This is a genomic window from Streptomyces sp. NPDC057565 (assembly GCF_042801455.1).
Classification (GTDB): Bacteria; Actinomycetota; Actinomycetes; order Streptomycetales; family Streptomycetaceae; genus Streptomyces; species Streptomyces yanii.
Map to the genome: position 1 here is coordinate 1 of NZ_JBHVFU010000026.1, position 106,077 is coordinate 106,077.

At 68.8% G+C, this 106,077-nt stretch carries 94 protein-coding genes and 9 pseudogenes; 51 read left to right on the forward strand and 52 right to left on the reverse strand.

Annotated features, from left to right (window positions below):
• From ACFU8W_RS31965 to ACFU8W_RS31975, 3 genes are all read right to left on the reverse strand, one after another.
• On the reverse strand, window positions 1-485 hold a 485-nt coding region (locus ACFU8W_RS31965; RefSeq protein ID WP_384044500.1), incomplete at its 3' end, for a transposase.
• 114 nt (window positions 486-599) lie between these two features.
• Entirely contained in the window at window positions 600-800 is a 201-nt protein-coding gene (locus ACFU8W_RS31970) for a helix-turn-helix domain-containing protein (RefSeq protein ID WP_384044503.1), read from the reverse strand.
• 130 nt (window positions 801-930) lie between these two features.
• Complete coding sequence (locus tag ACFU8W_RS31975) at window positions 931-1,329, reverse strand: VOC family protein (protein WP_384044506.1); 399 nt, start codon at window positions 1,327-1,329, stop codon at window positions 931-933.
• A gap of 92 nt (window positions 1,330-1,421) precedes the next feature.
• Here ACFU8W_RS31975 and ACFU8W_RS31980 point away from each other — a divergent pair, with 92 nt between their 5' ends.
• Complete coding sequence (locus tag ACFU8W_RS31980) at window positions 1,422-2,411, forward strand: helix-turn-helix transcriptional regulator (RefSeq protein WP_384044508.1); 990 nt, start codon at window positions 1,422-1,424, stop codon at window positions 2,409-2,411.
• Window positions 2,412-2,940: 529 nt separating this feature from the next.
• Here the strand turns inward: ACFU8W_RS31980 and ACFU8W_RS31985 are convergent.
• The 8 genes from ACFU8W_RS31985 to ACFU8W_RS32020 form a co-directional block, all read right to left on the reverse strand.
• Window positions 2,941-3,447: a hypothetical protein gene (locus tag ACFU8W_RS31985; RefSeq protein WP_384044511.1), complete on the reverse strand. Its 507-nt coding sequence runs from the start codon at window positions 3,445-3,447 to the stop codon at window positions 2,941-2,943.
• 411 nt (window positions 3,448-3,858) lie between these two features.
• Entirely contained in the window at window positions 3,859-4,806 is a 948-nt protein-coding gene (tatC, locus tag ACFU8W_RS31990; protein WP_384044514.1) for a twin-arginine translocase subunit TatC, read from the reverse strand.
• Window positions 4,807-5,191: 385 nt separating this feature from the next.
• Window positions 5,192-5,482, reverse strand: a complete 291-nt coding sequence (tatA, locus tag ACFU8W_RS31995; protein ID WP_384044518.1) for a Sec-independent protein translocase subunit TatA — start codon at window positions 5,480-5,482, stop codon at window positions 5,192-5,194.
• A 2-nt stretch (window positions 5,483-5,484) separates the two neighbouring features.
• The gene (locus ACFU8W_RS32000; RefSeq protein ID WP_384044521.1) at window positions 5,485-6,126 is read right to left on the reverse strand and encodes a hypothetical protein; all 642 of its coding nucleotides are present in this window, start codon (window positions 6,124-6,126) and stop codon (window positions 5,485-5,487) included.
• Between the two features lie 354 nt (window positions 6,127-6,480).
• The gene (locus ACFU8W_RS32005; protein ID WP_384044524.1) at window positions 6,481-6,897 is read right to left on the reverse strand and encodes a hypothetical protein; all 417 of its coding nucleotides are present in this window, start codon (window positions 6,895-6,897) and stop codon (window positions 6,481-6,483) included.
• Between the two features lie 285 nt (window positions 6,898-7,182).
• Window positions 7,183-7,602: an ATP-binding protein gene (locus tag ACFU8W_RS32010; protein ID WP_384044527.1), complete on the reverse strand. Its 420-nt coding sequence runs from the start codon at window positions 7,600-7,602 to the stop codon at window positions 7,183-7,185.
• A gap of 1,444 nt (window positions 7,603-9,046) precedes the next feature.
• Complete coding sequence (locus tag ACFU8W_RS32015; RefSeq protein WP_384044530.1) at window positions 9,047-9,835, reverse strand: zf-HC2 domain-containing protein; 789 nt, start codon at window positions 9,833-9,835, stop codon at window positions 9,047-9,049.
• Window positions 9,836-9,860: 25 nt separating this feature from the next.
• The gene (locus ACFU8W_RS32020) at window positions 9,861-10,463 is read right to left on the reverse strand and encodes a sigma-70 family RNA polymerase sigma factor (RefSeq protein WP_384044533.1); all 603 of its coding nucleotides are present in this window, start codon (window positions 10,461-10,463) and stop codon (window positions 9,861-9,863) included.
• Window positions 10,464-10,981: 518 nt separating this feature from the next.
• On the opposite strand from ACFU8W_RS32020, the gene ACFU8W_RS32025 reads away from it, so the two are divergent.
• Genes ACFU8W_RS32025 through ACFU8W_RS32035 form a run of 3 tightly spaced genes read left to right on the forward strand, consistent with a single transcriptional unit; the run spans window position 10,982 to window position 12,977 of the window.
• Window positions 10,982-11,524, forward strand: a complete 543-nt coding sequence (locus ACFU8W_RS32025; RefSeq protein ID WP_384044536.1) for a plastocyanin/azurin family copper-binding protein — start codon at window positions 10,982-10,984, stop codon at window positions 11,522-11,524.
• On the forward strand, window positions 11,524-12,525 hold the full coding sequence (locus ACFU8W_RS32030) for a metallophosphoesterase family protein (protein WP_384044539.1): 1,002 nt from the start codon (window positions 11,524-11,526) through the stop codon (window positions 12,523-12,525). The genes ACFU8W_RS32025 and ACFU8W_RS32030 overlap by 1 nt, the downstream gene beginning before the upstream one ends.
• Window positions 12,522-12,977 carry a hypothetical protein gene (locus ACFU8W_RS32035; protein ID WP_384044542.1) on the forward strand — a complete coding sequence of 152 codons (456 nt, stop codon included), beginning with the start codon at window positions 12,522-12,524 and terminating at the stop codon, window positions 12,975-12,977. Before ACFU8W_RS32030 ends, ACFU8W_RS32035 begins: the two co-directional genes overlap by 4 nt.
• A gap of 441 nt (window positions 12,978-13,418) precedes the next feature.
• Here ACFU8W_RS32035 and ACFU8W_RS32040 read toward each other — a convergent pair whose 3' ends face one another.
• The 12 genes from ACFU8W_RS32040 to ACFU8W_RS32095 all read right to left on the reverse strand — a co-directional run bounded on the left by ACFU8W_RS32040 (window position 13,419) and on the right by ACFU8W_RS32095 (window position 27,692).
• The gene (locus ACFU8W_RS32040; RefSeq protein ID WP_384044545.1) at window positions 13,419-14,558 is read right to left on the reverse strand and encodes a zinc-binding dehydrogenase; all 1,140 of its coding nucleotides are present in this window, start codon (window positions 14,556-14,558) and stop codon (window positions 13,419-13,421) included.
• Window positions 14,555-14,857 carry a putative quinol monooxygenase gene (locus ACFU8W_RS32045; RefSeq protein ID WP_384044548.1) on the reverse strand — a complete coding sequence of 101 codons (303 nt, stop codon included), beginning with the start codon at window positions 14,855-14,857 and terminating at the stop codon, window positions 14,555-14,557. The genes ACFU8W_RS32040 and ACFU8W_RS32045 overlap by 4 nt, the downstream gene beginning before the upstream one ends.
• Window positions 14,858-14,862: 5 nt before the next feature.
• Window positions 14,863-15,522, reverse strand: coding sequence for a glycerol-3-phosphate responsive antiterminator (locus tag ACFU8W_RS32050; protein WP_384044551.1), 660 nt, complete (start codon window positions 15,520-15,522; stop codon window positions 14,863-14,865).
• 54 nt (window positions 15,523-15,576) lie between these two features.
• Window positions 15,577-17,130, reverse strand: coding sequence for an FAD-binding oxidoreductase (locus ACFU8W_RS32055; RefSeq protein ID WP_384044555.1), 1,554 nt, complete (start codon window positions 17,128-17,130; stop codon window positions 15,577-15,579).
• Entirely contained in the window at window positions 17,127-18,800 is a 1,674-nt protein-coding gene (locus tag ACFU8W_RS32060; RefSeq protein ID WP_384044558.1) for an FAD-dependent oxidoreductase, read from the reverse strand. The genes ACFU8W_RS32055 and ACFU8W_RS32060 overlap by 4 nt, the downstream gene beginning before the upstream one ends.
• A 75-nt stretch (window positions 18,801-18,875) precedes the next feature.
• Window positions 18,876-20,447 (reverse strand): FGGY family carbohydrate kinase, encoded by a 1,572-nt coding sequence (locus tag ACFU8W_RS32065; RefSeq protein WP_384044561.1) that lies wholly within the window; start codon window positions 20,445-20,447, stop codon window positions 18,876-18,878.
• A 91-nt stretch (window positions 20,448-20,538) separates the two neighbouring features.
• Window positions 20,539-21,993 carry an MFS transporter gene (locus ACFU8W_RS32070; protein WP_384044564.1) on the reverse strand — a complete coding sequence of 485 codons (1,455 nt, stop codon included), beginning with the start codon at window positions 21,991-21,993 and terminating at the stop codon, window positions 20,539-20,541.
• A gap of 1,488 nt (window positions 21,994-23,481) precedes the next feature.
• Complete coding sequence (locus ACFU8W_RS32075; RefSeq protein ID WP_384044567.1) at window positions 23,482-24,036, reverse strand: dihydrofolate reductase family protein; 555 nt, start codon at window positions 24,034-24,036, stop codon at window positions 23,482-23,484.
• A gap of 95 nt (window positions 24,037-24,131) precedes the next feature.
• The gene (locus ACFU8W_RS32080; RefSeq protein WP_384044569.1) at window positions 24,132-24,476 is read right to left on the reverse strand and encodes a helix-turn-helix domain-containing protein; all 345 of its coding nucleotides are present in this window, start codon (window positions 24,474-24,476) and stop codon (window positions 24,132-24,134) included.
• A gap of 57 nt (window positions 24,477-24,533) precedes the next feature.
• Window positions 24,534-26,162, reverse strand: a complete 1,629-nt coding sequence (locus tag ACFU8W_RS32085) for an IS200/IS605 family accessory protein TnpB-related protein (RefSeq protein ID WP_384044763.1) — start codon at window positions 26,160-26,162, stop codon at window positions 24,534-24,536.
• A 170-nt stretch (window positions 26,163-26,332) separates the two neighbouring features.
• The gene (locus tag ACFU8W_RS32090) at window positions 26,333-26,656 is read right to left on the reverse strand and encodes a hypothetical protein (RefSeq protein ID WP_384044572.1); all 324 of its coding nucleotides are present in this window, start codon (window positions 26,654-26,656) and stop codon (window positions 26,333-26,335) included.
• 475 nt (window positions 26,657-27,131) lie between these two features.
• Window positions 27,132-27,692: a TetR/AcrR family transcriptional regulator gene (locus ACFU8W_RS32095; RefSeq protein WP_384044575.1), complete on the reverse strand. Its 561-nt coding sequence runs from the start codon at window positions 27,690-27,692 to the stop codon at window positions 27,132-27,134.
• Between the two features lie 112 nt (window positions 27,693-27,804).
• On the opposite strand from ACFU8W_RS32095, the gene ACFU8W_RS32100 reads away from it, so the two are divergent.
• Window positions 27,805-29,079 (forward strand): MFS transporter, encoded by a 1,275-nt coding sequence (locus ACFU8W_RS32100; protein ID WP_384044578.1) that lies wholly within the window; start codon window positions 27,805-27,807, stop codon window positions 29,077-29,079.
• A 201-nt stretch (window positions 29,080-29,280) separates the two neighbouring features.
• Window positions 29,281-29,523, forward strand: a complete 243-nt coding sequence (locus ACFU8W_RS32105) for a hypothetical protein (RefSeq protein WP_384044581.1) — start codon at window positions 29,281-29,283, stop codon at window positions 29,521-29,523.
• Window positions 29,524-29,761: 238 nt separating this feature from the next.
• Here the strand turns inward: ACFU8W_RS32105 and ACFU8W_RS32110 are convergent, their stop codons facing one another.
• The gene (locus ACFU8W_RS32110) at window positions 29,762-30,367 is read right to left on the reverse strand and encodes a TetR/AcrR family transcriptional regulator (protein WP_384044584.1); all 606 of its coding nucleotides are present in this window, start codon (window positions 30,365-30,367) and stop codon (window positions 29,762-29,764) included.
• A 180-nt stretch (window positions 30,368-30,547) separates the two neighbouring features.
• Here ACFU8W_RS32110 and ACFU8W_RS32115 point away from each other — a divergent pair, with 180 nt between their 5' ends.
• The 3 genes and pseudogenes from ACFU8W_RS32115 to ACFU8W_RS32125 all read left to right on the forward strand — a co-directional run.
• On the forward strand, window positions 30,548-31,963 hold the full coding sequence (locus tag ACFU8W_RS32115) for a purine-cytosine permease family protein (protein WP_384044587.1): 1,416 nt from the start codon (window positions 30,548-30,550) through the stop codon (window positions 31,961-31,963).
• Window positions 31,964-32,029: 66 nt separating this feature from the next.
• Window positions 32,030-33,673 carry an amidohydrolase gene (locus ACFU8W_RS32120; protein WP_384044592.1) on the forward strand — a complete coding sequence of 548 codons (1,644 nt, stop codon included), beginning with the start codon at window positions 32,030-32,032 and terminating at the stop codon, window positions 33,671-33,673.
• 62 nt (window positions 33,674-33,735) lie between these two features.
• A pseudogene (locus tag ACFU8W_RS32125) lies at window positions 33,736-33,998 on the forward strand (DNA helicase); the annotation flags it as partial.
• A gap of 159 nt (window positions 33,999-34,157) precedes the next feature.
• On the opposite strand, the gene ACFU8W_RS32130 reads toward ACFU8W_RS32125, so the two are convergent.
• Window positions 34,158-34,682: a hypothetical protein gene (locus tag ACFU8W_RS32130; protein WP_384044783.1), complete on the reverse strand. Its 525-nt coding sequence runs from the start codon at window positions 34,680-34,682 to the stop codon at window positions 34,158-34,160.
• Window positions 34,683-34,924: 242 nt separating this feature from the next.
• Here ACFU8W_RS32130 and ctaD point away from each other — a divergent pair, with 242 nt between their 5' ends.
• Together ctaD and ACFU8W_RS32140 are read left to right on the forward strand one after the other, a co-directional pair.
• Complete coding sequence (gene ctaD / locus ACFU8W_RS32135; protein WP_384044766.1) at window positions 34,925-36,625, forward strand: cytochrome c oxidase subunit I; 1,701 nt, start codon at window positions 34,925-34,927, stop codon at window positions 36,623-36,625.
• Between the two features lie 43 nt (window positions 36,626-36,668).
• Window positions 36,669-37,022: a hypothetical protein gene (locus ACFU8W_RS32140; RefSeq protein WP_384044595.1), complete on the forward strand. Its 354-nt coding sequence runs from the start codon at window positions 36,669-36,671 to the stop codon at window positions 37,020-37,022.
• Window positions 37,023-37,038: 16 nt separating this feature from the next.
• On the opposite strand, the gene ACFU8W_RS32145 is transcribed toward ACFU8W_RS32140, so the two are convergent.
• Window positions 37,039-37,581 (reverse strand): MarR family transcriptional regulator, encoded by a 543-nt coding sequence (locus ACFU8W_RS32145; protein WP_345509694.1) that lies wholly within the window; start codon window positions 37,579-37,581, stop codon window positions 37,039-37,041.
• Window positions 37,582-37,841: 260 nt separating this feature from the next.
• Window positions 37,842-37,967: pseudogene (locus ACFU8W_RS32150) on the reverse strand (IS5/IS1182 family transposase); the annotation flags it as partial.
• 375 nt (window positions 37,968-38,342) lie between these two features.
• On the opposite strand from ACFU8W_RS32150, the gene ACFU8W_RS32155 reads away from it, so the two are divergent.
• The 4 genes and pseudogenes from ACFU8W_RS32155 to ACFU8W_RS32170 all read left to right on the forward strand — a co-directional run bounded on the left by ACFU8W_RS32155 (window position 38,343) and on the right by ACFU8W_RS32170 (window position 41,793).
• On the forward strand, window positions 38,343-38,897 hold the full coding sequence (locus ACFU8W_RS32155) for a DUF2243 domain-containing protein (RefSeq protein ID WP_384044598.1): 555 nt from the start codon (window positions 38,343-38,345) through the stop codon (window positions 38,895-38,897).
• Between the two features lie 11 nt (window positions 38,898-38,908).
• Entirely contained in the window at window positions 38,909-39,745 is an 837-nt protein-coding gene (locus tag ACFU8W_RS32160; protein ID WP_384044601.1) for a cytochrome c oxidase assembly protein, read from the forward strand.
• A 193-nt stretch (window positions 39,746-39,938) separates the two neighbouring features.
• Window positions 39,939-40,082 (forward strand): annotated as a pseudogene (locus ACFU8W_RS32165) (XRE family transcriptional regulator); the annotation flags it as partial.
• Window positions 40,083-40,533: 451 nt separating this feature from the next.
• Window positions 40,534-41,793, forward strand: a complete 1,260-nt coding sequence (locus tag ACFU8W_RS32170; RefSeq protein ID WP_384044604.1) for a M14 family zinc carboxypeptidase — start codon at window positions 40,534-40,536, stop codon at window positions 41,791-41,793.
• A 392-nt stretch (window positions 41,794-42,185) separates the two neighbouring features.
• Here ACFU8W_RS32170 and ACFU8W_RS32175 read toward each other — a convergent pair whose 3' ends face one another.
• Window positions 42,186-43,379 (reverse strand): M14 family zinc carboxypeptidase, encoded by a 1,194-nt coding sequence (locus ACFU8W_RS32175; protein ID WP_384044607.1) that lies wholly within the window; start codon window positions 43,377-43,379, stop codon window positions 42,186-42,188.
• Window positions 43,380-43,661: 282 nt separating this feature from the next.
• Here ACFU8W_RS32175 and ACFU8W_RS32180 point away from each other — a divergent pair, with 282 nt between their 5' ends.
• Entirely contained in the window at window positions 43,662-44,714 is a 1,053-nt protein-coding gene (locus ACFU8W_RS32180; protein ID WP_384044610.1) for a M14 family zinc carboxypeptidase, read from the forward strand.
• A 402-nt stretch (window positions 44,715-45,116) separates the two neighbouring features.
• Here ACFU8W_RS32180 and ACFU8W_RS32185 read toward each other — a convergent pair whose 3' ends face one another.
• The gene (locus tag ACFU8W_RS32185; RefSeq protein ID WP_384044613.1) at window positions 45,117-46,718 is read right to left on the reverse strand and encodes a peptide-N4-asparagine amidase; all 1,602 of its coding nucleotides are present in this window, start codon (window positions 46,716-46,718) and stop codon (window positions 45,117-45,119) included.
• 174 nt (window positions 46,719-46,892) lie between these two features.
• On the opposite strand from ACFU8W_RS32185, the pseudogene ACFU8W_RS32190 reads away from it, so the two are divergent.
• A pseudogene (locus ACFU8W_RS32190) lies at window positions 46,893-47,065 on the forward strand (alpha-ketoglutarate-dependent dioxygenase AlkB); the annotation flags it as partial.
• Between the two features lie 344 nt (window positions 47,066-47,409).
• On the forward strand, window positions 47,410-48,267 hold the full coding sequence (locus tag ACFU8W_RS32195; RefSeq protein ID WP_384044769.1) for a serine protease: 858 nt from the start codon (window positions 47,410-47,412) through the stop codon (window positions 48,265-48,267).
• Here ACFU8W_RS32195 and ACFU8W_RS32200 read toward each other — a convergent pair.
• Window positions 48,264-48,450, reverse strand: a pseudogene (locus ACFU8W_RS32200) (D-aminoacylase); the annotation flags it as partial. The gene ACFU8W_RS32195 and the pseudogene ACFU8W_RS32200 sit on opposite strands and share 4 nt — an antisense overlap.
• On the opposite strand from ACFU8W_RS32200, the pseudogene ACFU8W_RS32205 reads away from it, so the two are divergent.
• The 12 genes and pseudogenes from ACFU8W_RS32205 to ACFU8W_RS32260 form a co-directional block, all read left to right on the forward strand.
• Window positions 48,441-48,851: pseudogene (locus ACFU8W_RS32205) on the forward strand (Scr1 family TA system antitoxin-like transcriptional regulator); the annotation flags it as partial. The pseudogenes ACFU8W_RS32200 and ACFU8W_RS32205 sit on opposite strands and share 10 nt — an antisense overlap.
• A gap of 131 nt (window positions 48,852-48,982) precedes the next feature.
• Entirely contained in the window at window positions 48,983-49,441 is a 459-nt protein-coding gene (locus tag ACFU8W_RS32210) for an HIT family protein (RefSeq protein WP_384044616.1), read from the forward strand.
• Window positions 49,442-50,248: 807 nt separating this feature from the next.
• Window positions 50,249-50,395: a hypothetical protein gene (locus ACFU8W_RS32215; protein WP_384044618.1), complete on the forward strand. Its 147-nt coding sequence runs from the start codon at window positions 50,249-50,251 to the stop codon at window positions 50,393-50,395.
• A 102-nt stretch (window positions 50,396-50,497) separates the two neighbouring features.
• Complete coding sequence (locus ACFU8W_RS32220; protein ID WP_384044621.1) at window positions 50,498-52,141, forward strand: family 20 glycosylhydrolase; 1,644 nt, start codon at window positions 50,498-50,500, stop codon at window positions 52,139-52,141.
• A 552-nt stretch (window positions 52,142-52,693) separates the two neighbouring features.
• Window positions 52,694-56,236 (forward strand): beta-galactosidase, encoded by a 3,543-nt coding sequence (locus tag ACFU8W_RS32225; protein ID WP_384044624.1) that lies wholly within the window; start codon window positions 52,694-52,696, stop codon window positions 56,234-56,236.
• A 369-nt stretch (window positions 56,237-56,605) separates the two neighbouring features.
• Entirely contained in the window at window positions 56,606-58,093 is a 1,488-nt protein-coding gene (locus ACFU8W_RS32230) for a sulfatase-like hydrolase/transferase (protein WP_384044627.1), read from the forward strand.
• A 59-nt stretch (window positions 58,094-58,152) separates the two neighbouring features.
• A complete protein-coding gene (locus tag ACFU8W_RS32235; protein WP_384044772.1) occupies window positions 58,153-58,974 on the forward strand; it encodes an ABC transporter permease in 822 nt (273 codons plus the stop codon).
• Between the two features lie 4 nt (window positions 58,975-58,978).
• Window positions 58,979-59,761: an ABC transporter ATP-binding protein gene (locus ACFU8W_RS32240; protein ID WP_384044633.1), complete on the forward strand. Its 783-nt coding sequence runs from the start codon at window positions 58,979-58,981 to the stop codon at window positions 59,759-59,761.
• Window positions 59,758-60,774 carry an aliphatic sulfonate ABC transporter substrate-binding protein gene (locus ACFU8W_RS32245; protein WP_384044636.1) on the forward strand — a complete coding sequence of 339 codons (1,017 nt, stop codon included), beginning with the start codon at window positions 59,758-59,760 and terminating at the stop codon, window positions 60,772-60,774. Before ACFU8W_RS32240 ends, ACFU8W_RS32245 begins: the two co-directional genes overlap by 4 nt.
• 209 nt (window positions 60,775-60,983) lie before the next feature.
• Window positions 60,984-63,194 (forward strand): DUF4838 domain-containing protein, encoded by a 2,211-nt coding sequence (locus ACFU8W_RS32250; RefSeq protein ID WP_384044639.1) that lies wholly within the window; start codon window positions 60,984-60,986, stop codon window positions 63,192-63,194.
• Between the two features lie 297 nt (window positions 63,195-63,491).
• Entirely contained in the window at window positions 63,492-64,634 is a 1,143-nt protein-coding gene (locus ACFU8W_RS32255) for an ROK family transcriptional regulator (RefSeq protein WP_384044641.1), read from the forward strand.
• A 408-nt stretch (window positions 64,635-65,042) separates the two neighbouring features.
• On the forward strand, window positions 65,043-65,900 hold the full coding sequence (locus ACFU8W_RS32260; protein WP_384044644.1) for a formylglycine-generating enzyme family protein: 858 nt from the start codon (window positions 65,043-65,045) through the stop codon (window positions 65,898-65,900).
• Between the two features lie 281 nt (window positions 65,901-66,181).
• On the opposite strand, the gene ACFU8W_RS32265 is transcribed toward ACFU8W_RS32260, so the two are convergent.
• On the reverse strand, window positions 66,182-67,483 hold the full coding sequence (locus tag ACFU8W_RS32265; protein ID WP_384044647.1) for a hypothetical protein: 1,302 nt from the start codon (window positions 67,481-67,483) through the stop codon (window positions 66,182-66,184).
• A 225-nt stretch (window positions 67,484-67,708) separates the two neighbouring features.
• Between ACFU8W_RS32265 and ACFU8W_RS32270 the strand changes: the two are divergent.
• Window positions 67,709-68,138 (forward strand): annotated as a pseudogene (locus ACFU8W_RS32270) (3-carboxy-cis,cis-muconate cycloisomerase); the annotation flags it as partial.
• 5 nt (window positions 68,139-68,143) lie between these two features.
• On the opposite strand, the gene ACFU8W_RS32275 reads toward ACFU8W_RS32270, so the two are convergent.
• Together ACFU8W_RS32275 and ACFU8W_RS32280 are read right to left on the reverse strand one after the other, a co-directional pair.
• Window positions 68,144-69,346, reverse strand: a complete 1,203-nt coding sequence (locus ACFU8W_RS32275; RefSeq protein WP_384044650.1) for an amidohydrolase — start codon at window positions 69,344-69,346, stop codon at window positions 68,144-68,146.
• Between the two features lie 54 nt (window positions 69,347-69,400).
• Window positions 69,401-70,138, reverse strand: a complete 738-nt coding sequence (locus ACFU8W_RS32280) for a GntR family transcriptional regulator (protein ID WP_384044654.1) — start codon at window positions 70,136-70,138, stop codon at window positions 69,401-69,403.
• Between the two features lie 226 nt (window positions 70,139-70,364).
• On the opposite strand from ACFU8W_RS32280, the gene ACFU8W_RS32285 reads away from it, so the two are divergent.
• The 3 genes from ACFU8W_RS32285 (at window position 70,365) to ACFU8W_RS32295 (ending at window position 72,592) form a co-directional block, all read left to right on the forward strand.
• Window positions 70,365-71,873, forward strand: coding sequence for an APC family permease (locus tag ACFU8W_RS32285; protein WP_384044657.1), 1,509 nt, complete (start codon window positions 70,365-70,367; stop codon window positions 71,871-71,873).
• A gap of 177 nt (window positions 71,874-72,050) precedes the next feature.
• Window positions 72,051-72,365 carry an amidase domain-containing protein gene (locus ACFU8W_RS32290; RefSeq protein WP_384044660.1) on the forward strand — a complete coding sequence of 105 codons (315 nt, stop codon included), beginning with the start codon at window positions 72,051-72,053 and terminating at the stop codon, window positions 72,363-72,365.
• Window positions 72,272-72,592 (forward strand): hypothetical protein, encoded by a 321-nt coding sequence (locus tag ACFU8W_RS32295; RefSeq protein WP_384044663.1) that lies wholly within the window; start codon window positions 72,272-72,274, stop codon window positions 72,590-72,592. Before ACFU8W_RS32290 ends, ACFU8W_RS32295 begins: the two co-directional genes overlap by 94 nt.
• Window positions 72,593-72,683: 91 nt before the next feature.
• On the opposite strand, the gene ACFU8W_RS32300 is transcribed toward ACFU8W_RS32295, so the two are convergent.
• From ACFU8W_RS32300 to ACFU8W_RS32315, 4 genes are all read right to left on the reverse strand, one after another.
• Window positions 72,684-72,839 (reverse strand): hypothetical protein, encoded by a 156-nt coding sequence (locus tag ACFU8W_RS32300; RefSeq protein WP_384044668.1) that lies wholly within the window; start codon window positions 72,837-72,839, stop codon window positions 72,684-72,686.
• An 84-nt stretch (window positions 72,840-72,923) separates the two neighbouring features.
• The gene (locus ACFU8W_RS32305; RefSeq protein ID WP_384044671.1) at window positions 72,924-73,475 is read right to left on the reverse strand and encodes a DUF4231 domain-containing protein; all 552 of its coding nucleotides are present in this window, start codon (window positions 73,473-73,475) and stop codon (window positions 72,924-72,926) included.
• A 10-nt stretch (window positions 73,476-73,485) separates the two neighbouring features.
• On the reverse strand, window positions 73,486-74,238 hold the full coding sequence (locus tag ACFU8W_RS32310) for a glycerophosphodiester phosphodiesterase family protein (RefSeq protein WP_384044674.1): 753 nt from the start codon (window positions 74,236-74,238) through the stop codon (window positions 73,486-73,488).
• Window positions 74,239-74,817: 579 nt separating this feature from the next.
• On the reverse strand, window positions 74,818-75,282 hold the full coding sequence (locus ACFU8W_RS32315; protein ID WP_384044677.1) for a MarR family winged helix-turn-helix transcriptional regulator: 465 nt from the start codon (window positions 75,280-75,282) through the stop codon (window positions 74,818-74,820).
• A gap of 57 nt (window positions 75,283-75,339) precedes the next feature.
• Here ACFU8W_RS32315 and ACFU8W_RS32320 point away from each other — a divergent pair, with 57 nt between their 5' ends.
• Window positions 75,340-76,209, forward strand: a complete 870-nt coding sequence (locus ACFU8W_RS32320; protein ID WP_384044679.1) for an SDR family NAD(P)-dependent oxidoreductase — start codon at window positions 75,340-75,342, stop codon at window positions 76,207-76,209.
• 211 nt (window positions 76,210-76,420) lie between these two features.
• On the opposite strand, the gene ACFU8W_RS32325 is transcribed toward ACFU8W_RS32320, so the two are convergent.
• Window positions 76,421-76,870 (reverse strand): winged helix-turn-helix transcriptional regulator, encoded by a 450-nt coding sequence (locus ACFU8W_RS32325; protein ID WP_384044683.1) that lies wholly within the window; start codon window positions 76,868-76,870, stop codon window positions 76,421-76,423.
• A gap of 121 nt (window positions 76,871-76,991) precedes the next feature.
• Here ACFU8W_RS32325 and ACFU8W_RS32330 point away from each other — a divergent pair, with 121 nt between their 5' ends.
• Entirely contained in the window at window positions 76,992-77,909 is a 918-nt protein-coding gene (locus ACFU8W_RS32330) for an NADP-dependent oxidoreductase (protein WP_384044686.1), read from the forward strand.
• Between the two features lie 319 nt (window positions 77,910-78,228).
• Here ACFU8W_RS32330 and alr read toward each other — a convergent pair whose 3' ends face one another.
• Together alr and ACFU8W_RS32340 are read right to left on the reverse strand one after the other, a co-directional pair.
• Window positions 78,229-79,422, reverse strand: a complete 1,194-nt coding sequence (gene alr / locus ACFU8W_RS32335) for an alanine racemase (RefSeq protein WP_384044775.1) — start codon at window positions 79,420-79,422, stop codon at window positions 78,229-78,231.
• 188 nt (window positions 79,423-79,610) lie between these two features.
• Window positions 79,611-81,227 carry a PucR family transcriptional regulator gene (locus tag ACFU8W_RS32340; protein WP_384044689.1) on the reverse strand — a complete coding sequence of 539 codons (1,617 nt, stop codon included), beginning with the start codon at window positions 81,225-81,227 and terminating at the stop codon, window positions 79,611-79,613.
• Window positions 81,228-81,332: 105 nt separating this feature from the next.
• Between ACFU8W_RS32340 and ACFU8W_RS32345 the strand changes: the two genes are divergently transcribed.
• Window positions 81,333-81,470 carry a hypothetical protein gene (locus ACFU8W_RS32345; RefSeq protein ID WP_384044692.1) on the forward strand — a complete coding sequence of 46 codons (138 nt, stop codon included), beginning with the start codon at window positions 81,333-81,335 and terminating at the stop codon, window positions 81,468-81,470.
• Window positions 81,471-81,488: 18 nt separating this feature from the next.
• Window positions 81,489-81,872 carry a hypothetical protein gene (locus ACFU8W_RS32350; protein WP_384044695.1) on the forward strand — a complete coding sequence of 128 codons (384 nt, stop codon included), beginning with the start codon at window positions 81,489-81,491 and terminating at the stop codon, window positions 81,870-81,872.
• A gap of 107 nt (window positions 81,873-81,979) precedes the next feature.
• On the opposite strand, the gene ACFU8W_RS32355 is transcribed toward ACFU8W_RS32350, so the two are convergent.
• A complete protein-coding gene (locus tag ACFU8W_RS32355; protein WP_384044697.1) occupies window positions 81,980-82,738 on the reverse strand; it encodes a GntR family transcriptional regulator in 759 nt (252 codons plus the stop codon).
• A gap of 261 nt (window positions 82,739-82,999) precedes the next feature.
• Between ACFU8W_RS32355 and ACFU8W_RS32360 the strand changes: the two genes are divergently transcribed.
• The 7 genes and pseudogenes from ACFU8W_RS32360 to ACFU8W_RS32390 form a co-directional block, all read left to right on the forward strand.
• Window positions 83,000-84,106: an ABC transporter substrate-binding protein gene (locus ACFU8W_RS32360; RefSeq protein WP_384044778.1), complete on the forward strand. Its 1,107-nt coding sequence runs from the start codon at window positions 83,000-83,002 to the stop codon at window positions 84,104-84,106.
• Complete coding sequence (locus ACFU8W_RS32365; protein WP_384044702.1) at window positions 84,103-85,035, forward strand: ABC transporter permease; 933 nt, start codon at window positions 84,103-84,105, stop codon at window positions 85,033-85,035. Before ACFU8W_RS32360 ends, ACFU8W_RS32365 begins: the two co-directional genes overlap by 4 nt.
• The gene (locus ACFU8W_RS32370) at window positions 85,023-85,850 is read left to right on the forward strand and encodes an ABC transporter permease (RefSeq protein ID WP_384044706.1); all 828 of its coding nucleotides are present in this window, start codon (window positions 85,023-85,025) and stop codon (window positions 85,848-85,850) included. The genes ACFU8W_RS32365 and ACFU8W_RS32370 overlap by 13 nt, the downstream gene beginning before the upstream one ends.
• Window positions 85,847-86,974: an ABC transporter ATP-binding protein gene (locus tag ACFU8W_RS32375; protein WP_384044709.1), complete on the forward strand. Its 1,128-nt coding sequence runs from the start codon at window positions 85,847-85,849 to the stop codon at window positions 86,972-86,974. Before ACFU8W_RS32370 ends, ACFU8W_RS32375 begins: the two co-directional genes overlap by 4 nt.
• Window positions 86,975-87,082: 108 nt before the next feature.
• Window positions 87,083-87,787 carry an HAD family hydrolase gene (locus ACFU8W_RS32380; RefSeq protein ID WP_384044712.1) on the forward strand — a complete coding sequence of 235 codons (705 nt, stop codon included), beginning with the start codon at window positions 87,083-87,085 and terminating at the stop codon, window positions 87,785-87,787.
• A gap of 4 nt (window positions 87,788-87,791) precedes the next feature.
• Window positions 87,792-88,076 (forward strand): alkaline phosphatase family protein, encoded by a 285-nt coding sequence (locus tag ACFU8W_RS32385; protein WP_384044715.1) that lies wholly within the window; start codon window positions 87,792-87,794, stop codon window positions 88,074-88,076.
• Window positions 88,077-88,297: 221 nt separating this feature from the next.
• Window positions 88,298-88,601: pseudogene (locus ACFU8W_RS32390) on the forward strand (transposase); the annotation flags it as partial.
• 67 nt (window positions 88,602-88,668) lie between these two features.
• Here the strand turns inward: ACFU8W_RS32390 and ACFU8W_RS32395 are convergent.
• The 4 genes from ACFU8W_RS32395 to ACFU8W_RS32410 form a co-directional block, all read right to left on the reverse strand.
• Window positions 88,669-88,878, reverse strand: a complete 210-nt coding sequence (locus ACFU8W_RS32395; RefSeq protein ID WP_384044718.1) for a hypothetical protein — start codon at window positions 88,876-88,878, stop codon at window positions 88,669-88,671.
• A gap of 113 nt (window positions 88,879-88,991) precedes the next feature.
• Window positions 88,992-90,176 (reverse strand): alanine racemase, encoded by a 1,185-nt coding sequence (locus ACFU8W_RS32400; RefSeq protein WP_384044721.1) that lies wholly within the window; start codon window positions 90,174-90,176, stop codon window positions 88,992-88,994.
• A 59-nt stretch (window positions 90,177-90,235) separates the two neighbouring features.
• Window positions 90,236-91,654 carry an amino acid permease gene (locus tag ACFU8W_RS32405; protein ID WP_384044724.1) on the reverse strand — a complete coding sequence of 473 codons (1,419 nt, stop codon included), beginning with the start codon at window positions 91,652-91,654 and terminating at the stop codon, window positions 90,236-90,238.
• Window positions 91,655-91,767: 113 nt separating this feature from the next.
• Window positions 91,768-92,226: a RidA family protein gene (locus ACFU8W_RS32410; protein ID WP_384044781.1), complete on the reverse strand. Its 459-nt coding sequence runs from the start codon at window positions 92,224-92,226 to the stop codon at window positions 91,768-91,770.
• A 230-nt stretch (window positions 92,227-92,456) separates the two neighbouring features.
• Here ACFU8W_RS32410 and ACFU8W_RS32415 point away from each other — a divergent pair, with 230 nt between their 5' ends.
• A complete protein-coding gene (locus ACFU8W_RS32415; RefSeq protein WP_384044727.1) occupies window positions 92,457-94,115 on the forward strand; it encodes a PucR family transcriptional regulator in 1,659 nt (552 codons plus the stop codon).
• A gap of 24 nt (window positions 94,116-94,139) precedes the next feature.
• Here the strand turns inward: ACFU8W_RS32415 and ACFU8W_RS32420 are convergent, their stop codons facing one another.
• The 6 genes and pseudogenes from ACFU8W_RS32420 to ACFU8W_RS32445 all read right to left on the reverse strand — a co-directional run.
• Window positions 94,140-94,427, reverse strand: coding sequence for a hypothetical protein (locus ACFU8W_RS32420; protein ID WP_384044730.1), 288 nt, complete (start codon window positions 94,425-94,427; stop codon window positions 94,140-94,142).
• Window positions 94,428-94,664: 237 nt separating this feature from the next.
• Complete coding sequence (locus ACFU8W_RS32425; protein WP_384044733.1) at window positions 94,665-95,963, reverse strand: MFS transporter; 1,299 nt, start codon at window positions 95,961-95,963, stop codon at window positions 94,665-94,667.
• Complete coding sequence (locus tag ACFU8W_RS32430; protein ID WP_384044736.1) at window positions 95,960-97,045, reverse strand: sugar phosphate isomerase/epimerase family protein; 1,086 nt, start codon at window positions 97,043-97,045, stop codon at window positions 95,960-95,962. Before ACFU8W_RS32430 ends, ACFU8W_RS32425 begins: the two co-directional genes overlap by 4 nt.
• 133 nt (window positions 97,046-97,178) lie before the next feature.
• Entirely contained in the window at window positions 97,179-98,699 is a 1,521-nt protein-coding gene (locus tag ACFU8W_RS32435) for a PLP-dependent aminotransferase family protein (RefSeq protein ID WP_384044739.1), read from the reverse strand.
• A 71-nt stretch (window positions 98,700-98,770) separates the two neighbouring features.
• Window positions 98,771-99,289, reverse strand: a complete 519-nt coding sequence (locus tag ACFU8W_RS32440) for a hypothetical protein (RefSeq protein WP_384044742.1) — start codon at window positions 99,287-99,289, stop codon at window positions 98,771-98,773.
• Window positions 99,290-99,723: 434 nt separating this feature from the next.
• Window positions 99,724-99,858 (reverse strand): annotated as a pseudogene (locus ACFU8W_RS32445) (Tn3 family transposase); the annotation flags it as partial.
• A gap of 215 nt (window positions 99,859-100,073) precedes the next feature.
• On the opposite strand from ACFU8W_RS32445, the gene ACFU8W_RS32450 reads away from it, so the two are divergent.
• From ACFU8W_RS32450 to ACFU8W_RS32470, 5 genes are all read left to right on the forward strand, one after another.
• Window positions 100,074-100,469, forward strand: a complete 396-nt coding sequence (locus tag ACFU8W_RS32450; RefSeq protein ID WP_384044745.1) for an ATP-binding protein — start codon at window positions 100,074-100,076, stop codon at window positions 100,467-100,469.
• Window positions 100,469-101,800 (forward strand): PP2C family protein-serine/threonine phosphatase, encoded by a 1,332-nt coding sequence (locus ACFU8W_RS32455; RefSeq protein ID WP_384044748.1) that lies wholly within the window; start codon window positions 100,469-100,471, stop codon window positions 101,798-101,800. Before ACFU8W_RS32450 ends, ACFU8W_RS32455 begins: the two co-directional genes overlap by 1 nt.
• 188 nt (window positions 101,801-101,988) lie before the next feature.
• On the forward strand, window positions 101,989-103,005 hold the full coding sequence (locus ACFU8W_RS32460; protein ID WP_384044751.1) for an MASE1 domain-containing protein: 1,017 nt from the start codon (window positions 101,989-101,991) through the stop codon (window positions 103,003-103,005).
• 363 nt (window positions 103,006-103,368) lie between these two features.
• Window positions 103,369-103,617 (forward strand): YlcI/YnfO family protein, encoded by a 249-nt coding sequence (locus tag ACFU8W_RS32465; RefSeq protein ID WP_345516223.1) that lies wholly within the window; start codon window positions 103,369-103,371, stop codon window positions 103,615-103,617.
• Between the two features lie 2 nt (window positions 103,618-103,619).
• Complete coding sequence (locus tag ACFU8W_RS32470) at window positions 103,620-103,991, forward strand: toxin Doc (protein WP_384044757.1); 372 nt, start codon at window positions 103,620-103,622, stop codon at window positions 103,989-103,991.
• A 545-nt stretch (window positions 103,992-104,536) separates the two neighbouring features.
• Here ACFU8W_RS32470 and ACFU8W_RS32475 read toward each other — a convergent pair.
• The gene (locus ACFU8W_RS32475) at window positions 104,537-105,454 is read right to left on the reverse strand and encodes an NADP-dependent oxidoreductase (protein WP_384044760.1); all 918 of its coding nucleotides are present in this window, start codon (window positions 105,452-105,454) and stop codon (window positions 104,537-104,539) included.
• Window positions 105,455-106,077 lie beyond the last annotated feature (623 nt).

A 106,077-nucleotide genomic window follows, 5' to 3' on the forward strand; every position in this document is an offset into this window, starting at 1 on the left:
TAGTCGGGGTCCCGGGAGGTCTTCCAGGTCTTCAGGCGTTGAAAGGAGACGCCTTCCTCGCGGAGCAAGATGCGCAGGCCCTCGTGGCTGATGTCGTCGACCACCCCCTCGGCGACCAGGAAGTCCGCCAGCTTGGACAGGCTCCAGGTTGAGAATGGCAAGTCGTGCTCGGTGGGCCTGGACTTCGCGATCTTCTTGATCTCGCGGCGTTCGGGCAGCGTGAACGTCTTCGGCCGGCCACCGGAGTACTTCGGATACAAGGAGTCGAAACCGTCGGCGTTGAAGTTGTGGATCACGTCCCGCACCCGGTCGTCGCTGGTGAACGACACCTCGGCAATCTTCGCCACCGGCATGCCCTGCGCGGACAGCAGCACCATCTGGGCCCGCCGCCAGGTCACCACCGACCCGGTCCCCCTGCGAATGATCCGCAGAAGCCGCCGCCCCTCATCGTCATCGATCTCTCGGACACGCACTCGTTCTGCCACCCGGACAGAATGACGCCCACGCGCCGTTCGCCACAGCACCCGGAAGGCGCGTCACATCACAACAGGGCAAACGTTGCCTGATGCGGCACTAGGTGGGGTGTCTCGGGACCTCGGTTACACGAAGTCCTCGAAGGTGAGCTGCTGCGGGATGCCCGCGAGTGCCGGGGCTGGTGGCGGGCGGGAGGAGTGGTCGAGTAGTCCGTGCTCGCCGTGCGCTCGCCAGCGGGCGTACCACTGGGCCAGGCAGCGACGGCAGATCCCGGCTTCCGTAGCGACGTGCGCGATCGGACGTCCGGCGTCGATCCGCAGGCACAAGCGCAGACGTCCTTCGGGGGTCGGCGGTGCGTTCCGGTGCCCCCTGCTGTTGGCGTTCCTGGACTTGGCGGCCGCGTTCACCGGGAGCCCCGGGATCTCGGGGCTCCCGTGTGAGCGGCTGTGCGTGGCGTCAGCGTGCGAACTTCTCGATGGCCGCCGGGGTGACGGGGGTGAAGAAGTTGACGAGGTTGCCGTCGGGGTCGCGGAACAGCAGTGACCGGTTGCCCCAGGGCATGGTGGTGGGCTCGTTGACGAAGTCGGTCACGAAGCCGGTCAGGTTCTGGTGAACGCGGTCCACGTCGTCGACGAGGAACTCGGTGATCACGCTGTGGTTGTCCGCCGGGCGGGCAGAGTCCGGGGCGAACAGCGGGACGGTCCGGGTGCCGGCGATCGCGAGGGTGGCGCCCGCGGTCTTGAGTTCGGCGAAGTCCTGGGTGGCCCATATCGCCCGCATACCTGTGGCTCGCTCGTAGAACTCGACGAGGCGCGCTACGTCGCTGGTGATGATGCGGATCGAGACGAAGTCCATGGGGATCTCCTTGGTTGTGCTGGAGTCGTGCACTTCGCAGGCTAGGAGAAATAGTGGACAGAATCGGTCCTGTATTCACATAAGCTGTGAACATGTCTCGACCCACTGGCCGCGTGCTGACACTCCTGGAGCTGCTGCAGTCGGGCGGCACCCGGACTGTGGCCGAACTCGCCGACCGGCTCGGCGTCGAAGGGCGCACCGTGCGGCGCTATGTGGAGCAGCTGATCGACCTGGACGTGCCCGTGGAATCGGTGCGCGGCCGCTACGGCGGGTACCGGCTCGCCCCCGGGTACCGCTTGCCTCCGCTCATGCTCAGCGACGACGAGGCGCTGGCCGTGCTGCTCGGCCTGGTCGCCGGCCGCCGAGCAGGGCTGACGACGACGGAGCACACGGCAAGCGAGACGGCATCGGCGAAGATCCGGCGGGTGCTGCCTAAGCACATCGCCCGTCGGCTCGACACGCTCCTGGAGGCTCTCGCCTTCACGGATCAGCCCGGCGAGTTCGACACCCCGGACGCTGAGGTCCTGCTCACCATCGCCGATGCGGTACGCCACCGCCGACCGGTCTCGATCCGCTACACCGACCGCGACGGACGGCGCAGCGAACGCACGCTGCACGCGTACGGGATCGTCGCCCATTCGGGCCGGTGGTACGTCACGGGCAAGGACGACCAGATCGGCGAGGACCGAACCTTCCGGCTCGATCGCATCGCACACACGAGGACCCTGCCCGGCTCATTCGAAGCGTCGGCGGGTCCCGGTCCGGCACAGCGCGTGTTGTCAGGGTTTGCCACGGCCGAGTACCGGCATGAGGTGACCTTGCGGATCCACGGGACAGTTGAACAGATCCGCGCCCACCTTCCCGCCGGCGTCGCGAGCCTGGAGGCGCACGAGCCTGCGGCAGGTGAGGACCGGGCGACCGAGCGCTGGCTGCGCATCGAGCTGCGGGCGGAGCGGCTCGACTGGTTGCCTCCGGTACTCGCCTCACTCGACCGGCCGTTCGTCATCGAGTGCCCCGATGAACTGCGCGACCTCGTCATCGCGCTCGCCGATCGCCTGGCGTCCTACGCCCGCCAAGCCTGACAGCGAGGAACCAATGTCATGAGATGGCACACCTGACCCGCCGACGATACCTCGAGGCGCTGACAACACAGGGTGCTTCGCGTACGGCCCCAACTCCCCGAGATCATCCCGGGCCAGGCGCAATCAGCCGCCTACCGGCGCCGCTCGGGCCGCACTCTCGTGACCTACCACAGGATCCCCAGGAGGCAGCTGCGCTCCTGGAACTCTTCGCCGACCTGGACACCACTTCGCGATCCAGATTGCCTGGGCCCGGCGGCCGTGCAGCGCGGCTCGGTCGCCCTGATGACCCAGGAATTCCGCGGAGACCGTCGCGCTGTTCCGGTCGCACGGTCTGGCCGCGCAGGGCTGTGCCGGGTGCGGCATGCCGGTCACCGACCGCCACCCCCACTGGCCCGGCGTGTGGGTGGGCGTGGAGTGCGAGTTCGGGCCGACCTGTGATCGGTGTCACCGGTCACTGCCTCCTGTGGTCGGCTTCGTTGCGTGACAGCCGCCAAAGCTTCCCGGTACGACCGAAATACTCGCCTCGGGCTCAACTCTGCCGGGCGCGGGCGATGGTGTCGAAGACCCACTTATGAAACACAAGCCGCGGGAAGAACCGGCCTTCGACATCGAACTTGAGAGAAAAAGATGGGCTCATTCTCAAATCCCGGTGCACGGTGCGGACGCAAACGAAGGTGTCGGGACGGCGCCGGCCCGATCCGACGGGGCCGATTTGGTTGATCCTCGCGTGAATACGGTTCCCGTGGACCAGGGCGGCACAGCCGTGTTCCCTGGCCTTCGATACCGGGACGCTGCCGGCCCAGCGGCTGAACTCGTCGAGATATCCATGCCCGGACAGCTCCCGCAGGGTGATCCTCTCCATCCGCACATCCTCCGGACCGTCGAGGAACACCATGAGCTGCGGCACCCCTCTGCGGCGCCGCCAGTGAGCGGGGAGGCCCTGGACGACGCAGTCCAGCACGCGCAGGACGTCCGCGCGCACCGCGGGGTCCAGCGACTGGAGTTCTCTCAGCATGTATTCGCCGTCTTCGTTCACCCCACAAGCGTCCACGAGAAGGACCACCAGCTCAACAATGCGGTCAGCGGCCTGCGTTCGTTTCCATCCAGGTCACCGCCGGGCGTTCACCAGGGGACTTGGTGGCAGTAGGTCTGCTTTTGTGGCAACTGTCGTGCTTCGACTCACCAACTGATGTGCCGAAGCACGACAGTTGCCACCCCTGCGACCAGCTGACCTGGAGCTACCCGCGACGCGCAGCAGGAAAGTCGTCACCAGTGAGGCGGTCCTGTGGTCATCACCCCGAAAATCTCAGACTTCTACGGATGCGTGGAGCTTGTAGTGGACGCCGCACGAAGCCTCGACCGTGCAGTCGCATCGAGGGCTGCCATTCAGCCGGAGCCCTCACAGGCCACCGTTCCAGTCCCCGACCCTACTGAAGGCACCCTCAGGTCACGTCGCCTCACCGTCGGCGCGGTCGTCGTCAGCGTCCGGCTGCGCGGGCAGGGTCTGGCTGGCGGACACCGATTCCGCTTCGCCGATGTCCTGCGGCGTGAGGTCGAGGTCGGAGATCTCGTCGTCGCCGGGTCCCTCTGCCTCTCTTCGGGCCTTGCGCCGGTCATTGAGAAGCGAAAAGACAACGGCGGCGAAATAGAGCACCCAGATCGGTGCGGCCAGCGCCAGCATGGTCAGCGGGTCCGTGCTCGGCGTCGCCACAGCCGAAAAGGCCGTGATCCCCATGACCATGCCGCGCCACCAGCCGAGCATCCGCCGGCCGGACAGCACTCCGGTGAGGTTCAGCATCACCAGCAGCAGCGGCATCTCGAAGGAGAGACCAAAGACGACCACCATGCGGGTGACGAGGTCGAGCAGATCGTCCAGCGGCAGCAGGTTGGCCACCCCGTGCGGGGTGAAGCCGATCAACACCTTCGCGGTCGTGGGCAGCACCTTGTAGGCGAAGAAGGCGCCGCCCAAGAACAGCGGGACCCCCGCGCTGACGAACGCGTAGGCGTATTTTCGCTCGTGCTTGTGCAGGCCGGGGGCAACGAACGCCCACAGCTGGTATAGCCATACCGGCGAGGCCAGCACGACGCCAGCCATCAGGGACACCTTCAGCGCCAGGGTGAAGGGCGCGAGCAGACCGTTGATCGTGATTCGCGCGCAGGTGGTGTCCGCGGTCTGCTTGGCCAGATCGGCGAAGGACGTCGGGCAGCCGACCGAGTCCAGCACCGGCCTGGTGAAGAAGTTTACGATGCCCTTGTAGTAGAAGGCCGTGGTGATCGTGACGACCAGGATGGCCAGGACGGCCTTGGCGAGCCGGTTGCGGAGCTCACGAAGGTGCTCCGCGAGCGGCATCCGCCCCCCGGGATCCTTCTCCTTGTTGCGGGCTGACTGGGGCATGCCACGTCCTCATCTCGTGTGGCAGACCGGAGACTACCGGCCCTGAGTCAGTACTTGATCGTCTCCGTCGCCCGGTAGGGCGCGAGTTCGCCACGGCGCCGGTTGCGGCCGGTAGCGCGTCCAGCAGGCAGTTGGTCCAGGCCGGCACCACTTACCGCGAGCTGATCTGCCCTGCCCGGCCCGAGGGTGGGCGGCTCACGAAGGTCCTCAGACCGTCCACTGTCACGCGTCGCGCTCGGGCCGGGAAACAGCGCTGCTCCGGCCAAGACGCCGGCCGATACCGCAGACAGCGACGCGGGCGGCCCGGCAGCGCGAGAGGTGAGCCGGCCGGGGGCTTCGGGCAGCGTCTCGTGCGGGGATGAGCCAGTGACGTGCAGGACCGGGCTCAGTCGCAGTGGCTGGTCGTGTCCGTGGGCGCGGTGCGGTCGGTGGCGGTGTCTCCGGGAGCGCCCGAGATCGTCCGCGGTCCCGGTCCCGGTCCCGGTCCCGGCTCAGGTTCGGGGCGTGGCTCGTTTGAGGCGTCGTCGTCCTTCATGGCCTTGGTCTCGCTCTTGAGGATCCGCATGGACTTGCCCAGCGCCCGGGCCGTGTCGGGTAGTTTCTTCGAGCCGAAGATCAAAACCACGACCGCGACCAGGATCAGCAGGTGCCAGGGCTCCAGCGCATTGCGGAACATTGTCACACCACCCCTTCGAACGCGTCGGCCTTCATGTCTGCCTCGGCGATCCGCGCCGCTTGTTCCTGCGCGGCAGCGGTGGGAGCGGGAGCACCCGCGGCGCATCGTGTCTTGCCGCCCCCAGCATGACCCCATCGCTCTCCGGGTGCGCGCAGAGCCTCGGCCGCTGCCCAAAGAGGCGTCCCGTCCACGACCGGGCCTTGCGGAAGGTTGACGCGGCCGGCGGCGCACACCTTTGACTGCGGACGACGGCCCGCTGCCGCGGGCGGGCGCGTCCAGCGCGGTTGCCCGTCCGCCGATACGGCGAAGCGTTCCCCCTCCGCGTCCCGGCCACACTCGGCCGGGACATCACGCTGCTGGACGCGGTCGATGTCCATGACCCAGCAGGGCTCTGCACCGACGGATGGCCGGCGCTCGTCGTCGCGGAAGGGGATCCGCAGGAGGTGGCCGGGCAGGCCGGCGTCCGTGCCCGCGGTCTCGTGCGCGGGCGCCTGGGAGGAGGTTTCCCGGTGCACTTGGCACGGCGGTTTCACCGGTGTCCGCCGCCCGCGCCATCGGCAGATTCCCACGGCGTCGTCCAGCAGGGCCTCGCAAGCGAATTCGTCGCCCGTCGCCGCCGCAACCGCGGGGAGCTCGACTGGCAACGGGCTTATGGTGAGGCGCAGTTCGCTGCCTGTGGCCTGTATGGCCGCCTGTGCCGGCTGCCCGGCCCGCGGAGTGTGCGGGGGCGTTTGGGCCGGATGGAGGCCCAGTCGCTGCCCCTGGGAGCAACCACGTTCGGGCACCTGGAACAGCCGATGGGCCGTCGTGTTCGGCCACGGTGCGTTCATCGGCTTTCCCTGGCGTGACCGTTCCTGTCGCCGATTGGCGCGATGTTCACGCGTGGCTGTCGGGCGTGGAAGGCGAGACGAGTGGAGTTGGCCGGCTGCTGCGGGGGCGTGCCGGGTGTCGATGTCCTTGCGGGTCATGTGTCCTTCTCCTGTCGGTTCGGGGTCGATTCAGATCCCGGGGCGCCCGGCGGCCGTCCAGGCGGCGTACTCCTGGCGGACGTAGAGGCGGTGGCTGGGGGCGAGTGTGATCGCGTCGGGGCGGTGTGGGCCGGCCACCAGGTCGGGATGGCGGCGGTCGTGCAGGACGAGTTGTTCGGCGGTTTCTGCGGCGGCTGCGAGGGGGCCGGGGCCGGGGTCGTCCAGGGCCATCCGGTCCATGAGAGCCGCCCGGCGTAGCAGCCAGGCCCGTTCGGCGGCCGTCGCGTCGACCTGGGGGTCGGTGGCGGGCCTGGCCCGGCGGCCGTCGCGTTCGGCCCCGAGAGCGAGCACTTGGTGCATCTCGCGGCGCAGATCGGGCGCATTCGCGTACGCCTCCTGCGGGGGCGGGGCGCCGATGCCCTCATGGCTGTTCCGGGTGACGTCCACGTCCACACCTCCGCCGGTACGTAGGGGTTGGCGCCGCAGCGTTGACACAGCACCGTGTCGTGGTCGGGGTTGCTGTGATCAAGGGCCGATGGGTGTGCCGCGGACCGCATGGGAACCTGGGTCGGGCTCGGGCAGCCGTCGATGGGGCACGGTTGGTGGGCTGCGAAGGCCCACTCGCGGGGGCGTCGGGTGACCCGGCGCCGCAGCTGCCCCCGGCGACCCGTCGCTGTGCGGCAGTGCCGGCCCCGGCAGGGGGTCGCAGCTCGTGCGGAACGTCCGGCCCGGTCATGGCGAGCACCTCAGGCAGGCGCGGACTTCGCGGCCGCTGCGCGTCTGATGGACCTCGGTCGACTGGGCGAGGTACTGGACGATGCCGGTGCCGCGGCCGTGTTCGTCGGGGGCGATGTCGGGGCGATGGCGTTCCACGGTCGTGCCGGAGTCAGTGACCACGATGTGCAGAGTGTCGTGGTCGAGGACGAGCAGCAGGGTCATCCGCTCGCGGCCGTACTGCGCGGCATTGGCGGCGAGTTCGTCGACGATGAGAACGGCGGAGTCCCGCTCGCTTGCGGGCACACTCCAGGTCTCCAGCAGATCGGCCGCGAAGTGACGAGCGGCGGAGACGTGCGCCTCCTGCGCGGGCAGGGTGAGCAGCGCCTGGTGGCGGCAGGGCCGGCCGAGCAGTGAACTCGGGCTGGGGGAATCCATCACAAACATGGTCTTCTGGCTCTTCTGTGGATGTGCGGAGGTCGGAACGGGGGAGACCGCTTCGGGGGCGGTCGGTAGGCGGGATCCTGCATGGGCGCGCTCATTGAGTTCCACGGGCGACGCATGTCGAACGGTTCGAGTAATTCGCACTTTTTGTTCGACTTCTTGCGATTCATGTCGATGCGAGCGGGCTGGCTGGACTCACTCGCCTCTGCCAGAGCTCGATGCCGTACTCAGCCGGACCTGGCACTGGCGGCTCGGTCTCCTCGCCCGTGGCCTTCCGCCACGGCCTTGCGAGAACCTCACGCCGGAGAGCCGGACGACCGTCCCTGCCCGCATCTCGGCTTGGTCGCGACACTCGGCGTGCAGACATCCTGGATCCTCTTCTCCGGGCTGCACGGACTTCGGGGGAATAGGAGAGTCGAGGTCGCCGGCCGTTTGGTGAACCGCATACCGCTGCTCGCGCGGGGGAGGGGAACACCTCGGCCGTGCCGTCGTAAAGACCAGGGCGGCGCCACCGGCCACCCGGACAGGGAGTGCGTGCCCCGTCGGCGCACTCACGCATCAAGTCGGCTGAGGACTGGGCCGATTCGTTGGAGCCGGGGGTGAGGGTGACCAGGGCCAGGAAACCGTCGGCGCGCTGCGAGAAGGACCAGGGCGCCGGCTGCGGCCTCCTCCCGGTGGAGGTTGAGGTGCATGCCGCCGGCCCCCCGCACACCCGTGCCCACCCATGTACGCGGCCGGCACCCGAGGGGGCCCGTCGCGGGGTGGCCGGCCTGCCACTGCCGGCAGCCACGTGACGGGAGCGGGTCAGAGCCCCACGACCGAGCCGCTGAACTGCCCTGATGCGGACACATCCCCCGATGACAGGTTGTGCAGGCGAAGCAGCCGCAGCACCTGACCGGCCCCGGGGATGTGTGACACCACAGCGGCCAGATCGACCGGATGACCGCTTGCCCCGCCCCTCGACCCGCCGGTCGTGCACCCGGACGGCCTTCACCTTGATCCGCCCGGCCGCTGAGGTGGCCTTTCCCGGCCTGTGGCAGCCGCTTCGACCGCCCGCCGCCTTCGCGCGCGTGGCGCCGATCAGCCCCTCGGCCATAGAGGTGCCGGTGTCGGCCTTCGAGGCAGCCGCCGCACTCATCCGCCGGGTGCCCTTGTCGGACGATCTTGCCGATCCCGGAGCCGTGCGGCGTGGTGGCATCGGTCGACGACGGTGATCGCGAGCGTGCCTGTGCAGCCGATGTCACGAGCACACGCCTTCTCGATGGTCATCGGCCGGACGTCCTCAGCGCGCTCCTCCAGCCTGGTCCACCGGTCTTGAGGCGGCTCGCTTCTTGTCGACTGGCCGGCCCCCTCTTCGCCCGCGGCACGACCCTTCGGTGGCGACGTCTTCTTGGCCTTTTGTGCCGCCGTGCGCTCACACTCGACAGCTGTGGACGCGTCACGCCCGGATTGTGACCAGCCTCTGACCGCTGCCTGCGAGAATCTCGAAGTGGTCGATGGTTCCCGGGGACATGGCAACCGCTCCTGGGATCGTGGTGCCGGGAGGGTACTCGCCTGCCCGCCAGGTAGCGCCGTCCGCCCGGGCTCCGCCGAGCCCGACCGCCTGCAGCCGGCAGGTGATTCCGGCGGGTGCCCCCTTGGCGGAGACCTGCAGGACACTGCCCCAGGCAGAGGGCGAGACCTTCACCGAGGCGGAGACACCGGTGGCGGGATCGCTTCCGGAGAAGGTGCGCGAGGGAGCCGGCGCGGTCGGCCCAGGCGGCGTCGCCTGACTGCCCACGGATCCGACAGCCGCCAGCCATGTGCCGCCGGCCGTTGCCGCGATGAACATCAGCGAGGCGGCAGCGCCGGCCAGTTGCAGACGCCAGGTCCTGCGGCGCCGGGACGCGGCCTGCTGGAGCAGCCTCTCCAGCACGCCCCCCTCCGGCACCTGCGACACCGCGGGCGCGGCGGGCCGTTCGGGCAGGGAGCCCTGCGCGCCTTCGGCTGCCCGTGCTACCAGCCGGTCGGTCAGGTCCCCGTCGGCCGTCGGCACCGTCTGGCCTGAGGCTTCGGCTTCGGTCACCGTCGCCAGCAGCGCAGGCAATCCCGCCAGCTGGGTGTGTTCGGCCCGGCATTCGGCGCATTCCGCGAGGTGGACGCGCACCCGTTCCATTTCTGCTGAGGGCAGCGTGCTCAGGACGTATCCTCCCAGCGCCAGCCGGAGGGCGTCGTGCTCGGCACTCATGGTCGCCACCTCCTGCCCGCCACGGTCATGGCTCGATCCCCCGCTCCTGGAGCGCCAGCCGCAGGGCGTGCAGGGCGTAGTACGTCCGTGACTTCACGGTGCCCAGCGGGATGCCCAGCACCCGTGCGGCCTCCACCATGGTCCGGCCCCGGTAGTAGGTCTCCAGCAGCACCGCGCGGTGGTCCGGGGACAGCGTCCGGACGGCGTCCGCAACCGCCCAGCTCTGCAGTGCCTGCTCGATCTCGTCCTCGCCCGGTGTCTGCTCGACGGCTCGCTCCAGCGCTTCGCCGCCGACCTCGGTAGGCCTGGCCTGCCGGGCCCGGTGGGCGTCGATGACCAGATGCCGGGCAACCGTACACAGCCATGCCCGGGCCGGGCCGCGTGCGGGATCGAACGCGGCGGGATGCTGCCACGCCCGCAGCAGCGTCTCCTGCACCACATCCTCCGCCCATTGCCGATCTCCTGAGGTCAGTCGCAGCACGTAGTGGAACAGGGGCCCTGCGTGCTCCGCGTACAGAGTGCGCAGCAGTTCCTCGTCCGCGGTCGAAAGGTTCCCTTTACCGGAAGCACGGCGCGTGGAGCGATCCGGATCGGTCCTTGGATCACGTTTTCGGGAACGCCAGGGCATAGGCCGATCATCGCGCACATGTACTGCTTTGTCCTGTAACGCACGGCATGGCGCAGGTGACACTCTGCGAGCGCCGCGGGCGATACGTCCCTGTCAGGCCTTGCGACACCACCAGGGCCAAGCGTGCGCGGCCCCCAGAGGGGCCGGCTGATCCGCGGCGATACCAAGAGGTCTCACAAAAAGTGCATATCTACCGAACCGTGGGAACCCCGCCGTCCGTGGAGCCGGACAAGAGCCGACGTACGCGCAATTCCTCATCGATTCCCCGTGCGACAAAGGATGGACCAGAGGTGACCGAAAAACACCACGCGACGTACGCGCTCCCGGCGCCTGTCACGCTCACCCCGCCCCCGTGCATCGAAGTCCGCGCCACCGCGCAGCCTCGGCCGGTGCTCGATCGCTGGGTCCGTGAGGGGCACGCGGCCATGAACACGACATCCACCACACATCCCTGCGGTTGCCTGCGCCCCCTGCCGGCGCAGCCCCCATCTCCGCCTGATCAGTGAGGAGCGGACACCATGCATCGGAACTTCCGCACACCAGGCCGGCGATCACGCGCTGCGGCCGGGCTGGCCGTTGCCACCATCGCCACCGCCGGCGCGCTGGGGCTCCTCAGCGCCTGCGGCCAGTCGCCGCACCCCTCGTCCTCCGCAGCCGGCGCCATCACACCCGGTCCGGGTCAGCGCCGGACGGCCGGGATGCCCGGTGCCACGGGGTCGGGGAACACGGTGGGATCCCCTCCCGGCGCCTCGCCGATGCCCAGCATGAGCATGCCCGCGAGTCACTCGAGCACGGGCGCGCCGGTGACCGGGAACTCCGTGGCGATCAAGAACTTCGCATTCGCCCCGGCCACGCTGAAGGTGAGGGTGGGTACGACGGTGACCTGGACCAACCAGGACACCGACGCCCACACCGTCACCAGCGCCGGCACGGGCGGCCCGTTGCATTCCGCCGCCCTGGCCACCCACGCCACCTACAGCTACACGTTCACCAAACCCGGCACCTACACCTACCTCTGCACCATCCATCCGTTCATGACCGCCACCGTGGAGGTGACCTGATGACCGACTACTACGACAGTCACGACGGAGCGCCGGACCACGACGCCGGTCGGCCTGACACGGAACACGGTATGACGCGTCGCCAACTCATCCGCCACGCAGGGTGGTTCGGCGGAGCAGTGGTGCTGACCGTGGCCAGTGGGGAGGTGATCAGCCACATCGCCGACTCCCGGGGCACCAACGCCAAGGCCGCTGTCGGTGCCGCCGCCGCAGAAAGCGGCGCGCTGCGGTTCGTGCAGGTCTCCGACAGCCATATCGGGTTCCAGGGCCCTGCGAACATGGACGTGGCCGGCTCCTTCACCGAAGCGATCAACCAGGTCAACTCGCTCGGATTCAGGCCTGACTTCGTCATGCACAGCGGCGACCTGACCCACCTGTCCACGGCCGGACAGTTCAACCAGGTCAAGCAGATGATGGCCGGAATGAAGACAGACCGTGTCTTCACGGTACCGGGCGAGCACGACTCCATCGGCGATGCGGGCCGCGCCTACCGGCGGACCTTCGGCATGGGCACGCTCGGCGACGGCTGGTACAGCTTCGACACCCACGGCGTGCACTTCATCGCCCTGGTCAACACCCTGAGCCTGGAGAAGCTCGGCCACCTCGGCAACGACCAGATCGACTTCGTTCGCAAGGACGTCGCCGGACTGTCGTCGGACACCCCCATCGTGGTCTTCAGCCACATCCCGCTGTTCGCCATGTACCCGCAGTGGGGCTGGAGCACCGACGACGCCCTGAAGGTCATCGCCCTCCTGCGCCGCTTTTCCTCTGTCACCTGCCTCAACGGGCACGTCCACCAGCTGTTCACCAAGACAGAGGGCAACATCACCTTCCACTCCGCCACCACCACCGCCTACCCCCTGCCCAAACCGGGCCGTGCCCCCGCCCCCACCCCGCAGGTCGTCCCCGCCCGACAGCTCAAAGACGCACTTGGCATCCGCAGCGTCGGCTACCGCCAAGGCGACCGCGAACTGGCCATCAAGGACCAGAGGTTGGCATGAACACCCGAAGACTCCCGACCCCCGCCCTGCGGTGGGCGACTGCCGCAACCCTCGCCGCCGGCGGGTACATCCACGCCCAGCTCTACGTCGACGAGTACCGCTTCATCCACATCATCGGCCCCCTGTTCCTCCTCCAGGCCGGCGCTTCCTTCGCCCTCGCTGCCCTGCTGCTGATGGGGACACCACCCCTGCTGCTGAGGGCCGCCGCGGCAGGCGTCGCGCTCGGGGCCCTTGGCGGCTTCACTGCCTCGCGCACCGTAGGCGTGTTCGGATTCACCGAGCGCGGTCTGCAGCCCGCACCACAGGCCGTCCTCAGTCTCCTCGCCGAAACCGGCACGCTGCTGCTCCTCGCGACCTGGCAGATGACCGTGGCCACACAACACCGCGCTGCCCGACCACCCGTCAGGCCACCGATCCGGAACCGGGCCGCCACCCGCACACCACCCGACTGAACCACCACGGCGAAGCCCGCCGTCTACGCCACCTGCCACTCTTCCCGGAACAAGGGGTATCTCTTATGCACCTGGAACCGCGCCCAGGAATCGCCTGGCCGAGTCCGCACCTCCGCGAACTGAGGGACGCTGTGCGCATCCTGCTCGGCCTGGACGACGACACCGCCGTCGTGATCCGCCAATTCAGCTGGGGTGAACTCGGCTACCCACCGCTGGAAACCGTTGTCGAGGTGCTGCCCATGGACGGCGGGGTCCACCGCTGGACACTCCACCGCCCCGCCGACCAGATCACCGAGCACGACCCACCCCGTGAAGGACGGGAACGACCGCGGCTGACAGCACGACGATTGAGTGGACCGACAGCAAGAACCAAGGAGGCGCCGCGCGCGTCCACTGCTCTCTCTCCCTGGCGCCCTTCAGTCGACCGCCCGAGCCGGGGCGTCAGGTGCTCAGCATGCCCGATGTGTCGATGACCTGACGGATCGCCCGGCCCGAAGCCAGCTCCTCCATCGCCGCGTTGATGTCGGCCAACGGCAGTGTGCCCGTGTGCATCTGCTCCACCGGCATCACTCCCGCCCGCCACAGGTCCAGGAACCTCGGGATGTCGCGGCGCGGCACAGCGTCACCCATGTATGAGCCCATCAGTGACTTGCCTTCGCCCGCGAACGCCAGGGCCGGCACCTCCAGCAGCCGGTCGGGTGCGGGCAGGCCCACCGAGACGACCTTGCCGCCCCGTGCCACGGCCGACAGGCACTCCGCCATCACCTTCGGACTGCCCACCGCTTCCACCGCCACCTCCGCACCGCCGGAGGTGAGTTGGCGGATCTGCCGCACAGCGTCGTCGGGGGTGTACGCATGCGTCGCGCCCAGCCGGAGAGCCAGCTCGCGCTTCTCCTGGACCGGGTCGACTGCGATGATCGGGTACGCCCCCGCCGCCCGGGCGCCCAGCACCGCGGAGAGGCCCACACCGCCCAGGCCGTAGACCACCGTCGACTGCCCCGGACGCAGGGCCGCCGTGTTGATCACCGCGCCCGCGCCCGTCAGGACCGCGCAGCCGAACATCGAGGCGACGGTGAACGGGATGTCCTTGGGGATCGGGACCACAGACTCCTGGGCCAGCACCGCGTGTTCGGAGAACGCGGAGACGCCCAGCTGGTGATGGACCCGGTTGCCGAAGGCATCGGTCAGCAGTGACGGGCCGTGCAGCAGCGCGCCGGATCCGTTCGCCGCCGCGGCCTGCGCGCACAGGGCCGGCCGGCCCTGTGCGCAGTCGCCACAGAAGCCGCAGCTCGGCACGAAGACCAGCGCCACATGGTCGCCGGGGGAGACCCGGCTGACGCCCGGTCCGGTGTCCTGGACGACGCCGACCGCCTCGTGACCCAGCGCCATCGGCAGCGGCCGGACCCGGTCGCCGTTGACCACCGAGAGGTCCGAGTGGCAGAGCGAGGCAGCCGCGATCCGTACCAGCACCTCGCCCTCGCGCGGCGCGCCCAGCTCCAGCTCCTCCACCTCGACCGGACGGGTGTCGGAGTACGGGCGGGCCGTCGATATCCCGCGCAGCACCACCGCACGGGTCTTCACGCGCCCACCTCCGGACGCGGGGCGTAGCGCAGTACGTCGCGGCTCTCCAGCAGCGGGACGACCTCGGCGAGCACGATCTCCTGGAAGTGCGGGGTGGCGCAGTGGGCGGTGAAGTCGGCCTCGGAGGCGTACTCCTCGTACAGCACGATCGCCTGCGGGTCCTCGGTGCCCTGGTGGACCTGGTAGGCGAGGTTGCCGGGCTCCTTGCGGGAGGCGGCGGCCATCGTGTCGAGCAGGGACAGGACGGTGTTCTCCGCACCGGCCTGGGTGCGGTAGCGGGCTACGACCACGTAAGTCATGGGGGTTACTCCTGGGGTGCGGGGGGCCTCTTCAGGGCGGTGGCCGGGACCGGCGGCAGCTGGTCCCGGCGCAGGTGCCAGAGGCGGGGGTCGGACGTGGCGGCGGCGGCCGACCCGAGGGCCAGTGCGAGCGCGACGTCCGCAGCGGTTTCGACGAAGCCGGCGGCGACCGACGGGGACATCGCGCGCTGTGCCTGCGCGCTCATCCGGGCGATGATCGGGGCGGGCATGATCTCGACCAGGTCCGGCGCCCCGCGCGAGATCGCGTCCGTGGAGCGGCGCAGATTGGACCGGTCGGTGACGAACACCTTCATCATCGTCAGCAGGCCGAGCGGGCGGCCCTTCTCTATGAGGGAGAGCCGGGTGCTGACTACGCCGTGCGCGCCCATGTTCTTGATGAACTCCAGCGCGCCTCGGTCCTGAGCCAGACCGGGGCTGCTGTCCACGTTTACGAACACGGTCTTTCCCGCCCGGCCCAGCGCCGGCACGACCTGGGGCAGTTGCCCCACCGCGAACGAGGCGAGGATGCACACCTTGGCCGGTGCGGTCAGAAACTGCCGCAGCGGCTGCGTGCCGACGACCGACGCGATGACCGGCACCTCGGCGAACGCCGTGGTGAGCCGGGGGTCGAGTGCGGCACCGGACCGGGAGGGGGAAGGGGTCATGGCAAGGGCCTGCCTGGGGAGAGAGAGGGGTTCGTGGCTGCTGAGATCCTGGCGTCAGTTCAGCGGGGACGCACCGAATCGGCTGGGAAGGCCCAGTTTGCCAGGGTTGAGAATGCCGGCCGGGTCCAGGGCCTTCTTCACGGCGACGAATGTCGCGAAGCCCGCCCCGAGGGATTCCTCCAGGTAGGGGCCGCGCAGCAGACCGCAGCCGTGGTGGTGGCTGAGCGCCGCCGCGTGCTTGATGAGTACGGCGTTGGCCGCGTCCCATACCGAGCGGTACCAGTCGCGGCGCGACTCGGGCGCCACGTCGCCGCGCAGCGAGAAGTAGACGCAGGCGCCGTCGGTGTACGCGTGGGACTGGTGGGCCGACGCGGCCAGGGTGCCGGGCACCGACTGGATCGCGGCGACCACCTCGTCGTAGATCACCGGGAGGTCGGTCCAGGAAGCGGCCATCTCCAGGGTGTCGGCGACGAATCCGGGACCGGGCGTGAAGCCGTCGGCGGACTTGCCGACCAGCATCCGCTCGTCCAGCCAGCGCTCGAAGACCGCCTTGCTGTCCAGCTCGGGGCCGTACGCCTCGCAGACCTCGGCCGCCACCTTGATCGATGCGTCGACGATGGTCGGGTCGCCCTCGTCGGCGATGAGCAGGAGGTTGGTCTCCGGGTGGCCGAAGTGGGTGCCCGACTCCAGGGCGTCGTACAACCGCAGCACGGCCGGGGTGGCACCGCGCTGCATGATCCTGCGGCAGGCGTCCAGGCCCTCGGCGAAGGTCTTGAAGCCGAACGCGACGGCGTTGGCGTACTGGGGCAGCGGGTGGACCCGCAGGCGCACCGAGACGATGACGCCGAGGGTGCCCTCGGATCCGACGAACAGCTGGCGCAGGTCCGGACCGACCGCGGCGCGGGCGTAGTCGCCGTACGTGGCACGCGTACCGTCCGCGTGCACGACGTCGACGCCGACGACCATGTCCTCGATCTTGCCGTAACGGGTGGAGAGCTGGCCGGCGCCGCGACAGGCGATCCAGCCGCCGACCGTGGACACGGCGAACGCGGACGGCCAGTGGCCGGTGGTGACGCCGTATTCCTCCTGGAGCTGCTTCTCGAAGAGGTCGCCGAACATGCCGGCCTGGACATCCACGATGTTCGACTCGGCGTCGAAGCCGGTGATCTCGTTCAGTCCGCAGACGTCCAGGACGACGCCGCCGAAGACGGGGAGCGCCGCGCCCGTGACGTTGGAGCGGCCGGCGGACGGGGTGACCGGGATACCGGCCTCGTGGCAGATCCGCAGCACGGCCGCGACCTGGTCGGCGTCGGCCGCCTCGACGATCACGGCGTTCGGCGTCGCCGGACGGCCCTCGGTCTCACCGATCATCGAGCCGGCCCACCAGTCACGGGTTCGGGTGACGACCTCGTCGCGGGAGGTGTGCACCGCGTGCGCGGCCCCGCGCAGCGCCTCGAGCACGGATTCGGGAACGTCGACCGGGTCGACCTGGAGGGCGGCCTCGCCGTCCCCGATCGCGGTGTTCTGCGCCCACTTGGCGAAACTGGGGGCGCCGATCGTGTAGTTGCCCCGGTTGAACGGGTGGGTGATGGTCTGACGGCTGATCATGCTGCTGCCCCTTCGAGGAGTACGGACTTTTCGTGACGGACGGCTGCGAGGTACTCGGAGACCGAACGCTCCACCTCGGCCTCCGAGAGGTTCAGTTCCTGGCCGAGGATCGCGCCGACGGCCCCGGCGGCGTCGACGGAGGCGTCCCGGGCGAACAGCCGGGCGCGCAGTCGCCGGGAGAGCACGTCGTCGACCGAGCGGGCCAGTTCGGCGCGGGCCGCGTACACGACCTCCGCCTTGGTGTACGGGAGTCCCGCGACGACCGGCTCGGCCAGCGTCGGGTCGTCCTGGATCAGGTCGCCGACGAACCGGGCCTCGGTGCCGAAACGTTCGCCGAGGTGTGCGGCGATGCCGCCGGAGGCCGCGACGGCCTCGGCGTCGTAACCGGCACCGCCGAGCAGCGGGAGGTCGGTGGTGCGGCTCTTCCCCTTGCGGCCGAGGACCGTCATCACCTTGTCGATGACGAGCTCGCCCATGTGTCGGCTGGTGGTGAGCTTGCCGCCGGTTACCGTCACCATGCCGGTGCGGCCGACGGTGATGTGGTGGTCGCGGCGCATGTCGAGGGTCGCGCCCTCCCTACCGCCGACCAGCGGGCGCAGGCCGCCGATGGAGCCGACCACGTCGTCCGGGGTGAGCTTCCCTTCGAAGGCGGTGTTGGCGCCCTCCAGCAGGAAGTCCATCTCCTGGCGGGTGCAGTGCACGTCGTCGGGGGAGCCCTGGTAGTCCTCGTCCGTGGTGCCGAGCACGACGCTGTTGCCCCAGCGGGTGCAGGTCGCGCGGCGGGCCCGGCCGGGGATCGGCACGGTGACCGTGCAGTTGATCCGGACCTTGTCCCACGGCACCACGATGTGGACGCCCTTGGCGGGCCGTACCTGCGGCTTGTGACCGTCGTCGGCCTTCGCGTCGAGCTCGTCGGTCCACACACCGGTGGCGTTGACGACGGCCCGCGAACGGATGTCGAAGGTGTCGCCGTCCGCCGAGACCCGTGCGCCGGCCACCTTGCCCATCTGCATCAGCAGACCCTCGGCCCGGGCACCGTTGAGGATCGTCGCACCGAGCGCTGCCGCGGTCCGGACGATGGTCAGCACGAGCCGGGCGTCATCGGTACGGGCGTCGAAGTACATCAGCCCGCCCTTGAGGTTCTCCGCGCGCAGCGTCGGCGCCTGCGCGAGCACCTCGGGGACGGTGAGCCGCTGGTGGAGCTTGCCGATCCGCCAGCCGCCGACCAGGTCGTACGTCCACAGCAGACCCTCGAAGCCCTTGGCGAGGCGGGCGTCGAAGATGCCCTCCTTGTCCAGGATCGGGAAGAGGAACGGCAGCCGGTGCACCAGGTGCGGGGCGTTCTTGCGGAAGCGGTGACGTTCCAGGAGCGAGTGGCGGACCAGGTTGACGTTGCCCTGCTCGATGTAGCGCAGGCCGCCGTGCACCATCTTCGAGGACTTCGACGACGTGCCGGAGGCGAAGTCGTCCTTCTCGATCAGTGCCGCGCGCAGCCCGCGCGAGGCCGCGTCGAGCACGGCGTACGCCCCGGTGATGCCGCCGCCGATGACGAGCACGTCGTATGTGTCGTCGGCCAGCCGCCGCTTGAGGGCGGCCCGGTCGAGTAGCAGGGGCGTTCGGCGGGTCGCCGCGGCGCTGCGCCGCGGTTTCCGGGCGGGCATGGTGATCACAACATCAACTCCTGGTGTTTCGGTGCGGCGGCCGCGTGGTCGGGTACGGGCCGCCGGTGCGACGGTCGGGGGCCGTCAGTGGGGGGTTCGGGGTTCGGGGTTCGTCAGGGGAAGCAGCGCGGGGTCGTTCAGGTGGGCGATCAGCACGTCGCGCCAGGCGGCCCGCTGCTCGGCGCGCTCGGCCGCCGAGATCGACGGCTCGAAGACCTGGCCGTGCGGCTGTTCCTCGACGACCTCTTCCAGCGAGGACCACAAGCCCTGGGCGACACCGGCGAGATACGCGGTGCCCCGCAGGCTGGCGGTGGCGGAGTCGGAGACCCGCTCCAGCGGCAGGCCGGTCAGGTCGGCCTGGATCCGCATGAGCGGGTCGCTGCCGGAGACCCCGCCGCCGACCCGGAGCCGGGTGAACGGCGTGCCCATGGTGTCGGCGACCCCGTCGATCAGGTCGCACACCGAGTGCGCGATCCCGTCCAGCACGGCGCGGGCCAGATCGGCGCGAGTGGTGGCGAGGGTGAGCCCGGTGAGGGAGGCGGTGGCCTCCGGGTGCCAGACCGGCGTACGGACCCCGGCGAGCGCCGGGACGAAACGCGGGGTGCGGCCCGGCCGGGTGGGGACCCGGCCCGCCTCCTCACCGAGCTCCTTCGGCGATGCGAACAGCCCGAGGTCGTCGCAGAGCCAGCGCAGCGCCGAACCCGCCGTGGAGGTGTACGCCTCCAGGCTGTAGTGGCTGGTGTCGCCCTGTCGCCGGCCGGGCTGGGCGAGCACCCCGGAGATGTCCGGCCGGGGCAGGGCGGGCGTGGTGCCGGTCGCCGCGTCGACGAAGGCGCCGGTCCCGTACACGCACATGCCCTGCCCGGCGGCGAGGCCGCCGAGCGCGATCAGTGCGGCGTGCTGGTCGCCCATGGAGGCGGCCAGCGGGACGGCGATCCCGAGGGCGGCCGGGTCCGTGGTACCGAATCCGGCGTCGTCGGAGCGGAGTTCCGGAAGCAGGTCGAGAGGGAAGCCGAGATGGCTGATCCACTCCTCGTCCCAGGCGTGCCGTTCCAGCAGATATCCGCCGCTGGACGCGGCGTTGGTCGGGGTGGTGGCGTGTACGGCACCGCCGGTGAGGCGCCAGATCAGCCAGGTGTCGACGGTGCCGAAGAGCAGTCGGCCCTCGCGGTGTGCGGCGGCCACCTCCGAGTGCGCGGCGATCTGCCGTGCGGCCCAGAGGAACGGGGCACGGGCGCCGACCGGCCGGCCCTGACGGGCCAGCAGGGCGGCGTCCCACTCCGCCTCGTACGCGGTGAGCTCATGGGCGTAACGCCGGTCCTGCCACACCACCGCGGGCAGCAACGGCCGCCCGGTGACCCGGTCCCACAGCATCGCCGTGGCCCGCTGCGTCGACAGCGCCACCGCGGTGATCTCGATGCCCTCCTCGCGGGCCCGGCCGACGGCCCGGCGCGCCACCTCGACGGTGGCGCTCCAGATCTCCATCGGGTCCTGCTCGACCGAGAGGTCGTCCGGATGGCTGACCTTGATCGACCGGTAGAACACCTCGTGGGCCGCGCCGGAGTCGAGGACGACTCCGGCCCTGGTGCCCGTGGTGCCCTCGTCGATGGACAGCACACCGCGCCGTGGGGCGGCGCCGGGGAACGTCTGCGTCATTGCAGCCCTTTCATTGCGAGCATCGCGAGCTGTGCGGAGGGATACGAGAGGGGAGGGGACCATCGTGTGGTGCGACAGGACCGGAGCCGGGTCAGCTTGCGGTCGCGGACCGCGCGTCCTTCGGTGAGCCGGCCCGGGCGCCGACGGCGACCCGGTCCTGTCCGGCGGCCTCGTCGGGGGAGGCGGCCTTCGTCGGGTCCCACTTGATCGCCAGGCAGGTGATCAGGCCGAGCAGCGGCACGACGGAGAGAACCAGGAAGGTGTCGGCCAGCCCCAGGGATTCCTTGATCTGCGGGAAGACGTACAGCCCGGCGACACTGCCGAAGCTGCCGACCATCCCGGTGACACCGGTACCGAGCGCGCGGACATCACTGCTGTACGAGAGCGCGGCGATGGATTTGCCGTTGGCGCCGGGACCCGCGGAGTGGCAGAGGATGAACAGCACCGGCAGCAGGAACGCCACGGCGGTGGGGACCTTCTCGAAGGTCAGGCCCATCGCGAGCAGTGCGACGAAGACCCCCGCGAAACCGGCCGCGGAGCTGAGCCGCAGCCCGAGTCGCCGGCCGAAGTACGCCGAGAGGAGGCCGCCCGCGATACCGAAGGCGTTGAAGACCATCGAGCCGATGGTGGCCTTCTCGAAGCTCTCGCCGAAAATGGTCAGGCTGATCAGCGGGAGGTACCAGCCGACCGCGAAGTACTGCATCGACTGCCCGAGCGAGATGACCGAGGAGAGGATCGTCCGGGGCAGGTACTCGCCCTTGAAGAGCAGCCCGGCCTGACGGAACCCGATCGCGGGCGCCTCGGTGGCCGCGCGGGTCGCCTCGTCGGGCTTACCGGCGACGGCCTTGATCCGGTAGATCTTGTCCAGGTTGACGACGGCCTCGTCCAGCCGGCCCTTGCTCGCCAGCCAGGTGGGGCTCTCCCGGAGCATCAGCCACTGGCCCAGCAGCAGGGCGACGGCGACGACCGCGGCCGAGCCGACCGACCAGCGCCAGATGTCCGCGCCGACGTCCAGGTTGAAGAAGAGCAGGGCGAGCGCGAGGTTGCTGGTGGTCGCGACGTACCAGACGGCCTGCCACAGGTTCAGCCGGCCGCCCAGCTTCGTGGGCGTGTATTCGGCGAGCAGCGCCATGGCGACGGCGAAGTCGATGCCGTACGCGACACCCACCAGGACCCGGCCGAACCAGACGACGGTGAAGTCACCGGCGAACGCGGCCAGCAAAGCACCCGCGATGGCGAACACCTTGGCGATGAGCAGCGGGGGAACGCGGCCGATCCGGGTGGCGAGCCAGCCGCCGACGGGATTGAAGATGATCGCCAGGGCCGGAGCGGTGGCCGTGAGGATCGAGACCTGGGTGCTGGTGAGTTCCATCTGGGACGTCATCGGTCCCAGACCGGCGCTCAGCGCGGCGTTCGAGTAGGCGTCGAGAAACAGCCCGCCGAACACGAGAGACCAGATGACTTGCGCCCGGCCGGTGATCTTTCCCAGCCCATCGATGAGCGCAACGACGTCGGCGACGCCTTTGACGCTCGGACGTTGTGCCATGAATCCGCCTTCGAGGAAGACCCATCGGCGGCACGGGGAGCACAAAAAAACAGGCATGACGAAGCCACCGACAGGTGGTCTATGTCTGTGCCTGTCAAAACACTGCGGAAAGCGCCGCAGCACGTGAACTGCAAGGAATGCGAACTACGCAGTGAGGTTAAGAACGAGTCAGGAGAAACGTCAAGGGTTTCCGGCAGGTTACTCAAACGTGACGTGGGACTTGATGGTACGTGCACTGCCCCGGCGGCACCCGACGGCCCCCGGGGCGGTGCACGTCCCCCCGTCAGGCCGCGGAAGGCACCCGCTTCGTCGCTGTCACCGTCGTGGCCGACTCCAGGGCGGACAGGTCGTACCGGTGGCTCTCCCGGGTCAATGAGATGGCCACGGCGCTGATCACGCAGACACCGGAGAGGAAGAGGGAGACGGTGCCGGTGTTCGTCCCGCCGCCGGCCGCGGAGAGCAGGAGAAAAGCCCCCGGAGCAGGGGCCGCGGTGCGCGCTGACCGGCGGCGAGTGGCTCAGCTACGACGACGAAGTCGCCTTGAGCGCGGCCGCGAAGCTCGATATTGACCACGTTGTACCGCTCGCTGAAGCGTGGGACTCCAAGTAGGCGGAGTTGTCTTGCCTGCATCGATGTCGCACTGGTTGGGCACGGCTGCGACCTGGTCGAAGCGCCGTAGGTAGCCACTCCTGCGTGTGGCGTCGGGGGTGAAGGGCTTTGATGCCGCAGGACTGCCACGTCCGGGGTTCCGGGGACGGTGGGCGGCGCGCAACGCGACGTTCTGCGACGTGATGGTGCGCACCGGGCTGCGGTTGGCCGAGCAGTGCGCGCTGACTGTCTTCGAGGTTCCTTGGCGGTCACCGGCGTTGGGCGGCTGAGCAAGGTTCACAGTGTGCAGCATGATCAGCGGGTTGAGTTCCAGCGGCGGATGTCTGGCCTGGGCGCGGATCCGGTTCCGTTGGCCCAACGACATCCGGTACGCCAGCGGGTGGGGGCCCCGTTCCCACCACCGTGTCCGCCTGGTACCTTGCGCGCTGCGGTTGGCCCCTGACGCCCGGCGAGCTGCGTGACGCACTCGCCCGGCGCGGCCATATCAGATAGCCGTGCGGTATGGAGAAGCGGTTGCCCAACGCTCGTGACAGGAGAAGCCGCGCGCGGCCACTCGACCACCGTCCAAGTTGCCCACCAACGACGCCCCTTCAGTGCGGCCAACAGTCTTCGAGCGTAGCCAGCAGCTCTGACAACGGGGACAGCAGCAGCCTGGCGCCCCCAGGAGCGGGAGCGCGCAGGTTCAGGATGCCCACTGCAAGGTCACGGTCGGCCGTGCTGAGCGGGGCCGACTGCACGGCGACGATTGCCGGGTCGACGACGACCAGGCCGCGCTCGACATCTCCGAAGTTGAGGTAGGTGCCCGCGCGGTCGGGGGAACTGAACGCCTCGGCGACGGGGTTGGGCTGCTGCTCGACGCCTCGCCCGGTTCACGCCGGCTCAGCGCGCCGGGCGGTAGGTCGCGATGATCACCCCGCTGCTGGTCGGCTGGGCGCTCACCAGCTGCAACTTCTTCAGCGCGGCGTCGTCGGTGAACAGCTTCTTGCGACCCTCGCCGGCCACCACCGGGTGGATCAGCAGCACCAGCTCGTCCAGCAGGTCCGGCTCCAGCAGCGAGCGCACCAGCGTCGGGCTGCCCGCGACGGTGATGTCCTTGCCCTCGCCCGCCTTGAGCTCGTTGACCGCAGCCACCAGATCGCCCTTGATCAGCGTGCTGTTCGCCCAGTCCTCGACGCTGTCCAGCGTCGAGGAGACGACGTACTTGGGCGAGTCGTTGATCCACTTTGCGAAACCGGCGTCCTCACCACTGGTCACAGTCGGCCAGTATCCGGCCCACTCGGTGAACGTCACCCGGCCCAACAGGATCGTGTCGGCCGTCTCCAGCGTGTTGGTCAGCGCCGCACCCATCTCCTCGTCGAACTCGAACTGCCACTCGTTCGGCGACTGGGCGACACCGTCGAGCGAGACGAACAGACCCGAAACAACCTTGCGCATGATTCCTCCACGATGAGTCCGGGGTCTTCCGCGCGCCCCGGCCCGGACGGCGCTCCGGCCGGGATGAGCCGACCCCGTCGGCTACGTCATGAACACTAGGCGGGCGCCAAGGGCCAGGTCTTGTACAGAAGCGACAGCGGCTCCGCTGTGTCCGGGGCGCTCAGCTGAGTGGCGGTCCGCCCGACATACCGGCTCAAGGACCGTGCCAGGTGCGGCTGGTCGAAGTACCCCAGCCGGTGCACGACCTCCTGGGCCGACACCCCCTCCTGGATCAGCACCGCCGCCTGGCGGGCGCGGTGGATCTGCCTGATGGCGCCCCGGGTCAGGCCGGTCGCCGCGACGAAGCGCCGCTGCAGGGTGCGATCGGAGACGGCCGGGCAGGCGCCGTCGAGCACAGCGGGCACGACCGGGTCCAAGTCCACGATGCCCTCGCGCACCATCCGCAAAACGAACGCCTCGGCGTTGTTGTAGTTGGGAACCTGCCAGGCAGACCGTTCCTAGCCAGTGTGCGTGAGTGAGTCCTGGGCCCACTGCTGCGTACTGGGCGCATCCCGAGCGGTGTTGGATGCGCTGGGTTCCCGCGTTCGCGTCCCGTTCGGTGACGGCCCTGCGGGGGGCCGGTCCGTTGCGGGTGGGCGGGTTCCCTCACGCCCCCGGTCACCTGGTTCGGCCTGGGCGGTCCGATGCCCCGCACGATCGCTCCGGTCGTGTGGGGGCGGTGCCGTCCGACGCCGGACCGGGTGTCCGAGGGCGCGTCGTCCGATCGCGATGCCCGCGGCATCGTGACGGGACATGGTGCGGCGGGGGGTGGCCAGTGGCTTCTGCCAGTGCTGGGCACCCCACAAAGTGGTGTAGGCGGGGTCGACCGCGACGATCGCAAGGCCGTGTTCGGCGGCCATGGAGACGAGCCGGGCCTTGAGCCTGCCGGTCGGGATGCCGGAGATGAGCTGCCGGAACCGTTTGCGGCGGCCGTGCTTCTCGCGGGTCTTCTCGGTGGTGAAGTCGAGGTCTTCGATGCCGATCGCGGCGACCCCGACACGCCTCGCCCAGTGGATCAGGCGGGTCAGCGCGTGGCGGATCTGTGCGTCGCGGTGACCGGCGGTGCCGGACAGGTCGAAGCCGAAGCGGCGCGGGTCGCCCATGGGGTTGCCGTGCCGGTCGAGCCGGTAGGCGGCGAAGTGGTCGGCGTTGGTGTCGACGCCGATCATGCCCCGGGCGCGGGCGGCCTCCAGCGGGATGGTCGGGATGGCGGGGCGCTGCCAGGACGCGGTGAGGTACCAGCGGCCGCGCTGGGTGTCGAGGTGGATGCGGTAGGCGACGGCCCGGTTCGCGGCGATGCGGTCGGCCCACTCCGCACCCCGGTGCGCGAACGCGATCCGGGGGGTGAGGACGTACCGGCCGTGCCCGGCGTTGGCCAGGTGCGCGAGCGGGGCAGGCAGTCTGATGGAGACCTCGCCGTCCGGGGTGACGCGGATGGTCTCGTTCCCGAACCGCTTCCCCGACTCACCGTCCGCCGCGATGAACCAGCGCCCCGCCTCCCAGCGTTGCCGCCACTGGCCTTCGGTGAGCCCGGCCTGGGCGAGGTGGTGGCGGGTGTTGAGCAGACGTCTGCCGCCCCGCACCACCCGCACCCGTCCGGCCTGCCGGTCGGCGACAACGGCCGCATGCCGCGCCTCCAGTGCCGCGAGGCGGCGGGATTTGCGGAACCACTCACTCCGGGAGCGGTAGCCGCCCGCCGCCCGCTTGGTGCCCTTCTCCCCGATCGGGAGGGACAGGCGGTGCCGCAGCGTCCTGATCCCGGCTTCCAGTGTCTGGATGTGTGCCGCCTGGCAACGGCGTGCCAGCGCCCACTGGTCGTGGGTGGCCTTGGTGATCGCACCCGCGATCCGCGACGACGACAATGCCGTCAGCTCCCGCTTACGCGACGCCCAGCTGTCCGCGCTGTGCTCCAGACCGTCCGCACAGCGAGCCTTGAGATCACCGGAAGCCAGCGCACCCTGGTGCTCACCGACCGCGCGCAGCACCCTCTCGTCCCGGGGAGTGAGGTGCCCCAGCCGGTCCCGGACCGCCACCCCGCAGGGCCCGGGCACCACGAAGGGCGCGGCCAACTCCCGCACACCACCCACCACATCACCCCCTCCCACCAGGCCGGGCACCTGCTGTCCAGCCCAACGAGCAGCAGCCGCCAAGGTCACCCATTCGGCCCCAGAACCCCCGTTCCCGCCCGCGCGAACCCGCCGACGGGACTCGCTCCCGCACACCACCACTCACGTCGGCTCAGCAAACCGACAGCAGCTCACAACCCCTTCAGCCAGACCGAACGCCGCGTCACGTCGGGGATCGCCGCATTGCCGCCCACCAGCCAGCTGACCGGAATGTGTGGAATCGACGTACCCAGCGCGAAACTGATCCCGAAGAAGACGGCGTCCCCGGGGACCGGCGCCCAGCATGCCCTCGGCTCCGGACCCAGTACAGCCGCCCGCACCTGACCACGGCGTTCCCAGAACACCAGCTCCCAGTGTGACGTCGCGACCGACATCATCCGGCTGACGTCGTCGCTGCAGCTGCGCCAAACCCGTTCGATGTACAGCAGCTCCGACGGTCGGCTCTCGATCGCCAAACCCAACCCGGTCCCCCCTCATACGGCCACATACCCCGGTCCGGACCGCCAGTCTGACACCCCCCAGACGACGACCCTGCCCGGGCCCAGGCACCTCCAGTATTTCGCCTGGCGCCGCCCTGCGCAGCACCTCGCGCGCTGCGGGAGTGTCATGAATCAGGCTCTGTCCCGTGGCCGGTGGTGACGCTGGGTGTCGATCCCTGATGATGGGGCGTGCTTGATGTCAACTCTCTTGTGAGCACCCTGTTTTCCGGGCTGTCGGCGCTGGTCGTCGAGGGGGGTCTCGGACGGCGGCGAGAAGGTGCTGGTCACGGCCCGGACCGGGGACGGTGCGGTGTGCTGTCCGGCGTGCGGGACGCGGCGAGGGTGCACGGGTGCGATCGCAATCCACACCGAACCCGGAAGGCCCTCACCCGTTCAAGATTCCGCAGCCGAGACCTGCATCACCCGTTCACAACCTCCCGGGACAGAACAACTAGGGCGCGCGGCGGGCGGCAATGGCGTGGACGATGGCCGCTACGTCCGAGCGGTCGGTGGGCTGGGCGTCGACGGAGTTGTGGATGGAGAAGCCCTCCACGAGGGCGTCCAACGCCCGGGCGGTCAGAGGGTCGAAGTGGCGGGCCAGGGATCGGCGGCTGGCATGCATCCAGGAGCGCATCACCTCGCGCAGTTCGGGGTGGCGGGTGGCGAAGGCGTACAGCTCGTAGCTGAGCAGCAGGTTACGGTCGGTGCCCCAGACCTTGCCGCAGATGATCTCCACGACGGCGGTCTCCGCCTCCTCGGGCGTGCGCGCCGCTTCGAGCAGGGCCCCGTAGCGCGAGGAGACCGATTCGGCGAGACGGGTGAACGCCGCGGTGAGTAGATGCTGCATGTCGTCGAAGTAGTAGGTGAGCGAACCGAGCGGCACGCCCGCCGCTTCTGCGATCTTGCGATAGGTCACCTTGATGGCGCCGTGCTCGGCGATGACGTCAAGGGCCGCATCGAGAATGCGCTCGCGCCGGTGGGGGTCGTTGGGGCCGCGGGAAGTGCCGGTCATCGCTGTCGTCCGCTCTTCTTTCTCCCGCACCTGAGTGTGTACATTTGTACATACCCGGGTGCCGATCCTGTCGCTCACCGGACATTCTTCCGTACTCCCGTGGAGCTTCCCCTTGATAGACCGCGCCGTACGCCGACGCCGTCAGGCCCTGTTCCTCTTCTTCTTCCTGCCGGGCATCGCCATGTCCTCCTGGGTTACTCGGACCCCGGACGTCCGCGATCAACTGGGCGTGTCCACCGGCCAGATGGGGCTGATCCTGTTCGGCCTGTCCGTCGGTTCCATGTCCGGCATCCTGTGTTCCGGCCGCCTGGTGTCGCGATTCAGCACCCGGCCCGTGATCGCGCTAGGCACTGGCCTGATCATCGTGAGCATGGTTGTCATCGGCGTCGGCAGCGCCGCGCCTTCCGCGCCGATGGTTGCCGCGGGCCTGTGCATGTTCGGGGCGGGGATGGGGGCCGGCGAGGTCGCGGTCAACGTGGACGGGGCCGACGTGGAACGCCTCACTGACACCGCCGTCCTGCCCACGCTGCACGGCTGCTTCAGCCTCGGCACGGTCATCGGCGGGCTGATCGGAATGGCCGCCACGGCCGCCGCCCTCCCCGTCGCCTGGCATCTGACCGGGGTCGCCGTGGCCGCCGCGGGGATCCTGGTCTACGCCCTTCGCGCCATCCCCGCAGGCATGGGGATCAAGGAGACCTCCCCCGCCACGGGAACGGCACAGCACTCCGGACCCCCCGTGTGGCGGGACCGCAGGCTCCTGCTGATCGGCGGCATCGTCCTGGCCATGGCACTGGCCGAGGGCGCCGCCAACGACTGGCTGCCCCTGCTCATGGTGGACGGCCACGGGCTGGACGCCGCACTCGGCTCCCTCGTCTTCGTCGGGTTCGCCGCCGCGATGACCTTGGGGCGGTTCAGCGGCACGTACTTCCTCAACCGCTTCGGCAGGGCAGCCGTCATACGCGCCAGCGCCGTCTCCGGCGCCGTCGGGCTCACGCTCGTCATCTTCTCCGACAGCGTCGCCGTGGCCGCCGCGGCCGTCCTGTTCTGGGGACTCGGGGCTTCCCTGGGCTTCCCTGTCGCCCTGTCCGCGGCGGGCGACTCGGGCCCCGACCAGACCGCACGCGTGAGCCTGGTGGCCACCATCGGCTACGTCGCCTTCCTGGTCGGGCCGCCGGCCCTCGGCTTCCTGGGCGATCACTACGGGCTGCGCTCCGCGATGCTGGTGGTTCTGGTGTTCGTCGCCGCGGCCATCGGCATCGCACCCGCCGCCGACACCCGCAACCCTGGTGTGAAACACGGAAGTTCATCGCAGGGCACGCCGTCCGGCGCTCCTGTCTCCGATACGTGGCCCGGGGAGCGGTCCAGCGCGGCCGATGACCGGCGGTGAGGCACCGGGGTCACCGCGCGGGTGCGTCCAGGTTTCGTGCCACGGTCGGCAGGAAATTCAGCACGAACGGGTAGGCGCTGAGGTTCATGCGGCCCGGAGTCACACGGGGGAAATGGCTCCGGACCGCATGGACGGGCGTAGTGGCGTCGCGGCATGGACACGCACCGCGTGGCTGATTCACCACGCCGCCCCCACCCGCGTGTGACCAACGCGTTCGCCATGCTGCGCCTGCTACCGATGAGCGACCGGGGCAAGGGCGTGGAGATTCTGGCGCTGCGCCATCAGATCACGGTGCTCGAGCGGCAGCTGGGCGGGGAACAGGCCACGGTTCGACGCGAGCGATCGGGCGTTCCTGGCGGCGTTGCTGCACCCCATCCCGCGGGATGGGGTGCGACGGTTGCGGTTGCTGATATGCCCGGACACGGTATTGCGATGGCACCGTGACCTGGTTGCGCGCTGCCGCGCCGCCACATCACGGCCGAAGCGCCCGGGTCCACCCCATACCGTGCACTTCATCCGCGCCCTGGTGCTGCGCCTGGCGCGCAGTCGCTTCCCGCGCGTCCTGGGTGGCATCATCAACGAGTATCGATAAGCCGCGTGACCTGCAACGACGACTTTTCGAGCCCCACAGGACGAGCCGCCGCCGACGGTCGGGTGCCCGGCATGATCCGAACGGGAGACCCTAACCCCGCTCCACCAGCCGCTCGGTCGCGGAAAGCGCCATGCGCAGCGCGCTCGCCCGGTCCGCTCCGCGCTGACCGAGGACCACACGCGTGCTCAACCCGTCGAACAGGGCCAGGAGTTCGGAAGCGCGGGCCGCCGTGTCGAGGCCTTCGGCGAAGCGGCCCTGCCGCACGCCCTTGGCGAGGAGCGATTCGAGGTCCTCCTGCCAGCCGCGGTCGATCTCGGCCTGGGCCTGTCGCAGCGGCTCGTTCGACGCCGTGCGCGCCCACAGTTCGATCCACAGGGTCCAGCGCGGATCGCGCGGCCCACGGGGGAGGTACAGCTCGACGAACTGGCGGAGCTTGCGTTCGGCGCCGGCCCGGCCGGCCAGCAGCGCCCGGCGCTCCTCGGTGAGCGCACTCTCGCTCCAGCCCAGCACCTCCAGGAGTAGCCGGTCCTTGCTGCCGAAGTAGTAGAGGATGTGGCCGCCGCTGGTGCCGAGGCGCTTGGCGAGTGCCGACATCGTGAGTCCGGCCAGGCCGTCCTCGGCAATGGCAGTCATCGCCTCCTCAAGCATGCGTTCCCGGGCCAGATGCCCGTCCCGCCGTCGCGTCGTCGCCGCCACGCCACCCCTCCTGTTCCGTGGACTCCGGTGACGACCTTAGCCCGCCTCGGCCGGCGGATTTCGGCGGAGGTCTTGACGAGCCCCCGCAGGCACATCTTGAATGCCGTTCTAACTTTTAGTACGGCGTTCAAAGTACTGCTCCGGGGCTCCTGGAGCACGCACGGATGAGAGGCAGGCCGCATGACGCAGCAGGAGACGACCGCGAGGGCGCCCGGCGGGACCGTGGCCACCGACCAGGTCTTCCAGGTCGAGACACACGGCATCGACCCGATTCCCGACGAGGAGCGCCATGGCGGCGCGAGGGATCTGTTCTGGCTCTGGTTCGGATCCAACCTCACCTTCACCTACGTCATCAACGGCGCCCTGGCCGTCGCCTTCGGGCTCTCCTTCTGGCAGGCGACCGGCGTCGTCGTCATCGGCGGACTGTCGTTCTTCGCCATCAGCGCCGCCGGACTGAGCGGCGTACGCACCGGCACCGCCACCCTGGTGATCTCCCGGGCCCCCTTCGGCGTCCGCGGCAACTGGCCCGCCGGAATGCTCAACTGGGTGGTCAGCATCGGCTACACGATCCTCAACACGGTCGTCGGCACGCTCGCCCTCGAAGCGTTCTTCGCCGATCTGGGATGGGCCTCCGGTCACACCGGACGGGCCCTCGCCCTGCTGATCACCCTTGCGCTGACGTTCCTCGTCGCCCTCTGGGGCCATGCCACGGTCCAGCTCGCCGAGCGCTGGATCGCGTACGTCCTCGCCGTCGGGTTTGCCGCCCTCCTCGTGTTCCTGCTGCCGGGCGCCGACACGGGCGGGGCGGCGGTCCATCCCGGCGCCTCCGGGTGGAGTCTCGCCTTCGTCGTGATGCTGGCCGGGCCGTTCTCGTACGTTCCGATGCCCGCCGACTACACGCGCTACCTGCCGAAGACGACCTCGATGCGCTCGCTCACCTGGTACGGAGCCCTCGGCGGCTTCGTCTCCTCGGTCGCCCTGGGCGTGGCCGGGGTGGCCGCCGCCACGCAGACGGACATGACCGACGCGGTGGCGGGCACGGAGAAGCTGCTGCCGGGATGGTTCCAGCCGCTCTTCCTCGCCCTCGTGCTCGGCGGATCGGTCACCAACTCGATCGTCACGCTCTACTCTTCGAGCCTGAACCTCCAGGTGCTGGGCGTCCCCTGGAGCCGCTCCAAGGCCATCATCATCAGCGCGGCCGTCACCGCGGCGGGTTCCCTGTGCGCGCTCTTCCTCACCGACTTCACCAGCTCACTGCTGTCCTTCCTCTCCCTGCTGATCATCGTGTTCGCACCCTGGGGCGGTGTGTTCCTCGCGGACATGATCATGCGCCGCTGCCGCTACGACGCACCGGCACTGCACGCCGGACCGGACGGTGCCTACTGGTACCGGTCCGGCTACCACCCCACAGGCATGACCGCGCTGCTCGCCGGCATGGTCTTCGCCGCGCTGACCTGCGATTCCGAGCTGTGGACCGGCCCGCTGGTCGCACCGTTGGGCGGCGCCGACCTGACCCTGCTCGGCTCCGTCGTCTCGGGGCTCGTCTACTGGGCGCTCGCCCGGCGGAACGTCGCACCGCACACCGAACCTTCCTGACCGGCGGCCACGCCCCGCCCGAACCACCGACCGACCGCACCACCGCACCGCAAGGAGTCACCCCACATGGCCAGCCCCGCCCACCTCGTCCTGCGCAATGCCCGCATCCATACTGTCGACCCGGAGCTCCCCGAGGCACAGGCCATGGCGGTGGTCGACGGCCGTATCGCCTGGCTCGGTTCCGACGAGGACGCGAACGGGTGGACGGGGCCCGGCACTCGAGTGATCGATGCCGCAGGCAAGCTCGTGCTCCCCGGGTTCGTCGACGCCCACAACCATGTCCGGCTCGGCTCGGACGACGCCTGCGTCCAGCTCTCCGGCGCCGGAACCCTCGACGAGGTCCACGCCCGCATCCGTGCCTGGCACACCGCCAACCCCGACGCCGGGTGGATCGAGGCGGAAGCCTTCGACTACTCGGCCATCCCGGACGGCCGGATGCCCACCGCCGCCGACCTCGACCCGGTCACGGGCGACGTACCGGCCTTCGTACTCAGCTACGACGTGCACACCGCCTGGGTCAACACCGCGGGCCTGCGCCGCCTCGGCATCGACCGCGACCACACCCACCTGCCGTTCGGTGAAGCCGTGACCGACCCGGCCACGGGTGAACCCACCGGTTTCATCAAGGACTTCGCGGTCAAGGGCCTGTCCCGCGACGGCCATCGCGCCCTCCAGCAGCTGGGACTTCCGTGGGCCTCACCCGACCGGCAGTACGGGCGGCTCGCCAAGTCCCTGGACGACGCCATCCGCTTCGGCATTACCACGGTGGTCGAACCCCAGAACTCGCTCGACGACCTCCCGCTCTTCGACCGCGCACGCGCCGAGGGCAGGCTCAAGTCCCGGATCGTCGCTGCTCTCTTCCACCCGCGAGGCACCACGGACGCCGACCTCGACGACTTCGCCACCGCCGCCCACCGCTACGACGACGACCGGATCCGGGTCGGACCGCTCAAGCTCTACATCGACGACGTGGTGGAGCCGCGGACCGCGGCCCTGCTGGAACCCTATGCAGGCTGCCGCCACCACCGGGGAGACACCTTCTACCCGCCCGAGGAGTTCGCCGAGCTGCTGACGAAGCTGGACGCCCGCGGCTTCCAGTGCTTCGTCCACGCGACCGGTGACCGGGGCATCCGCACCGTACTGGACGCCGTCGAGCGGGCCCGCACGGTCAACGGGGAGCGGGACGCCCGCCACCAGGTCGTCCACGTCGAGTGCCTGGACCCCGACGACACCCCGCGGTTCGCCGCCCTGGGCGTGGTCGCGTGCATGCAGCCCCGCCACTGCGCCCCGGAGGTCGCCGGCCCCGGCAAGGACTGGGCGGAGAACGTCGGGGCCGAGCGCTGGCACAAGGCATGGCCGATGCGCAGCCTGCACACGGCCGGGGCCGTGCTCGCGCTCTCCAGCGACTGGAACGTGGCGGAGATGGACCCGATGATCGGCATTCACACCGCGGTCACCCGGCGCCCGCTGGGCGGTGGCGAGCCCTGGATGCCGCAGGAGACGATCAGTGTGGAGACCGCGGTCCACGGCTACACGATGGGCTCGGCGTACGCCAACTTCCTTGAGAACGAACGGGGTTCACTGACCGTCGGCAAGGCAGCCGACTTCGTGGTCCTCTCCCGTGACATCCTGCGCTCCGCACCCGAGGACATCCCCGGCACCGTGGCGGAGACCGTCGTGGTCGGGGGAGTCGTCGAACACACCGCGTGACCGGCCCCGACGGCCTCCCGGAGTGCCACGCGTCCGCGTGCCTGGGAGGCCGTCGGAGGTTCTTCCCGACCTGGGGCGAACTGCAGGACTACGTCGGCCACGATCCGGCTGGCGGCGACCTCCAGCCACTCGTCGACCTGGTCGACACTCACGGCACCTGCACCATCCTCCGTGCAATCGACCAGCTCGACGACGAACACACAGCAGAGGTGAGCGTCTCCACCGCGCACAAAGAAAAAAGCGTGAATGGCCGCGTGTACGAATCGCTGACGACTTCATCCCGCCGCCGGACAGCGACGAGCACGACGACAAGGGTCAACCCGTCTCCCTGTGCTTCAGAGCCGGTCGTGGAGAGGCCCCAGGTCCCAGCCTGTGCCGTGCTGCGCCCCGCGGCGACCGAAGCCCGGCCGGCCCGCCGCAGCCGACGGCCTCTTCCAGACTCACCGCCGGAGCCTTCCGACGGCGCCCCGTGACGCCTCCAAGATCAGGACCGAGCCGGGTTCTCAGGCACATGGGCGACCTGGCCGGAATCGGCAGACCGGGGGCGCACCCGCCGGCACACCCGGGGCTCAGACGGCCTGCGAGGCCTCCGTGGGCAGGCCAGCACCTGCCGCATCACCTCGCGCAGGGCGCCGACGGGGTCGGAGACCAGGTCCGCGCTGCGCGGGGCTGCGTACCGGTCCGGGCGGACCAGTACGCAGCCCCGGTCGGACACCTCTCGCGGCGCCGACCAGGTCCCGTAGGCGTCGTCGAATGCCTGGCGGTACCCGATCAGGCGGCCCGCGATATCCACTCCGAGTTCCACGCCGTGGGCGTTGAACTGGTAGTTCTGCAGCTCGACCGCCGCCTCCACGAGCAGTTCTGCAACGAGCACCGCACCCACCGCTCCCTGCAGGCAGTCGCGCCGTTGCGCGCACTCCCCGAAACCGTCACCGACCCCAGGGAGATTGCTCGCCTCGACATACGCCGACACGACCGCCTCGGTGGAGTGATCCGCGAGTACCAGCATGCCGCTTGACCTGCACGGACGTGATTCTCGGCACGCACAGCGTCCGCTCCTTTCCGCGGGCAGAGGGCATCAGCTCGCGCATTGCCGGCCTCAACGCCTTGGTCGACGATCTGAGGCGGCCGGCTTCAGTGCACACACGACCCCTCGATATATCTCTCTCGCGAGCGAGATATTGTTTCCAGGGTCGGACGCGGCGCGCAAACGCCGCATGCCCGGACCCATCGCACGTATGGAGGATTGCTGTGACCCTGCCCGCTCCATCACCGCCCGTCCCGTCGCCGACAACTCTTCCGCGGCGGCACCGCTCTCCCGGCCGCCTTGTGGTCGAGTGGCTGACCAGTACGGATCACAAGCGGATCGGGACGCTCTATCTGGTCACCTCGTTCGCGTTCTTCTGCCTCGGTGGCCTGATGGCACTGCTGATGCGCGCCGAACTGGCGCGACCGGGCACGCAGATCATGTCGAACGAGCAGTTCAACCAGGCCTTCACGATGCACGGCACCGTCATGCTGTTCATGTTCGCGACGCCGATCTTCTCCGGTTTCGCGAACTGGATCATGCCGCTGCAGATCGGTGCACCCGACGTGGCATTCCCCCGACTGAACATGCTGGCCTACTGGCTGTACCTGTTCGGCTCGCTGATCGTCGTTGGCGGCTTTCTCACCCCGCAGGGCGCAGCGAGCTTCGGCTGGTTCGCCTACAGCCCGCTCTCGGACGCGATCCACTCGCCGGGCGCCGGCAGCGACATGTGGATCATGGGGCTGGCACTCCAGGGCTTCGGCACCATCCTGGGCGCCGTCAACTTCATCACGACCATCGTCTGCATGCGGGCACCCGGGTTGACTATGTTCCGCATGCCCATCTTCACCTGGAACGTCTTGCTCACCAGCGTGCTGGTCCTGCTGGCGTTCCCGGTCCTGGCCGCCGCACTGTTGGCGCTGGAGTTCGACCGGAAGTTCGGCGCCCACATCTTTGACCCCGTCAACGGCGGCGCTCTGCTGTGGCAGCACCTCTTCTGGTTCTTCGGTCATCCCGAGGTGTACATCCTCACCCTGCCGTTCTTCGGCATCATCAGTGAGGTCGTCCCGGTTTTCTCCCGCAAGCCGATATTCGGCTACATGGGCCTGATCAGCGCGACCATTGCGATCGCCGGCCTCTCGGTGACGGTGTGGGCGCACCACATGTACGCCACCGGCGGGGTGCTGCTTCCGTTCTTCTCCTTCATGACGATGCTGATCGCCATCCCGACCGGTGTGAAGTTCTTCAACTGGATCGGCACCATGTGGAAGGGCTCGCTCAGCTTCGAGACTCCGATGCTGTGGGCGATGGGCTTCATGGTCACCTTCCTGTTCGGCGGGCTGACCGGCGTGATCCTGGCGTCGCCGCCGCTCGACTTCCACGTAACGGACTCGTACTTCGTGGTGGCGCACTTCCACTACGTCGTGTTCGGCACCGTGGTGTTCGCGATGTTCTCCGGCTTCCACTTCTGGTGGCCCAAGTTCACCGGCAAGATGCTCGACGAACGCCTCGGCAAGATGACCTTCTGGACCCTGTTCATCGGCTTCCACAGCACCTTCCTGGTCCAGCACTGGCTGGGCGCCGAGGGCATGCCACGCCGGTACGCGGACTACCTCGCGGCCGACGGCTTCACCACCCTGAACACCATCTCGACCATCGGATCGTTCCTGCTCGGCCTGTCGATCCTGCCGTTCTTCCACAACATCTGGAAGACGGCCAAGTACGGCAAGCCGGTCGGTGTCAACGATCCGTGGGGCTGGGGTCGTTCGCTCGAGTGGGCGACCTCCTGTCCGCCGCCGCGGCACAACTTCCTCACCTTGCCGCGCATCCGCAGCGAGTCGCCCGCCTTCGACCTTCACCACCCCGGCATCGCCGTCGGCGAGGACTCTGGAGGCAGCCCGATCGCCTCCCGCGACCAGAGCTGATCCGCACCGACCGCCGCCTTCATCACGTACTCGGGAGTTGTCCATGGACGCCAGTTACGAAGCGGCCCTCGGGCTGCATCAGATCGAGGGCTTTCTCCACCAGGAGGCCAACCGCCGCGAGGCACACCGCAGGGCCCGGGACTTCGCCTGGGAGCTGCCCGGCCTCACCGCCGATCAGCGACTCGTGATCGAGGAGGCCTACGCGCGGAGGGAGGTGGAGAACGCGCGCCGAGTCTCTCAGTACCTCGCGGACCGGATCAGCCAGGTCGAGGCCCAGCACGAGGCCCGTCACCGCCGATTTGCCCGGGACACGGCTGTCGCGATGGGTGTTGTCACGCTGGGGCTGATCGGCCTCTGCATCGCCGTGATCCTGGGGACGGCAGTCGGCGCTTCCTGACGCCGGGCGACTGAGGTCAGCGGGCGTCCTGCTCCAGGGAGGCGAGTATTTTGCGCAGTGCGTCCGCCACCACGGCGCGTTCCTCCGGGTCGAGAACGGAAAGAATGTCACGTTCCAGGCTGAAGTGCTGTTCCACCATGGGGTCGAAACTCGCTCGCCCCTTTTCCGTCAGGCCCACCAGCGTGCTTCTGCCGTCGACAGGAGAGGCGCCCCGGGCGATCCATCCCTCCCGTTCCAGCCGGTTGAGCCGCCCGGTCAGTCCGGCCGAGGACACCACCAGCGCTTGGCGCAACTGGCCGGGCGTCAGTGCGTAGGGAGGGCCGCTGCGGCGTAGCGCCTGCAACAGATCGAAGTCGCCCACGTTCGCGAGGGGCATGCCGGCCGAGCGACGCAGCCGGTTCGCGAACAGCTCGTCCAGAAGCCGAGCCGCACGCAGCAGGCGCGCCACCACCGCACTGGACGACACGTTGAGATCGGGCCACTCGTTCCGCCACTCGGCCAGCATCGTGTCCACGCTGTCGGCGCCGCCTGCGGCCTTGATGTCGTCATCCTCGTCCATTGCGGGACCAGGATAGCGGGGCGCCAGTCGACATAGGCCCGCGCCCAGAGTGCGGCGAAGATCTGAGGGAATGGTCTACGCGTTGAATCCATGCCCTTGGACGCCTGGCGCGATCGTGAACTGCCTGATGCCGCCCGGGAGCGACTCGTGATCGGCATCAACTGGAGCGGGCCGCGCCTCGTCGGCTGGAGCTTCACCCCGATGGAAGTTCTCCACCGACTGGCGGCGGATAACTGGCCCACGGCGCCGCTTGACACATCGCGCAGTCGCCGCCAGCAGATGAGTGCGCAACCGAGGGTGAGGAACGCTTCGTGGATGTCGTCGCGTATCTCCCAGCGGATCCGCAGGCGGGGGAACCAGTGCAGGTGGGCGAACGCACGCTCCACGCGTCAGCTCTGCGACGTTCGCACCCTTGCGGCCAACCCACCGCGAGCCGAGCACCGCACCGGTACTCGCCCGGCGAGACACCCTCTGATCAACTAACGGCCACCCGCCAGGCCAGCACGTCGGGGTCCCAGTCGCGGACCACGCCGAACGTCGGCGCTGCCTATCCCGAGCGCACGGCGAAGCTCACGGGCCGCGGCCGGGGCCGGATGCTCGGCGTCACCGGTCTCGCCCACAAGCACGACCCGAGCGTGCCGTTCCTCGAATGGCGGTGTCATTCGGCCGAAAGGATGCCCGATCGTGATGGGCGGATCAGAGCGGGAAGACGTATTGGTTCAGGCTCACGTATCCGAGGGACAGATCAGACGGGACAGGCGATGGCCACCACCACTGGTCAGACACGAGAGGGCACGCTGCCCACGAGCATTCAGTTGCCAGGAATTGTGCTGGGGGTGGGGCTCGGCGGATTCGTCGATGGCATCCTGCTCCATCAGCTCCTCCAGTGGCACCACATGCTCACCAGCACCAACCACGACCGCATCGGCGTGAAGTACTACCCCGCGAACACGGTTTCCGGTCTGGAGATGAACACCCTGTGGGACGGCATCTTCCACGCCGTCTGCTGGGTCGCGGTCATCCTGGGCCTGGGCATCCTGTACTCCCGGGTCACTCACCAGCGTCGCCGGGTGTGGACCTCCCGGGTGCTGTGGGGGTGGATCCTGGTCGGGTGGGGCCTGTTCAACATCGTCGAGGGCCTCCTGGACCATCAGATCCTCGGCATCCACCACGTCCACGGCGGTCCCCACCAGATCTGGTGGGACATGGGCTTCCTGCTCCTGGGCCTCCTCCTCATCATTGGCGGCTACCTGCTCCAGCGCAGCGGCCGGCCCTTCGACCCCGACGTCGCCGACCGGCCCGCCCGGCACGCCTGATGGACGTCGACATGCATCGCCACATGCACGACCACGGCGCAGGTAGCGGTCTGTGGGAGACGCTGCTGCCCCCAGCCGCAGTCATTCTGCTCGCCGCCGCCTACCTTCTCCTCGCAGACCGGGCCCGGCACCGCAATCCCGTCCAGGGCTGGGGACGCTGGCGGACGGCGAGTTTCCTGACCGGATGCACCCTGCTCGCCGGAGCACTGTTGCCACCGCTGGCCCCCTTCGCCCACGGCGACTTCCGCGGGCACATGGCCCAGCACATGCTCATCGGCATGTACGCACCCCTGGCCCTGGTGCTCGGCACGCCGGTCACCCTGTTGCTGCGCACCCTGCCCGCCGCCCGCGCCCGCGCGCTGATGGGCGTTCTGCACAGCCGCCCGGCCAGAGTGCTCGCCCACCCGGTCGCCGCCCTGGTCCTGAGCACCGGCATTCTCGCGCTCCTGTACTTCACCCCGCTGTACAACGCGACCATGAACCAGCCCGTACTGCACTGGCTGATGCACGCCCACTTCCTCTTGTCCGGCTGCCTGTTCGCCTGGATCATTGCCGGCCCCGACCCCGCCCCGACCCGGCCCCGCGTTCCCACCCGGCTCGTCGTCCTCGGGATCGCCGTCGCGGCGCACGCCACGATCTCCCAGCTGATCTACGGCGGCTTCCTCATCAACGTTCACGCACCCATCGACCAGGTTCAAGGCGGCGCAGAGATCATGTACTACGGCGGCGACATCGCCGAACTCCTCCTCGCCGTAGCCCTCGTCACCACTTGGCGGCCCGACCGCCACCGGCGCCATGGTGCTCATCGGCCGGTGCCCAGTGGCGTGGTCAGGTCAGCCGCCGGCTGACCCGGCCCGTCGCAACGATCCCATGGGCGTCGGTGGTCACTCGGCTCCTGGTATCGGCCAGATGAATCAGCCCCAGGCCCGGCTGTGACGGCCAACTTCGCGGATGCCTCAACGCTTCTCACCCTGCCCCTTCGTATGGGCGGGCTCGCGCCGCGCGTCGGCGCCCGGGCCGAGCCGCCGTCCCGGACGCCCGGCCGACGACCAGCAACTCGTCAACGCCCACATCTGGGGCGCCAACGCCTACGCCGCCCCCGTGTGGCATCTTCGCCGACACGGGACAGGCGGCATGTTCGACACCTACGCCGACAGTTTCGACGCCGCATGGACGACCGCAACCCGGCGACCTGGTCCCTGCCGTTCTATGGGCTGGCGGATGACGACTCCCCGATGCCGGAGACCCGCCGTCGGCGCGTACCGGGCTCCGGGTCGTCTCCGATTTCCTCAAGGAACGGGCCTTCAATCCAGACGTGTCAGGTTATCCGGGGTGGACGACTGGGGCGCCCAGGATTCTCCCCGTGCCCGGTGGGGCAGGGCTCAGGGGCCGCCGGGCGGACCGGAGGCAGGGTCGGCACCATCCGGGGTGCGGCTGTCTGCTGTCGATGGCGTTGTGCCGGCCTTATGGGCTGACCTGACGCACATCCGGCGCCGCCGCCTCCAGGCCTTCGGGGCCGTTCGCCGACATGGGCATTCATGTACGCCCCATTGACCTTTCCTTGACCCTCGGGTCAGCATCATCCGGAACGCCCCCCACGTCAGTGCCACCCGTCACGTTGTGAGGAGCCCGCCCCATGCGCACCTACCGCAGCACGCGGAACACCCGTCCGCGAGCGCTACGCACAGCCGTTGCCACCGTCGCGGCCTTTGCCGCCCTCGGTGCGGTACTGGTCACCACACCGGCCGCCGCCACCGCCACGGCCGCCGAAAGCGATCCCGGCAACTGCAAGACCTCCGACGATCCGTCCTGGTCCGGCTGGACCGACCACAATCAACTCGGCGCCACACTGCGGCAGATCGAGAAGACCAGCAAGGGCCGGGTGCAGGTCGAGGTCGCCGGGCGCACCACCCAGGGCCGCGAACTGTGGGCCGCGCGAGTGGGCACCGGCCCCCGCGTCCTGATGGTGACCAGCGCCATTCACGGCAACGAGCGCACGGGCACGGAGGCCCTCATCGGCATCCTCAAGGAGCTGGGTTCGAGCTCTGGTCCGAAGACCGCCGAACTCCTCAGCAAAGTCACCCTGGTTGCCATGCCGATGGTGAACCCAGACGGCGGCGAGCTCAACCGTCGTATCAACGTACGCTCCTGGGACCAGACCGTCGCGCAGTTCCCCCAGCTGGCCGGGGCGCCGCGGGCCTGGTACCACAGCCTCCGCGGCGACGGCATCGACCAGCCCGGCTATGACCTCAACCGGGACTTCAACCCGGATCTGAACTACGTCCCGCAGGCCTCCGACCTTCCCGGCGCGCAGACCGACGCCGGCTTCTTCCTCTCCCCCGAGTCGCGCGCGATCCGTGACACGTATGTGAAGATGCGCAATGAGAAGGGATCTGTCGACGGGTTCATCGATCTGCACCACATGGGTCCCTGCGAGCGCATCACGGGGGGCCCTCAGGACGGCAAGCTGATCACGGTCTCGCTGGACTATCCGCCGCTCGGCACGAACGATGGGGCCAAGTACAAGAAGCAGTGGCCGAAGCTGGACCAGGACAAGTCCCGCCGCTATGCGCTCACGGTGGCCAATGGCATCGCCGACGCATACGGCGAACAGTCAAGGCTCGCCGCGACCGGCCGCTATCTCCACCCCGACGCGCGCGAATACGCCGGCCAGGGCCGCTCCGCTTTCGCCCTCAACGGAACCGGCACAGTACTCTTCGAAGTCCGCGGGCAGCAGGACGACTTGGGACAGCGGCAGCGCGGCATGTTCGTCCAGTCCGTACGTACCGGAGTGGAGTCCCTGATGACGGGCCTGGCCACGGGCAGCGCCGACCGGGTCAACGGGGACGACTTCTTCAAGCTGCCGGACTACGGGTGGGAGACCACGGCGGACTGACCTCGGCGGAACGGGTCCCGTGCGCAGGCACGTGACCCACGGCAGACGCGGCCCGCGGCAGGTTCCCAACCTGCCGCGGTTACCGCGTCTGGTCGGGTAGCCGGAGACCATTACTGATCTCCGGCCCCCTCACCGAACAGCCCCCGGTCCTGGACGAGGTCGCCGTGCTTGCCGCCGCCGCAGCCTCGCTCATGGACCCGTGGCGGGGAGCAGCTACCCTCCAGGACTGACGCCGCCGCAGCGCGAGGCGGCGCGGCAGCCGCGGCCGCAACACCCGGGCGGCCCGAGCGATCCCGGGGCCGATGGCGCGCACGGCCCGGCCGAACGGTCGCCGCGCGACGATCACCACGGTCAGTGCGGCGACGCCGGCGACACGCGGGCTGTCCGCTCCGTCAGACGCCGGGGCCGTCGGAAGGCAGCGAGACGCGCGTCGGGATGGCGTCGTAGACGCCCGTGTCGAGGGAGTTCACCGAGCCGTCCGCGACGGCGTCGACCAGGCCGCCGAGCCCGGTTTCGACCATCTTGGTGAGCATGCCGTTGCGCTTCATGCCGTCGTACTGGGTCTGCGAGGACGTCTCGAAGAGAATCGCCGCAGAGCCGCGCAGCTGGTACGAACCGAGCGCGGTGCCCGGCAGGTTGGTGGACTGTGGGTAGAGGGTCAGCTTGCCGTAGGAGGACTTGCCCCGCTTCTGGAGCGCCTCGTAGACGGCGACGTTGGCACGCTTGGAGGCGGCCATGTCGAACTTGGGCCAGTTGCCGAACTCGGCCGGATCGTCGATGAACTTGGCCGAGATGGACAGCGGCGACATGCTCTCCATGTCATCGGTGGCGTAGCAGGACCACTGGTTGTGCAGGTCGACGAAGTAGTCGACTGTGCCGAACTCCTGCTCCAGCGAACGGTAGATATCGCGGGAGGTTCGCGCCTCTGGAGTGATGTACCAGCCGGTGTCGGCGCTGTCGCCCGGGAAGTCCTCGGCGGCGGGAACGTAGTCCAGGTTCGGGTGGAAGTCACGGTTGATGTCGAAACCGCCGACCCGGGAGTTGTAGTTCCACGACGGGGACGCACCCGCCAGCTGCGGGAAGTCGGCGACGACCTCGTCCCAGGTCATGTTGTTCTGCCGCTGGTCGAGCTCGCCTCCGTCGACGTTCAACCGGGGGATGACCACCACGGTGACGTTCTTCCGCAGCTTCTTGGCCGCCGGGCTGTCAGAGCCCCACTGCTTGAGCAGCTCCAGGGCCGCCTCGGTGCCGTGCATCTCATTGCCGTGGATCTGCGTCTGCACGTACACGACCTTGTCGCCCTCGCCGACGCGCGCGGTGTGGATGGCGCGGCCCTGGTTGGAGTACCCGGCCACCTCCACGTCGACGGTGCCGCCGGTGCTGGTCTCCAGCTGCTGGAGAGCGGTGGTCAGTTGCGTGTAGTCGACGAAGCCGTTGTTGCCGGATCCGGAGGCCTCGGTGCCGCAGTGGGACACCGGCGGGATCGCGCCGTTGGTGGGGTTGCCGGTGGCGTTGGCGGCGACGGTGGAGAGGCCGGTGATCAGGGCGGTGCTCGCCAGTGTGGCGACCCATTTCCGAGCGGACATTCACTGCTCCTCAGGTGTCGTCAGGCACTTCCGAGGGGGGTGTGCGCCACTCTAGGCGGCCGAGAGACATCTGTGAACCGGGCCTTGCTCCTGTCGCATGCCCGCCTGGCCAGGCGGGCTGCCGTCCTGCCTGCAATGGCCATGCACTTCGCGATATTTCCTCGCCAAATGCTCTCATCTGCAGCAACGCCGGTTAGACATGAGGCCATTGACGGGTTTTCACCAAGATCATATGCTCGCCGCTCGCCATCAGACGCTGCTCGCGACACCAGGGAGGCACACATGCGTAGGTCCAGTTTCACCAGGTCCGCCCGTACTACTACCGCCGCTCTCACCGGCGCACTCCTGCTGACCGGTGCCCTGTTCACCGGCACCGCCGCTGCGGTCGGGGAAGGCCCCGACTACCGGGGCAATGAGACGATCAACACCTCGATCCTGTCCACCTACGACGACGTGGCCCGCTTCCTGAAGGACCAGGACGCCAAGCAGGACGCCATGGAGCTCGAGGTGATCGGGCAGACCGTCAAGGGCCGCGACATCCACCTGGTCAAGTACCTCAGCAACCCGGACAACCCGACGATCCTGTACCTGGCGCAGCAGCACGGCAACGAGCAGCTGACCACCGAGGCCATGCTGCACACCATCAAGTCCCTCGGCTCGCCGTCCAAGGCCTCGCTGCTCAAGAACGTGAACATCCTCTTCATCCCGATGTTCAACGCCGACGGAGCAATGGGCGACGTGAACTTCCCCCTCGACGGCTACCTCGCCAAAGGCGAACGCCACCTGACCCGCTACAACGCCAACGAGGTCGACCTCAACCGCGACCACGTGGCCAAGGAGCAGCCCGAGACGCAGGCCCTGCACGAGAATGTGTTGCGCGCCTACGACGTGGACTACGCGATCGACCTGCACCACCAGGGCACCCAGTCCCGCGTGAACGGGGATCTGGTGTCCGGTTCGATCCTGTACCCGACGACCCCGGACGTCTCGCCCGAACTGGTCGAGAAGTCCAAGCGGCTCGGCTCCGTGGTGTACCACAACGTCGACCGCACCGGCTGGGGCCACATCGGCCGGTACGACGGGGGCTCGGCCAACACCATCGGTCGCAACGGCATGGCGGCCGAGTACGGCATCGCCACGCTGCTGTTCGAGATGCGCGGGATGAGCGACCACGAGTACGCACCGTATGTACTCGGCCAGAAGTCCAACGGCTACCTGATCCGGCAGTCGGTGCTCACCATGGAAGCCACTATCAAGGCGATTGCGGACGGCTCGATCGACCAGGCGGACACCTCCTTCTGGGACACCCTTCCCCAGCAGTGCAACACCTGCTGACGACGCCACCACCGCGGTGAACCCCCCCGGGTCACCGCCCCTCGGAGGGCGGTGACCCGGGGGTTGCGCTGCCCGGCAGTGCGGGTGCCGATTAATCATCCGGCCAGGTCAAGCAGCACGTTGGTACTCGCGAAGACTCCCTTCCCGCCCGAAGGCGGGGATTCCCTCCGAAGGAGGAAGGATGGAAGTCCCCCGACGGGACCAACTCGGCGAAACCCCTCATGAGCAGCTGCTTGACCAGGCCGGATGATGTGTCGGCACCCGCAGCCTCGGGCTGATCCGGGGCGGCCGGCTGCAAGCTCTCATCCGGGGGTCGTATCGCGGTCGAAGCGAACTGACATTCGAAATCACATGAGTTGGAGAGCGCGGAGCCCGGCACGCGCAGCCGGGCCCCGCGTGGGCTCAGCAGCCCGTACGGTCCTCCGTCAGGGCGCCCTGCTCGGTCCGTAGTGTGCGGTCGTAGCAGCCCTCCGACCCGTCCAGCCGGTAGCGCTCGTTCGACGTGCCGACGGCATGGCGCTGGTCACGAGGGACACCCAGCGTCCAGGTGGCGTCGCCGGTGTACGTATCGTCGAGCCGCGACCAGGAGATGCGCTTGCCGGCGCGTACGACCGAGGTGTCCGCGCGGTCCCCGAGCGTGAGGACGGTGCGCAGTCGGTTGTCCGTGCCGATCGTGGTCTCGCCGTCCATGGTGTAGACGCGATGGGTGTGCGCGACCCGCGCCGGGCCGCGGCCGTCCACGGTCACCGTCTCGTCGTCGTCCCAGCGCGACGTGAGCCCGTCGGTGTTCTCGTCCTCCGTCCAGTGGTGGGCTGAGGTATTGGCGACGGTGCGCGAGACGGTGGTCTCCACGCGCCCGTGCGAGGTGTTCACATAGCCGACGACGGTGAGCCGGTGGCCACCCTTGGTGTCGAGCCGGTTCAGTGAACCGGGCGTGATCGTCGTCGAGTTTGAAAGATCGTTCTGATCGTGCTTCGTGAGCGCCCCGGTGACGTGCTCGCTGCCCTCGTCCTGCCAGACGAGGACGTTTGTGGGTGTGCTCCAGCCGCTCTGCCCCTCGGGGAGGCCCGCGACCGACACCTCGACACGGTGCTCGCGCCCGTCATTGAGGATGCCCGCGAACGGCGTCAGGTCGTACTCGATCGGCTTCACGTCGAAGGCACGCGGCGCCGGAACGACGTACCACAGGAAGGGGTTGGACCAGCCGCCGGTCCACACGTTCGGGAACGGCGCCGCGATTCCCGCGAGTTGGCCGTCGACCTTGACCTGCACCTCGCGGTACGGACCCTTGTCCGCCTTGCACGAGTAGGACGCGGCGTCCGGCACGGTCAAGTACCAGTACTCCTCACAGCCGCCGCCGGATCCGGTGGCGTACACCTCGGCGACGATGCGCTCGGAGTTGCGCGGCGTGGTCAGCGTGGCGCCCTCCAGCGGGAGCACCTTGTCGGGCGTCTCGGCGGCCTTCGTACTGCCCTTCGCGGCATAGAAGGTCAGTGTGACCTTGACGTCGATGACGCCGGTGTATGTCTCGTCGACGACATTGCCGATGAGCATTTCGACGGGCTGCTCGCGGCGCAGTGTGTCGCTGTAGTGGGTGACGTCCTTCTCCACCGACCAGGTGATCCCGTCGACGGAGGGCTCGGGCGTGGACGTACGGAACACTTCGACGCCGCCCATACGGAGGTAGCCGAGCCGGTCGTACTGACGGCCCTTCACCTTTCCGTCGAGGCGCAGCACCACCTTGCTCCAGCGGTCTCCGCACTCCATGGGCGGGGCGTAACTTCCCCTGTACGGCTTGAAATCACGGAACTGCGCCTCGGCGACGGTGACTTCGCAGGATCGGGTGTCGGGCTTCTCGATGGCCGGCGCCGCGGTCAGCGGGTCGTGCCAGTCGGTGCCGAACTCCACAGGAACCGGCTCGGCCGCGGCCGCCGGGCTCGCGCCGAACGCCGATCCGGCGGCCAGCACCAGTCCGGCGAGCATGGACGTGATCTGTCGTTTCATGAGTCAGGAGTGAAGCGCGGGATGAACAAGTGCGCCAGGGGTGAATGTTCGATCTTGTCGTGATCTATGTGCTCGTGCGGGAAAATCCATTGTTGCGAACTCCGGCGGAACGCGAACCTTGCACGGATTCATCACTCGCCACCCCTCGGCGCTCCATGGGACGTCAAGCAGATTCGTGACCTGCTGCTCCGCCCCGTAGGGGCGGCGGGCCGACCGTGCGCAGAGCCCTCGGGCATGACGACCTCATCGTGATGGGCGGCTCCTGCCGGCGCACCTGGGACCACGCGATCCCCAAGTCGGCGCGGGCGTCCGGGCCCAGGATCAACCGCCAGTTCCGGCCGGACGGGGGTGCGCTGAGCCGGCACCCCCCGTCCACCGCTTCGGCCATCCCGCCTGCCGCTCCGGTGACCCTGCCGGAGCCGACGTGACCTGGGGGAGCACCAAGTCGCGCACCCTGAGCGCGAGTTCGGATCCGCATGTGCACCGGGCCCGGCCCGTGCCCGTGTCCTCCGCGCCTGCGGACCGCGGGGGGAAACGGACTTGATCCCACCCCTTGTCCCGCCGCCCGTCGGCACCGAAGAATGCGCACGGCAACCATCGGCTACAGACGTCACACCCGGCGTCGGCAAGGGGGCTCCACCCAATGTCACCCGCAGCACCGATGACACGCACGACACGTCGCTCACCGAGGATCGGCAAGGCGCTCACCGGCGCTGCGTTCGCGCTCGCCCTGGTCGGCGCGGGCGCGGCACCCGCCGTCGCCGGGACCGCGGGCGGGGACGCCGGCACCCGCGCGAGACCGAACGACGCGCCCGTCACGTTCGCCGGCACCGTCGCGCTCAGCAACTGTTCCGGCTCCGTCGTGCGCACCCCGCAGTCACAGCCCGACGACCCCGCCCTCGTGCTCTCCAACGGGCACTGCATCGAGGGCGGCTTCCCGAAGGCCGGCCAGGTCATCGTGGACCGGCCGTCCACCCGCACGTTCAAGCTCCTCGACGAGGACGCCGGGGTGCTCGGCACGCTCCAGGCCGACCAGATCTCGTACGCGACGATGACCGACACCGACATCTCGCTGTACCGGACGACCACGACCTACGCCGAGATCGAGAGCAAGTACCACGTACGGCCGCTGCTGCTCGACCCGCGCCACCCGCGCAAGAACACCGAGATCACCGTGACGTCGGGGTACTGGAAGAAGCAGTACAAGTGCTCCGTCGACGGGTTCGTGGACCAGCTCAAGGAGTACTGGTGGACCTGGAAGGACTCGGTGCGTTACACGCCCGAGTGCCAGACCATCGGCGGCACCTCCGGCTCCCCGGTGATCGACGACCACACCGGACGCGTGATCGCCGTCAACAACACCCATAACGAGGACGGGGAGCAGTGCACGCTCAACAACCCCTGCGAGGTCGACCGCAAGGGGCTCATCACCGTCCGCCACGGCACGCGCTACGCGCAGGAGACCTACGGGATCGTGCCGTGCGTCGTCGACGGCAGCAAGCTCGACCTGGGCCGCAAGGGATGTGAACTCCCCGTGCCCCAGGCCTAGTCCGCAGAGGGCGTACGCCGTACGGGCCGGCTGCGAGCAGGTCCGTGCGGCGGCGTCCTCGATGACGTACCGCCCGTCGATCGGCACGTGGGGGATGCCCACCGGCAGGGTGCGTGGCGCCTCGAACGCCGAGCCCGCCGCCACCGTGTCCGGGTCGAAGGGTGCGTATCCCCGACGGCGGAGCGGAGGCGGCCGCGGCCCGGGTCGAACGCTCCCAGGTCATTCGGAAGCCGGGGCATCGGTGTTTGCTTCTCGTCGAGGAGTCGGTGCTGTACTTCCAGCTCGGCACCGCCGAGTCGGCGGCCGCCCAGCTCGGGCACCTGCTGTCCGTCGGGGCGCTACCCGCGGTGTCGCTGGGAATCATCCCGATGGCGACGCGGGAGCGGGCGCTCTGGCCGCAGGAGACCTTCCACATCTACGACGACGCCCTCGTCTCCGGGGAGCTCCTGTCCGCGTAGGTGAACATCGCGCAGCCGAGCGAAATCGGGCTCTGCCTCAAGGCGTTCGAGCAGCTACGGAGCATGGCTGTGTATGGCGCGGATGCGCGCGTCCTGATCGTGAAGGCGATCGACGCATGGGGCTGATCGTGGCTGCGGATGGGTCTCCGGCCTTGGGGCTGACTGGTGGGCCCGCATGTTGAGGTGTCGCGTATTCGCCGACCTTGCCATTGCTCCGGCTACTCTTCGTGGCTACGACGTCGGGAGGGGAGCCAGCCGTGGGCATTGTGGACTGCGTGTTCTGCGCCATCGCTCAGGGAGAAGAGGAGGCCAGTCTCGTCCATGAGGACGAGACAGTGCTGGCCTTCATGGATCTTCAACCTGTGACTCCTGGCCATCTTCTGGTCGTTCCCAGGACCCACGCAGTCGGATTGGAGGACCTGGATGTCCGGACCGGGGCGAGGGTCTGGGAGGTAGCACACCGTCTTGGGCGGGCACTGCGTCGCTCGGGTCTCCGTTGTGAGGGCGTCAACCTGTTCCTGGCCGACGGCGAGGCCGCCTTCCAGGAGGTCTTCCATGTGCACCTTCATGTATTTCCGCGGTTCGCGGATGATGGGTTTCGAGTGGATGCCGAGTGGCGAGTGCGTGAGCGCAGTGAGCTCGATGCCACTGCAACAGCCGTGCGTGGAGGACTGTCCCAGATCCGCCATGGCGTCTTCGGAGCGGGTTCATCGTGAGCGTGAGTGGTCGGCGGGGGCCTATCGAGCGCAGGTTCCTCCAGCCTCGGTGACCAGGCGGGCGGCGGTCTTGTCGTGGTAACCGAGGGCCTTGGCGATGACGGGGCCGGGGCTTGGAGGACGAGGTGCCGGATCGACGAGGTCGGGGCCCTCTGAAGGGGAAGGCCGAGTTTGCGTAGTCCGTCCCGCAAGCGCGTTGACGAGCGAGGCAACCGCCCCCAAGCCCACCACGGCGGCGAGGCCTCCCACCATGATCTTCATACCGGGAGGGTGTTCAGTGAGCTGTGGCGCCCCTCCGAGCTGCTGACCACTCGCGGTGGTGCTGACCGTACACGTGACTCTGCCTCAATCCGGTTGCTGCCGATGAAGCTGAACCTCTTTGCCCGTTCGCGTAGACGAAGTGTGAGCGGTCCAGGGGCACATTGTCGGTAAGGATCAGAAACAGGTACCTAGGAGAACGGATCGAGCTGCGCGACGAGCCAGAACTGGGTGGGGCCGATGAGTACGTCGAGACCTTCGCCGTGTGAAGGGACTAGACCACTCCGGTCCGTGGCGCTAAGTTGCTCGAAACTGAATGGAACTCAGGCTTTTCAAGTATGTACGTGCATCGCTGATTGCCGTCCAGGGAGTCCCCGTGCCATTGCGAGTGCAGAGAAGTCCTGTGCCATCCTGCTGTCGCGCTCCGCGTCTGCTGGTCGCGGCGGTCCTCACGATCCTGGTGGGCCCGGCGGGTGTGCCGGCGGCAGCCAGTGCCGAGAGGCCGCGCCCGCGGCGGCGGCCACCGCGCTCGTTCCGCGCCCGGTCGTCGTGGAAGATGCGGCTGGCGATGAGCCGTTCGTCCTGCGTCCCTCTCTCGCCGTCGTCGCACAGGGTGAAGCAGCGCGTGTCGGTGAGCAACTCGCCAACGCCTTCGCCGGCGCCGCGGAGATCAACGTCGGAGGCCGCCCCGCCTGAGACCGGCACGCGGACGCGACGCGCCCCGATGCCGGGCGGGTGAGAGGCCCGGCAGCGGAGGCGGCGCCAGGACGAGGTTCCACCGAGAGGAGCACGCGCACGATGGAGCAGTCGAGAGTGAGCCGTCGGGGCTTTGTGGCCGCCGGCCTGTCCCTTCCCATTCTGGCCGGAACGAGGACCCCTGCCTTCGCGGGCGTCGCCGAAGGCGCAGGCGCAGGGCCGGCCATCCCGGAAGCGGCCCCGCCGACGGTCCTGCCTGCCGTGCAGCGATTCGAGGCCGGGGCGGTCGCGAAGGAACTCGTTCCGGCAACGCGCATCGTTCTGCACCCGGCTTCGGCACGCGATCTCCGGCCGGCAGCGGAGGTGCTCGCGGAGGAGTTGGTGGCAGAAGGACACCTGACGCGGGCTCCGCGGGTGGCCGTGTCCCGGAACTCCAGGCCGCACGACATCGTCCTGCGACTGGGCGAGGTGGACCAGGCCGAGCATTCGGAGGCGTACTCGATCGTCACCGACGAGGCCGTCACGGTCATGTCCCCGACCGCCGTCGGTGTCTTCTGGGGCACCAGGACGCTGGTGCAGGTGCTGCGCAGCGGCCTGCCCGCTGGCAGGATCGTCGACTGGCCGGCCCTCAGCGAGCGGTCCCTGCTGCTTGACCTGGGCCGGAAGTACTTCACACCGGACTGGATCAAGGCTCTCATCCGCGAGATGTCGTTCCTGAAGATGAACGCGCTCCAGCTCCACATCTCCGAGGGGCTCGGTTTTCGAGTGGAGTGCGAGACGCATCCGGAGATCGTCTCGGCGGAGCACCTCACGAAAGCGGAGGTGCGGGAGATCCTGGCCTTCGCGCAGAAATATCACGTACATGTCAATGTCGACGTGGACACTCCGGGTCACATGGACCACATCCTGTCCTTCCACCCCGAGTACCAACTTGTACTTGCCAACGGCACCCGACACTCCGGCTTTCTGGACTTCAGCAAGCCGGACGCGCGGCGACTCGTCCACGAGATCGTCAGCGAGATGTGCGATCTGTTCGACGGACCTGTCTTCCACCTCGGCGGCGACGAGTTCTTCCCGGCACCGTGGCAGGGGACGGGACCGGATGTCGTCTCGGACCGGACGGCGCCGCAACTGGTGCAGTACGCACGGGACGTGACTGGAAACAGCTCGGCCACCGCACACGACGGATACGAGTTCTACATGAACGAACTCGCCGATGTGGTCCGGTCGAAGGGCAAGACGGCGCGCATGTTCAACGACGACGTCCATCCGGGCGAGGGCGTGAACCGCGTCGACCCGCGTACCCAGGTCGACGTCTGGATACGCTGGAACTCGGCAAAACCGAACGCCGGGCAATACGTCACTGCCGGACATGAGGTCATCAACTCCAACGGTGACTACCTGTACTTCATTCTCACGTCGGAGGGTCTCGGAACGGGCCCCTACAAGAATCCGCGGGGGATCTACGAGCGCTGGACCTCACGGACGTTCATGGGGGCCGCCGGCAGCGCGGGTGATTACCACCTGCCGGAGCACGCACCGGTTTTCGGCGCCCATCTGTCCGTTTGGTGCGACTCACCCAGCTCCATGGGGCAGGACGAAGTGGCGCGGTTGCTGCAGGAGTGGCTGCAGGTGTTCGCACAACAGACCTGGGGTTCCCCCAAGCCGGCCGAGACGCTCGAGGAATTCCGGGCCATGGTCGTGGAACAGGTGGGAACGGCGCCTGCAGCCCGGCTGCGTGACTGACGCGGACCCGGCTCGCCCCCGGGCCGTCGCGGTCTCAGGGCGGCTGACCTCCGCGCACGGGCGCGCCTGTCCGACTTCCGGCCGGGCGTCGCCCCTGGTGTTGTCCGGCGGTGCCGTCGAGCCGCGGTGTGGCCTCGGTGACGCCCGCCTGCACGGCCCCGCTGCGGATTCTCGCGGGAGCATGCGTGATGGCCGAGGTGTCCGCCCGCAGCTCCGTCGGGACTCCTCACGCGCCGCAACTCCTCGGCCGGCAGGCACGCATGCGTGTTTGACGTGGTCGGGACGTGTTGTTTCCCGGTCGTAACCATTGGCCCCGGGGAGCCTGCTCCGTACGTCCATCGACATCCGACACTCCGAGCGGCTCTCGGAAGCCCGGCCTGCTCTCGTACGGGCCTCTCGGAAGAAGTCCCGCAGTAGCTCGCCCGATGGCCGCACATACCTGGCGCGCCCACCACTGCCCGCCGCAGGCCGCGGAGGGACGGCCGCGCCGAGGCGCACACCGCAAGCAAGCAACGTAATCGCTACTGCGTGAACCCCGCAGAAGGGACAGAAATGACTCACACCACGGGCACTCGCCGTACGAGTGGCCCTCCCTCTTCCAGAACGCGCCGACGGGGCGCTGTACGCCGTCTGGCGCTGGGAATCGCGCTGGCGCTCGCGGCGCCGGCCGCAACGGCGTCGGCCACGACGGCGGCCGGAGCCGAGACCGCGCCACCTCCCCAAGTGCCGGTGGCCGCGCGGCAGGCGCCGGTATTCGCCGGCAACGACGGCCTGCGGCACACGGTGACCTGGGACGCCGACTCCCTGAAGATCGACGGCAAGCGCCTCAACATCTGGTCCGGAGAGTTCCATTACTGGCGGCTGCCCAGCCCCGACCAGTGGCGGGACGTCCTGCAGAAGATGAAGGCCTCCGGGTTCAACGCCGTCTCGCTGTACTTCTTCTGGGGCTACCACTCCAGCAAGCCGGGCTCCTACGACTTCACCGGCATCCGCGACATCGACCGCCTACTCACCATGGCCGAGCAGGAGGGCCTGTACGTCATCGCCCGTCCGGGGCCGTACATCAACGCCGAGGCCTCCATGGGAGGCCTGCCCCCGTACACCACCACCTACGGCGGCGCCTCGCGCACGTCCGACCCGCAGAACCTGGCCGCCGACCTGGAGTGGCTGAAGGCCGTCAACCGCATCATCGCCCGCCACCAAATCACCGACGGCGGCGGCAGCGTGATCGCCTACCAGGTCGAGAACGAGCAGATCGACCACTCCGCCCAGCGGATCGACTACATCGAGAAGCTGCAGAGCGCCGTCCGGGACGACGGCATCACGGTGCCGCTGTTCCACAACGACTGGGGAAACGGGCACGGCTGGAACGCGCCCGGCAGACCCGGCGGTTCCAAGCTCGACCTGTACGCCTTCGACACCTACCCCCTCGGATTCGACTGCAAGGGCAGCCGCGGGCGGCTCGGCGACTTCGAGTCCCGCGTCCGTTCGTACTCGCCGGACACACCCGTGTTCATCGCGGAGGGTCAGGGCGGCGCGTTCACCGCGTGGGGCCGCGACTTCCAGACCGGTGAGTGCGCCAAGTTCGTCGACCCGGCCTTCACCCGGCAGTTCGCGGTGAACAACCTGGCCAACGGTGTCACCATGTTCAACCACTACATGGAGTACGGCGGTACCAACTGGGGCTGGACCGGTGACCCCGGGTCGGGCTTCACCTCCTACGACTACGGCGCGGCGCTCTCCGAGGACCGGCGGATCACCCCGAAGCTCGCGGTGCAGAAGGAGTTCGGATACCTGCAGCAGGCCGTCGCGCCGCTCTCCTCCGCACGCGCGGTGACCGCGCCCCCGGTCACCGCCACTGGCGGGAAGGTCGCGGTCGGGCAGCGGCTGTCCGCGGAGGACGCCGCCTCCACCTCCGTCTCCGGTCACGGCGCCCGGCTGATCACCCTGCGGCACGCCGACAGCAACGACACCTCGACCAGCAAGGTGACCTTCCCGCTGGACCTGGGCACCGTCCCCGGTCCGCCGGGACCGGCCTCCTACCGCTGGAACGACTCCGGCCCGGACGCCCTCACATACACCGGCTCCTGGCAGCACGCCTCCGGCCAGAGCTGGACCAGTGGCGACTACAAGGACGACGAGACCTTCTCCGACAAGGCCGGCGACAGCCTGGAGGTCACTTTCGACGGACCGGTGGTGCGCTGGATCGGACCGGACTCGGTCAATCACGGCACAGCCGACGTCTACATCGACGGCGTCAAGAAGGCCACGGTCGACAGCTACGCGCCCTCCGCGGTGTTCCAGCAGGTCAAGTACGAGGCCGACGACCTCGGACCGGGCCGTCACACGCTGAGGATCGTCGTCACGGGCAAGAAGGGCGACCCGGCGTCGCAGGGCACCTTCGTCTCCGTGGACGCCATCGACACCACCCCCACGACCCCGCCCGCGCCGCAGCCCTCGCCCACCGGCTACCCCCGTGTCCCGCAGCAGCCCGGCACCGCGATCACGCTGGACGGGCGCGACGCCAAGGCCATCGTCGCCGACTGGGCGTTCGGCCCGCACCGGCTGGTGTACTCCACCTCCCAGGTGCTCACCCGGCTGTCGGTGGGCAACGACCTGCTGGTGCTGGACGGCACGAAGGGCGAGGACGGCGAGACCGTGCTGCGGTACGCCTCCCGGCCGAAGGTGGCACAGCTGGACGGCGCTCCGGTCGCCACCACCTGGGACGCGGCCCGCGGCGACCTGCGGCTCAACTACACCCACGGCGGCACCGCCTCCGTACGCGTCAGCGGCGACGGCCACGACCTGACCGTCCTGCTCACCGACCGGGACACGATCGCCAACACCTGGCACCTGGACACAGGCAAGGGCGAGGTCCTCGTCCAGGGCCCCGAACTCGCCCGCACCGCACGCCTTGTTGGAACCCGCCTCGACCTGACCGGCGACACCCGCTCGGCCGGGCGGCTGCGTGTCTTCGCACCGCGGGACGTCGCCGTGCTCAGCTGGAACGGCCGCAGGGTTCCCGCCCACCGCGACGCGGCGGGCGCCCTGGTGGCCACGCTTCCCGGTCCGCAGGCCCCGGCCATGCCCGCGATCGCACAGTGGCGTACCGCCGGTTCCGACCCCGAACGCACCCCCGGCTTCGACGACTCGGGCTGGGCGAGGGCCGGCCGCACCACGGCCGACAATCCTCGGCACGGTCCGGGCGCGGCCTCGGGCGTGGTGCTCGACACCGACGAGTACGGCTTCCACGAGGGCGACACCTGGTACCGCGGCCACTACACCCCCACGACGGCGAGCAGCACGGTGACTGTCACCGCCCGTACCGGCACCGCCGGCGACGCGCTGGTGTGGCTCAACGGCACCTACCTCGGCGCCCAGGGCGACGGTGCCGCCACCTACAAGGTCCCTGCCGGCCTGACGGAACCGGGCAAGCCCGCCGTGCTCGCGATCCTGGTCCGCAACATGGGCCAGTACGAGGACTGGTCCGCCGACGGACGCTCCAAGGGCGGCCGGGGCCTGGCCGACGTGGCCGTTCCCGGCGCCGGCACGGTCCAGTGGCGGATCCAGGGCGCGGTCGGCGGTCCCGACCCGGTCGATCCCGTGCGCGGCCTGTACAACAACGGCGGCCTGTACGGCGAGCGGAAGGGCTGGCACCTGCCGGGATCCCCGACCGCTTCCTGGGCCACGACCACCGCGCTGAAGAGCGACCGCCCGGGTGTGCGCTGGTACTCCACCGTCGTCGACCTGAACCTGGCGCGTGACACCGACACCGCGGTCGGCCTGCGGATCGAGGACGCCTCCGGACGCGCGGCGAAGTACCGGGTACAGATCTTCGTCAACGGCTGGAACACCGGACAGTACGTCAACAACGTCGGCCCCCAGGACGAGTTCGTCATTCCCTCCGGGTTCCTCAAGGCCCGAGGGGCCAACACGATCGCACTGGCGATCACCGCCGAGCAGCCCGGCGTCGGACCGGACGCGGTCCGACTCGTCGACCGCGGCACGGTGCTCGGCGGGGTCGACGGCGGACAGAACGCCTCACCCGGCTACCACGCCGTCCTCGGCGGTGATGTGCCCGCCGGAAAGGGCTGACCCCGCCCTCGTCACGTTGATGGCCGGACTGCCACAAGCGGTCCGGCCACCAGCGCGTCCCGACGGCCGAGCCCGGCCCGCGCCTCGGCGAACAGCGGAGTGCTCGGCCATTTCTTCCTGAGTTCGCCCTAAAGGCGGGTAGGTGGCGGCCCGATCGAGCCCAGATGAGCACTTCGCGTGGCCGTTCTACATACGGGACGGCCCGAAGGGGCGGGTGATGCCGCCGTCGAACCTCTTGTGGAGCAGCGCTGGCCTGAATATGATCCGACTCAGGAAAAAAGAGTGTCGCCGCCCTCCCGCGGCCCCTTGCCAGTGGTGCCCGCCGGCTCCGCGCCTCCTCACCTGAATCGACCGGAAGGTCTCCCGCTCGTGCCAGTTCGCAACATCCTGTTCCTGATGACCGACCAGCACCGGGTCGACACCCTGGGCTGCTACGGCAACCCGGTGGTCGACACCCCCGCACTCGACTCGGTGGCGGCTGAGGGCACCCGGTTCGACAGCTTCTACACCCCGACCGCCATCTGCACCCCCGCCCGCGCCTCGCTCTTCACCGGCCAGCACCCTTTCCGGCACGGCCTGCTGGTCAACCCCGAGCGCAATGGCGGCGCCCGGGACGAGGTCGAGGACGGCACGCCGGTGCTGTCCCAGCCCCTCCTGGACGCCGGCTACCACGTCGGCCACGTGGGCAAGTGGCACATCGGCCGTACCCGGGGCCCGGAGTTCTACGCCATGGACGGTGAGCACCTGTCCGGGGCGCTCAACCCTGTCCACCACCCCTCCTACGAGGTCTGGCTGGAGAGCCGCGGGTACCCGCAGTTCGCGGTCAAGGACCCGGTCTTCGGTTCGGCGGCGAACGGCACCGGCCGCGGCCACCTGATCGCCGGCCGCCTCCAGCAGCCCGTTGAGGCCACCATCGAGGCATACCTTGCCGACCGGACGCTGGAGCTGCTCGACGGCTACGCCGCCGACTGGCACAGCGAGGGCAGGCCGTTCATGCTCTCCTGCAACTGGTTCGGCCCGCACTTGCCGTACCTCATCCCCGACGAGTACTACGACATGTACGATCCCGCGTCGGTGCCGTTGCCGGCCTCCATGGCCGAGACCTTCGCCGGCAAACCGGACGTGCAGCGCCGCTACGCCGACTACTGGTCGGCGGACCACTTCGACGCCGCCGCCTGGCGCAAGCTCATCGCGGTCTACTGGGGCTACGTGACGATGATCGATCACCAGGTCGGCCGTCTCCTGGACGCCTTGAAGGCCCACGGCCTGTGGGACGACACCGCGGTGGTCTTCACCGCCGACCACGGCGAGTTCACCGGTTCCCACCGGCTCAACGACAAGGGACCGGCCATGTACGAGGACATCTACCGCATCCCCGGCCTGGTCCGGATACCCGGCTGCCCGGCGCAGGTCCGCGACGACTTCGCCACCCTCATCGACCTGCATCCCACGGTCCTCGACCTCGCGGGACTTCCCGCTCCCGCGGAGTGCGACGGACGCAGCCTGCTGCCCGTCCTGCACGGCGAGCCGGCCGACGGCACGCGCGAGCAGGTGGTCACCGAATTCCACGGCCACCACTTTCCGTACTCGCAGCGCATGATCCGCGACCGCCGGCACAAGCTCGTCTACAACCCCGAGAGCGTCAACGAGCTCTACGACCTCGAGGCCGACCCGCACGAGCTGCACAACGTCCACGAGGCCCCCGCGTACGCCGGCGTACGAAGCGACCTGACGGCGCGTCTCTACCAGGAGCTGCTCCGGCGTGGGGATCCCGCCTACACGTGGATGAGCTACATGTCCGACATCGGCGGCGGCCGCGCGCCCGACGTCGACGGAGTCGCGGACGAGGTCGCATGAGACAGGACACGGCAGCCGCCGGAGTGGGCCGGCGACCGGACTCCCCGAAGGACGTCCCCATGAAGACCGGCGCGACCGCGCCCCGGTCCACCGCCGCCGAGGCGCCGGCCCGCACCCGGCGCCGGTCCGGCAGGCCGAGCCCGGGCGAGATCCTGCTCTCCGTGTGCTCCGCGGCCCTCGGCCTGCTGGCCTGGATCGCGCTGGCCCACAGCGGTATCCAGGGCTTCCCCGGCCCGTTGCCGGTGCTGAAGCGCGGCTGGGACCTGATCGGCGACGGCACCCTCTTCAGCGACCTCGGCGCCAGCCTCAGGCGCGTGCTCACCGGCTACGCGATCGGTGTGGCCCTGGCGGTGCCGATCGGCTTCGCGATGGGCTGGTATCCGATCGTCCGCCGTCTCGTCGAGCCCTGGCTGCAGTTCTTCCGGATGGTGCCGCCACTGGCGATCATCCCGTTGGCCATCGTGCTCATGGGTATCGGCGAGACCCCGAAGGTCTTCGTCATCTTCCTGGCCGCGTTCCTCTCCTCGGTGGTGTCGACCTTCCAGGGCGTGGTGTCGGTGGACTCCACGCTGGTCAACGCCGCCCGGGTACTCGGAGCCGGGGACGGGAGAGTGTTCCTGGGCGTGGTGGTGCCCGCCTCGACCCCCTTCATCCTGGTCGGCATGCGGATCGGCCTGGGCGCGGCCTGGGCCACCGTCGTCGCCGCCGAACTCATCGCGGCCCAGAGCGGCCTGGGCTTCCGGATGCAGCAGGCACAGCTCTATTACGACCTGCCCACGATGTTCGTCCAACTCGTCGTCATCGGCGCCGTCGGCCTGGCCATGGACCGGTGCCTGCTGTTCGCCGAGCGCAGGCTGACCGGGTGGCAGGAGAGGAGGTAACCCCATGCCCGCCATCACATTCCACGACGTCTACCAGAACTTCGACGCCAAGGGCGGTGACTTCGTCGCCCTCGACCACGTGAACCTCACCATCGAGGACGGCGAGTTCGTCACGGTCGTCGGGCCGTCGGGATGCGGCAAGAGCACCATGCTCAACATCGCAGCCGGCCTGCTGAAGGCGACGGGCGGCACCGTCACCGTGGGCGACGAGACCGTGTACGGCCCCAGCCCCGAACGTGGCGTCATCTTCCAGCAGTACGCACTGTTCCCGTGGATGACCGTCAGCGAGAACGTCGAGTTCGGGCTGAAGGTCGCAGGGGTCGGCAAGAAGGAACGCCGGGCCGCCGCACGGCGGATGATCGACATCGTAGGTCTCACCGACTTCGCCGACGCCCTGCCGAAGACGCTCTCCGGAGGTATGAAGCAGCGGTGCGCCATCGCGCGGGCGTACGCCGTGGACCCCAAGGTCCTGCTCATGGACGAACCCTTCGGCGCGTTGGACGCTCTGACCCGCGTTCGTCTGCAGGACTCCCTGCTGGAGACCTGGAGCCGCGACCGCCGCACCGTCATGTTCATCACCCACGACGTGGACGAGGCCGTGTACCTCGCGAGCCGGGTCGTCGTCATGGCCGCACGCCCCGGGCGCATCCACCAGGTCATCCCGGTCGGCCTGCCCTATCCCCGTACCGAAGAGATGCGACTGTCCGCCGAGTTCGCCGCACTGCGGCGGCAGGTCTGGAACGCCGTGTACCACCAGCCGTCCATGCTCGAAGGGGCAGCATCATGAAGCGCAGAACCATCGGCCTGTGGGCCGCGACCGCCGTCCTCGCCCTGACCGCCACCGCCTGCGGCAGCGACGGCGCTCCCTCGTCTTCCGGCAAGGGCACCAAGGTCACCTTCGGCTACATCGCGGACTACAGCGGCTCGGCCGCACTCGCCGTGGCCGCCAAGCAGGGCCTCTGGGAGAAGGCCGGGCTCGATCCCGATCTCAAGGTCTTCACCAACGGCCCCCTGCAGGTCCAGGCGCTCGGCGCCGGCGACCTCGACTTCGGCTACCTCGGCCCGGGCGCCCTGTGGCTTCCCGCCTCGGGGAAGGCGAAGATCATCGCGGTCAATATGCTCGGCCAGGCCGACCGCGTCATTGCCCGCCCCGGCACCGGCATCAGCAAGCCCGCCGACCTCAAGGGCAAGAAGGTCGCGGTCGCCGAGGGCACCTCCGGCGACATGATCCTCAACCTGGCGCTGGACCGGGCCGGTCTGAAGCCGGGCGACGTCACCCGCGTCACGATGGACCCGAGCACCATCGTCACCGCCGTCTCCTCCGGCCAGGTCGACGCGGCAGCTCTGTGGTATCCGCTCATCGACACGGTCAAGAAGCGCGTCCCCGGCCTTGTCGAGATCAGCCAGACCAGCGACTACTACCCGAAGCTGACCTTCCCCAACGTCTTCGTCGCCAGGCCGGACCTCCCTGCCAAGGACCCCGCCCTGACCAAGAAGGTCACCTCGGTGCTCCGGCAGGCCGACGACTGGATCGCCGCCCACCCGCAGGAATCCGAGAAGGTCGCGGCGGACTTCCTCAAGCTCCCCCAGGACCAGCTCGCGGACTCCACCAAGTACGTCAAGATCCTTTCCTCCCGGGAGCTCACCGACCTGACCGGCGACGGCACGGTCAACGGCTGGTTCGACGGCCTGACGGGGGTCTTCGTCAAGATGGGCAAACTGTCCTCTCCGGGGGAGGCCAAGAACTACTACCTCGGTGACCAGTACAAGGCAGCCGGCACCGCCGACGGCCGCCAGTAGCGGCCGGCTTCGCCGGCGGCCTCTGTACCGCCGGCCAGGGGGCCGCCGCAGGAGCCCGCTCCGGGCCGGGCTCCGTCGAGGAACTCCCGCGGCGGCGACCTTTGACGGCGCCTCGCGTCGAACGACGAACTGTCCGCGCGATCGATCCGAACTCGGAATGAATCGGCATCACGTCACGGCATCCGCAGCCAGACCCGAAGGAGCCTCACTTGCAGACCCGTCTTCACCGCCGCAGCTTCCTCATCGGCGCCACCGGCGCAGCCGCAGCGGCCCTGCTGCCCCTCGGTGCCACCCCTGCGTCCGCCCTGCCCGCCGACTCCGATGGACCGCTGCCCCTCGTCGATGGGGGACACGCCGTGGCCACGATCACCTGGTACGGCTCCGAGGTGGCGCGGTTCGCCGCCGAAGAGGTGCGTGACTACATCCTGGCGATCACCGGCGTCAGCCTGCCGCTGACCGAGGCGGAGGTGCGCCCCAGGACACCGGCCGGCAGCGGGGTGGTGCTGCGCTCCGGCCCGTCCCGCACCGTGCCGGACGCCTGGATCGCCGATGCCCGGGACGCCCTGGGCGACGCACCGGCCGACTCGTTCGCCGTCGTCACGGGCGAGGACCGCGCAGTGCTTCTCGGCACCGGCGACCGGGGCCCGCTCTACGCCGCCTACGCCCTGGTCGAGCAACTCGGCGTCCGCTTCTTCGCCCCGTCGTTCGCCTTCTACGAGGGGCACTCCGAACACGTCCCACGTTCCCGCTCGCTGCAGGTGGCGCCGCAGCGGTACGTGAGCAGGCCAGGCTGGGCACTGCGGCGGCAGTACGTCGAGGAGGGCTACAGCCACACCCGCTCCTCGCTGCCGCCGCTGATCGACTGGATGGCCAAGAACCGCCTGAACACCCTGGTCATCCCCAAGGACTACCTCGGCCAGGGCGTGACCACCTACGACTCGATGCGCGACGTCATCGCCCGCGAGGCGGCCCGCCGCGGCCTTGACGTCGAGGTGGGCGGGCACGGCTACGACAGCTTCCTGCCGCCCGCCCAGTACCCGCAGTACTACACCTCGGGCGGGCCGCTGTTCGACATCTACAACCCCGAGGCGCTGGACGCCTATGTCTCCCGGGTCGTGGAATACCTCCGGGCACGTCCGGAGATCACCGTCTTCGACTGCTGGCCGCCGGACGTCTGGCAGTTCCAGAACGAGATCCTGCGCCGCTACGGTACGCCGTCCAACGCCGAGTCCGTCGTGGTCAACAAGCTGGCCGCGGCCGTGCGCGAGCAACTGCCCGGCGTACGGGTCGAACGCATCGCGTACGCGTCCACGGTGGAGCCGCCGGATTCGGCCTACGCCTGCGACCCCGACGTGATCGTCGACTTCGCGCCGATCACCCGGAACTACACCGGGGGACTGGGCGACTCGGCAGTCGCCGCCAACGCGAAGCTGGCCGGGCCGCTCAGGCGGTGGCGGGAGTCCTTCGACGGGACGCTGTGCATGTACGAGTACTACCGGCGCTACCGCTGGCGCAGCCTGCCGGTGCAGGTGCTGGACACGGTCTCCGCGGACGTCGCGTTCGAGGCGGCCCTGGGCGTCGACGGCATGGGCATGTACTGCGAGCCCGCTGACTGGATCCCACATGAGCACCTGCAGTCACTGGTGGCGGCCAAGGCATGGGACCCCGGCCTGGACGGCCCGGCGTACCTCGACGGCTACCTCACCGCGCGGTTCGGCCCGGCCGCCGTATCGGCGATGCGCCGCTACTTCACCGCCACCGGGAAGGATCCCGACGTCTTCAACGGCAGTGCTGGTGCGGCCGACGGGGTGGAGCACTACTCCGCTGCCCGGACAGCGCTGTTGGACGCCCGGGACGGCGTGGCCGACGACTCCGGACGGCTCGTCGTCGACCGGCTGGTGCTCAACACCGACATCGCCCTGGCCGACATGGAGGTGGGCCGCTCGGGCACCCCCGCGGTCCGTGAGAAGTACCGCCGGGCGGTGGAGGCCAACCGGTTCGCCGGAGTGGTGCTGCCCAATCAGCAGGTGCGGCAGCGGTGGGGTGCCCAGAGCCCGTCGTATCAGGACGCCGCAATACGCCAGGCGATCGCCGACGAGTACCGAAGCCCCGCCGCCGGCAGTGTCGTACCCGACCGTGCCACGGTCGCGCCCGGAGGCTCCGCAGAAGTGACGCTCACTGCCTACGACGTCGACTTCACCGGACACACCGTCACCTGGCAGGCCGACGCACCCTCCGGCCTGCATGTCGCGCCATCCTCCGGGACACTCCGGGTGGCCGGGCAACGCACCGGCTCGGTCACCGTGACGCTGTCCGCGTCCGGTCAACTGCCTGCCGGCGGCCAGGAGGTCGTCTTCACCCTCAGGACGGAGGAGGGCACCAGGCTGCCCAAGGTCGTCCTCAAGGCTCTCGGGTCGTAGAGACCGCACCGCACCAGGAGGAGGAACGCGGATGTCCGGGGAGGCGAGCACCCGGCGTCGTCCTGCCCGTCCATCAGGACATCGCTGAAATGCCTCGCCTCCCCGGGCCGGGGCATCGACGTCTTTAGTCCGAATCCAGCACTATTTGTGGATGAAGGAGCGGTGCCGCAGGACGGCGGCCGCACAGCCGAAGTCATGAACAGGACTGCTCCGAAAGCTCTTCCCCCGCACGTTTGGTACGGTGGGGAATTCTTCCGAAGTTTGCCGGAAAGCCTGTCCAGGGCCCATCATGATGCTGTGACGGCTACCCCCGCCCGCCGTGCCCGGGCTGCCAACGACGAACTCGTTCTCGCCGAACTCCGACGATCCGGCGCACTGAGCCGTGCGGAGCTGGGACGCCGCACCGGATTGCCCAAGACGACGCTGTTCAGCACCGTGGCGGCATTGCTGGACAGCGGAGTGCTCCTCGAACGCGAGGCCGTCGACAACGGCAGCCGCAGCCGGGGCCGCCCGGCCTCGCAGGTGGTGCTCAACCCTGCGGCCGGCCTGTACGCCGGCCTGGACATAGGACGGGCCCGGATGCGTGCCGTCATCGTCAACGCCTCGCACGAGGTCGTGGCCAGTGACGCGTGCGACGTGCCTTCCTGTGTTCGCGCGGACGTGGTCGTTCCCGCAGCGGTGGACCTCATCCGCAGCGCCGGCGCGGAGGCGGGCATCAGCCTCGCCGCGCTGGCCGGTCTGGGCGCCGGTTTTGCCGGTGTACCGGGAGTCGAGATCGACGCGAAGGAGATCGAGCAGGTCCGCCGCGAGCTGAACGACGTGTTCGACGCGCCCGTGGCTCTCGGCAACAACTCGCGGGCGGCGGCGCTGGCCGAGGCCACCTGGGGTGCCGGCCGCGCAGTGGAGGACCTGGTGTACGTGCGCTGGTCCACCGGAATCGGCGGCGGATTCGTCGTCGGAGGCCGGGCCGTGGCCGGTGCGCACGGGGGTGCCGGAGAGATCGGCCATGTGAGCGTGGACCCCGCCGGCAAACGCTGCCACTGCGGTGGCCGCGGGTGCCTGGAGGGCTTCGCGGGCGGGGCCGCTCTGCTGGAGCAGTGCGTCCGGCGAGGCCTTGAGGTGGACGGACTCGACGGGCTGGTTGCCGCCGCTCAGAACCTGTCGCCGGTCGTCATGGAGGTGGTGGGCGCCGCGGCACGGCGGCTCGGTGGGGTGCTGGCGGGGACAGTGGCGCAACTCGACCCCTCCCGGATCGTCGTCGGAGGAGAGCTGGCGCAGCTCGGCTCCCTGATCCTCGACCCGGTCAGGCAGGCCGTGGCACAGCTGGCGCTCCCGCTCGCCAGGCGCCGGGTCGAAGTGGTCCAGGCCGACCTCGGCGTCAACGCGGCCGCTCTGGGCGCCGTGGCCCTCCTGCTGCGGCAGGGAACGGTCTCCGACTGATCGCCCCGGTCCGGGGCCGGTCTCCGGGACGTCGAAATGGTCTCGGGGCTCGACTTGGGAACACGCTGATGCGCGTTGCGTGGATCAGGTTCTCATTAATATGATCTGGATAAGGAAAAATTCGGCTCCGCATTCCGGCGAGGCCGGCGGCTGGTGCGACGGCCTGGCGGGCGACGTCCGCGTCGGCGAGTGGACTGCCCCGCCGCGTGTGTGACGGGAAGGAACGTCATGGACGGCATCGACATCTCCTTGAGTCACGGTCCGCCCTCGTCGGACGGCGCGGCGGCAGGGGGTGGCGGTGCGTGCTGCGGCCCGCGCCGCCCCTTTGGCCCATCGGGAACCGGGGCACAGTGCACCGGACGGGCGCCGGGTCCGGCACGGCGGGATCGCCGGGACGTCCTGCGCGGTATGGCCGCCATCCCCGGCGGCACGTTCTGGATGGGCGGCGCCGACGCCGACGCGTTCCCCGACGATGGCGAGGGCCCGGTCCGGCAGGTGACACTCAAGCCCTTCCACATCGACACCGCCGCGGTCTCCAACGCCAGGTTCGCCGCCTTCGTCAAAGCCACCAGATACACCACCGAGGCCGAGCAGTTCGGCTGGTCATACGTCTTCGCCGGATTCCTCGCCCCCGAGGCCCGCCGCCACCTCATCGACGGAACCGTGCCGGGCGCGCCCTGGTGGCTCGCCGTGCGCGGAGCGTCCTGGCGCTGCCCCGAAGGTCCCGGCTCGTCGATCGGTGCCAGGCCCAACCACCCGGTGGTGCACGTCTCCTGGAACGACGCCCATGCCTACGCGGCCTGGGCCGGCAAACGCCTGCCCACCGAGGCGGAGTGGGAGATGGCCGCCCGCGGCGGGCTCGATCGGCGGCGCTACCCGTGGGGCGACGAACTCACCCCGAAAGGCCGCCACCGCTGCAACATCTGGCGGGGCGACTTCCCGCACCGCAACACCGCCGAGGACGGCTACACCGGCACCGCCCCCGTGAACGCGTTCGCCCCCAACGGCTACGGGCTGTTCAACACCTCCGGCAACGTCTGGGAATGGTGCGCCGACTGGTTCAGCCCCGACTGGCACGCCCCCGACACCCCCCGGACCCGGAGCGACCCGCTCGGGCCAGTCACCGGCCAGGCCCGCGTCATGCGCGGCGGCTCCCACATGTGTCACCACTCCTACTGCAACCGCTACCGGGTCGCCGCCCGCACGGCCAATGCTCCGGACAGCTCCGCCGGGCACACCGGCTTCCGCTGCGCCTACTCCGAGTGACCGTCACCATCCGGCACGGTGCCGGGCCTGCGCGACCGCCGCCTGTCCGAGGACGAACAGACGGCGGTCGCGCACCAGAACGTCGCCAAGGTGAGGGCGACATTCTCTGAACTACCGATCGCGGCCCAATGAGGGAGCTTCGGGGGCACTTCAGCGGTGCGCCGAGGCCGCCGTCCAGGGGGATCCGATTGGCCGTCGTCCCTGGCAGGGTTCGGACCGCCCAGCGGGATGCTGCTCACGGCCCCGCTGGGAGGACAGTTTGCTCGTTCAGGCCGTCGGGCTCACCAACGGTCCAAGTACTCGTAGCCGTCGAACGTGCCGTAGGTGCCGCTCACCTTGGTGATGGTCACGGCGTGCTCCCCGTCATTCAGCCGAGGGGTCTCGTAGACGACGGTGTTGCTCTGACGCGAGGGCGACCGGGTGTCGACGATCACCGCATCGCCGCCGTCGACGGTGATGGCCAGCTCGCCCTGGTCGGCGTTGGTCTCCCCGTAGATGCGAACCCGGGATCCGGTGAACCGGAAGGAGACGGTGGACCCGTTCTCCTTGGCATAGAGGAGATCGTCGTGGAGGTCCCCGAGTCCACGACCGGAGGAGCGTGACCAACCGGAACTGGTCGTGCTCGGGTCGGTCTCGTTCACTCGGGTCCACTGGTGCGGATGGGCCGGCCGACCGACGGAGATCGGATGCGAGGCGACCGCGTCCGGGACGGCCACCTCGACGAAGGTGCTGCTGATGCGGCGCTGCTCCAGCAGGGTACGACCGGCGTAGATCCGGGTGTGGTCGGTCAGTCCGCTCACGGCCAGCAGCCGCGTGCCGTCGGCCGAGCGCGGGGATTCGTAGCGCAGCTCCAGCAGGCCGGACCGGGAGAGGGCCCGGTGGGCCGGCTCCAGCCCGGCCTCGGCGAACTTGCCCTCGGGGACGTCGGCGAGCGTGGGCGAACTGGGGATCTCGGTGTTGTTCCCTGTGACGACGGCCAGCGGGTCCGGTGGGCAGGGGTACCGACCGATGCGGCCCGACAGGTAGTTGTTCTCCGTCCACAGGTAGCCGGCCGGCGAGCAGCCGCCTTGCGAGGCCCCGGAGGTCTTGAACGCCACGTTGCTGTCCCAGGTGATGAACTGCGAGCCGGCATCGTCGTAGTAGGTGTAGTTCGTGTCCGGGCGGTCGTTGAAGGCCACGTTCCCCGAGGCACGGAACCCGCTGGCTCGTGTGGCGGCGATGTCGAGGGTGCCGTCGGCCTTCTCGATGTACTCAGCCTGGTGGCCCTCGACGTATATTGCCCCGCCGTCACGCAGTTCCTGCATGTAGTTGTAGATCAGGTTGTTGCTGATCACGTTCCGTGCGTTGACGTTCGGGTTGTTTCCCGGGTTGTCCGCATCGGTGGCGTGTCCTTGGACGATGCCCGCGGTGATGCCCGTGTACGGCGTGTCGAAGACCTCGTTGTGAACCATCCGCAGGTCCTGCCCGAACAGGATCGTGACGCCCGGAGCAGCCTTGTAGTCCCGTCCGGCCGAGTGGATCACGTTGTTTGCGAACCGAGTGTCCTTGACCACCTCGTTGGCGCCGATCGTGTCCCCGGCCACCGCTGTCGCGTCCGGCGTGCAGTGCTGTTTGATGCCTGAATGCGTGCCGGCGTCCCACGGTTGGCCGGGCGGCCTGCCGACGCGCAGACTCGGTCTTTGAGTGTGCGACTGTCCAGACGGCTCCGTTGCGCTGAACTTTCCGGGCCTGCTCAGGACCGTCATTCAGCCAGAGCGCATACGGGCACCTCTCGGTCACTGACGTTCTCAGGGTGGGTTCGGTCGGGGGAGGGGCAGGCCGGTGGTTCGTCCACCACGCCGCAGAAGGCCAACCCGGTGCGCGCCACACTCATCGTGGCGGCCGCCCGTCGCGCTCCGGGCCTGGCTGCGACGCTGTACGGCTCGCTGGCCGCCGACGACGAGCGGCTGGCCGGGGCGTGGCTGCAGCTCACCGAAGGGCTGATCGTCGCGGATCGGCCGGCCGCCGTGTTCGCCGAGCGGGATCGGCCGCAAGCGTGCCAAGGAGGTCCTGGTGAACGCCGCCGCCCGGGCCCGCGCGGAGACCACGGATCCGGCCGACGTCCTCGCCGACGTGCTGGACGAGGAGCCCGAACTCGCCGGTCCGGATCAGGGCGAACTGACCGACCCCGCCCGGTACACCGGATGCGCGGGCTCCCTCACCGACCGCGCGCTCGACCGCGGCCGACCGGCCCGGTAGCCCCTCTAAGTCAGCCGGCCCTCGCGGGCGATGACCCGGCCGGCCCGTACGACCATGGACGGAATCGGGCGGTCCACGACTACCTCGGGCAGCGAACCGGCGGCCACCAGGACGAAGTCGGCCGGGTCCCCGGTCTCCAGCCGGGAGGCGGGCAGACCGAGCAGAGAGGCGCCGCCCTGGGCCACCGCCTCGTAGCAGGACGCGAGTTCGGCATCGGTGCGGGCATCCGTGCGGTAGGCGAGCAGATGGGCCCGGGCGAGCATGTCGCCGTCACCGAACGGCGTCCAGGCATCGCGCACGCCGTCCGAGCCGACGGCCACCCGCACGCCGTGCGGGGTGAGCCGTGCGGGGTTCAGGACCGGGTCACCGCCCAGGGCACAGGTGACCAGGGAGACGCCGGCGTCGGCCAACCGCGCCGCTACGGCGTCGCGTTCGTCACCCCCGAGCTCGGCCACGGCGAAGGCGTGGCCGAGGGTGACGCATCCCTGCATTCCGGCGGCGACGGTACGCCGGGCGATCTCGGTGACCTGGCGCAGGCCGGCGGGCCCGCCGTCGTGCAGATGGATGTCGACCGGTACGCCCTTGCGGGCGGCCAGCCCGAACACGAAGTCCAACTGGCCGTCCATGTCGCCGTCGATGCCGATCGGGTCGAGGCCGCCGACCACGTCGGCCCCCTCGGACAGGGCCTGCTCCATGAGTTCGGCGGTTCCGGGCTCGCTCAACAGGCCGAGCTGGGGGAAGGCGACGATCTGGACGTCGAGGAGGTCCTTGCGGGCATCGGCCGCCGCCCGCACCCCGTGCACCCCGGAGAGGCCGTGGACGGGGGCGACATCCACATGGGCCCGCATGGCGCGGGTGCCACGGGCGATGGCCCGGTCCATGAGTGCCCCGACCCGCTCCTCCACCGGAGTCGTGAAGGCCGTCCTGGCCCGCACATCGCCGTCGATCAGGTCCCGGAGCGTGTCGGCGGGTTCGCGGCTCAGCCAGGGCCCGCCCCAGGTCGACTTGTCGGGGTGGATGTGCGCGTCGACGGGCGAGGGCAGGGCAAGGGCTCCCGCGGCGTCCACGGTCACGCAGCCGTCGGGCAACTCCGCCGGGTCGTACGCGGCGATCCGGCCGTCGGAGACCAGCAGGTCACGGGTGCGCCCGTCGAGGGAACGGACGGTGGTGAACAGGACATGGGGGCAGGCGGGGGCGGGCGTCGCCATGGGGCGGGCTCTCCTTCGTGGTGCGGGACGTCGTGCGTGGGACGGTCGTCTTGGTCAGGGCCGCCGACGGGGGCCGGGATCCGTCGGTTCATCGGTGGCCGCGGTGGCGGCGAGCATCTGCATCGCGGTATCGCGCGTCCCGGCCACATGGCTGCGGGCGATCCGTTCCGCCGCCTCCGCGTCGCCGCTCCGAATCGCCTCGTAGAGCAGTTCGTGCTCGCCGCACATCACGGGCCCGTCGCCCGGCTCGGAGGTGAGGCTGAAGAGCCGGCGCAACCGGCCGTCGAGCGGTGCCATCAGGTCCTGGAGCAGTGGATTGCCGGACATGACGACGATCTGCTGATGGAAGTCGGCATGGACCGAGCCCAGTTCGCGGGTCCGGCGGGAGGAGTCCGCGACGCGGCGGGCTCGGTCCAGGAGCCTTTCCAGGGTGCGCAGGCCGTCCCGGTCGGCGTGCTGGGCGGCCAGCGAGGCCGCCAGCGCCTCCAGGCGTTCCCGGATGTCGAAGAAGTGCGCGGCCTCGGCCGGGCCGAGCGGGGCGACGAACGCGCCCTTTCGTGCCTGGGCGGCGATGAATCCCTCGGTCTCCAGTCGCTGAATGGCTTCCCGTACGGGGATGCGGGACACCCCCAGCTCGTCCGCGAGTTCCCGCTCGACGATCCGGTGCCCGGAGGGGTAGCGGCCGTCGATGATCCTCTCGCGCAGTTCCACATAGACCTGGTCGCGCAGGGACTGATGTGCCGCACCGATGGTGCCGGTGGCGGTGAGGCCGGCGGTTCGGCTGCTGCTCATGGACTCGCTTCCTGCCCGTCTGAGCCGGTCTCTTCCGGCTCCCGTGCCGTGATCATCGCAGATTTCGGAAAGGTTCTGCAGACCCTTGCTTGGTATTCGGTATACCAGATAGCTTGAGCGCCGCGCCTAATCCGGCCGCTCTGAACTGGTCTTTTCCGCTGACCCATGCCTGGTGTCGGCATCAACTTCGGCGTCCTGCCGCCCGTTCGCACCTGAGGAACCACCGATGACGCAACCCTCGACGACCGTCCCGCCGCCCACATCCCCCTCCTCCGACATCCCGAACACCGCCCTGTCGTCCGGGAGCCCGGCGGGGCGCCTCGCCAAGGGGCAGATCGGCACCTTCGATCTGGTCTTCTTCGTCGTGGCGGCGGCCGCGCCGCTGACCGTGCTGGCCGGTGTCGCGCCGTTCGCCATCGGCATCGGAGGTCCGGGCACCCCGCTCGGCTATCTGGTCTCCGGTGCGCTGCTGGTGCTGTTCGCCGCCGGGTTCACTGCGATGAGCCGCTACGTACGCAATGCCGGAGCCTTCTACGCGTATGTCGCCCGAGGGCTCGGCCGGACGCTCGGCGTCGCCACCGCCTACCTGGCGACGCTCTCGTACAACCTGGTCGCCCCGGGTGTCGCCGCCGGGTTCGGCTACTTCGCCTCGACGACGCTGAGCGATCTCACCGGTGCGGAGCTGCCCTGGTGGCCGCTGTCGACCCTCTGCGTGCTGGGCACCGGGGTGCTGGGCTGGCTGCGGGTTACGCTGAGCGCGAAGGTGTTGGGGGTGGCACTGGTCCTGGAGGTCCTGGTGCTGCTGGTGATGGATATCGGGGTGCTGGCGGGCCGGGGAACCGACGCACTGGACCTCACGTCCTTCGATCCGTCCGTGCTGGCCTCCTCCGGCGGCATGGCCGGGATGTTCGTCCTGGTCATCGGCGCGTTCACGGGCTTCGAGGCGACCGCGATCTACGCCGAGGAGGCACGCGACGCGGAGCGCACGGTGCCCCGCGCCACCTTTGTCGCGATCGGGTTCCTGGCGCTGTTCTACGCCGTCGGGGTATGGATCCTGATGGGCAGCTTCGGCACGGACGAGTCGGTCGCGATGGCCCGGTCGTCGGACGGCCCGCAGTTGACATTCCACGCGGCCGACCAGTTCGTCGGCCCCTGGCTCGCCGACTCCATGCATGTGCTGATCGTGGTCAGCGCGTTCGCCGCCACCCTCGCTTTCCACAATGCCGCGGCCCGCTACCTCTACGCCCTGGGCCGCGAAGGCCTGCTGCCGCGCCGGCTGGGCCGGGTGTCGGCCCGGCAGGGTTCACCGGTGACGGCAGTCGTGGTGCAGACCGTCTTCGGCCTGGTGATCGTGGTGGGCGGTGCGCTGATCGGCGCGGATCCGTACTCCGAGATCTTCCTGTGGACCAACAGCACCGGCGTCCTCGGCATCATGATCATGCAGGCGCTGGCCGCGCTCGCCGTCTGCTTCTTCTTCCGCCGTGACCGGTGCGGCATGTCGGTCTGGCGGGTCGCGGTCGCACCGCTGATCGCCTTCGTGGGTCTCGCCGTCCTGTCGGTGCTCGCCACGCTCCACTTCGATCTGCTCACCGGACGCACGGGGGCGGTCAACGCGGCGCTGCTGGTGCCGCTGCCGGTGGTGCTCGTAGCCGGGATCGTGGTGGCCCTGCGCATCCGCCGTACCGACCCCGGGCGGTACGCGCAACTCACCGAGGTGGATGTCGAACGGGACTGAGTACTTGACGCTGTTGGGACTCTTGGTTTCCGCGCTCTTCCAGTCCCCAGCACCGAGGAGGGCGGCGACGGCAGGTTCGGCATCAACGTCGGCCTGACGACAGGCGTCGACCTGCAGGTGGGGACAGGAGATCGCTACTCACCCGCGGCTGATGCCTCCAAGAAAGCCCCGATCGGCATGCAGGGCACCAAGACCTTCGACTGCGACGCGGCAGCCAAGTACGCGCGCTACTGGTCCGGTGTCGACGCCACGGCCCCGTACGGTGTCCATGTCGTCTACCAGGACCGGTACAACGGAACATTCTCCCGAGCGAAGCAGGACAACAACTGCACCAACTTCGCCTCGCAGGCCATGAACGCGGGAGGCTGGCGATCGTCGGCGGCGTCGACCCCGACAACATGGACGTCTGGAACCTCGAACCCGGTGACCTGCTGTTCGCCGACTGGGATCCACAGAAGAAGCCGGACGGCAAGATCGACCACACCATGGTGATCTCCGGCAGCTACACATCGCTGGGGTTCACCGAGCCGACCTACTCCCAGAACTCGGGACACCGGCAGAACCTCCCGCTGAGTATCGGCATCAAGATTGCGACTGCGAAAGACCCGACGCCGAACACTGAAGAATCCATGAGCGGACAGAACAGGAAGGTCCACTTCCACCCCCGTCCACATCAAGGACAAGTTCGAAACCGGCTGATTGACGGGGCTTCCGACTGAGTGCACGCATCATCTCGCCAGATCCGACGTCGACGGGCCGCATGTACCGAAGTCTCCGTGCATGCGGCCCATCGACGTCTGCCCCAGAGGTTCACTGGCTGAGGCGGGTGGGTGGTCCCCACGCGAATGTGAGGTCGTCCAGCAGGAAGTCGTCTTCCTCCGCCTTCTGCCGCTGGTCACGCATGAGGAACGGGGCGCTCTCCATGCGTTCGCAGGTGATCAGGCTCTCGGGCTGACCGACCAGCATGCCGCGACCGTGTGCGGCGGGCGCGCCGTCGGGACGGCACGCGCGCACCAGCTGCTCCACGCGCCCGCGATGCCATGTCCGTTCTCACACCCGGTGCCGGGCATCCGGCAGCCCAGGATTCTGTCCGCCCGTGACAGGTTGAGGCGTCGGCAGCTCGTTGAAGAACGACTCGGCTTCATCGCGACGGATACCCATGATCATGTCGATCAGTGCGCGTGTATCGGCCTCTCTGTGCTCGGCGGAAGACGGCTCACCCGCTGTCCCGAGGCGGGCGATCTTCCACTTGAGGTACGCATGGCTGATCGCTATCTCGGTATTACGCAGCAGAATCCACGACTGGTCGAAGCGGTAGAAGGAGCGCAGAGCTGTGACTGCAGAGATGGCCACACCCACAAGTGACAGGACCAGTTCCTTATGGGCGAATTGAGAGGTGGCGAGCAGCGGAAGTAGCGCACCGGTGATGATCACAACGATGCCGCTGAACCGATGACCTCGTCTGTGCCAGCGTGCGCGGGCGTCGTAAAAGTGTCGCAACTTTTGGACATACCGCTCCACTGCCGCATCTAACTCATCCTCAGCAACATTCAGGAACTCGTGCAGGGACGGAGCGCGTAACCTTTGCACAGATTTCCCCACGGGGCCTCCCTCATATCGTTGGCCCCTGGTGGGCCGCCGGTAGATACCCGTCGAAGTAGAAGTTATCCGCCACGCGTGTGGCGCGGGCTTCAGTCTCTGCTGAGGTGATGGTCCAGGCAAGAAGTGGGATACCTCGCCGCTGCCAAAGCGTGGCGTAGGGGGACGGCAGCATCTCGAACTCGTATGCGATGAAGTCCGGAGATGTCGCAAAATTGGTGACCATTGTTCGACCGATCAACGCGGCCGCCCAGCTCGCGGAGCGCAATGCCCCGGAGACCTGCCCAACAGGTCTGTCATTGATCAGATGCCGTAGCCGGTATACGGCTAGAGGGTCGAAGGATTGCAGAGCGACAGGGCCGCGGTAGTCTTGAATTCTCGCAGCTACTGCTCTTTCCAGTCGTGGGCTCAACTCTGAACTCCAGCGCCGAACATCGATGACGACAGGGATCCGGCCGTCGATGACCTCCAGGGCCTGTTCGAGAGTGGGCACCGGTTCACCGGAGTCACGAAGACGCAACCGCCCCAAGTCCACACGGCCTATCTGGGAGACGTGCAATGGGGACCCTGCCATCCGCTCCAGCGTGGCATCATGCAAAACGACGAGTGTGCCGTCATGGGCCAACTGGACATCGAGTTCGATCGGGATGTCCCGCTCGGCTGCGCGACGGAATGCCGCTAGGGAGTTCTCGGGGATGCTGAGCGAGGTGTCGAAAAGGCCACGGTGCGCGATCGGCGCGGAAACAAGCCAGTTGAAGTCCCGCACAGGGCCCTCCTACGGTAGGTACCACCTTCCTGGGTATCCCCTCAGGGAGTCCGGGGAACCTGATTCCCGCTTCGTGCGTGCGGCCCGTGGCTTCGTTCACGTCTGACGGCAGCGTTTGTCGATGAGTTCCAGCAGCAGTACGCGATCTTCGACGCCACGGATATTCAACCGTATGCTCGGTCAGCTCCACTACTGCCTGCTGACCCGGACCCACTTCGACGAGGCCGTGGCCTTTCCCGTTGGGGCAGTGCCACAGCCCGCCCAGGGGATACCAGGCGTCTGATCGACTACGCTCCTGGCGACGACCAGCGAGACCCACACTCAGACCGCTTCCTCGGCGAGTTCAGGGAACTGAGGCACGGGAATTCGTACGGACCCTCCCTGGTCGCTGCCGTGCGCGGCGAAGGTGACCCGCACGAGAAGAACCTTGTGCGATACCTGCGTGCCGGCAGCGTCATCCTTGGCGGCGTCATCAACGAGTACCGATTCGCCACCTGACCTGCAGTGACGACCCTCCGATCCTCACTGGGTCTGACGCCTGATGTCGGTTGTGTGGAAGGGCTTCTTTTGCGGTGCGCGTCAGTTGGCGTTGTTGCCTGTGAGGGCTGTGCCGAGGTGCTTGAGCAGTGCGTCGAGTGTTGCCAGCTGTTGTGGTTCGAGCGAGTCGAAGCATCGGCGGAGTGCGTGCGTTCCAGCTTGCTCTGCGGCTGCCAGCGTCGCGCGGCCCGTCTCGGTCAGGGAGACGGTTTTACGGCGGCGGTCCTCGGGGTCGCCGGTCCGGGCGACCAGGCCGAGGCGTTCGCAGCCTTCCACGGCTTGGGTGACGGAGCGGGGTGCCTGTCCGAGCGTGGTGGCGAGCTCGGCTTGGTGGAGCGTGCCGCGGTCGGCCAGTACCCGGAGGATTTTGGTGCGGGACAGGGACAGGCCGGCGGTCGACGTCATGTACCGGTCGACCTGTTCGCGCAGACCGTGGGCGAGGGTGAGGAAGGAGAGCCCCACCTGCTCCGGAGTGCTGGCCGTGGTTGTTACTTCGGGCTGGTCCATGGTTCGGGTATCCTCGCACAACACAATCGTGAGGTACCTCATGAATGGAGTTGTGAGATGGAACGCCCCGTCGCAGTAATCACCGGAGCTACCTCCGGACTGGGCCGCATCGCCGCGTTCGAGCTGGCCCGCCAGGGCTACCGCATCGGCGCCGTGGCCCGCTCCCGCAGCAAGGCCGAAGCGCTCGTCACCGACCTCAATGAGGTGACCGACGCGCCCGTGGACGTCTTCCACGCCGACCTCGGCCTGACTGCGCACGCGCGCCGGGTGGGTGAGGAGATCGCCGCGTACTACCCGCGCCTGGACGTTCTGATCAACAACGCGGGTCTGCACGCCTTCGCACAGCGGGTCACCGCTGAAGGCTTCGCGGACATGACAGCGGTGAACTACCTGAGCCCGTTCGTCCTGACCGGGGCGCTGACGGCGAGGCTCGGGGCCTCCGCCCCGGCCCGGATCGTCAACGTCGCCTCCGAGGCATCCCAGCAGGCGAAGACGATTGCTCCGGCCGAGGACCTGCGCCGCACTGGCCCCTACAGTCGCCGGGAGTCGATGGCCCTGTATGGGCGCACCAAGCTGATGACCATCATGTGGACGCAGGAACTCGCCCGGCGCCTGGACACGGGCAAGGTGACCGTGAACTGCTGCGACCCCGGCTTCAACGCGACCGGCCTCGGTCGGGATCTGCCAGGCTCCGCCGTACTGCAGCGTGTGCTCAACACCCTGAAGATCGGCGACCCCCGCAAGGGCGCCGGCATCATCGTGCGGCTCGCCACCGACCCGGCCCTCAGCCGCACCAGCGGCGGCTACTTCTCCGTGCGTGACGCCCGCCCGCTGCAGTGCCCAGAGCCCGGACGGGACCCGCGCGTGCAGCGCGAGCTGTGGGACGAGACGGTGGCGCTCCTCGCCGCCTGCCGCTCGGCCGGCTGAGCCTGGGGCGTCGGTCTCAGGGAGGACGGCAGCCAGTACCGGGGTACCGGCCCGGCTACAGATTCGTCCTCGAGTAGCTCATTTCGGTCGCACCCGACGGCCTCGTTCGCGGGCGCGCGACCCCTCCGACGCTGAGAAACCGGCGCGGACTCGACTCACGGAACGCCGCCGAACGCCCCGATTCGACTGGCTGGAGGTTTGAACAGCAAGCTCAGTGTTCGGCTGCCGCGCGGTGGTGTTCCTCCCGGTGGGCGAGCACGTCGCTCATGTGCGCTTCGGCCCAGTCCTTGAGGCCGGCCACGACGCGGTTCAGGGACAGACCGAGTTCGGTCAGTTCGTAGGTGACAGTGACGGGCACGGTGGGTGTGACGGTCCTGGTGACCAGGCCGTCGACTTCCAGGGAGCGCAGGGTCTGGGTGAGCATCTTCTGGCTGGCGCCAGCGAGCCGGCGGGACAGTTCGGAGAAGTGCATCGCTCGGGGCCCGTCCCCGTGGTCGACCCCGGGACGGTACGGGCCGTCGCTGCCGAGCGCCGCGAGGATCAACGCGACCCACTTGTCGGATATCCGGTCGAGCAGCTGACGGCTGGGGCAGCCCGCCATGAACGCGTTGTAGCTCGTCTTCTCCTCGGCCCGGCGCTGAGCCGCTGTCCGTGTCGACATTGATCGCTCCTTCGGTACCCGAGAGGGGCTTACGCACTTTCAAGTGCCTGCTTCCGCGAAGAGGTTAACGAAACCAGCATGGAGCTCGGAAACAATCACCCCGCCGCAAGGGAACAAAGCCATGAGTGCTGCCACTTTCCGCACCGCCGTCGTCCGCATCCCGAACGGGCCCGACTCGATCGAGATCATCGACGTGCCCGTCGCCGAGCCCGGCCCCGGCCAGATCCGCGTCGCCATCGCTGCGGCGACGGTCAACCCCACCGACCTCGGCGTCGCAGCGGGCTTCTTCCACTCGATCGGTCTGGTCCAGCAGCCCGAACACACCGGCCTGGGCTGGGAGTTCGCCGGCGTCGTGGACGCGGCCGGGCCGGGCGTCGACCGGGCCGTCGGCACCCGGGTGGCCGGCCTGGTGGCCGGCTTCGACCGCGACTACGGCACCTACGCCGAGCAGATCGTGGTCTCAGCGGCCGACGTCGCCCCGGTCCCCGACGGGCTGGACCTGCTGGCCGCGACCACGGTCCCCCTCAACGGGCTGGCCGCCGCGCACGTCGTCGACCTGCTCGGCGACGCGCCCGCCGGGGCCGACCGACTGCTGGTGACCGGCGCCGCGGGGGCGGTCGGGGCGAACGTCACCGTCCTCGCCCAGGAACGCGGCTGGCAGGTGACCGGGCTCGCCCGCGCCGGCGACGAGGAGTTCGTCCGCAGCCTCGGCGCCGACTTCACCGCACACGCCGAGCCGGAATGGGACGCAGTTGTCGACCCCGCACAACTCAATGACCAGGCCCTCAAGCTGGTCCGCGACGGCGGCGCCTACGTCGGCCTGCGGCCCGGCCTCGAACCCCCCACCGAGCGCGGAATCTCGGTCACCTCCGTGGTGACCGCCTCCGACCGCACCCGACTCGCCGACCTCCTCACCCGCGCCGCCGCCGGCGACCTCCCGACCCGCGTCCACGCCGTCGTCCCGCTGGACCAGGCCGCCGAAGCCCACCGGGCCACCGCCGAGGGCGGCCTCCGCGGCCGCTACATCATCTGCCCCTGACCAGCCCGGCGCCGAGTGCGCGGCCGTGACAAGTAGCTCTCTGGAGTGATCGTGCGGGGCATTGGACCGTCCAGGCCGGGTCAGGTGGCCGGGGGCGTGAGGGTACCCGCCCACCCGCAACGGACCGGCCCCCTGGAGGGCCGTCGCCGCGCGGGACGCGAAAGCGGGAACCCAGCGCATCCAACACCGTTCGGGATGCGCCCAGTACGCAGCAGTGGGTCCAGGACTCACTCATGCACACTGGCTAGGAACGGTAAGCGGTGTGGTGCTGTGAGTCATTCCGGAGGCTTTCTGATCCGGGCTGGTGAGTGGGGCGACTTCAGCGTTCGTCGTGGCTGGAACCATCGGTGTACGTACGCGGTACGCGGCCACCGATGCGCGTGACGATCTCGTAGGAGAGGGTCCCGGCGGCACGCGCCCAGTCCTCGGCGCTGGGTTCCCCGCGGTCTCCGGGGCCGAAGAGCACGACCTCATCGCCGACTGCGGCCGTGTCGGCGTCGAGGTCGACGACGAACTGGTCCATGCAGACCGTGCCGGCCACCGTGCGCCAACGGCCGGCGGCGAGGACTTGACCGGTGCCGGAGGCGTGCCGGGGTACGCCGTCTGCGTACCCGAGGGGGACGAGGCCGAGCGTCGTCTCGCAGGAGGTGCGGTAGCGGTGGCCGTAGGAGACTCCGTGTCCGGTGGGGACACGTTTGACGGAGACCAGCCGTGCGGTGAGCGTCATCGACGGCCGCAGGCCGAGGGCCGCCGGGCCGGCCAACTCCGGTACCGGGCTCAGCCCGAAGAGCGCGAGGCCGGGGCGCACGAGGTCGAAGTGGGTCTGTGGAAGGGTGAGCGTGGCGGCCGAGTTGGCCAGGTGCAGGACTTCAGGGCTCAGCCCGGCCTTTCGTGCCAGCTGAACCGCGTCCCGGAAGTTCTCCACCTGCCGGTCGCACCCGGGATGGCCGGGAGAGTCGGCGTGAGCCAGATGGGACCAGATCCCCACGACCCGAACATGCCCGGATGCCTCCGCTCGCGAGGCAGCCTCGACCAGCGCAGGCCACTGGGCGGACGAGGTGCCGCCGCGCCCCAGTCCGGTGTCGATCTTCAGGTGCAGCAGGCCCGGGCGGCCTGTGACCTGCGCCGCCTGTGCCGCCGCCTCGACCGCCCACGTGGCGCCCGCCGACAGTTCGATCCCTTCGACCATGGCGGAAGCCCAGTCGTCGCCGGGGCCCAGCAGCCAGGCGAGGATTCGGCTGCTGATGCCCGATGCGCGCAGTGCCAGCGCTTCATGCATGCGGGCGACGCCGATCCATGTTGCGCCGCCGGCCAGCGCCGCGCGGGCGCAGGGGACCATGCCGTGTCCGTAACCGTCGGCCTTCACCACGGCCATTACTTCGGCGGAACGTGCCGTATCGCGCAGCCGGGCCGCGTTGTCGCGGATCGCTGCGAGATCGATCCGGGCCTCCGCGAGCGGCGTTTTCTCCTCCGCTCGGTGCGTGTGGCTGGGGGCCTCGTGGGGGCTGCCGATTGTCACGCCGTCGTCCTTCCATGGGATCCTGCGATGCCCCGTTGGGCTGCGGGTGGAGCCATGGTGGCGGCGGGGACAACGTGCCGTCATCGTGCGAACGGCACTGTGCTGCGGCGGCCGGGAGTGCTGCTGGGACAACGAGGGAGAAAAGACGTGCCGGGCGCCACAGGGGACGCTCACGCAGGCCGTCAGGCCTGGTGATCCTCCTTGGTGGGTGCGCCGCTCTCCGCGCCGTAGCGCAGGGCCGTGAGTTGAAGGAGCAGTGCGGAACGGACGTCCGGGCTGTCCAGCTGCAGCTCCACGACGTCCCGCAGACGACGCATCCGGTGGCGGAGCGTGTTCGGGTGGATGTGCAACCGGGCGGCGGCGGCCTTGGGGTCGCCCATCTCCTCCAGCCAGGCTTCCAGAGTCGGCACGTAGCTGGTGCGGCACTCGCGGTCGTGGTTCACGAGATGTCGCAGAGGCCCGATGTCCGCGGTCCGGGCGGTTGAGGCAGCGAGGGCGACCCGACGGTGGACCACCTTGGCCCATACGTCGTCGTGGACGGCCTGGGAGTCCGTGATCAGCCCGGACATGAGCAGTCCGAGCGTGTCGTCGGCTTGCTCCCGGGAGGCGGCAAGCTCTGGAACGGAGGCAGCGAGCCCGCCCACGGCGACGAGTTGCGTGGCCCGGCCGGCGGTCTCGCCGAGCTCGTACAGCCACTCGGAATGGCGTCGCGAAGCAGGGGCCACTGGCTCGGCATCCACGATGCCGTAGACCACGCTGCCGATCACAGCTGCTGGTGAGCGCAGACGTGAGCCGGGGAACCGGGACAGTCGTTCCTGCACTGCCAGGCGTTGCGTCTCGGCCTCGTCAGCACCATCGCAGCGCACGCCCACGGCGATCACCCGCCAGGGTCCGGCCGACAGCCCGAGGAGGCGCGCCGCATCCACGGCACCCGCCTTCCCGTGCAGCACTCGCGCGACCATGTCCGTAAGTACGAGGCGCTCCCGGTCAGCCTCTGCACGACGACGGAGCAGGTGCAGGGCCGCGGCGTCCGCGGCGGCTGCGAATGCCACGGCGCGCTCGGCCGGGACCGGACCCGGCACGATTGCCCATATCGAGCCGAGGACGTCCCCTCCTGCATGCACAGGCACCACGAGTCGGGGCTTGGTTCCCTCGACGACTGCAGGAACGTAGATGGGCCTCTTGTTCTGGGCGATCTTGCGGAAGACGCCGTGCCGCCGGTAGTGCGCGTTCACCTCGTCGGGAACGTGACGGCCCATGATCGTCGCCACGCGTGCCTCGTCGTCACGCTCCTGCCGGGTGGAGTAGGCGAGTACGCGCGAGCTCCGGTCCTCGATGGTGACGGGAGCGTCGATGATGTTGGCGATCGCATCGGCCAGGTCGAACAAGTCCGCGGCTTCAGCCACTCCAAGGCCCGCGACTGACTCCGCGAGCCTGTCACTGTCGAGCGCTGCGCGTAGCAGCGAGACGACCTGGGCCCACCCTGCCTGATGTGCGACCTGTATCAGTGCGACTCCTGCGGCCGTCGCCGCCGTGGTCACCTCCGCATCCACGGCTGCCGGTGCCTTGAGCAGCAGCGCGGCGGCGGACTGCCGGGCGCACAGTGACAACAGCCCAAGGGCCGCTTCTCGGTCGACCAGGTTCACGCCAAGGATCACGTCACCCCTGCCCAACTCGAGCTCGCTGTCCGGTTCGGCGATCACCACTTCACCCAACGCGACCGGAGCCCTGCCGGGAGCGGACACCTCTGACAACACGGACGCTCCCACGGCATCGAGAAGTCCTTGGAGAGTGATCATGAGCTTCCACCTGCTCGCCTTATCGGGCCCAACCAACGTGCACCACTGTCCGGCGCCAGCCTCCGATGGATCGCCGGCCGGGTCTTCCTCCTGCAGGCGGCAATCGTGCTGCCGACCATTGCTTCTGCGGTCTTGGCTCTCGTGTTCCTGGCACGCAGCGAGAGCACACGCAACGCGCGTGACCGCTCGGTCACCGCCGCCGAGACGTTCGCCCATGCGCCGGGGATCCAGCAAGCGCTGTAGTCACCGAATCCTACGGCGGTGCTCCAGCCGCTGACCGAGGCGGCCCGTAAACGCGGCGGTGTCAATTTCATTGTCGTGTCGAATGTGCACGGGTTCCGCTACACACAGACAAATCCGGCACGCATCGGGAAGAGGATGGTGGCCACTATCGGACCGGCGCCGGCCGGCAACACGTACGTGGAGAGCGTCCAGGATCCTCTCGGCTATGAGATACAGGCGACAGCCCCGGTGACCGATGTCCATGGCACGGTCGTGGGCCTGGTGAATGCCGGGCTCAGGGTCAGCAGGATCGACAGCGCGGTTTTTCGGACGTCACCGATCCTCCTCTTCCTCGACGGTGACGACCGTGATTTGATCGCGCTGCGTCCTGGACGCCCTGATCGCGACACCAATCCGCCATGAGCTGGACATTGTGTTCCAGCGCGCGCAGGCTGAGCCGGAGGCCGGGCATCTCCCGCACTCCCGTGAATGGCGTGTCGTCGTGGCTCATCGGCCCTCCAGATCGGTAGTCAGCCACGGCGGCGCGAAAGCGCGGTCGTCGCCACCGAGTTGTGCACCGTGAATGCCACCGTGCCCGGCAGAAAGCGGTCCTCCGACCACGCCAATGGCGTGCCCGCCGGATCCGTCACGCGCCGCCGCTCCCGTATCAGCGGCCCGCCGGACGCACAGCCGAGCAGGCGCGCGTCCTCTGCGTCGGCGTAGACGAGGTCGATGGTGTGTTCGGCGTCGGCGAACACCACTCCGAGGTCCGCCAGTGGCTCGGTGTGCGAGGTGGCATCGGGTTCCAGGCCAGCGATCATAGTGCCGACACGCTCAGGGTAAATAGTGCGTTCGATCATGATCGGCACGCGCGACAGCGTCCGCAGCCGCAGCACCTGGTATATCCGCGACCCGGGTTCGAGAGCGAGTTGTTCACACTCCAACGGGCCGGCGGGACGGCATTCGACATCGATCGTGCGGCCGCCCGGTTCCTCTCCGATCGATCGTGCCCAGCGGGTGAAACTCAGCAACTCGAAGAAGCTCTGAGTGCGTGCGGTGCCGAGTACGACGCGTCGTGTACCACGTCGGGACGTGACCAGGCCGTTGGTGCGCAGTACGGCCAGCGCCTGGCGAACGGTGCCGCGGGACACGTCGTACTGCCGGGCGAGTTCCTCCTCACTGGGCAGACGGCCGCCGGCCCCGTAGGCCCCCGAGGCTATGGCTTCCCGCAAGTCGGCTGCCAACTGCCGGTACCTGGCCCCGGCTGCGCGACCGCCTGTGCCTGCCATGCCGCTCTCCTTCGCCATCAACCACCTCTCGCTGCTCTGGAAGACCTTATCCGCTGGTCGCAGCTGTCTACCAGCCCGGTTCCAACCGCCCGGCCGGCGTACAACCTCTTCCCGTGCAGCTCGCCCCTTCGCGTGCTGGTGTTCACCTTCTGGACATCCGCCTTCGCAGTAATGGCCCAAGTTGTACAGCCAACTTCACTCCACCTGGAGAACCTTGTGAAACTGCACGTTCGCACGGTGAGCCTCGCCTGCTCCGTCGTCATGGCCGCGGTTGGGCTCAGTGCCTGCAGCTCGTCCAGCAGCGCTGGGGCCGATGGCAGCAGCAAGGCCGCGACCGCGGCCTCGGCCAAGGACTTCGGCGGCATGGACGCCCTTGTCTCAGCCGCAAAGAAGGAGGGCAAGTTGAACGCCATCGCCCTTCCTCGCGACTGGGCCAACTATGGCGAGATCATCGACACCTTCGAGAAGAAGTACGGGATCAAGGTCGAGGTCGAGAACCCCGACGGTTCCAGCCAGGACGAGATCAGCGCGGTCACCTCCCGCAAGGGCCAGGACCGCTCTCCGGACGTCATCGACGTGGGCAGCGCCTTCGCCATGAGCGCGGCCGAGCAGAACCTCCTGGCGCCGTACCAGGTCAGTGCGTTCGACCAGATTCCGAAGACGCAGAAAGACCCCCAGGCCCGCTGGTACAACGATTTTGGCGGCTACGTCTCCATCGGTTGCGACGCGGCTCGCGTCAAGAAGTGTCCGAAGACCTTCGCCGAGCTGCTCGATCCGCAGTACAAGGGCCAGGTCGCCCTGACCGGCAACCCGACGAAGTCCGCCTCGGCCTTCGGCGCCGTGTACGCCTCGGCACTCGCCAGCAAGGGGTCCTACGACAACGTCAAGCCCGGCCTGGACTTCTTCGCCCGCCTGAAGAAGGCAGGCAACTTCAACCCTGTCGAGTCGAGCCCTGCAACCATTCAGAAGGGCGAGACACCGATCAGCATCACCTGGGACTACCTCAACGCCGGCTATGCGGACCAGCTCCGCGGCAAGGGCGTCGACTGGAAGGTCAGCATTCCGGTGGACGGCGTCTATGCCAATTACTACTCGCAGGCGATCGTGAAGTGGGCACCGCACCCGGCCGCGGCCCGCCTGTGGCAGGAGTTCCTGTACAGCCCCGAGGGTCAGAACCTGTGGCTCAAGGGCTACTCCCGCCCGGTGCTGATGCCCTCGATGAAGCAGGCTGGGACTCTCGACACGGCCTCCGCGGCCAAACTCCCGCCGGTACCCGACACCGGTGTGGACGCCTTCCCGGCCGAGGGCCAGATCAGCAAGGCCCAGCAGGACATTGCCCAGGGCTGGGGCCAGGCGGTCGCCGGATGAGTGCCATCCATGCGGCGGCCGGCGGTGACAGCCGGACCCGTTCCGCCGGCCACAGTGCCGGCCTCGGGGCCGCCCGGCGGCGACGGCTTCCGCGCCTGGCGGGTTGGCTCGGTGTCGTGCCGCTGCTCGTATTCGCTGTCGTGGTGTTCGGCCTGGCTTTCGGGACGATGGTGTTCGGCGCGTTCACCACGCCCGATACCGCGCCGGGCGGGGCCCACCTCACCGGCGCGAACATGAGCGCCTCGCTGCACGGCGCCTACCTGACCGCGCTGCTCGGAAGTGTCAAGCTCTCCGCCGTTTCCGCGTTGATCGCCACCGTCGTCGGCCTGCCGATCGCCCACGTGATCGTGACCTCGCGGTTCCGCGCCCTGCGCAAGGCGGTGCTGGCAGCGTCGGGCGTGCTGGCGAACTTCGGCGGTGTGCCGCTCGCGTTCGCCTTCGTCGCGACGCTCGGTAATGCCGGCGTGCTGACGCGCCGCTTCCACTTGTTCAGCCATGGCTGGAGCTTGTACGGCTTCTGGGGCCTGACCTTGGTCTACCTTTACTTCCTGATTCCGCTCATGGTGCTCACGCTCACCCCGGCTCTCGAGGGGCTGCGGCGACAGTGGGGGGAGGCCGCCCGCAACAACGGTGCGAACGCCTTCCAGTACTGGATACATGTCGCGCTGCCCATCCTCACGCCACCGCTCCTCGGCGGCTACGTATTGCTGTTCGGTAGCGCGTTCAGCGCCTATGCGACTGCCGCCGCGATGGTCGGCAGTTCGGTACCGCTGGTCACCATGCAGATCGCGGACGCGTTGTCCGGCAACGTCCTGGTCGGCCAGGGCAATGTCGCGCTCGCGCTCGGAGTCGACATGGTGCTGGTGGCGGGGCTCGTCATGGCCATCCAGCTGCCGCTGCAGCGAAGGAGCGCACGATGGCTAGCCTGAGTAAACTCCGATATGGGCGCGCCTTCGTGTTGCTGCTCACCGGTGCGTACTTCCTTGTTCCGCTTGCCTGCGCCGTCGCCTTCAGCATCGGCGCCGGCACTCCGGGCCAGAGCATCGACTTCCGGGCCTACACCGGAATCCTCGGCGCCAGCGGCTTCACCGACAGTCTGGCGCTGACTCTGAAACTGGCCGCCGCCACCATCGTGCTCGTGCTGGGGCTGCTCGTGCCTGCCCTGGTCACCGTACGACTGGCCGCACCGCGCCTGCGCACACTCGTCGAGATCGTGTGCATGCTGCCGTTGGTCGTACCCGCTGTCGCCCTTGTCGCCGGAATCAGCGCGGTACTGCGCTGGGGACCGGACTACTTCGCAGGCACCCCGATCTTCCAGGCCCTGGTAGCCATCCAGGATCAGAACTTCCCCTTCGTCCTGGTGCTCGCGTACACGCTGATGGCATTGCCGCTGGCGTACCGCACACTCGACGCCGGGATCGCAGCCATCGACCTGCGGATACTTGTCGAGGCCGCCCGGGCCTGCAGAGCGCCTTGGCCGCGCACCCTCCTGCAGGTGGTGCTGCCCAACCTACGCGGGGCGCTGCTCAACACGGCGTTCCTGACCCTGGCGCTGGTACTCGGTGAGTACACCGTCGCCGCGATTCTCGGCTACCAGCCATTCGCCGTGTGGATCCTCGCCATCAGCGGCTCGCAGGCGCAGATGTCGGTGGCCGTGTCGGTGATGGGCCTGCTCGTCACCTGGGTGCTGCTGTTGATCGTCGCCACCGCCGGACGCGCTCGCCATCCCAAGGAGACCTCATGACCGACCTGGTAAGCGATCTCAAAACCATCAGCCCGGCACGGACCGGTGCCACCGTCGAGTTCCGCGGGCTGCGCCGCTCCTTCGGCGCCACGACCGCGCTGGACGGCCTGGACCTGACAGTCGAACCGGGTGAACTCGTGGCGCTGCTCGGCCCGTCCGGCTGCGGCAAGACCACCGCGCTGCGGACCCTCGCCGGATTCGAGCGGCCCGACTCGGGCGAGGTGCTCGTGGACGGCGAGGACATCACGGGTGTTCCCGCGCACCGACGCGACGCGGGCATGGTGTTCCAGTCCTACAGCCTCTTTCCGCATCTGACCGCCCTCGACAACGTCGCCTTCGGGCTGCGGATGAGTGGCATCCGCAAAAGCGAGCGGCGGGTTCGCGCCGCCGAACTCCTCGAGCTGGTCGGACTGCAGCACCATGCCGGCCACTATCCGCATCAACTGTCCGGAGGCCAGCAGCAGCGGATCGCGCTGGCGCGGGCTCTGGCACTGCAGCCACGCGTGCTGCTGCTCGACGAGCCGCTGTCGGCGCTCGACGCACAGGTACGGCTGACGCTGCGCGAGGAGATCCGCCGCCTTCAGCAGAAGCTGGGCATCACGACCCTTTTCGTGACACACGATCAGGAGGAAGCCCTCTCCATGGCCGACCGGGTCGCAGTGATGCGTGCCGGGCGACTGGAGCAGTGCGCGCCCCCGGCGGAGCTGTACGAATGCCCCACGACCGCGTTCGTTGCCGAGTTCGTGGGAGTGATGAGCCGGATCCCCGCCCGGACCGGAGCGGATGACAAGACCGTGCACGTGCTCGGCCGCAGGCTGCCGGTCAACGGGAGGCTGCTCGGCACCGAGGCCGCCGGTGGCACCGGTGAGGTGGACGTACTGGTACGGCCGGAGGCAGTCGAGGTCACGGCGGACAAGAACGGTACGTCGCGGATCATGGGCGCGGCGTTCCTGGGCGCGGCCTCGCGGTTGACCGTGCGGCTGGCCAACGGCGCCGAGGTGTCGGCCGACGTGCCCACGCACGCCATGACCACGCTCCCGGTCGGTGCGGCGGTGACGCTGACGCTGCCGGAACGGCCCGTGCTGGTGGACCGCCGCCGCGCAAGCGGCGGCGGGGGGAGCTGACGGCCGAGACCGATGCCCCACCACCAGACGCCGTCAGTTGTCATCGACCCAGCTGACGAACCCTTTACTGAACGCGGAGCGCCGTCTGCTTCCGCTCTTGACCCCCTGATGGAGAAACGCACCTTGGAGCACCGCATCGCCGCGCCCGCACTTCCCGCTGCCGTCCTGTTCGACATGGACGGCACGCTCGTCGACACCGAGCGGCTGTGGAGGGCTGCGGTGGAACAGGTCGCCAACCGGATCGGGCGGCCACTGACCGACACGGACACCCCCCATGTACTGGGCCGCCCGGCTGCCTACACTGCTGCCCACCTGCACCGCACTGGTGCTCCGGCGGCCTGCGACCCCGGCGCGCTCGCCAACGAACTGGATGCCGAGTTCGCCGCCCGGGTCGCCAGCGATCTCGTCCCGCGTCCGGGCGCACTGCGCCTGCTGGACGAGCTGACCACGGCTCGCGTGCCCGCAGCGATCGTCTCCGCCTCGCCGCGCCATGTCGTCGACCTCGTGCGAACGGCGCTGGGGGAGGACCGGTTCACGCTGACCTTCGCAGTCGAGGACACCCTCCGCACCAAGCCGGCGCCTGACCCGTACCTGGCCGCAGCCGCCGCTCTGGGCGTCGATCCGCACGCGTGCGTGGTCGTCGAGGACACGCCCACGGGTGTGGCCTCCGCCGAGGCTGCCGGGTGCGCGGTGCTCGCCGTGCCCTCCACCGTACCGATCCGGCCCGCGGCCAACCGGACAGTCCTCGAATCCCTGGAGCGGGCCGACCTGGCCCTGCTCGGCTCCCTCGTCACGTCAGCGGAAAGGAAGTGACGCTGTGGACGACATCCGCCACGTCGTGATCCTGATGCGGGAGAACCGCAGTTTCGACCACTGCTGCGGCACGTCGAACGGCGTACGCGGCTTCGACGACCGCCAGGCGCTGACGTTCCCGAACGGCGACAGCGTGTTCCGTCAGCCCGCACTCTCCCGACCCGACCGGGGGTTCCTGCTGCCTTTTCGGGTGGACTCCACCAACTTCAACGCGCAGAACGCAGACGGCCTGCCGCACGATTGGGAGAGTGGTCACAAGGCCATCAGCAACGGCGCATTGAACCGCTGAACGTCCGCCAAGGGCGAGCAGAGCATGGGCTACCTCACCCGTGAGGTAGCCCATGCTCAAGACCTGTGGATCGGCTCTCGGGTTGGACGCGCAGGCGTACCTTCCCGAGTGATCGACTGATGGTCATCGAGTAGGCGTTGGCCCGCGGGTTGGGAAGGCTCGCCCGTGCTCAGCGTAGGCAGCGAAGAAGGCTCCACGTCCACCGGCTCGGTGCGAGGCGGATGCTCGCCGCCGCGATGGAAGCGGAAGTCGACCAGTACATAGGCGAGTTGGTCGCTGATCGGACCAAACGGGGGCCGCCGCCTGGTCGTGCGCAACGGCCACCGCCCCCGGACCGTGACCACTGGGGTCGGCCCGGTCGAGGTCCGCGCCCCGTGGGTGAACGACAAGCGTGTCGACGAGGCCACGAGCAAGCGGAAGCGGTTCTCCCCGGCGATCCTGCCACCCTGGTGCCGCAAGTCGCCGAAGGTCAGCGAGGTCCTGCCACTGCTCTCCCTGCACGGCCTGTCCTCGGGCGATCCCGGCCTTGGTGTGCGCTGCCGCTCCTACTGCTCCGGCGACACACCCTGACCACGGGCCCGACCATGGCGGATCAGGAGTTGGCGATGTGATCGAAGCCGCTCAGCATCGGCGGCAGCTCGGCGGCGCAGCCGCACAGCGTGCACAGCCGCGTCCCCGGGTTCTCCGCGATGTTCAACGCGTGCTGCAGATCGATCAGCTTCGCGCCCTGCGCAGCCTCCTCGCGTCCGGCGCGACCAGCACACCTCGGACCAGCCTCAACCGAAGCGGAGAGGCTGAGCAATCTCCAGGCGAGGTGGGTACGCCCCCGGTGCCAGAGGGGAGCGTCGGGGACAGCTGGTGGCGATGCGCGCGGGCGGTGATCGAGCGGACCGCGTATCCGCTTCAAGCGGTTGATCACCGCGCATGACCTGCCTCTGTTCTTCTTGCCGACTCGCTGAGCGCTGTGGCGATCGACGATCGGTGGAAGTCGGTGCGCCAGACGTCGATCACATCACCGTGGTCGTCGGTGATGAGGTAATCGGGCCACCGGTCAAATGCCGAGCACGGGTGCGAGATCCCGAACTCGACGACATCCGTCACCTCAAGATTCCATGCGTCGGAGAGCACGGTGTGGTGGTCGTACAGTGCGCGCACACGTCCGCGGACATCGGACTTTTTCTGTCCGGCCGCCGTGCTGGCGGACAGAAGGATCGGCGTCTCGGTGTCGTAGGGAAGGTCGCGCTTCCCGGCTCCGACCACGGCGGTGCCGTCCTCGGCGGCGGACACGACGACCGCGCGCACGGCCAGGGCTGGGACGAGGCCGGGAATCGGGCTCACGCGGGCGTAGACGCCGTGATCGTGGGTGACATAGCAACCGGACCTGAGCAACCGGATTGTGCCCGGAACGTCGTCGTCCGTCGGGAGGAAGTCGACGACACGGTCAGGAAAGGCCGATCCGCCCATCGAGTACACGGGGCGGTCGGTCTCGAAGAGTCCGGCGACGTCGAGGTAGACGTCGCGGACCCGGCGGCAGTGTTCGTCCACGGCCGCAAGCGTTTCGTCGGTCCTTGTGTTCGGGGCGACGCCTTCGTACCCGGCGACTCCCACGAGCCGGAGTCCGGGAGCCGCTCGGACGAGCTCCGCTGTGTGGCGGGCCTGCTCCGGGTCGCGGATACCGGTGCGGCCACCCGGGGTGCCGATGTCCAAAAGCACCTCGAGAACGGGGCCGTGCGCGCCGAACACCTGATTCGCTGCGGCGATCCCGGCTGCGGAGTCGACGAAGCACCGGATTTTCCGTTCCGGCTCGGCGGCGAGCCAGGCCCGAAGTCGCGCCAGTCCGAATGGATCGACGATCTGGTTCGCGACGAGGACGGTGTTGTGTCCCCAGCCGAGCACGGTCGCGACCTGGTCGACGGTGGCAACGGTGACGCCGACGGCGCCGGCCGCGATCTGTCGTTCGATGATGGGAGCGGACATTGTCGTCTTGACGTGGGGAGCAAGCGCGACGTCATGGGTCTTGCACCAGTCGGCCATGACGCGGATGTTGTGATCGAGGGCGGCGGCGTCGAGACGCAGCTGGGGGTATGCGGCGGGAATCACGATGGTTCCTTCAGGTGGCTGCTCGGCAGGGCGTCAGCGCAAGTGGATGGACTCAGGGCTCACAGCGCGCTCGGTGCCCGGGCCGGGATGTGCTCCTTGCGGGCGGCGTTTCGCGACGACATCCGGTAGCCGCCGATGAGAACCGCTGCCCAGACCGGCAGGGCGTACAAGGCGATGCGCTGGCCCTCGTCGAACGCGAGGAGAATCGTCAGAGCTGCGAGGAAGGCGAGGGTGGCCCAGCACAGGGCCTTGGCGTAAGGGAGCCGGAACGTACTCGCGGGTGCCTCACCGCGTTCGACGCGACGCCGGTAGACGAGGTGGCAGACGACGATGACACCCCAGCTCCAGATTCCTCCGAGGGTGGCGACCGACGAGATGTACGAGAACGCCTTCTCCGGGACGATCGCGTTGACCGCGACGCCGACGAGCATCAGAGTGCCGGAGGCGATGATGGCGGCCGCAGGCACGTGACCACGGCTGGTCTTCTCGAACACCTTGGGTGCGAGCCCGTCCTCGGCGAGCTTCTTGAGCAGGCGTCCGTTGCTGTACAGCCCGGCGCTGCACGCCGACAGAGCGGAGGCGAGGACGACGAAGTTCATGACGCCGGCGGCCGCGGGAAGACCTATGTGCGAGAAGCTCTTGACGAAGGGGCTCTCGTCCGCGCTGAACTGATCCCAGGGGAACAGTGACATCAGCACGATCAGGGTGCCGACGTAGAAGATCCCGATACGCCAGGGCACGGAGTTGATCGCCTTCGGTATCACGGACTCCCGGTCCTTGGTCTCGGCTGCGGTCATGCCGATGAGTTCGACGCCCTGGTAGGAGAAGACCACGATCTGGAAGGCCAGAAGGACCGCGAGCAGCCCGTGCGGGGCGATGCCTCCGTGATTCCAGAGGTTCTCGATCCCGCCTGCCTGGCCGGCTTTGCCGACGTTGAAGACCAGCGCGAAGATGCCGCCACCGATCAGGGCAAGGATGGTGACGACCTTGATCGATGCGAACCAGAATTCGGCCTCCCCGAAGAATCCGACCTTGGCCAGGTTCAATCCGACGAGTGCGAGCAGTGCGATCAGTGCCGTGAGGTATTGCGGCATCGACGGGAACCAGAACTTGACGAAGACCCCGGCTGCGGTGAGCTCGGCCATCCCGATGATGGTCCAGGTGAGCCAGTAACCCCAGCCGGTGACGAAACCGTATGCAGGGCCCAGGAACTCGCGCGCATACTCGGCGAAGCTCCCCGCGACGGGCCGGTACATCAGCAACTCGCCGAGGGCACGCATGATGATGAAGATGAACACGCCGGTGACCGCGTAGACGCCGATCACGGCCGGCCCGGCGTAGGCGATGCCTTTCCCGGATCCGAGGAAGAGCCCGACTCCGATGGCGCCACCGATCGCGATCATGCGGATGTGTCGTTTGTTGAGTCCTTGCGCGAGGCCGTCCTCGTTCGCCCCTTCGGGGGAGCTGTCGACTGTCATGATGTGTCCTTGTTCGAGGTCAGTGTTCGGACATGGGCGTTTTGGGTCGGCGAGGACAGGAGTGACAGACCGTGACGGGCGTCGCTCGGTCGGGTCCGGCTGGGTGTCGGGGGTCAGGCGACCTCGACGATGAGTTCGACTTCGACGGGGGCGTTCAGTGGCAGTTCGGCGACGCCGACAGCCGAGCGCGCATGTGTGCCGGCATCGCCGAAAACGCTCGCGAGCAGATTCGAGGCGCCGTTGACGACGTCGGGCTGGCCGGCGAAGTCGTCGGCGGAAGCGACGAACCCGGTCACCTTCACGACCCGTACGACCGAGTCGAGGCCGACGAGGGCATCGATCGCAGCAAGTGCATTCAGAGTGCAGATTTCCGCTGCCTTCGACGCGTCCGTCACCGAAACCTCGCGGCCGACCTTTCCCGGTCGTTCGATCGATCCCCGCACCAACGGCAACTGGCCAGAGGTGTAGACCAGATCACCGGTCCGCACCGCCGGAACGTAGGCGCCGATCGGAGTGGCCGTCGACGGAAGTTCGAACCCGAGCTCAGCAAGGCTTTCCGCCCATGACGACATGGATGATGCGGAGGCAGCGCACCGCGCGTCGTCGGATGCACCGGTGGTGGATGGTGTCGCGAACATGTAAACACTGCCTGCTTTCGGGGTGGGGCGTTGGTGCGCACCAGCGTGCTGTGCATCACCACGACGTGCATCGTGCGGCCGCACCAATCACGACCGAGGTGTGGTGCGGATTCACGAACGACGTACCGTTGGGCGCAGCAGGAAGCGAACGAAGGGTGCCGATCATGACCAGCCCTGGAGCCAGGCTCGACAACGTCGTGAGCAACCTCGCCGGCACCCTGCTGGAGGTTCTTGCGGGGACCGTCGACGGAACGACGTTGATCACCGACGTCGTCGTCGACGATCCGCGGGAACAGGTACCGGTTCGCCCCGGGGCCATGCTTCTGTGTACCGCCGCCGACGTCCAAGATCTGCCGGCCTTGCTCGACCGTGCGGTCACACGCCAGGCGCCCGCCCTCGTGGTACGTGCGCCGCTGGATCTCGACCCGGAGCTGCGTGCTCGCATCGAACGCAGCGGTGTGGCCCTGCTCGGCCTCGCCGGCGGAGCAACGTGGGCACAGCTGGTCGTCCTGCTCCGCTCGCTGCTCTCCAGCAGTGCGAGCGGCGAGGAACTGCTGGCCGGAATGCCCGCGGAAGACTCGTTCGCCCTGGCCAACGCGATCGGATCACTGCTCGACGCGCCGATCACCATCGAAGATCGCGACTCACAGATTCTGGCGTTCTCCGATCGCCAGAACGAGGCTGATCAAACACGGATCGAGACGATTCTCGGACGTGGCGTCCCCCAGCACACCCGCCTCGCGCAGGAACGAGCGGGCGTCTTCAAACGGCTCTACGCCGGCGAGAAACCGATCTTCATCGACACACCGCAGATCGAAGGAGTGCCAGGTCTTCCGCGCGTGGCGATAGCCGTACGAGCAGGTGACCAAGTGCTCGGCTCGATCTGGGCGGCTGTCCCTGGGCCCCTGAGCGACGAGAAGGAGCAAGTACTCGTCGATGCCGCGAAAGTCGTTGCGCTGCAGCTGCTGCGGCACCGTATCGGTGTAGACATCGACCGGCAGGTTCGCGCGGACCTCATCGCAACCGCATTGACGGGAGGCGCCCCGGCTTCGGGCGCGATCGAGCGTCTTGGACTGGCGCACCGGACCGTGGCAGTGCTCGGCCTGTCCCTTCCGAATGGGAACTCGGCCGACACTGCCGTCTCTGGGCAAACGCGACGGCAGACCTTGGAACGGATCACCGACTCCTTCGCATTTCACCTGTCGGTCGCGGCACCCGGCTCGGTTGCCGCATTGGTCGGCGACGTGTGTTATGCGATCGTGCCGGCGCCGATCCGGAAAGGAAAAGAAGACCTCACGGCCATGGCCCAGCGGGTTTCGAACGATTTCCTCGACCGTGCACGGGACAGACCTGGAGGAGCGGCGATCGGCATCGGTCGCGACGGCTCGTCGTCCGATCCGGCCGACCTCGCTCGCTCGCGGCACGATGCGGACAGAACCCTACGTGTCCTGCGCCAGGAACCAGCCGGCCGAGTCGCGTTGTTCGCCGACGTCCAACTCAACGCACTCTTGCTGGAGATCGGTGACCAACTGCACAACGAGGGCGGACTGCTGGACGGCCCCATTGCCCGGCTGCATCACCACGATCGAGAACACGGAACCACGATGGCGGAAACCGTGGCCCAATGGCTCGACCACCTCGGCAACACCCTGAACGCATCTGCCGCCATGGATGTACACCCCAACACATTCCGATACCGCCTTCGCCGAGCGGCAGAAATCGCGCAACTGAACCTGAATGATCCCGACGAACGCTTTGCGGCGATGCTCGAGTTCCGGCTCACTCGGCAACGACCGTCCGCGGCAGCTACCGCCGTAGCTTGACGCTTGTCAGCGTGGGATGTCTTGTCAGCGGCGACCGCGCCCGGCCGTGTGCGGGGCCGGGCGACCGGCCCGCGGACGCGGATCTTTTTCAGCACGGAGACCGCGCCCGAACGCGCCCAGCGCGAACTGCCCGAACGAGAACACGCGCCGCGGATCACGTGCGGCGCCGCGTCGTTCCAGATCTGCTTGACCGACGGCAGCCTTGCCGATCATGATCCTCGCGAACAGCACGTTGATCATGAGACCGGGCAGCCGCGACATGATGTCGACCGCCTGGGCGGGGACGAGGCTCCAGCCGGTGAGCCCGAGCACCTGCGGCGCCCAGCAGGAGGATGAGGAAGTCGGCGATGACGCCTCACGGGCAGGTGCAGTCGCGCCAGGACGGGCACGAACCGCCGGATCAGCAGCGTACGACCAGGGTGATGCCCAGGCAGACGAACCCGAGCCCCACCCGCTGCACATCCGTGTACTCACCGAACGTAAGCACAGTCTGGTGTATGGGGCCGACCGGTGCGACGAGCGACTATGTCGCCCCCGCGCGGAGCGGGCTCAGCCCTCCCGCACGGCGGCGGTACGTTGCGCGCGAGCCACACGTGCCAGGCCGGTTGCGACTCCCGCACCCACCAGTGCGAGTGCGGCCATCAGGATGAACACCAGGTGGTACCCCGCCGCACCCGGGTTGGCATCGAGGATCGCGCCGTACACGAGGAAGGCGAACATCCCGGGGGCGTAACCGAGGAGGCAGGCGATGCCGAACGCGGTGCCGCTGACCTGGTTGGGGACGCCGACCTCGTCCATGGGCGCCCAGAACACACCGCGCATCGTGAAGATGATCAGTGAGAACAGCAGGCAGGCGGCCATCGCGGGGATCTGGTTCTGCTCACCGGTCGGCAGCAGCAGAATGATCGCTGCGATGGGGATCAGGCACACGAACGCGAGACGGAGGTACCTGCTGGCCCCCTTGAAGACCTTGTCGACGAGTACGCCGCCGAGCGGGCCGCCAATGATCTTGAGGCCGTACTGGTTGATGATGCCGTAGGCGCCGGCGAGTGCGGCCGGCAGTCCGTACACGTACGTGAGGTAGGGGATGAAGTAGGTCAGACCGCAGTACACGACGTACGCCATGAACACGGTTGCACTGACCCACCACAGCTGCGGCAGCCGGACGGCATGCAGGACCTCGCTGAGGCCGACGCCCTTCTTCGGCGCCGTATCCACGACGGACTCTGGGCCCTGGTCACGCAGCAGGAAGAACAGGAGCACCCCGACGGCGATGTCAATCAGCGCGTAGAAGGCGATCGCGGCACGGAAGCCGGCGGCGCCCGAGCCGAGCAGGGCGAAGACGCCGAGGGCCGAGAAGGCAACCAGTGTGTCGACCACGCCGCGACCGCCCTCGAGGAAGCCGAACAGCCGCCCCTGTTCTTCCGGCCCACCCAGGCGCCGGATGCTCTTGAGCAGTGCCGGCCAGACCAGGCAGTCGGTGCAGACGGCCAGCATCGCGAAGATCGGCACCAGCTGCCCGTACCCGGGGAACGTGCTCATATAGAGCCCGAGCCCGCCCGCGCCGATCAGTCCGAGCGGAATCAGGATGCGGGTCGAGAACCGGTCAGCCAGGTACCCTCCGACCACGAACAGTGCTGTCGCGACGATCGAGTTCACGCTCAGCAGCGCACCGATCTCGGTGTTGCTCAGCCCCATCTGCTGCTGCATCGGGACGTAGAAGACGTCCTTGATGTTGGCGAGCTTGTAGATGGTGCCGCCCGCCATCACGAGGACCGCGAAGCGCGCCCATTTGGCCTTGTCGAACCCGGTCTTGGCCGGCGCGGTCTTCATCATGGTGTTCGTCATCGCGCACCTGCCGGGGAGTCGGCGGCGGCCAGGCGAGCCGCGGCGAGTTCGCGCATCCGGACGAGCAGCCCGCGCACGTGGACGACCTGGTCGACGGCCCAGCCGGGCTCGGTGGCGAGCAGGTCGTGCAGCGTCCATCCTTCGGGAAGGCCCGTGGTGCTCAGTTCCCGGTAGGGGATGAACGGGTCGTCGCCTTCGCTGTGATGGCGGAAGGCTGGCGCGTAGTACAGGTTCTCCTGTTCGAGCGCGAAGGTGATGACCTGCGGCTCGTCGTCGCCGAGCATGAGCAGGTCGAACAACATCCGCGCCCCCGGCAGGTCGTCCTCCGGGCTGCCCTGCAGCACGCCGCGGTGACCGAACCCGTCGCCCTCAGGAAGGACGTGCACACCCTTCAGGTGCGCTTGCAGGATATGCGGGGCCAGCTGGGCCAGGGCGTCCATCGGCCGCTCGCACGCGTTGATCATGTTGCCGAAGTCGAACATCACGTGCAGGCGGGGGTGGCCGACGGTGCGCAGCAGCTGAGCGATCTCGCCGGAGCGCAGTTCTTCGTGCTGCTCGAACGAGAAGTGCAGGCCGTGGATGTCGGCGAGGTCGCCGAGGCGGCGCAGGTCGTCCTCGATGCGCGACAGCACCTGCGACAGCTGCCCTTCGTAACGGGAGTAGACGCGAATGTGCTGGACGCCGAGGATGCCGGCGATCCGGACGGCCTCGTCCACGGGTTCACGCTCGGTCGTGCTGATCTCGAGGTGCAAGGCCAGGCCGTAGCCGCGGGCACGGGCGGCGAAGGCCCGAAGCCGGTCGTCGTTCATTCGGCTCAGGCTGCGCTCCTCGCCGTCGAGGACGTGGATGCAGACGCCGGCCAGATCGTGCTCCCGGGCGAAGTCGAGGACGTCGTCGGGGCCGTAGGCGCCGTAGGTGAGGTTGGTGAGCAGGGCGTACGCGTGACCGAAGAGCCGGACCCGGTCGATCCGGTCGATCAGCACCCGTGCGCGCTCGGCCGTCAGGTCGGGGATCTGTCCGATCTCGGCTGCGGTGAGGTTCGGACTCAGGAGCGCTCGGAACCGCGCATCGAGGTGGGGCATCGTTGTCTCCATAGAAAGCGGGCCGCGACCGTGCGTCGCCGCCGCCCCTTCTTCCTATCAACGCAATGGACGGTGCATTAGAGCCATTGACAGCCCAGTTCTGCGGACCAATTCGGCGGGCCCACCTCTCGAGCTAAGCCTCGGCAGCTCCGCCGGGTTCGAGCCGTTCGAACGCCTCTGCCATCCGCGCTACGGCACGCGCCATGTGCTCGGCTGCGGTGCCCGCGAACCCGATCAGCAGTGCGGGCGGCAGCCGGCGCTGCACGCGATACTCACCCAGGGGATACGTGAAGACGCCCTGCCGGGCGAGGCCGCGTGCGCAGTCGATGTCGTTGACGGATGCCTCGAGCCACCCCATCACGTGGAGCCCGGCGGCGACCGGCCTCGCCGTCAGCCGGTGCGCAAGCTGCGTGTCGAGCTGTTCGAGCAGGGCGTCCTGGCGGGCGGCGTACAGTCGGCGCGTGCGCCGGAGGTGGGTGTGCAGGTGCCCTTCGGCGAGGAAGTCGGCGAGCGCCGCCTGCATCACGGTCGCGGGGGTGCGACCGATCACCGAGCAGGCCGACGTGAACGGCTCGACGAGGTCGTGGGGCAGCACGACGTAGCCCAGTCGCAGCGACGGCGCCAGCACCTTGCTGAATGTGCCGACGTAGATGACGTGTCGCGCTTGGTCGAGTCCGAACAGCGGGGGCAGCAGCGTGCCGTGATAGCGAAGCTCGCTGTCGCAATCGTCCTCGACGATCCAACTCCCGTGCGCCTGCGCCCACGCGATCCACTCCCCGCGCCGCGCCGGACTCATGACCGTGCCCAGGGGATGCTGCCGGGACGGCGTGAGGTAGGCGAGGCGTGCCGATGGGTCGCCCCCTGCCGCCACCGCGCCGGCGTCGTCGACCGGCACACCCTGGACGCGGCATCCCTGCGACTGGAACGCGAGCCTTCCGGAGATGTGGCCGGGGTCTTCGACGAGCACCGTGTCGGCGGGGTCGAGCAGCAGCACCGCGAGGACATTGAAGGCCTGTTGGGCACCGGAGGTCACCACGATCTGCTCGGCGCCGCAGCCGAGGCCCCGCACGTCGTTGAGGTAGTCGGCGATCGCCTGGCGCAGTGGCTCGTACCCGTGCGGGTCGCCGTACCCGATGGCGGCTGCGTCGGTGCGCGCCGCGTGCCGCGCCAGCAGCCGCCGCCACACGCCGGCAGGGAACGCGGATGCCGCGACCTGGCTGGGGACGAACGACTCGGTGTCTTTCGGATCCCACGAGTGAGGCGCCTCGCTGAACAGGCTGGCACCGCGTGCCGACGTCGCTGCGCCGCGTTCGGACAGCTGCGGGCGCGCAACAGGCGCCGGTGCCAGCGCGGCCGTCCAGCGTGCGTCCACATACGTGCCGTCCCCCTGGCGTGCACGCAGGAACCCCTCGGCCGTGAGCTGCTCGAACGCGGTGACCACGGTCAGCCGCGAGACGCCGAGTTCGGCGACGAGTGTCCGCGTCGAGGGCAATCGGGTTTCCGGCGGCAGGGTGCCGTCGAGGATGAGTCCCCGCAGATGCCGATACAGCTGCAGGTGCAGCGGCAGGGCGCTACCGCGGTCGAGCTCGACCGTGGCCAGCATCCGGCCCCCGGCACCTTTCATGATGCGCGGGCGCGCCGGTGGGTCTGACATGACTTCATCCTAGCTAGGGCCTGTGTGATGCCGTGATCAATCGGTTGCTCGTAAGAGGTCTTCGAGCCAGATCATCGAGGCGCGTAGTTCGAGTGAAGAGTGAGAAAGGCGATGATGAGGGGGACCACTGATATCAGCGAGCCCGTGACCACGATGTCGTACCAGGGTTGGTCTCGGAGCTGGCTGTTCCAGAAGTAGAGCCCCAGCGTGAGCGGCCAGAGCAGGTCGTCCGCGAGCATCATCAGCGGCAGGAAGAAGTTGTTCCAGATCTCGACGAACTGGAAGAGGAAGATGGTGACCAATGCGGGAGACATCAACCGCAGTGCGATGGTGAAGAAGATCCGTAGCTCCTGGGGGACGGACCGTAGCGACGTGTAGAGGATCAGCATGTTGTACCCCGTCCAGGACCAGGTGACGACGTTGCCGATCGAGAACAGGATCACGTCGGCGGACAGGAAGTCGACGTCGACGCCCGTGCTCTTGCCGAGGTCGACCAGCGGGCTGATCCCAGGCACGTAGAGGAAGGACCACAGAACCGCCGCGATCACACCGGGAATTGCGAATGTGTAGTTGTCCAGGCCGGCGAACACGGCGTGTGGTGGTCCCAGCCCGAGTCCGGAGAACGTGTGGCGTACCGGTACACGGCGAATCCGTCGCGATGGTCAGCGGCGTGCAACTGGTCCCGTGTCGCGCTCTCGTAGACCCGTGACGGGCTTCCGTGTCCCTCGGCTCTGGCCATTGATCACATCTATGCTGGGTTTTTGAACGTGAGCGGTGCCCGTCGGGTCTGCACTGAGTACCCGTCATTGAGTGTGAGTCGGGCTCTTATCGGCCCTGGATGCAGGACGCCCCGGGATGACGCGGTCATGGCGTCGCCTCAGAGTCCCTTGTCTGCTACCCCCTGGTTCACCGATTCCGCGTCGGCGCGACGGTGCCGCCGAGCTGGCTGCCTTCATGCCGGGCCTCCAGAGGCCCTTGGGCGTCGACACGCTCTCCTCTGGAAGAGGTCCTTGTTCGCAGAGTTTCAGTTCTCCACGACCTGCAATCCCTCGTGGTTCTCCTGGCGCAGTTCGACGTCGGCAAGGTAGTCACAGAGGAACGCCGTAGGCACCGCCCGGCCCAGCTCCTTGATCGCCTGGTGGGTGGGGTGCTTGGGGCCGCCGCGGGTGAAGCTTCAGTAACCACTCCCCAAGTTCTGTGTCAGAACCCCCTTCTCGCGAACAGAGCCAGGGAGCCGCGGTTTCGGCAACGGGGGTTGGAGCAAGCCTGTGTATGACGGTATGTGACATGCCGCTTTCGGCGTAATGGGCGGGTTGGGCTGTCTCGCCGCGCCACTCTGTGCGGGTTGATCACGGTCGTGTCAGGAGACTGTGCGTGCACCGATCGCGTGAGTGGCTGTATGTGCGGATCCGCCGGGACAAGCGGCAGAACCCGGACGAACTTGTCGAGGCCGACGCCGCCCGGCGCCTGTCCAGTGTGATCGTCCGCTTCAGCAGGGTCGACCTGTTGTGTCTGGACGAGTTCGGCTACCTGAACGTGGACAAGAAGTGCGCCAGGCTGCTGTTCCAGGTCTTCACCGAACGAAAGGAGCGCAAGGCCACCGCGGTGGCCTCCAACGCCCCGTTCAGCGAGCGGGACAACACCTTCACCGAACCTCGTCTGTGCGTGCCGATCGCCGGCCGGCTCACCTTCGAGGGCACGCTGATCCGGACCGGCACCGACCGGCTGAAGGCCACCGAGCGCGAGTACCGCTCCCGCAGGCGATCGTGATGGCGGCGGGCAAGGAGGGGGAAGGCGCGCAGCGGCCGCCCCGCCCTGACCTGCTGGCGCGTCTGGACGCCGAGGTGGGCCGGATCGATGAGCAGCTGCGCGCTCTTGCCGCTGCCAAGAACCGGGTTGAGGGCCTGTTGGAGGCGGTGGTGGCCATCACCCGGGAGGTGGAGCTGCCCGCGGTGCTGCACCGGATCGTGACCACCGCCATGGACCTGGTCGGCGCCCGCTACGGGGCCCTGGGAGTTCTTGACGAGTCCGGCGAGTTCCTGGAGCAGTTCATCGTCGTCGGCCTGTCCGAGCAGGAACGGTCGGCGTTGGCCGAGGTGGGGTTTCCTCGCGGTCTGGGCGTGCTCGGACACCTGATCCGCCACCCCGAACCCTTGCGGGTGGGCGACATCTCCTCCCATCCGTCCTCGGTCGGGTTTCCGCCCGGCCACCCGCCCATGCGTACCCTGCTGGGCGTCGCCGTCAGCGTCCGCGGCGAAATCTACGGCGACCTCTACCTCTCCGAGCGACGCGACGGACAGCCCTTCGATGTCCGCGACGAGAGCATCCTCGTCGCCCTTGCCAGCGCCGCTGGCATTGCGATTGAAAGCGTCCGCCTCTTCGAACAGATTCGTGCCGGATCCGAACTGTTCCAGCGGCGTTTGCTGCCGACGCTGCCCGACATGCGGCCCTTCGACGCCGCCGCCGTCTACCGGCCTGCCGCCGAACCCCACCATGTGGGCGGCGACTGGTACGACGCCGTCCTGCTTCCGGACGGTGCGGTGGCGGTCGTCATCGGTGACGTGGTCGGTCACGATCTGCATGCCGCCGCCGCCATGGCCTCCACCCGCAACATGCTGCGCGCTTTGCTGTTCACCCTGCGCACTCCGCCCAGCGCGGTCCTCGCCCAGCTCGATCGCACCCTGGAGGCCATCACCGACAACCCCGTCACCACCACCAGCCTGGCGCGCATCGAACCCACGGGGGCTGCCTGGAGGCTGCACTGGAGCTCTGCGGGCCACATCCCCCCTTTGCTGATCACCCCTGGCGGCCGGGCGGAATACCTGTTCGCGGAGCCCGGACTACCACTGAACGTCGACAGTCGGCAGCCTCGCCCCGACCACACCCACCCTCTGCCCCCGGACACCACCGTGGTCTTCTTCACCGACGGCCTTGTCGAACACCCCGATCACCCCATCGACGAGAGCCTGAACGAACTAGCCGAGCTTGCCACCACATACGCGGCCCTGCCCCTGCAGGACTTCGTGCAGGCCCTGGCCGACCACCACCCCAGCGATGCGCACGACGACATGGCCATCCTCGCCCTGCGCACCCCGCGCTGAAGCCGCACAAACCCGCAGCGATGCGACTGGGGCGGAACCGTCGGGTTACGACACGCCCCGAACGGTCACCCGCAGCCATCCCGGTGGAGCGCATGGTGAAAGGCCACACAGATGAGCGGCAGTGTGGTGGACCCGGCAGGATCGGCGGACGATGGACAACGGAGCAAGGCCGAGGGGAAGACTTCCCGATGACGGTTACGAGCCGCGACAGGCTCCGGCGCGGTGGCACGACGGCCCTGCAGATCTGCGCCGTTGCCGCGCTGTATTACGCCTCGGGCAAGCTGGGGCTGCTCCAGCAGCTCGTGCGCGGCCAGGTCACACCGCTGTGGCCCGCGAGCGGCATCGCCTTGGCCGGCCTGCTCCTGATCGGCCCGCGCACCTGGCCCGGGATCACACTCGGCGCGTTTCTGATCAACATCTCACTGAACCTGCCATCGATCACTGCTGTGCTTGTGATCACGACGGGCGACACGCTCGCACCCCTGTGCTCCTACGCGCTCCTTCACCGAGCCGGGTTCCGCACCCGGATGAACCGCTGGCGGGACGCACTCGCATTGGTCTTCCTCGGCGCATTCATCAGCATGCTCATCAGCGCAACCGTGGGATGCGGCACCCTGCATCTCACTCGCGCACTCCCCGGCGGGTTCTGGCCGACATGGTGGGTCTGGTGGACCGGCGACGCGATGGGCGTCCTGGTGGTCGCGCCAGCGCTGCTCGCCCTGCGCTCGGCGCGCTGGCCCAAGGACGCGCCCCCCTCCCGATGGGTGGAGGGATCGCTTCTTGGGGCAGCCACCATCAGCATCGGGCTCCTCCAGACCTCCCCGACACCGCTGCTCTTCCTCGCCTTCCCGTTGCTGACCTGGGCAGCCTTCCGCTTTCAGCGGGCCGGGGCCGCGCCCTGCGCGCTGGCCGTATCCACCTTTGCGATCTTCGCCGCCACCCGCAGATCGGGCCCGTTCGCCGGTCACACCCTGCTCGCCAACATGATCTCACTGCAGGCATTCAACGGCGCCGCCGCACTGACCGCGCTGCTGCTCTCCGCTGCCGTCACCGAGCGAAACCAGACCCAGGAGAAGATCGAAGAGGCCTGCAGGCGACTCGCCGAGATGGTGGAGAGAACCACGCCGGACACAGGCGGCCCGCCAGCGCTTCCCCACGCCCAGAGCGACGGGGAGGAGAACGGCGGGCAGGCCCGACCGTCGTGATCGATCGGCAAGGGTCAATAAGGACCGGGTTCGCCGAACCACGCCTGTCAGGGACGTGGTTCGGCGGACCCGGAAGCCCCGATCAAGTGCCTTGACCGGCCAATGTTTGCCCCATGAGGAGCGCCGTCGAGCGCGCGTGCCGGGCGGTGCGACGGGGCAAAGCTTGCCGGGAGGGGCACTAGCGAGCCGCCACCCTCGGGCAAGGTCACCAACACTCAGCAGACCACCATCGACCCGCGAAGTCACTCGATCGGGGCGGAGCCGTCGGGCGGCTGGGTCCGGGCGCTCTGAGAGGGGCATCCGTATCGGTTCAATTCCGTCGAACCGATATCGGTGCTGTACGCCCTGCTGTACGTTCGGAGTATGTCGAAACCAGTGACGATCCGAGTCCCCGAAGAGCTCCACGCGCAACTGCAGGCACGCGCCGAGGCGGAAGGCACCACGGTCACCTCGCTCATCACCGAAGCCGCACGCAACGCGGTCCGCGACCCCCGCCTGGAGGGCGCTGCGGAGGTCTTCCGCGCCTTCATCACGGACAACGCTGCCGCGTTCGACGCTGCCTTCCCCGATGACGCCCCCGACCGGCTGGACGCCTCGCGGCGGGCCGCCTGACCATGGAGCTCTACATCGACATCCGGTGGCTCCTGGAGCGCCAGGCGGAGGTCCTGCTCAAGCAGCCCTCGGTCCACGACTTCTCCAACCTGGTGGCCGCCGTCGCCCGCCACCGCGTCAACACTCCACAGGTCGGCGTCACCGTCGACAACGCCTGGCGCGCGGCCGCGCTGATGCACGCCATCATCCGGCTGCAACCTCTCCCGGCTCGCAACGCCTTGTTCGGCGCGGCGATCGCCGTGGCGTACATGGACGCCACTGGTGAAGGCATCAACCCGCCGTACGGCGCCCTGATCGACCTCGCACGCGACATCGACGCCGGCCGCACCGACGCGTACGACGCGGCCGACCGCATCCGCTCCTGGCGGATCTGACGCCGACCTGGCCAGACGGAGGGGGCGCCGGGCGAAGAGCCGACCCCCGACGCGGCGGAGACGGGAGCAGAAGAACCCGCGCCCCCCGCGGCCGAGGAGACCGAGGCTGAACAACCCGCCACAGAGGAGTAGGAGAATGGCTGTGCGCGACGACCGTCGCGCACAGCCACGACGGCAGTCTCGGGACACCCCTCAAGCAGGCTGGCTGGCATCCGGCCCGGTGCCCGTACGGACCGGCCGCGCATCCCGCCGCGCGAGGGCGGAAGTCTGGATGCTTGCAGCACCGCCGGTGCCACCGTGGACGGGGCTCCGCTGGCCACCCATCGGAAGCGGGCCACCATGACTCCAGTGGCCGCGCATCGTTGATCGCGCCGCCGACATCGTCACCAGCTACGGCGAGGTCGGCGGCTGCACCCTCTGGCAGGCGTACTACCGGCTCGTCGCGGAGGGCCTGATCCCGCACATTCCCTGGGACGCGATCCGTGACGACACCCAGATCGCCGTGGAGGCGCCGCCCTCGTTCGCCGGGCCTGCCGCCCGAGTCCTCACGGACGAACGCGGATGATCGTCTTCCCCTGGCGTCGCTCGGTCGGGTTGAGGGCGGCGACGGCATCGTCGAGGGTCGCGACGTTGCCGATGTTCGTGCGCAGTCGTCCGTCCCGCACCCGCTGGACGATCTCACCCAGTTGGGCACGATCGGACTCGACAACGAAGTCGATCGCCAGGCCGTGGGCGGGCCGCGCCTCAGGCGGCCCAACGACGGTTACCAGTGTTCCTCCGGCCCGGATCAGGCCTGCGGATCGCTTCTGGATGTCGCCGCCGATGACGTCGAAGACCAGGTCGACTTCGCCGATGTCTTCCAGGGTGTCGTTGTCGAGGTCGACGAACTCCATTGCGCCGATGTCGAGTGCCTTGTGACGGTCAGCGGTACGTCCGGTGCCGATGACGTAGGCGCCGGCCTCTCGTGCGAGCTGCGTCACCATCGTCCCGACTGCGCCGGCCGCGCCGTGCGCGAGGACGCTCTGTCCCGCCTGGAGGTGGCCGTGCTGGAACAGTCCCTGCCACGCGGTGAGGCCTGAGATCGGCAGGCTCGCGCCCACGGTGAAGTCGACGTCGCCCGGCAGCGGCGCGAGGTTGCGTGCCTCGACGGCCGCGTACTCGGCGAGGGTGCCGTCGCGATGCCAGTCGGTGATGCCGAACACGCGCTGTCCCACCGAGAGCCCCGTCGTGCCGTAGCCGAGGGCGGTGACCACTCCGGCCAGCTCATGTCCGGGGATCGATGGTGTTCGGCCGCGGTCGAGGCGATCGGTCCAGGTCGAGGGCCACGCCATCTCGGTCGGGACGAATCCCGACGCATGAATCTGAACGACGACATCGTTTATCGCCGGCTGCGGCTCGGGCCGCTCCGTCAGCGTCATCCCGGCCGTTCCAGCGGCCTGGTCCGTCACCACGATCGCTTTCATTTGGACACCTCTCTGTATCAGTCCTCGCCCGCACGGCGCCTACGGTTCATGAGTGTTAGTGGTGTCAGACCGCGGCGTCTTACCCCGCTGATCGGCACAGGTATGGGCGAGGACATCGTTGTCAAGCGCCGCTTCGAACCGGCTCACCATTTCCCCCGGCACAGGCGCACCACTGCCGCATCTGCTCCGCCCATCGCGGAAGATTCGGTGATCGCGTTGTTCGTGTCGGCTGGAGGGGGCAACTGTCATCCGGTTCCGGTCGACGCTGGGCAAGTTGCGCGTGCACACTGGCATGGTCACTGCTCCTCGGCTTGATCGCACGGCGGTAGGCCCGTTGTCCCTGCCGCTTCGGAAGCCGCCGGTCCGGCCCGCCACGACCGCACCGCGCAACGAAGCCGCGCTCTTGAAGTTCCCCCGCTCAACGCTTCGGCTGCAGCTGTGGCGGATGCCGAATCGCGCTATGCCGAGCGTTATCGCGGGCCTCGCGCGAATCTCGAGCCGCCTGGCAACCGCATGCGGTCGGGCCGGTCGCCCGCGTTCCCGAACCGGTGAGCGAGACAGTCACACCGACGGGTAGCCCGGCTGGACTCCCCGACCACCACCACGCAACACTTCGACACCAG

Excerpts from the sequence above, each read along its gene's own strand:
- ACFU8W_RS32075 (WP_384044567.1), bottom strand. The coding sequence starts at position 24,036 with ATGCGCAAGGTTGTTTCGGGTCTGTTCGTCTCGCTCGACGGTGTCGCC.
- ACFU8W_RS32365 (WP_384044702.1), top strand. The coding sequence starts at position 84,103 with ATGAGTGCCATCCATGCGGCGGCCGGCGGTGACAGCCGGACCCGTTCC.
- ACFU8W_RS32315 (WP_384044677.1), bottom strand. The coding sequence starts at position 75,282 with ATGGACCAGCCCGAAGTAACAACCACGGCCAGCACTCCGGAGCAGGTG.
- ACFU8W_RS32325 (WP_384044683.1), bottom strand. The coding sequence starts at position 76,870 with ATGTCGACACGGACAGCGGCTCAGCGCCGGGCCGAGGAGAAGACGAGC.
- ACFU8W_RS32130 (WP_384044783.1), bottom strand. The coding sequence starts at position 34,682 with ATGCTGGTACTCGCGGATCACTCCACCGAGGCGGTCGTGTCGGCGTAT.
- ACFU8W_RS32460 (WP_384044751.1), top strand. The coding sequence starts at position 101,989 with ATGACGGTTACGAGCCGCGACAGGCTCCGGCGCGGTGGCACGACGGCC.
- ACFU8W_RS32475 (WP_384044760.1), bottom strand. The coding sequence starts at position 105,454 with ATGAAAGCGATCGTGGTGACGGACCAGGCCGCTGGAACGGCCGGGATG.
- ACFU8W_RS32470 (WP_384044757.1), top strand. The coding sequence starts at position 103,620 with ATGGAGCTCTACATCGACATCCGGTGGCTCCTGGAGCGCCAGGCGGAG.
- ACFU8W_RS32225 (WP_384044624.1), top strand. The coding sequence starts at position 52,694 with ATGACTCACACCACGGGCACTCGCCGTACGAGTGGCCCTCCCTCTTCC.
- ACFU8W_RS32035 (WP_384044542.1), top strand. The coding sequence starts at position 12,522 with ATGAACACCCGAAGACTCCCGACCCCCGCCCTGCGGTGGGCGACTGCC.
- ACFU8W_RS32020 (WP_384044533.1), bottom strand. The coding sequence starts at position 10,463 with ATGCCCTGGCGTTCCCGAAAACGTGATCCAAGGACCGATCCGGATCGC.
- ACFU8W_RS31980 (WP_384044508.1), top strand. The coding sequence starts at position 1,422 with ATGTCTCGACCCACTGGCCGCGTGCTGACACTCCTGGAGCTGCTGCAG.
- ACFU8W_RS32285 (WP_384044657.1), top strand. The coding sequence starts at position 70,365 with ATGACGCAACCCTCGACGACCGTCCCGCCGCCCACATCCCCCTCCTCC.
- ACFU8W_RS32410 (WP_384044781.1), bottom strand. The coding sequence starts at position 92,226 with ATGTCGTCATGGGCGGAAAGCCTTGCTGAGCTCGGGTTCGAACTTCCG.
- ACFU8W_RS32330 (WP_384044686.1), top strand. The coding sequence starts at position 76,992 with ATGAGTGCTGCCACTTTCCGCACCGCCGTCGTCCGCATCCCGAACGGG.
- ACFU8W_RS32010 (WP_384044527.1), bottom strand. The coding sequence starts at position 7,602 with ATGGATTCCCCCAGCCCGAGTTCACTGCTCGGCCGGCCCTGCCGCCAC.
- ACFU8W_RS32065 (WP_384044561.1), bottom strand. The coding sequence starts at position 20,447 with ATGACGCAGACGTTCCCCGGCGCCGCCCCACGGCGCGGTGTGCTGTCC.
- ACFU8W_RS32455 (WP_384044748.1), top strand. The coding sequence starts at position 100,469 with ATGGCGGCGGGCAAGGAGGGGGAAGGCGCGCAGCGGCCGCCCCGCCCT.
- tatC (WP_384044514.1), bottom strand. The coding sequence starts at position 4,806 with ATGCCCCAGTCAGCCCGCAACAAGGAGAAGGATCCCGGGGGGCGGATG.
- ACFU8W_RS32320 (WP_384044679.1), top strand. The coding sequence starts at position 75,340 with ATGGAACGCCCCGTCGCAGTAATCACCGGAGCTACCTCCGGACTGGGC.
- ACFU8W_RS32045 (WP_384044548.1), bottom strand. The coding sequence starts at position 14,857 with ATGACTTACGTGGTCGTAGCCCGCTACCGCACCCAGGCCGGTGCGGAG.
- ACFU8W_RS32095 (WP_384044575.1), bottom strand. The coding sequence starts at position 27,692 with ATGACCGGCACTTCCCGCGGCCCCAACGACCCCCACCGGCGCGAGCGC.
- ACFU8W_RS32155 (WP_384044598.1), top strand. The coding sequence starts at position 38,343 with ATGGCCACCACCACTGGTCAGACACGAGAGGGCACGCTGCCCACGAGC.
- ACFU8W_RS32235 (WP_384044772.1), top strand. The coding sequence starts at position 58,153 with ATGAAGACCGGCGCGACCGCGCCCCGGTCCACCGCCGCCGAGGCGCCG.
- ACFU8W_RS32070 (WP_384044564.1), bottom strand. The coding sequence starts at position 21,993 with ATGGCACAACGTCCGAGCGTCAAAGGCGTCGCCGACGTCGTTGCGCTC.
- ACFU8W_RS32340 (WP_384044689.1), bottom strand. The coding sequence starts at position 81,227 with ATGATCACTCTCCAAGGACTTCTCGATGCCGTGGGAGCGTCCGTGTTG.
- ACFU8W_RS32425 (WP_384044733.1), bottom strand. The coding sequence starts at position 95,963 with ATGACGAACACCATGATGAAGACCGCGCCGGCCAAGACCGGGTTCGAC.
- ACFU8W_RS32375 (WP_384044709.1), top strand. The coding sequence starts at position 85,847 with ATGACCGACCTGGTAAGCGATCTCAAAACCATCAGCCCGGCACGGACC.
- ACFU8W_RS32015 (WP_384044530.1), bottom strand. The coding sequence starts at position 9,835 with ATGAGTGCCGAGCACGACGCCCTCCGGCTGGCGCTGGGAGGATACGTC.
- ACFU8W_RS32180 (WP_384044610.1), top strand. The coding sequence starts at position 43,662 with ATGCGTAGGTCCAGTTTCACCAGGTCCGCCCGTACTACTACCGCCGCT.
- ACFU8W_RS32145 (WP_345509694.1), bottom strand. The coding sequence starts at position 37,581 with ATGGACGAGGATGACGACATCAAGGCCGCAGGCGGCGCCGACAGCGTG.
- ACFU8W_RS32415 (WP_384044727.1), top strand. The coding sequence starts at position 92,457 with ATGACCAGCCCTGGAGCCAGGCTCGACAACGTCGTGAGCAACCTCGCC.
- ACFU8W_RS32185 (WP_384044613.1), bottom strand. The coding sequence starts at position 46,718 with ATGAAACGACAGATCACGTCCATGCTCGCCGGACTGGTGCTGGCCGCC.
- ACFU8W_RS32260 (WP_384044644.1), top strand. The coding sequence starts at position 65,043 with ATGGCCGCCATCCCCGGCGGCACGTTCTGGATGGGCGGCGCCGACGCC.
- ACFU8W_RS32300 (WP_384044668.1), bottom strand. The coding sequence starts at position 72,839 with ATGCTGGTCGGTCAGCCCGAGAGCCTGATCACCTGCGAACGCATGGAG.
- ACFU8W_RS32120 (WP_384044592.1), top strand. The coding sequence starts at position 32,030 with ATGGCCAGCCCCGCCCACCTCGTCCTGCGCAATGCCCGCATCCATACT.
- ACFU8W_RS32290 (WP_384044660.1), top strand. The coding sequence starts at position 72,051 with ATGCAGGGCACCAAGACCTTCGACTGCGACGCGGCAGCCAAGTACGCG.
- ACFU8W_RS31975 (WP_384044506.1), bottom strand. The coding sequence starts at position 1,329 with ATGGACTTCGTCTCGATCCGCATCATCACCAGCGACGTAGCGCGCCTC.
- ACFU8W_RS32275 (WP_384044650.1), bottom strand. The coding sequence starts at position 69,346 with ATGGCGACGCCCGCCCCCGCCTGCCCCCATGTCCTGTTCACCACCGTC.
- ACFU8W_RS32115 (WP_384044587.1), top strand. The coding sequence starts at position 30,548 with ATGACGCAGCAGGAGACGACCGCGAGGGCGCCCGGCGGGACCGTGGCC.
- ACFU8W_RS32170 (WP_384044604.1), top strand. The coding sequence starts at position 40,534 with ATGCGCACCTACCGCAGCACGCGGAACACCCGTCCGCGAGCGCTACGC.
- ACFU8W_RS32355 (WP_384044697.1), bottom strand. The coding sequence starts at position 82,738 with ATGGCAGGCACAGGCGGTCGCGCAGCCGGGGCCAGGTACCGGCAGTTG.
- ACFU8W_RS32295 (WP_384044663.1), top strand. The coding sequence starts at position 72,272 with ATGGACGTCTGGAACCTCGAACCCGGTGACCTGCTGTTCGCCGACTGG.
- ACFU8W_RS32140 (WP_384044595.1), top strand. The coding sequence starts at position 36,669 with ATGGACGCCAGTTACGAAGCGGCCCTCGGGCTGCATCAGATCGAGGGC.
- ACFU8W_RS32055 (WP_384044555.1), bottom strand. The coding sequence starts at position 17,130 with ATGATCAGCCGTCAGACCATCACCCACCCGTTCAACCGGGGCAACTAC.
- ACFU8W_RS32245 (WP_384044636.1), top strand. The coding sequence starts at position 59,758 with ATGAAGCGCAGAACCATCGGCCTGTGGGCCGCGACCGCCGTCCTCGCC.
- ACFU8W_RS32435 (WP_384044739.1), bottom strand. The coding sequence starts at position 98,699 with ATGTCAGACCCACCGGCGCGCCCGCGCATCATGAAAGGTGCCGGGGGC.
- ACFU8W_RS32360 (WP_384044778.1), top strand. The coding sequence starts at position 83,000 with ATGGCCGCGGTTGGGCTCAGTGCCTGCAGCTCGTCCAGCAGCGCTGGG.
- ACFU8W_RS32380 (WP_384044712.1), top strand. The coding sequence starts at position 87,083 with ATGGAGAAACGCACCTTGGAGCACCGCATCGCCGCGCCCGCACTTCCC.
- ACFU8W_RS32370 (WP_384044706.1), top strand. The coding sequence starts at position 85,023 with ATGGCTAGCCTGAGTAAACTCCGATATGGGCGCGCCTTCGTGTTGCTG.
- ACFU8W_RS32430 (WP_384044736.1), bottom strand. The coding sequence starts at position 97,045 with ATGCCCCACCTCGATGCGCGGTTCCGAGCGCTCCTGAGTCCGAACCTC.
- ACFU8W_RS32280 (WP_384044654.1), bottom strand. The coding sequence starts at position 70,138 with ATGAGCAGCAGCCGAACCGCCGGCCTCACCGCCACCGGCACCATCGGT.
- ACFU8W_RS32240 (WP_384044633.1), top strand. The coding sequence starts at position 58,979 with ATGCCCGCCATCACATTCCACGACGTCTACCAGAACTTCGACGCCAAG.
- ACFU8W_RS32405 (WP_384044724.1), bottom strand. The coding sequence starts at position 91,654 with ATGACAGTCGACAGCTCCCCCGAAGGGGCGAACGAGGACGGCCTCGCG.
- ACFU8W_RS32160 (WP_384044601.1), top strand. The coding sequence starts at position 38,909 with ATGCATCGCCACATGCACGACCACGGCGCAGGTAGCGGTCTGTGGGAG.
- ACFU8W_RS32220 (WP_384044621.1), top strand. The coding sequence starts at position 50,498 with ATGGAGCAGTCGAGAGTGAGCCGTCGGGGCTTTGTGGCCGCCGGCCTG.
- ACFU8W_RS32030 (WP_384044539.1), top strand. The coding sequence starts at position 11,524 with ATGACCGACTACTACGACAGTCACGACGGAGCGCCGGACCACGACGCC.
- ACFU8W_RS32175 (WP_384044607.1), bottom strand. The coding sequence starts at position 43,379 with ATGTCCGCTCGGAAATGGGTCGCCACACTGGCGAGCACCGCCCTGATC.
- ACFU8W_RS32025 (WP_384044536.1), top strand. The coding sequence starts at position 10,982 with ATGCATCGGAACTTCCGCACACCAGGCCGGCGATCACGCGCTGCGGCC.
- ACFU8W_RS32050 (WP_384044551.1), bottom strand. The coding sequence starts at position 15,522 with ATGACCCCTTCCCCCTCCCGGTCCGGTGCCGCACTCGACCCCCGGCTC.
- ACFU8W_RS32465 (WP_345516223.1), top strand. The coding sequence starts at position 103,369 with ATGTCGAAACCAGTGACGATCCGAGTCCCCGAAGAGCTCCACGCGCAA.
- tatA (WP_384044518.1), bottom strand. The coding sequence starts at position 5,482 with ATGTTCCGCAATGCGCTGGAGCCCTGGCACCTGCTGATCCTGGTCGCG.
- ACFU8W_RS32080 (WP_384044569.1), bottom strand. The coding sequence starts at position 24,476 with ATGGTGCGCGAGGGCATCGTGGACTTGGACCCGGTCGTGCCCGCTGTG.